We start from the raw sequence: 109,860 nt of genomic DNA on the forward strand, positions 1-109,860 counted from the left end.
ACGCACAGCGGCCCGGCCGGGCCACCCCACAGGACCCGAACCACTTCGGCCCCGCCGCGCACGGCACGAGCGCGGCGGGGCGAGCGCGGATGCCGGACCGCCGGGCCGAGTCGGACGACTCAGCCCGGCCGTTGGCACGGTCAGGGGGTGCACGCCTGGTCGGGTCCTCGTTCCAGCGTTCGGAGACGGCCGAACCGACAACGGCGGTGGACGTAGTACCGCACTCGGCGTCTCCGGCACACCTATGCCGTAGCAGCCTGCCGACCAGGGGCCACGGCGTGCTGCCAGCGAAGCGTGGTGCCGTCACCGACCCAGCGGTTGCCGGATGGGGTGGGGATGCGCCGGCCGCCGATCCAGTAGGTGTGCGCCCGGTCGGTGATGTGGAGGCGCACGGTACTGATGCCGGGGCGCCCGGCGTCCTGCCAGGCCTTCAGCGTCTCCTCCACGCGGTCCCACAACCGGGCGGGACCGCCCTGCCTGACGGTCCAGCCGTCGCCGTCCTCGCTGAACGCGGCGAACAACTCCCGCTCGATGTCGAACAGGTAGACCAGTGGCTTGCCGTCGGCGGTGGCGCGGACCACCTGCGCTCCCGGCAACGTGAGTTGCACCAGGAAGGCGGGCATCCATTCGTCCAGCACCGCTGGTACGACAGCTGTGGGGCGTTCGGTGTCGGCGTAGGCGGTGCGCGCCGCCAGGTCTCCGGCCAGCGGCGGGATCGCGTGAGCGCGGGCGTGCATGAATGACGACCGACCGATGATGCGGCCTTCTGCGGTCCCGTCCCCGTTGACGGTCAACTTGGCCAGGCCGGTGCCCCAGGGCCATGAGCCGACCGTGGCCAGGACGATCCCGCCTGGCTTGGTCTGCCGGATCCACGTGTACGGGATGCGCCGGACCGCGCACGTGGCGATCACCCGGTCGTAGGGGGCGCGGCTGGGGTACCCGAGCAAGCCGTCACCGGTGACGGTCCAGGTGGAATACCCGCAGGACTCCAGCGCCGCGTCCGCCCGCGCGGCAACGTCGGCGTCCACCTCGACCGTCGTGACCTGGTCCTCGCCGAGACGGTGGCACAGCAACGCGGTGGAGTACCCGGTCCCGGTGCCGATCTCCAACACGGACTGCCCGTCTTCCAGCTCCAGGTCTTCGATCATTCCGACCACGGTCACGGGCATCGTGGAGGAGGAGGTGGGAGAGCCGGTGACAGGACCGGCGGCCCGGTCGGCGGTGAGGTGTCCGTCCAGTTGGGTGGCGAGACTCTGGTCGCTGTAGGCGATCTCCGTCCATTCCTTCGGGTCCGTACCGAGAGCGGTGACCGGCCGCCAGTGCGATCCCTCGGGCAGGAACACCCCGGGTTGGAGGAACAGTTCGCGCGGAACCCCTTCCACGGCCGACCGCAGCTTCGAAGCCGGGCGGAGGATGCCGACGGCTTCGAGCCGGTCGGCGAGGGCGCGGCGCTCGGCGGCGGTGTCAGGCTTGTTCATCAGATCTTGCCTCCTTGCACGAGTAGGTCGGCGAACGCGGCGGCCATCGGGAGCCCCGTCTCCTCCTCCAGCCAGCCCCATTGACCGGTCGGGTTCAGCTCAAGCCAATGCGCGTCGCCCTGCCGGTCGATCGCCAGGTCGAAACTGCCGGACACCAGCCCGAAGCGCCCCAGGTAAGCCAGCAGTGCCGCCTCCAACCGGTCCGGCAGGTCTACCACGCTGTAGGAGAGTGCCGAATAGTCCTTCCGCCAGTCCAACAAGTCGGAGTCGATCCGCACCGCGAACACCCGGCTACCGACCACCAGCACGCGCAGATCGGCGACCTTGTCCACCAGCTCCTGGAACAGGTGCGGTGCCAGCCGTAGCGAGTCGTCCACCTGGTCGGCGACGACGGGTTCCGCCCAGCTGGTGAGCGGGACGCCGTCTCGCTCGTACGGGGTCCATCGCAGCGTCTTACTGCTCGTTTCAGAATGAGGCGTCGGATGGGCTTTCGTCGTCGAGCTGCTGGAGAACCCGTGGGAACTCGTCGGCGTCGAGGAGATCAGCCAGCACCTGAGTCATGTTGTCGATGCCGGGATGCCGGACGATGAGGCCGTCGGGGCACCAGAAGTAACGGCCGCTCGATTCCTCGCCGGTACGGGACCACCGCTCCATGAGGCGTTCGACCTCGGCAAGTGTGAACACGGTCGCACTCCAGCGTGAGCCGTCCGCCGTCAGCCGTACTAGGACGTCGACGTTGCAGACGCTGTCCAGAGGTTCGCCCGCGTTGGGCAGGAACGACGCCTCGAACCGATCCCTTCGGACGCGGTACCAGGGTCCATCCCATCCTTGCTCTGCGGCTTCTCCGGTCCCGGTGTTGGTCATCCGGGGAGTATGTCGAAGGGACTCGAAGGGGCTCAACCGGGTTCTCTGGCGTGCTTCCGGGGGTCGTGACCGCGAACCGTGTCCCCGACGATCTGTGGGACCGGATAGCCCCGCTGCTGCCGGCACGCCCCGCTGTGATGGCCTGGTCGACGAGGCAATCACCGAGCACGGCTACCACTTCGGGCTGATGGCGGACCGCGAGATCCACACTGTCCGTCACGAGTCCACCCGGCGCATCGGGCCTGGGCATCCGGAGGGCTGTGACCGCACCGAGGGCGACGGTGGTGAACGCGAGTGCCAGGAGGTCGGCGAACGCGGCGCCGACCAGAAAGGTGGCGGTACCGGGACTCATCTGCGGTCGCCCCCTTCCGGGCCGGGCAGGAGGTGGAGGAGGTTCAGCAGGGTGCTGACCGGCGCGTTGCCGAAGTCGACCAGGATGCGGCCGTCGAGGGTGGACTCACCGGCCGAGGCGGAACCCCAGAGAAGCCCGTACGGCATTCCGCGCCTGTGCAACTCGCCCAGGAGCGCCGTGATCTGCGGCCCGGTGTAGTCGCGCATCCGGGGGTCGTCCGGCGCGACGGGCTCGCGGGTCACGCGAGCGACTCCAGCTCGTACCAGACGACCTTGCCGCGCTTCTGGGGGTCGACGCCCCAGCGGTGGGTCAGCCCCTGGACGAGCTGGAGGCCGCGGCCGCATTCGCCGAGGTCGGTGGGCAGGCGCTGTTCGGGGAGCACGTCGCTCTCGTCCGCGACGGAGACGCGGAGAGTACGGCCGAGCAGGGAGAAGTAGACGACGGGGGCGGCCGTGGCACCGTGCCGCCAGGCGTTGACGATGAGCTCGCAGAGGGCGAGTTCGGCGTTGAAGACGGTCTCGGACGCCCAGCCGGCGCGGGCCAGGGCGTCCCGCAGGGCCTGCCGGGTGAGGGTGATCGAGGGCGTGTTACGGGAGCACACGGGAACCTCCGTGAGGTGGTGGCGTGGGAGAGGTGAGCCGGCGGATTCGTCGCCGTGAGCCAAGTCAGGGCAGGGCTGGTTGATGCCGCGCGTGACTGCTCTGCGGTGCGCGGGCAGCAGGCGCCTGCTGCCCGGGAGAACGAGCGTTACTGACGATCCGTTGGGTCTCGTGGCATCAACCATAGGGGCAGCGGAACTTAAATTTAGGTAGCTGTGGGGAAGTTCCCTCTTCCGGGGGACGAATGGCTCGACCTTCGACCAAACCGGCACACTGATCCCAGGAACACCGAGAGGACGCCATGCCCGGTCGCAGCAACCCGACCCTTCGCCAGCGCCGCCTGGGAGCGGAGCTACGAAGGATGCGAGAAAGAGCCGGTCTCGGCGGCACCCAACTCGCCCGCACACTCGGCGTGAGTCCGGCCCACGTCACACAGATGGAATCCGGCAAGACCAGCGTGACCCTTGATCGTCTGCATGCGATCGCCGAAGCCTGCCTGTGTGCCGATCAGCGCCTGATCGATGCCTTGGCCGACATCATCGCGGTCCGGGAGCGGAACGGTTGGTGGGAGGAGTACCGCGCAAGCCTGGCCGTCGACTTCCTGGAGATCGCAGAACTCGAGGCCGGTGCACAGCGGCTCACGACGTACACGTCCACCTTCATACCCGGAATGCTCCAGACCAGCGACTACGCCCACGTCCTGTTCGCCCAGACCTACCCGCCACTACCGGATCACCAGGTCGACCTCCGGACGGCCTTCCGGATGCGACGACAGCGCATCGTTCGATCCGGCACGACGCCCTATGCCGCGTTCATCCACGAGACGGCCTTGCACATGCAGTTCTGCGGGCCGAAGATCCTGGCCGCCCAGCTCAACGCCCTCGTCACCGACTCCAGGCATTCGAACATCTCGATTCGAGTCGTCCCGTTCGACGCCAATGTCGTCCCGAGCCCCAGTGAGAACTTCACCTACGCGGCCGGGCCGATCACCGAGCTGGACACGGCGCAGATGGACACAGGTCACGGCGGTCAGCTCTTCGAGACACCCGCCCACCTGTCGAGGTTCCGGGCTCTCATCGCCCAGATGGAGTCGAGTGCCCTCTCCGAGAGAGAATCACGTGACCTCATTCGGTCCCTTGAAGACGAACTGGAACGCAAGCATGGATAGTTCTGCCTGGCTCAAGTCCAGCTACTCGGCTGCCAATGACAACTGCGTCGAGGTGCGCACCCTCAACGGGTCGGTCGAGATACGGGAGTCCGACGACGCCGACGTCATAGTCCGCACCGCCTCCGTCAGCTTCGCCACGTTCCTCGACGCCGCCAAGGCCGGCGAGTTCGACCACCACGCCGGCTCCGCCACCTGACACCTCCGGCCCCTCGCTCCGCGGAGCGAGGGGCCGGTACAGGTTGGTCCCGACCTTGAGGAAGGCCTGTGATGACGCAGAACGCGCCGGACTTCGCCGTGTTGTTGGGGGGCGCGACGCGCTCCGCCGTCCACCTGGAGATGCGTGACAGCTACTCGGTCGGTGACGAGGCCGAGTCCTTCGATCGCTTCAAGAGGACCGGTGAGGTGGACGACGACCCGAACGCGTCGTTCTGGCCGACGTGGATTCCCCTGGTGGAGGACGCGATCTCCCGGGGCGTCGTCATGCGCCGCGCCCGCATCGTCTCGGAGCCGGTGACCGACTACATCAGGTACGAGCACGCCCTCACCCCCGTCAACCTCGCGGCCGGCGAACGGGTCCGGTGGCTCCCCCGAAGCCGGGCGTCGACCATCGCCCTGCCGGGCAACGACTTCTGGCTGATCGACCGGCGACTGGTGCTCTTCCACTGGTTCACGGGCGACGGGGACTGGGCGGGGCACACCTTCACGGTGGACGAAGCGGCGGTGCGGCTCTGCTCGGCGGCATTCGAGGCCGTGTGGGCGGCGGGCATCCCCCACGAGGAGTTCATCGTCTGACTCCCCATGACACCCGTGGGCGGCCCTTCGCTCCACGGGGCGAAGGGCCGCCCGGAAGGGGCGTGCTCAGTGGCGGTGATGGTTGTCGGGTTGGGCGGGGTCGCCCGGGTGTTCCAGGCCCTCGACCAGGGTGAGGCGGTGGGCACGGGCGTGGTCGAGCCAGCGGACGAAGGCGGCTCGGCGGGCGGCGTCGCGGAGGGCGGGGGTGGGGTCGGGGGCTTCCGGGGGCGTGGTCGCGGCGAGGAGGGCGGCTGTCCAGGGGCCGGTGGTGACCCACTCGCCCTCCGGTGCCGTGCGGAGGGCTTCGGCGAGGGCCTTCGGAAGGGTTTCGGGGTCGGCTTCCAACTCGCCGTCGGGGAGGGCGATATGCCAGCGTTCCGCGGGCGGCCGGGTGGTCATGGTGCGGTAGTGGGCGACGTCGGTGGGTGAGGGCTCGATGTCGGCCGTCACGGAGTTGTAGACGGCTCGGACGGCCGCACTGCCCTCGTAGGCGGCCGCGGTGATGGAGCCGAGTTCGACGGCGGCTCGTTGGTCGAGGTGGGCGGGCAACGAAGACCCCACGGGCAGGTCGCGTTCGGCGGCCACCGTCTCGCACAACGCCTCGGTCAGCAGGACCTGGGCGACCCACCGGGTGAGCTGGCGGTCCTCCGAACTGCCGGGCTGCGGCAGGGCGGTGGCGCGGGGGCCGTTCCGTAAGGCGGCGAGGCGGTGGTCGAGCGCCGTACGCGGGAAGGGGCGTCCGTCGAGCAGGCCGAGGGTCATGCCTCCACCACCAGGGCGACGGTCGGGGCGTACTGGCAGCGGCCGAACCACATGACCTTCGCCAGTGCCCAGTACGAGCCCGGATCGGTGGACTCGGGGGCGGCGACGGCGAATTCGACCACAGTGGAGGAGCCGGGCGGGACGGTGAAGCCCCGGACGGGGTCGGGGATCGCCTCCCAGGTGCCCCACGGGGAGACCAGCTGCAGCTCGCCGCGGATCTCGCCGCGCGTCCGGTTGGTCAGGGTGAGCGCGAGGGTGGCCCGGCCGCCGGGGGCGAGCCGCAGGGTCTCGGCCGCGACCTCGACGGTCAGGCCGGTGTCGCGGCCGGTGGTGGCCTTGGTGCCCTGGGCGATCGTCCAGTCCTCGGGGGTCTCGCCGGGGACGGGCAGCAGGTCGGGGAGGTCGCCGACGGCGATGGTGACCACGTCCTCGATCTGCTGGCCGTCGTGCTCGATCCGCACCGCCGCGAAGTGGAGCCCGGGCTCGGCGCCGGCCGGCGGGGTGAGGGTCACCGGGAAGCGCAGGTGCCCGTCCGCCTCCAGCCGGTACGGGCGGCTGCCGAGGCTGGTCGCCCATCCCTCGGGCGGCAGCACCACGGCCGTGCCCTCGACCGCCGCGTCCCGCAGCTGGGAGGAGAGGGCGACCGAGAGCGTCACCGGCTCCCCCGTCGTCCGCAGCAGCCCGGGCGAGGCGCCGACCGACACCGGCAGGTAGCCGAGCGGTGCCGGGCCCCGGTTGTGCAGCCAGTAGCGGGCGTGGACGGGTTGGGCGACCTCGGCTGCCGGGCCGAGGTCCGTCGAGCCCGCCGGAGCCGAGACGGCGGGGGTCGCGAGCAGGGTGGCGATCTGCGACCCGGCGAGGTCGAGCCCGGATCCACCCGAAGGAAGCGGCCGTTCCAGCAGGTCGGCGGCCTGGAACGAGCCCAGCCCGAGCGCGCCGCCGAGCCGCGCCGTCCGGCCGAGGCCGGTCGACTCGACCAGGCGGACGGCCAGATCCGGGCCCACCGGCGCCGCCGAGCCGTGCGCAATCGGGTTCCCGGCCGGCTTGAGCGTGCCGAGCAGCACCTCGCGCTGCGGTTCGACCCGCAGCCACGACAGCGTGGCCGGCAGCGGCCCGTCCTGGGCCTCGGCGATCCGGGTGTACAGCGGGTGGTTGAACTCCTGGCCCCGGGCAGGCAGCATCTGCGAGCGCCAGTCGCCGTCCCCGCCGACCAGCGCGTAGCTGAACTCATGCGTCCAGTGCTGGAGCTGGAAGGATGCTCCGTCGGGAAGGGTGCGCCGGGGCGGGTCGATCCAGACCCCCGAGGGCCAGCCGGTGCAGGAGCGCATCAGCGACAGGTGCAGGGCCCCGGTGGTGTCGACGGCGAAGCCGGGCAGGCCGAATGTCAGCAACGCCACAGTGTGGTTGGCCAGTTGGTCGGAGACCGCCGTCGGGCAGACGGCGGTGATCCGGGCGTCGGCCAGGTCCTCGACCAGCGCCGCCACGGCCACCCCGTCGGAGACGACGAGCGCCGGCAGCGCCCGCAGGTCGCGCAGGTCGGCGTCCGGCCGCCAGACCTCGGCGAGCGGCGTCAGCGCCGGCACCCACACCGCGCCGTGCGCCTTCAGGACGGCCGCGTACTCCTCCCCCGCCGTGGATATCAACTCCCGTGCCGCCTCGTTGGCTTCGGGGCCGCCGACGACGATCCGGAAGTCCGGCAGGTTGGAGTCCACGTCCAGCCAGCCGTACCGCGCCCAGTCCGCCCCCGAGGTGGTGGCCGTGACGCCGACCCGGGCGAGCGCGACGACCAGCGGACGGGCGTCGGCGGCGTCGTCCAACGCGGGGACGACGACCTCCGCCACGCCGAGGGCGCGGGAGCCGACGGCCGTCCCGGCGGTGTCGGTGAGCTCGATCCGCGCGGTGGCGCCGAGGCCGAACCAGGTGTTGGCCGGGTTGTCCAGGGTCCACGGCGCCTCCGCCGAGTCGACGTCCGGCATCGCGAAGCCGCGTCCGACGACCGCGCCCGCGACCTCGCTGACCGGCAGGCCACCGGGGACGTCCACCGGGAAGCGCAGTCGCAGCAGCCGGTCGGCGCCGGAGTAGTCCACCACCCGGGTACGGCAGTCGACCCGGTCGAGGCCGCGCCAGAGCGTGACGGTCTGCTCGTACCGGACCGCGTCGACCGTCCCCTCGATCACCAGCCGCTCGCCGAGCGGCCCGGTCTCCCGGCGGACCGACGCCACGCCGTCCCCGGAGCCGACCACCGGGCCGCTGGGCACCAGGTGCCAGGGGCCCTCGCCGAAGTCGGGGTGCTGCGGGTACTCCTCGTACACCCGCAGCTCGTTGCCGATCCGGCCGTCCTGGATCAACTCCCGGTCGTGCCGCAGGTCCCACACCGAACACAGGCCGCCGCCGCGGGCCGGGTCGGCGGTGACGCGGTACCGGTCGCCCTCGATCACGAAGCCGTCGGCGGCCGTCCACGGCTGTTCCGCGGCGCCCTCCACCAGCCGCCAGGTGCGCCAGCCGAGCGCGGGCACGTCGGCGGCCAGGAAGCGCAGCGTCCCCCGGTCGACGGCGCTCGGCACCGCGTCGCCCCGGTCGTCCAGCACCCTCACCGACCTCACGTCGGAAGGGAGTTCGACGGTGACGAGGTCGGTCCGGTCGAAGGAGAGCGGGTTGGTCACCACGATCGCCCGGCCCGGCCCCGCCGTGGAGATCCGCGCCGCCAGGGCGTCCAGCGCGGCGTCCCGGACGCCGGAGGCCAGGTCGTAGGCCTCCCGCCAGCCGCCGAGCAGGTCCAGGTAGACCTGGTCGGACTCGGAGCCGGTGATCGCGTCGTGGTGGGCGCCGTAGGCCAGTTGGCGCCAGACCTTGTCGAGGGCGGCGGCCGGGTAGCGGCCGAGGCCGTGGACGGCGGCGAGGGTGGCGAGCTTCTCGGCGTCCACGGCCGCGACCTCGCCGGCCCGTTGGGCCTGCTTGGTGTCGATGTACGAGACGTCCTTGCCGGTGTACACCGGGTTCATGTCGCGGGTCTGCGGACTGGGCCGGCGTCCGGTGGCGGCGAGTTCGGCGCGCACGGCGTCGAGGAAGTCGCGCGGGACGGCGCAGACGAACCGCGGCCAGAGGTACTTGGCGGCCCAGGAGCGGTGGATCTCGGTGACCCACTTGTTCGGCGGGGTGTAGTCCGTCCCGACCGGCAGCAGCAGGTTCTTCGTCGCGCCCACCGGCTTGAGCTTGCGGTACAGCTCGTAGACGGCCTGTTCGGCGGTGGCGAGGTCGGCGGAGGAGTCCATCCACCAGCCGGCCGAGTAGTGGTGCGGCATGTAGTGGGTGAGCACGCCCTCGCCGCCGGGGGCGATCCACTCGAACTCGCTCGGGAACTGCATCACCCGGGCGTCGTCCTTGGCCTCGCGGAAGTTCTTCTGGATCGGGCCCCACTGGTGGAAGGGGCCGCGCGCCCAGGCGCTGCCGGTCAGGCCGGCCGCGGCGAGGTGGCCGGGGAACTGCGGGTCGTGCCCGAACACGTCGAGCTGCCAGGCGGTCCGCGGGTCGCCGCCGAGGATGTCGCGCTGGTAGCCGATGCCGTGGACGATGTTGCGGATGGTGGTCTCGGCGCCGGTGAGGTTGGTGTTGGGCTCGTTGTAGGTGCCGCCGACGAGTTCGACCTGGCCGCGTTCCAGCAGCTGCCGCAGCGTCTCGCGGCGCTCCGGGTGCTGGTCGAAGTAGGGCTTCAGGTAGTCGACTTCGGCGAGCACGAACTTGTACACCGGGTCCCGCAGGGCGAGGTCCAGGTGGGCGTCGACGAGGGCGAAGCCGTTGCGCTCCCACAGCGGCCGGGTGGTGGCGTCGGCGGAGAGGAGCTCCCACGGGGAGGTGTAGGCGGCCTGGGTGTTCCACCAGACCGGGTCGTAGTGGAAGTGCGAGACCAGGAACATCGTCCAGCCGGGCTCCGCGACGTCGACCACGCCTTCGGCGGCCGCGCCTTCGACGCCGACCACCACGGGCAGCCGGTCGCCGGGCGAGGCCCCGCTGATCTCCAGCGGGACCTCGACCAGCCCCGTGCCGGTCGCCTCGCCGCGGACACCCGGGCCGCTGACGGTGATCCGGGCGGCCGGGCCCTCCAGCCGCACCCGCAGCACTTGGCGCGGGGCGTGCTCGGGGCCGACGAACAGGTCGGTGCTCTCGACGGCGGTGATGGTGACCGGCACGGGGTGCTTCCTTTCCTACGGGGCTACGCGCCCCAGGCCTCGAACTCGTAGATGCGGGCGGCCGGGTCGGTGGTCTGGGTGGGCGTGGTGACCATCAGCCGGACGTAGCGGGCGGTGGTGTTCACCGGGTGGCTCGTCGTGCCGGCCGTGTTGCCGGTGACGTCGGCGACCGTCGTCCAGGGGTCGTTCACGCCCGACCGGACCTGGATGGCGAAGTCGCGGGTGTTGTACGACGCGCTCTCGCCGCCGGCCGCGGCGTGCTTGACCACGAACCTGGACAGCTGCTTCGCCGAACCGAGGTCCACCTCCAGCGTCTTGGCGGCCGTCAGAGCGCACCACTTGTCGCCGTTCCCGCCGCTGACGCTGCCGTTGACGGCCTTGGCCGGGCCCTCGTTGGCGTTGCACTGGCCGGAGGCGGTGGCCGGGCGGTTGAGCGCGAGGTTGCCGGAGGTCGACGGGGTCCCGTTCCAACTCACCGTGGTGGAGGCGGCGGTGGAGCGCCCGTAGGTGGTGGACACCGCCTCGACGTCCAGCGTGGCGGCGCTCTCGGTGCCGGCCCGGTCGAGCCGCCCGACGAAGTAGGCGTCGTTGGGCGTGGCGCCGAGGAAGGTGCGGCTGCCGTCCGGGTTGCGCCGGTACACCTCGTAGTGGTGCACGTTGCCGCCGGCCGCCGCCGTCCAGGACAGCCGCAGGGACTGGCTGGAGCCGGGCGTGACGTCGCTCGCGCCGAGCACGGTGAGGCCGGACGGTGCCGCCGGGGTCTCCACCGAGCCGTCGTAGAGGGCGACTTGGCCGACCCGAAGGTCGTACGCCGGGTCGCTGCCCTCGACCCGCAGGGCGATCTGGGCGACGGTGCGGCCGGCGTACGGGGAGAGGTCGAGGGTGTGCCGCTCCCAGCCGGTACCGGAGTTGGAGCCGACGTCGATCGTGGTGAAGCTGCCCGGCGCGTCGGTGAAGGAGACGGCGGCCTTCAGCCTGGTCGGCCCGGCGGCCGGGGCCTTGACCACCAGGTCCAGCTTGGTGTTCGCGGCGACCGCCAGCCTGGTCTGGTACAGCCGGACGGTGTTGGCGGCGTCCAGCTTTCCGCTCAGCCGCAGCGAGGAGCCGCCCTGGTAGGCGTCGGTGAAGTCGACGGACGGGGTGAGCCTGCTGCCGCTCGACTCGACCACCCAGCGGTAGGTGGGCGGGACGTCCTGGAGCGAGAGGTTGTTCCAGCCGCCGGTGGCGACCCGGGTGCCGGCCGCGTTGTAGAAGTCGCCCTGCCCGGTGTCGAAGTTGGTGACGAAGGGCTTGGCGGTGATCGGCGAGGACTCGGCGACGTAGCCGGCCAGTCCGGGCCAGCTCGCCGAGAGGTCGATCCTGGACGGGTCGTTGGCGGCGCCGACCCAGTAGCGGGCGTCCTTGGCGTAGAAGTCGGCGCGGTCGGCGGCGGACTTCCAGGTCCACTCCGGGCGGTAGAGGCCGAGCGAGGTGGTGTGCGGCCGCCCGGACGGGAAGAGGGTGTTCCAGTCCACCCCGGTGTTGTAGCCGCCGGCCTCGGTGTCGATGCCGGTGTAGAGCTCGTACTCGCTGCGGCCCAGCTGCCGGGCCAGTGTCCGGGAGGAGGCGAGGCCGCTCGCCGACCAGTTGAAGTTCAGGAACATCGAGTCCGAGGTGCGCTTCGAACCGTCTTGCAGGAACGGCGAGTTGGCCGAGGTGAGGGCGTTCTGCCAGTTGACCGAGCCGGAGGTGGTCATCGCGTCGTACCACATGAACTCGGTGCCGCTCTGCGCCTTGGTGTACTGCATCAGGTTGCGCACCTCGGCCGCCAGGGCCGAATCGCCGCCGCCGGTCTCCTGGTTGATGAACCAGCCGTCGAAGCCGTAGTACTGCGCGGCCTGGACGAGCTTGTCGGCGACGGGGTAGCGGCTGCCCGACTTCTGGACGAAGTCGCGGACCCACTGGAGCTGGCCGCCGTACGCGCCGGGCGGGAAGAAGACCGTGCCGTACACCTTGACGCCGTTGCGGTGGGCGGCGTCGATCACGGTCGGGTTGGGGGCCAGGATCAGGCCCTCGCCGGCCGAGCCGCCCCAGAACACCAGCTTGTCGACGTACTGCCAGTAGCCGAAGGCGTAGTAGTTCGGGTCGGCGGAGCCCTGCGAGGGGTTGTTGGAGGTGGGGCCGAAGGAGACCAGCGAGGCGATCTTCCCCTCGCCGCTCCGGGCGTTGGGGTTGGCCCGCAGCGCCGGGTCGCCGGTGCGCGGCTGGAGCGGGACGCGGGAGCGGTTGAAGCGGGCGTCCGGGTCGGTCGCCGGGTCCCAGTTCAGGATGCTGTTGGGGTACCAGTACGAGGCGAAGGGCTGGCTGCCCGTTCCCGCGGCCGACGCGGCGGGTGCCGCGGCCGGTATCGGGTCGGCCCAGGCCGCGGGGGCGGTGGTCAGCGCGGCCGACGCGAGGACGGCGCTGAGCAGCAGAGGGAGGCGTCGTGACATGCGGTGGCTCCGATCGAGCGGAGGAGGGTGGGGGCGGGCCCGCCGTCGCGGACGGGCCCGGCTGCATGCGGGCGTGCCGGTGCTGGATCGAGTGGGGGTCGTACTGCTGCCGCCCTCGGCCGGGAGCCCGGACGGGCATCGGGCTTCCGCGGTGCGCCGGGGGGCGACGGCGGAACGGGGAGCGGATCGGGCAGCGGGAGCCGGGCGTGGTGCGGCGGAGCGCGCCGAGCGGGTCCCGCTCGGCGCTGCGAGGCTAAACCGGTTCAGAACCGCTGTCAACGATGCGCGCAGCAACCACCCCGGCGGGGGAAACGGCCGGGCCGACCGCCCCGGGCGGCGAGGTGGACTCCCGTACGGTCAGCCGCGGCGTGGGCATCTGCAGGTCGCGCCCCGGCCCCGGCTCGTCCAGCGCCGCCAGCAGGCTGCGCGCGACCTGCTCGCCGAGCGCGAAGGTGTCCCGGCTGAGCGCGGTCAGCGGCGGGTGGACGATCCGCGCGAGCACCGAGTCGTCGAAGGAGACGATGGACAGCTCGCCGGGCACCGCGACGCCCATCTCCCCCGCCACGCCGAGGCCCGCGACGGCCATCACGTCGCTGTCGTAGACGATCGCGGTGGGCCGCCGGGCCCGGGACAGCAGCGTCCGGGTGGCGGCCGCGCCCTCCGCGTCGCTGAAGTCGGTGGGCACCGACACCGCCTCCTCCAGCCCCAGCCGGCGCGAGGCGTCGCGCAGCGCGCGGATCCGCCGCTGGGTGTGCTGGAAGTGCGGCAGCCCGGCGAGGTGGGCGATCCGGCGGTGCCCGACGGCGGCCAGGTAGTCCACGATCGACAGCATCGCCTCCCGGTCGTCGGCCCAGATCCGCAGCTGGTTGCCGCCCTTGCCGGGCCCGCCCAGCACCACGGCGGGCAGCCCGAGTTCGTCCAGCACGGGCAGCCGCGGGTCCCTGACCTGGAGGTCGACCACGATGAAGCCGTCCACCCGGTGCTCGGAGGCCCAGCCCCGGTAGACGTCGATCTCGGCGGCGGTGTCCTCCACCACCATCAGGTGCAGCGCGATCGAGCTGGCCGAGAGCACCGCCTGGAGCCCGGACAGCAGTTGGCTGAAGAACGGCTCGACGCCGATGGTGCGGGCCGGTCGGGCGATCACCAGGCCGACGGCGTCGGCCCGGGCTCCGCCGAGGGCCCGCGCGGCGCTGTGCGGGCGCCAGTTCATCTCCTCGGCGACCCGCAGGATCCGGGCCCTGGTCGCCTCGCTCACGCCCGGCCGGCCGTTGAGCGCGAAGGACACCGCGCCCTTGGAGACACCGGCCTGGCGGGCGATGTCGGCGATCGTCGGTCTGCCCACAGAACCCGACTCCTCTCTTGACATCCAAGTTTAGGCGGGAGCATAGTCCCTGGCATAGCTAGACCGGTTTAGTTAGTCAGGTTCCGGAATCCGGCACAACCCCCGTCGTGCACGACCCCCGTCGCGCGACCCGGTTGGGCCGGAACCCGCAGGCACCACCCCCGAAGTGCGCACGATCCCCCACCCACCCCCAGGACCGGGAGACCCTCATGCGAAGAATCTGGGCGGCACTGACCACGACCGCGCTCGCCACCGCCGCGCTCAGCGGCTGCGGGCTCGGTTCCGGCGACGCCAAGGACAGCGACGCGGTGGCGAGTGCGGCCGCCACCGGCGAGGTCAAGGGCAAGGTCTCGCTCCAGACCTGGGCGCTCAAGCCGAAGTTCACCGACTACATGCAGGGCGTGATCGACGGCTTCAAGAAGAAGTACCCCGGCGTCGAGGTCGAGTGGCTCGACCAGCCCGGCGAGGGCTACTCCGACAAGGTGCTCAGCCAGGCCGCCGCCGGCACCCTGCCCGACGTGGTCAACCTCCCGCCGGACTTCGCCTTCCCACTGGCGAAGAAGGACGTCCTGCTGGACGTCGCCAAGGCCGACCCGAAGCTCGGCGAGGAGTACGTCTCCGGCGGCGTGGACGCCTACCGGTTCAACGGCCACCAGGGCACCTTCGGCTACCCGTGGTACCTCAACACCGATGTGAACTACTGGAGTTCGGAACTCCTCACGAAGTTCGGACTGGACCCGCAGAAGCCCCCGACCAGCCTGGACGAGCTGATCGCCCAGGCCCGGGTGATGAAGGAGAAGTCCGGCGGCCAGACCTACCTGATGAGCCGCAAGCCGGGCATCGGCGACCTGTACAACATCGGAGTGAAGATCATGTCCGACGACGGCAGGACCTTCACCTTCAACACCCCCGAGGCCGCCGCGCTGCTCGACAAGTACCGCGACGCCTTCAAGGAGGGCCTGATGCCGAACGGGGTGCTGACCGACACCTACGCCGGCAACTCCAAGCTCTTCAGCTCCGGCACCGCGGCCTGGACCACCGGCGGCGGCAACTTCATCACCAGCCTCGCCACCGACAACCCGACCCTCGCCCCGAAGGTCGTCCCCTCCGCCGCGATGGGCACCCCGCCGCTGTACGTCCAGGGCCTGTCCATCCCGAAGAACACCAAGAACCCGGCCGCCGCCGTGGCGCTCGCCCGCTGGGTGACCAGCCCCGAGAACCAGGCCGCCTTCGCCCACCTGACCAGCGTCTTCCCGTCCACCAAGGCCTCCGCGAACGACCCGTTCTTCAGCAAGGGCGACGGCACCAACGCGGGCGACGCCAAGGTGATCGCCTTCACCTCGCTCGCCAAGGCGAAGCTGATCCAGCCCGTCGAGGTGGACGACGCGATGGCCACCGTCATCAAGCAGCAGTTCGCCCTGGCCATCAGCGGCGAGACCAGCTCCAAGCAGGCGCTGGACACCGCCGTCGAGCAGTGCAACAAGCTGCTCAAGGGCTGACGCCCGACACCCGGGCACCACTCCGCGTACCGGCGCGGGCGGCGGGCCTCCCCCACCCGCCGCCCGCCGGGAGCCACCCGCACCACCTCAGGCCCCAGGAAGGCAACGGCATGACCCACCGGCGTTGGTTCACCCCCTGGCTGCTCGCCGGCCCCGCGATAGTCTGGCTGGCCGTCTTCAACCTCTGGCCGGCCGTCAACACGGTGATCCTCTCCTTCACCAACGCCAAGCCCCTGGGCGGCGGGCAGTTCACCGGCCTGGAGAACTACGGCCGGCTGCTGGACGACGAGCAGCTCGCCGACGCCCTGCTCAACAGCATCGTGTTCATGCTGGTCTGCCTGCCCCTGCTGACCGTCCTGCCGCTGCTGCTCGCCCTGCTGGTGCAGCGCAGGATCCCCGGCATCACCTTCTTCCGCACCGCCTTCTACACCCCGGTGATCGCCTCCGCCGTCGTGGTGGCGCTGATCTGGGGCTGGGTGCTGGACGACCGCGGTCTGGTCAACGGCCTGCTCGGGCAGTCCGGGCTGGCCGACTCCCCGGTCCCCTTCCTGACCGACCGCTGGCTGCTGCTGTTCAGCGCGATCGCCCTGACCGTCTGGAAGGGCCTCGGCTACTACATGGTGATCTACCTGTCCGCCCTCGCCAACGTCCCGCGCGAGCTGCACGAGGCCGCGGCCGTGGACGGCGCCGGCCCGCTGCACCGGTTCCGGCACGTCACCCTGCCCGGGGTGCGCCCGACCATGGTCCTGATCTCCGCGCTGATCTCGGTGAGCTCGCTGCGCGTGTTCTCCGAGCTGTACGTGCTCTCCAACGGCCTGGGCGGCCCGGGCGGCCGGGACATGTCGGTGGTGATGCTGATCCAGATGTACAGCCGCGGCTTCAACGGCCACCTGGGCTACGCCTCGGCGCTCAGCCTGCTGCTGTTCGTCATCACCCTCGGCCCGATGCTGTTCCTGATGCGCCTGAACCGGAAGGCGGCCTGACCCATGACCACCGTCCGCACGAGGGCCGCCGGGCCCGACGACCCGACCGGGCCCGACCGCGCGCCCGGGCCCGTCAAGCCGGCCGGGCCCGCCCGGGGCTTCAACACCCCCTCCACCGCCCAGACCGTCGCCCGCTACCTGCTCCTGGTGCTGGTCCTGCTGCTGGTGATCGGCCCCTTCCTGTGGCAGCTGTCCACCTCGCTCAAGGGCCCCGCCGAGGACGTCTACACCCGCACCCCGAGCTTCCTGCCCGACCAGCCGACCCTGGGCAACTACGGCAAGGTCGCCGACGTCATCCCGGTGTGGACCTACGCGCTCAACTCGGTGATCGTCGCCGCCGTCTGCATCACCGGCAACGTGGTCGGCTGCACCCTGGCCGGCTACGCGCTCGCCCGGCTGCGCTTCCGCGGCGCCAAGCTCGTCCTGGGCCTGTTCCTCGCCACCCTGATCCTGCCAGGCGAGGTCACCATCGTCTCCCAGTACGTGCTGGTGCGCGGCCTCGGCCTGGCCGACACCCTGGCCGGCGTCGCGCTGCCGGGTTCGATCGCGATGCTCAACGTGCTGCTGATGCGCACCGCCTTCGCCGCCGTCCCGGTCGAGCTGGACCAGGCCGCGCTGGTGGACGGCGCCAACGTCTGGCAGCGGCTGTGGCACATCGGCCTGCCGAACGTGCGCGGCATGCTCAGCGTGATCGTGATCTTCACCTTCATCGGTGCCTGGGACGACTTCCTGTGGCCGCTGATCGTGCTCAACGACCCGCAGAAGTACACCCTCACCGTCGGGCTCCAGTACCTCAACGGCACCTTCTCCGCCAACCCCCGGCTGATCGCGGCCGGCACCATGATCGCCTTCCTGCCGATCGTCGTGGTGTTCGCCGTCTGCCAGCGCTTCTTCTTCAAGGGCGTCGAGGAGGGAGCCGTCAAGGGATAGCCCACCGCCCGTACGCCCCGAACCCGTTGAGGAAGATGCCCGATGACCACCGCTCCCCGTTTCGGTGTCAACTACACCCCCAGCGCCGGCTGGTTCCACCACTGGCTCGACTTCGACCTCGACGCCGTGCGCGCCGACTTCGACTCCATCGCCGCCCTCGGCCTGGACCACGTACGGGTCTTCCCGCTCTGGCCGGTCTTCCAGCCCAACCGCACCCTGATCCGCCCGCGCGCCGTCGAGCAGCTGACGGCCCTGGTGGACGCGGCCGGCGAGCGCGGGTTGGACGTCGCGGTGGACGGCCTGCAGGGCCACCTGTCCAGCTTCGACTTCCTGCCGTCCTGGACGCGGACCTGGCACCGGCGCAACATCTTCACCGACCCCGAGGTGCTCGACGGCCAGGCCGCGTACCTGCGCACCCTCGCCGGAGCGCTGCGCGAGCGGCCCAACTTCCTCGGGATGACGCTCGGCAACGAGATCAACCAGTTCTCCGGCGCCCCGCACCCCGACCCCGACCGGGCCACCCCCGCCGAGGCGGAGGCCTGGCTGCGCCGGATGCTCGACGCCTGCGAACAGGGCGCCCCCGGCCGGCTGCACCTGCACGCCTCCTACGACGCGGCCTGGTACCTGGACGAGCACCCGTTCACCCCCTGGCACTCGGCCCGGATCGGCGCCGCGACCGCCGTGCACTCCTGGGTGTTCAACGGCACCGCCCAGCGCTACGGCGCCCACTCCACCGCCACCGCCCAGCACGCCGCGTACCTGGTCGAGCTCTCCAAGGCCTGGGCGGACGACCCGGCCCGCCCGGTCTGGCTGCAGGAGGTCGGCGCGCCCGCCCCGCACATCACGGCGCAGGACGCGGCGCGCTTCACCGGCGCCACGGTGGCGGCCGTACTGGACTGCCCCGACCTGTGGGGCGTGACCTGGTGGTGCTCGCACGACGTGGACCGCTCGCTCGCCGACTTCCCCGAACTGGAGTACAGCCTCGGCCTGTTGACCACCGACCGGACGGTCAAGCCGGCCGGCGCCCGGCTCGCCGAGGCCGCCGCCGAGGCCCGCCGGTCCTGGCAGCCGCCGAAGCCGCGCAGCACCGCCGTGGTGGTCGCCACCGGCGACGAGGTCACCTCGCCGCGGCGCGCGGTCTGCGGCCCCGGCGGTCCGGTGTACGAGGCGTTCATGCGCCTCGCCGAGGACGGCGCCCGGCCGACCGCGGTGCTCGCCGAGCACGCCGAGGACCGCGAGCACCTCGCCGCGCGCGGCATCACCGAGGTGGTCCACCCCTCCGACGTACCCTCCCTCCAACCGTCCCCAGCCCGCAACGGAGCCCGCTGACATGCACGATGACCGCACCCTGGTCGAGTCCCGCCTCAAGCGCGTCCTGGACGAGCGCATCCGCCCGGCCGTCTACCCCGAGTCCGTCCCGCTGGAGGTCGGCATCTGGACGGCGCCCGGCGAGCCCGTCCCGGTCGCCGAGGGCCTGGCCGCCCCGCGCACCCCGATCGCGGTCGGCGACGCCTGGGGCGCGCCCTGGGGCACCAGCTGGATCACCGTGACGGGCACCGTGCCCGAGGCCTGGGCCGGGCGCACCGTCGAGGCGCTGATCGACCTCGGCTTCGACGCCAACATGCCCGGCTTCCAGTGCGAGGGCCTGGTCTACCGCCCGGACGGCTCCCCGGTGAAGGGCCTCAACCCGCAGAACCAGTGGGTGCGGATCGCCGCCCCGGCGGCCGGCGGCGAGCAGGTGCTGCTGCACGTCGAGGCCGCCTCCAACCCGGTCATCCTGGACTACCACCCCTTCCTGCCGACCGAGTTGGGCGACAAGGAGACGGCCGGCGACCAGCCGCAGTACAAGCTGGCCCGGATGGACCTGGCCGTCTTCGACGAGACGGTCTGGCAGCTGGTGCTGGACCTGGAGGTGCTCGGCGAGCTGATGGCCGAGCTGCCGGTGGAGGGCCCCCGCCGCTGGGAGATCCTGCGCGCGGTCGAGCGGGCGCTCGACGCGGTCGACCTCCAGGACGTCAACGGCACGGCCGCGGCCGCCCGTTCGCAGCTGGAAGGGGTGCTGGCCGCGCCCGCCGTGCCGTCCGCGCACCGGATCAGCGCGATCGGCCACGCCCACATCGACTCGGCCTGGCTCTGGCCGCTGCGCGAGACCGTCCGCAAGGTCGCCCGCACCACCGCCAACATGACCGCGCTGCTGGAGGACGAGCCGGAGTTCCGCTACACCATGTCCCAGGCGCAGCAGTTCGCCTGGATCAAGGAGCACCGGCCCGAGGTGTACGCCCGGGTCCGGAAGGCCGTGGCGGAGGGCCGGTTCGTGCCGGTCGGCGGCATGTGGGTCGAGTCCGACACCAACATGCCGAGCTCGGAGGCGATGGCCCGGCAGTTCGTCCACGGCAAGCGGTTCTTCCTGGACGAGTTCGGGGTGGAGAACCACGAGGCGTGGCTGCCGGACACCTTCGGCTTCACCGGCGGCCTGCCGCAGATCATCCGCAACGCGGGCTCCAAGTGGCTGCTGACCCAGAAGATCTCGTGGAGCCAGGTGAACCGGTTCCCGCACCACACCTTCCTCTGGGAGGGCATCGACGGGACCAGGATCTTCACCCACTTCCCGCCGGTGGACACCTACAACTGCTCGATGAAGGGCAGCGAGATCGCCCACGCGGCGAGGAACTTCAAGGACAAGGGCGTCGCCCGGCACTCGCTCGCCCCGACCGGCTGGGGCGACGGCGGCGGCGGCACCACGCGCGAGATGGTCGCCAAGGCGGCCCGGATGAAGGACCTGGAGGGCTCGGCCACCGTCCGCTGGGAGGACCCGGCCGAGTTCTTCGCCAAGGCCGAGGCCGAGTACCCGGACCCGCCGGTCTGGGTCGGCGAGCTCTACCTGGAGCTGCACCGCGCCACCCTGACCAGCCAGGCGAAGACCAAGCAGGGCAACCGGCGCAGCGAGAACCTGCTGCGCGAGGCCGAACTCTGGTGCGCCACCGCCGCGTTGCGCACCGGCGCGGCCTACCCGTACGAGCAGCTGGACCGGATCTGGAAGACCGTGCTGCTGCACCAGTTCCACGACATCCTGCCCGGCTCGTCCATCGCCTGGGTGCACCGCGAGGCCGAGGCGACGTACGCCGCGCTGGCCGCCGAGCTGGAGGGGCTGATCGGCGCGGCCCAGCAGGCGCTGGCCGGGGCCGCCGACGGCGGACGCGAGCTGGTGTTCAACGCGGCGCCGCACACCCGCTCGGCGGTGCCGGCGGGCGGGGCCGCCGTGGTCGCGTCGCCGGGCGCCGGCTGCGAGGCGGTGGAGCGGCCGGAGGGCGGCTTCACCCTGCACAACGGCCTGCTGGAGGTCGTCGTGGACGCGGACGGCCTGATCGCCTCGGTGGTCGACCTCGCGACCGGCCGGGAGACCGTCGCGCCCGGCAGCCGGGCCAACCTGCTCCAGCTGCACCCCGACTTCCCCAACATGTGGGACGCCTGGGACGTGGACCAGTTCTACCGCAACACCGTCACCGACCTGACCGGCGTGGACTCGCTCACCGCCACCTGCTCCCCCGACGCGGCCTCGGTGCGGATCGCCCGCTCCTTCGGCTCCTCCACCGTCGTCCAGACCCTCACCCTGCCGGCCGGCGAGCAGCGACTGGACATCGACACCGAGGTCGACTGGCACGAGACCGAGAAGTTCCTCAAGGCCGCGTTCCCGCTGGACATCCACACCGAGCGCTACGCCGCCGAGACCCAGTTCGGCCACCTCTACCGGCCCACCCACACCAACACCAGCTGGGACGCCGCCAAGTTCGAGGCCTGCAACCACCGCTTCGTCCACCTCGACGAGCCCGGCTGGGGCGTCGCCCTGGTCACCGCCTCCACCTACGGCCACGACGTCACCCGCGCGGTGCGCGCCGACGACGGCGGGACGACCACCACCGTCCGCTTCTCGCTGCTGCGCGCCCCGCGCTTCCCCGACCCGAAGACCGACCAGGGCCTGCACCGCTTCCGGCACGCCCTGGTGCCGGGCGCGGCGATCGGCGACGCCGTCCGCGAGGGCTACCGGATCGGCCTGCCCGAGCGGCGGGTCACCGGCAGCGCCGAGCAGGTCGCTCCGCTGGTGGAGGTGGACGACGACGCCCTGGTGGTGAGCGCCGTCAAGCTCGCCGACGACCGCAGCGGGGACCTGATCGTCCGGGTCTACGAGGCCGGCGGCGGCCGCGTCCGGGGGCGGCTGACCACCTCCTTCCCGTTGGCCGGTGCCGTCCCCTGCGACCTGCTGGAGCGGCCCTGGGACGGCACCCGGGGGGAGGTCGCGGTCGAGGACGGCGCGGTGCGGCTCGCGCTGCGGCCGTTCGAGCTGGTCACGCTGCGGCTCAGCGCGGCCCGCTGAGCGGCTGGACCACTGAGCCCATTGAGCCGCTGGACCACTGAGCCGCTGGGCCACGGGTCCGTCGGTCCGCTGGTCCACGTACGCTGTTCGGCGCCTCGGCCGCCTCGGCCGGGGCGCCGCCCCCATCGACCGCTTCTGGAGCCCACCGTGCCCGTCACCCCGCTGTTCGCCGCCGTCGACGTCGGCGGTACCAAGATCGCCGGGGCGCTGGTCGACACCGACGGACGGCTGCGGCACCGGCTCCAGCTGCCCACCCCTGCCGCCGAGCCGGGCGCGGCCGTGCTCGCCGTGGTGCACCGGGTGCTGGAACGGCTCGCCGCTACGGCCGACTGGGCCGCCGTGACGGCCGTCGGGATCGGCAGCGCCGGCCCGGTCGACCTCACCGACGGCACCGTCAGCCCGGTCAACATCCCCGGCTGGCGCGGCTTCCCGCTGGTCGCCGAGGTCGCCGCGCACCCGGCGGTGGCGGCCCGCGCGCTGCCCGTCCACCTCGCCGGGGACGGCGTGGCGATGGCCGCCGCCGAGCACTGGCAGGGCGCGGCCCGGGGCGCCGCCAACGCGCTCTGCCTGGTGGTGTCGACCGGCGTCGGCGCCGGGCTGGTGCTCGACGGCGTGGTGCGCCCCGGCCCCAGCGGCAACGCCGGCCACCTCGGCCACATCACCGTCGACCTGGACGGCGAGCCCTGCCCGTGCGGCTCGCGCGGCTGCCTGGAAGGCCTCGCCAGCGGCACCGCGATCGCCCGCCGCGCACTCGCCGAGGGCTGGCGGCCCGTGGACGGCGACCGGACGGCCCGCGCCGTCGCCGCCTCCGCCGCCGCGGGCGACCCGGTCGCGCTCGCCTCCTTCGACCGCGCCGCCCAGGCGCTGGCCGCCGGGATCGCCGCCACGGCCGCCCTGGTGGACCTCTCCCGGGTGGTGATCGGCGGCGGCGTGGCCGCGGCCGGGGACGTGCTGCTCACCCCGCTCGCCCGCCACCTGGACCGCTACGCCGCCCTCTCGTACATCCGCGGCCTGGACGTGCGCCGCGCCGAACTCGGCACCGACGCCGGGCTGATCGGCGCGGCCGCGCTCTGCCGCTGACCCTCCCCGGAGCCACCCGCATGCCGCCCGTCCTCCCGCCGTTCGCCCTCCCCCCGTTCGCCCTCCTGCGCAATCCCGTCCGCCGCTACGCCTGGGGGTCGGCCACCGCCATCCCCGCGCTCACCGGCACCGCGCCCGACGGCACCCCGCAGGCCGAACTCTGGCTGGGCGCCCACCCCTCGGCGCCGTCCCTGCTGACCGTCGACGGCCGCGGCGGCGAGGGCGGACCGCGGCCGCTGGACGGGCTGATCGACGCCGACCCGGACGGCTGGCTCGGGCCGGACACCGTACGGCGGTTCGGCCCGGCGCTGCCGTTCCTGTTCAAGGTGCTGGCCGCCGAGCGGGCGCTCTCGCTCCAGGTCCACCCCACCCGGGCCCAGGCCGAGGCCGGGTACGCGGCGGAGCAGGCCCGCGGCATCCCGCTGGACGCGCCGGAGCGGGTCTTCAAGGACCGCGAGCACAAGCCCGAACTCATCTGCGCCCTCGGCGACTTCGAGGCACTGTGCGGCTTCCGCCCGACCGCCGGCACCGCCCGGCTGCTGGACGCGCTCGACGTGCTCCCCGACTGGGCCGCCGCCCTGCGCACCCGGCCCGCCGAGGCGGTGCTGCCCGGGCTGCTGCGCTCCGGGCTGAACGCCTCCGACGACGAACTCGCCGCCGTCACCGGGGCGTTGCGCCGCACGGCAGCCGCCGGCGGGCCGTACGCCGCGAGCTGCGCCGCGTACGCCCGGCTCGCCGAGGAGTACCCCGGCGACCGGGGGCTGCTCGCCGCGCTGCTGCTCAACCACGTCCGGCTCACCGCCGGGCAGGCGCTGTACCTGGACGCCGGGGTGCCGCACGCCTATCTGCGGGGCGTGGGCGTGGAGTTGATGGCCAACTCGGACAACGTGCTGCGTTGCGGGCTCACCCCCAAGCACGTCGACGTGGACGGCCTGCTGGCGGTCACGTCCTTCCGCCCCCAGGAGCCCGAGGTGCTCCTGCCGCGCCCGCTCGGGAGCGGCTCCGGCGACGGCTTCGGAACCGGCACCGGCACCGGCACCGAAAATGGAACCGAGGAGCGGTTCCCCTCACCCGCCGAGGAGTTCGGCCTCTCCCGGCTGCGCCCCGGCGCCGCCGCCGTCCGGGTCGACCTCCCCACCCCGCAGATCCTGCTCTGCGTCTCCGGCCGGGCCCGGCTGCGGGCGCCCGGTGGCGCCGAACTCCCGCTCCCCGCGGGCGCGTCGGCCTATCTGCGTCCGGGCGCCGGGCCGGTCGAGCTGACCGGCCCGGGCACGGAGCTGTTCCGGGCCACCACGGGGTAGACGGCCGCCACGCGGTCACGGCCGCCCCGGGATCGCGGCCGCCCCGGAGCCGCCGGCGCGGCTCCGGGGGCACGGGCGGCTCCCGGCGTGGGCGGGTTCAGGCCCGGGCGGGATGGCCGAACAACAGGTCGTAGCCCTCCGGGAGTTGCTCGATCACCCGGTCCACCAGTACCCCCGGGACCAGGTCGGCGACGGTGCTGAGCACGGCCCCGATGTCCCACTGCGCCGTCGCCGGGGTGGCCCCGTCGATCCACCCCACCACGGCCTCCACGAAGCGCTCGGCGGTCAGCGGCTCGGCCGCGGGCGCGGCGTCGCGCAGCAGCGACGCGTAGGTGACGGGCAGCGCGTCGGCGAGTTCGTTCCGTTCGGAGCCCACCAGGTGCTCGCCGAGCAGGGCGAGCACGACCCGGACGGCGTGGTCCGCCTCGGCCTCGCCCCGGTACTCGCCGCGCTCCACGACGCGGGCGAGGAAGTCCTCCCAGGAGATGGTCATCGCATCCTCCTTCCGGTCGGCGGCGCCGGCCGGACCGACGGCGGCCTGCTCGCCCGGAGCCGGGAGGGGAGTCGCAGCCCGTGACCGCCGCGGGACGTACCGGTGCCCGTGCTGCTCAGGGTAACTCGCCCCGGCGCCTCCGGAACCGGCCTGCCGCCACGGAACGCGGGACCGTACGGCCCGCCCGCCCCCGGGGTTCGGCCGGGCGGACCGACGCCGTCGTCGATCACGCCACCGGCCGCCCGCGCCGGCGGTTCAGCCCGCCGAGGCGTGGCACCGCCTGCGCGGCCGCCGGGCCGGCAGCAGCCCACCGGTGGCCGCACCGGCCGGTACGCGCTGCGCCGGGGCCGTCGCGCTCACCGGCGCCGCGGCCGGCGTCACCGGCGTCCCCGTCGGCACGGTGGTCGCCGTGGTCACGGTCGTCGCCGCGGTCACCGTCGTGGCCGCCAGGGCGGCTTGGGCGCGGGCCCCGTCCGTCATAAACGCCGAGAGAAAGACCCGCTCGGCCGGGCTGAGCGGCCGCGAGCGGCCGGATTCGCGGTCCCGCGCGACCACCACGGTCCGCGCCCGCATATAGGTCAGCCGATCCCGGCAGACATTCACCTCGACCTGCGCGGAACTCCGTCCGAGCCGCTCCACGGTGAGCCGCACCGCCAACGGCTCCGGCCGGTGGTGCAACTGCTCCAGGTAGTCGATCTCGTGCCGCGCGATAATGAATCCGGACGGGAACAGCGACTCCCGCACGGCGGTTTCGTGGTGGCAGAACAGGTCGTAAATCCCCTCCTGGATGTAGCCGACCAGGCGGGCGTTGTTGATGTGCCCGTTCTCGTCGACGTCGCTCCACCGGGTGGGGCAGGACAGCACGTGCACGCCCGGCTGGACCGCGCTCACTGCCGGGTCAGCCCGGCACCGGCGGGGAGCAGCGCACGCTGCAACCTGGCGTAGTAGCCGGAGTGTTCGGCCGCCATCCGGGCCGCGGTCCACCCCTCCTCGGCCGCCTCGGCGGCGGCCTGGACGACCAGACTGTCGAGCACGGCGTCGACCGCGCGGCACAGGTCGTGAACGGCCGCGAGCCGCTCGGTCACATCCGCCCCGCTCCCCGCGTTCCGGGACGGGAAGGCTGCCAGAGATTCCATCGCGAGCTGAAGGTCGTCAACTCCATCCGGCCGGTTTTCCACAGGGAAATTCCGCATGTTTTTCTCCATGACTCATTCGGCCTCTACGGCCCAGTAGCTGGCGTTCGAATACACCGGATCGGTGTCGACCCCCCGACCCCACGACGCTATCCCAGCCGACCGGGGTCGACGGATGGTTTGCGGACCGCGACGGAAAACTGACCTCCATCGGAGTAGTTTGTCGGTGTACACAATATGCCCCATCAGCCGAATGCCGTCCGCAATTCGGGTGGTATCTCCGACGCGCGCCCCGAGATCGACCCCTCACGGTCCAGAATCTGCTACCGGACACTCCACCACCTCGCCTTGTAGAGGTGCGTGCCGCGCAGCACCCGCGTCCCCTCCGGCCGGTGCAGGGTGATCACCGAGGTGCACCAGTCGCACGGGGCCGTGTGGTCGGGCGCCACCGTGAGCAGCCGGCCGGTGCCGGGCTCGTCACCGACGCTCTTGAGGTCCCGCTCGGCCGCCGGATCCGCCAGGTGCACGGCGGTGAACCGGTCGGCCGCCGGGTCGTAGCGCCACAGGCCGGCCGACGTGGTCACCCAGAACCGTCCGGGGGACGCCGACACGGCCGCCAGGTCGTGCCCGCCGGGCGCCGGCAGCGGGGTGTTGCGCACCGCGGCGAGGGTCGGCGCGGCCGGGGTGCCGCCGACCCGCAGCGCGGTCAGCGACGTGTCGCCGAGCACCAGGAGCAGGCCGGTCCGGGCGTCCCGGTGCACCCCGTGCGCGCCGGGCAGCGGGAACTCCGCGTACGCCGCGGCCCGCGGGCCCTGCGAGGCCGCGTACAGCCGCACCCAGCCGCCGCTGCTCGCCGCCACGGCCACGTTGCCGTCCGGCAGCAGCTCGATGCTGTGCGGATTGGCGGCCGCCCCCAGGTCCGCGGCCCAGTGGACGCGGCCGGTGGCCGTCTCCACGACCGCGGCCAGCCCGCCGGAGGCGGTGGTCAGCAGGTAGCGACGGCCCTGCCGGACCCGGGACTTCGCCTCGTCCGGACCGGTCCAGCTGCGCGCGGGTGCCAGATCCGCCAACTCCGGTGCCCGGTCGGCACTCCAGGCCCAGGCCACCGGCAGCCAGTCCGGGCCCCGGTAGGCCATCAGCTCCTCGGCGCTCTGCAACACCAGCACGCTGCGCGAGGCCTGGTCCACGACCGCCACCTGCCGGCCCGGCGACCCGGCCCACGCGCCGTTCCCGGGCGCGCAGAGCAGCAGGGCGACCGCGAGGGCCGGCGGCGTTCTCCTCAGCACGCCTTCACCGTCGGTGCTGCGGGCCGACTCCGCTCGGCGGCACGTCCGAACGGACGATCGACACCGCGGGGGCGGGACGGCGACTCCAAGGGTCCGCCTCGTCCACTGTCGGGCGCGCCGGTCCGTCGACCACGCTCCTTCCGCCCTGCGGACGTTCGACGCCGACGGCTCGGACCCGGCGGTTCGACGGCCATCGGCTCAGCACCCGGCAACTCGGCGCCCGGCGGCTCAACGCCCAGCGGCTCGGCACCCAGCGGCTCAGCGCCCGGCAACGAGGTCCGCGACCCGGGCGATCGGCGAGGTGGTGGCCCGGCCCGCCGCCTCCTGCCGGTCGGCGGCGTGGTACGCGGCGTACATCGCGTGCACGCCCAGCCAGCGCAGCGGCTCCGGCTCCCAGCGCCGCACGGTGTGGCCCACCCAGGGCAGCCGGGTCAACTCGGTGTCCCGGCCGAGCACCAGGTCCCGCAGGGTCCGGCCGGCCAGGTTGCTGGTGGTCACCCCGCTGCCGACGTACCCGCCCGCCCAGCCGAGCCCGCTCACCCGGTCCAGCTCGACGGTGGCGCACCAGTCCCGGGGGACGCCGAGCACGCCCGCCCAGGCGTGGTCGATCCGGGCCTGCGCGGCCCCAGGGAAGAAGCGGTCGAGAATCCGGCGCAGCCGGCGCACCGTCTCCACCTGGGTGCCGCCGTCCGAGTCCGTCCGCGAACCGAACCGGTAGGGCACGCCGCGACCGCCGAGCGCGATCCGGTCGTCGGCGGTGCGCTGGGCGTACATGTAGGCGTGCGCGAAGTCGCCCAGCACCTCCCGGCCCTCCCAGCCGGCCTCGGCCCAGAACCCGGCGGGCAGCGGCTCGGTGGCGACCATCGCCGAGTTCATCGGCAGCCAGGTCCGCCGCTCGCCGCGCAGCCCGGCGGTGAACCCCTCGGTGGCGCGCAGCACTTGGTCGGCGGTGACGGTGCCGTGCGGGGTGACGGCGCGGGGCTTGCGGTAGCCGGAGCCGGGCAGGATGGCGGTCACCGCCGTCCCCTCGTACACCTCGATGCCCGACTCGCGCACGGTGCGGGCGAGTCCGCGGACGAGCTTGGCGGGCTGGATGCGGGCGCCGTACCGGGTCCAGCAGCCGCCGAGGGTGCCGGCGACGTTGATCCGGTCCCCCGCCTCCTTCGCGCCGAGCAGCTCGACGCGGCCTTCGCCGTAGGCCCGCTCACCCTCGACGTGGGCCCGCAGGCGTTCCAACTGCGGTCTGCTGCGGGCGACTTCGAGTACCCCGCCGCGGACGACGTCCGCCTCGATCCGCTCCGCCTCCGTGACGTCGACGACCTCCCCGACCGCCTCGTCCATCAGCCGCTGCATCGCGGCCGCGCGCCGCAGCCCGTACGTCCTCGCGAACGCGCCGCGCCCGGCGAAGCCGTTGTACAGCCAGCCGCCGTTGCGCCCGGAGGCGCCGTAGCCGCAGAAGCGCTGTTCGAGGACGGCGATCCGGAGGCCGGGGTCGGCCTTCTTCAGGTAGTAGGCGGTCCAGAGGCCGGTGTACCCGCCGCCGACGACGCACACGTCGACGTCCCGGTCCCCCGGCAGCCCGGGCCCCGCCCCGGGCACCCCGTCCGCCGCGTACCAGAACGACACCCCGCCGTTGACCGCCGCCACCGGAAACCTCCCACACCCTCGCCGACCTGCCCGGACGCTACCTCCGGAGGTCCGGCGGCGGCCACCCCTCACACTGCCGGGATCCGCGTGCCGCACCAGCCACCCTGTCAGTCCCGCAGCAGCTCCAGGGCCCGCGTCCAGTCGTACGAGCCCGGCGCGGAGTCCGCGATCCGCACCCCCATCCGGCGCAGCTTCGCCAGGCTCTCCGCGTACGCCGGGTGCGCCGACTGCGCCGCGCTCAGGCAGGGCTGCACGGCGACGGGGACGCCCCAGCCGTACGACTCGCAGAGGATGCCGAGGGCGAGGGTGTCGGAGATGCCCAGGGCCCACTTGTTGATCGAGTTGAAGGTGGCCGGGGACACCACGATCGCGTCCGGGTCCGGCAGCGGCCGGGGCTCGCCCGGCCTGCGCCAGGCCGAACGGATCGGATACCCGGTCTGCGCGACGATCGCCCCGGCGTCGATCATCGGCATCGCATGGGGCGTCGCCACCACCCCCACGTCCCACCCCTGCCCCTGCGCCGCCGCGATCAGCTCCCCCACCCCGCCCGCGACCCCCGCCGCGCACACCACCACGTACAGCACCGGCTTCTTCGCCTCGGACACCCTCGGACTCCCCACTCCCGGCCCACCTGCGGACCCCAGAACAGTAAGCCGTCCGCCTGGTCCGCTCCCTGGCACCCGGCCCCGGCTCCGGGCGGGGCGCCCGCGGGGCGGGGCGGCGCGGGGCGGGGCGGCGCGGGGCGGCCTGCCCCGGCCTGGGACGATGGGGGCATCGAGGGCGGCCGATCGAGCAGGGGGACCGCATGGAGCTACGGCAGCTGCGCTGCTTCGTGGCCGTCGCCGAGGAACTGCACTTCGGACGGGCCGCCGAGCGGCTGCTGCTCGGGCAGCCCGCGGTGAGTCAGCAGGTCCGGCGGCTGGAACGGGAGTTGAGGGTCGAGCTGTTCGACCGGTCGCCCCGGTACGTCCGGTTGACCCCGGCCGGCGAGCGCTTCCTGGGCGCGGCCAGGGACGTGCTGGCCGCCGAGGCCGCCGCCCGGGCCGTGGCCGCCGACCTGGCCGCGCCCGCCACGCTCCGGCTCGGCACCGTCACCGGGCTCGGTGAACGGCTCGACCTGATCCTGGACACCTACCAGCGGCGGGCGCCCGAGGTGCGCGTCGAGCTGCGGGACGCCCCGGTGCGGGAGCGGCTGGCCCGCGTGGCGGACGGCCGCCTCGACGCCGCGTTCGTCCGGGGCGCGATCGCCGAGGACAGCCCGGAGCTCCGGTTCCTGCCCGTCTGGCAGGACGAGCTGGTGCTGGCGCTGCCCGGCCGGCACCCCCTCGCCGACCAGTCCGAGGTCGACCTCACGGAACTCGCCGACCTGCCGCTCCGGTTGACCGAACGGCGCAACCATCCGGCGCTGGTGGACCTGGTGATGGACGCCTGCGCGAGGGCCGGCTTCGAGCCGACCCTCGGCCCGCCGCACGGCTCGCTCCAGGACACCCTGGCGTCGATCGGCACCGGCACGCCGATGTGGACGGTGGTGTACGCCGCCAACGCCCGGATGGTGAACGCCCGCCGGATCGCCTTCCGCCCCTGCCGGACCCGGCTGGCCCTGCCGACCTCGATCGCCGTACGGCGTTCCAGCCCGCTCCCGCGGCTGCTCCTGGAAGCCTGCCGATCGGCGGTGACCTGGGACGATCAGGGTTCGTGATCGCTGCCAGAGCGATTCCGGTCTGGGTGCGGCGGGCCCGCCCGGGGTGGACTGTTCCCAGCCGGAGATCCCGGCGGAACACCACCCGGTCAGGAGCCGAGGATGCCGATCGTCACCATTCAGCAGGGCCCGCGCGAGGTCGAGCAGAAGCGCGAGCTGGTCAAGCGGGTCACCGAGGCCTTCGTGGAGGCGCTGGAGGTTCCCGCCGAGAGCGTGTACGTGTGGATCCAGGAGTACCCGGCGGAGAACTGGGGCGCGGCCGGCAAGCTCGTCGCGGACCGGTAGCCCGCCCGGTCGGCAGGCGCCGGCACCGGCCCCCGCCCCGTCCTCGCCGGCACCGGTCCCGCCCCCGCCGCACAGGAAGTCGGGTAGGCCGACTTCCTGTGCGGCGGGTGCTTTCCCGGACCCGCTCAGGGGGCCGCGTAGCGCGTGACACCGGTGATCCGGCAGTTGACCTTGCCGGACACCTGCGCCGCCCCCGGGGCCTTCTGCACGGCGGCCTGGCTGGGGGCGAGGTTGTTGGTCGCGGCGGCGCCCTCGGCGATGCGGGTGCCCGAGGCGTCGGTGAACTCCAGTTGCACGATGTAGTTGCTGCTCTTGCTGCTGTGGTTGGTGATCCTGACCTCGGCCTCGGGCATCTTCAGCAGGTCGTTGACCGTGCACTTGGTGATCTCGGCGTCCTTGGCGGCGTCGCCACCACCGGCGGGGGCCGCGGCCGGCGGGGCGGCCGCGGGAGCAGTGTCGCCCGCCGCGGGTGCCGCCGGGGCGCCGGCGGTGGTCGCGGCGACAGCGGGGGCGGTGCTCCCGCTGCTGGTGGAGGTGCTGGGATCGCATGCTGCCAGACCGAGAACGGTGGCGCCGGCGGCGAGCAGGGTGAGGGCGGTGCGACGCATGGGTTCCTCTGGGACGTGGTGCGGTTGGTTGGAGCGACCGTAGCGATGCGCACCGTCGAGCGGGGATCCTGTGATGGGTCCGTGACCGGTCCGGGACCTACCCGTCGGTCATGATCGGAGGACCGTGGGGCGTGCGTTCGAAAGTTCGCAAATACGGTCGGGGAAAGCACATATGACGACTCATCCGATCGATCCGAGCGCGGCCGCGTAGTCCGCCGCCGCGTCGGCGCAGCCCCAGCTGAGGGTGACGCCGGCGCCGCCGTGGCCGTAGTTGTGGACGATGCGGCCGGCCGGGTCCGGTTCGAGGCGGGGGCCGCCGTGGCGGGCGGGGCGCAGGCCGACGGCGTGGCCGATGACGCGGGCGTCACGGAGGGCCGGGATGCGGGCCGTGCAGCGGGCGAGGATGGCTGCCGCGGTGGCGGGGTCGGGTGCGGTGTTCCAGTCGTCCGGTTCGAAGGTGCCGCCGAGGACGACGTCGGCGCTGCGGGGGTGGACGTAGGTGTAGCCGCCCGGGTCGTCCTGGATGCGGGTGGAGGCGGGCAGTCCGGGGTTGCGGACCAGGACGAGCTGGCCGCGCACCGGGTGGACGGCCGGGTCGTCGCAGAGCTGTCGGGCGCCGATTCCGGTGGCGTTGACGACCACGGGCGCCCAGGCCCGGGCCTGGTCGAGGGTGTCGAGGCGGCGGTGGACGGTCTCCCCGCCGTGGTCGAGGAACCGGTCGAGCAGCCAGGGCAGGTAGAGCGGCATCTCGACGGCGGGTGCGGTGAACGACCAGCCGTCCGCGCTGTCCGGTCCGCGTTCGGCGGCCGTCAGCCGGCGCAGGTCGGGGACGGCGGCACCCCACCAGGGCAGGCCCGCCGACTGCTGCTCGTGCTCCAGCATCCGGGTGCTGCGCATCGAGACGCCGGGGACGCCGTCGGCCGCCTGGCGGGCGAACTCGGCGAAGGCGGTCGCGGACCAGTCCGCCACCCGGCCGCTGGTGCCGGTGGCGACCGGCAACCAGACCGCCGCGGCCACGGCCGAGGTCGTCGACAGCAGGTCGTCGGCCGTCACCACGACGACCCGAAGTCCCTTCTCCTGCAGCCGGATCGCTGTGGTGAGCCCGATGATCCCGCTTCCGACCACGACGACGTCCATGGTGAACTCCTCGCTCGAAGGGTGGCCCGCCGGGGGCCGGCGGCCGTCTCCAGGAAAGCCGGTCATGCCGGGGCCGTCCACGACCGGTTCCGACCGGAAGCGACGAGCAACCCTTGCCATCGTCACCCGGGCCGCCGGACGGCTGGTCGAGCGCACCGGCAAGGGCTGTGCGCCGGCGCCGGCCGGGCGCGCGGCCGCCGAGGAGGCACGGCGGGTGCTGCGGGAGCGTGGTGGTAGGCAGCGCGCGGGCGTCGGCGCCGGCGCCGGGCGACGGCATCCGGCCGTGATCCGAACGGCCGATAGTCACCTGTGCCCGGTCGCGGACAGGGTCCTAGCGTCGGGGCACCGACACAGTCCGAGCACGGGAGTCCATGAATGAACGTGTCCACACGAGCCGGCTCGATCCTCGGGGCCGCCGCGGCGGCGCTGGCCCTGTGCGCCGGGCCGGCGGCCGCGGGCGGGCAGCCCGCGGCACTGTCGGCGGCCGGCAGCGCCCTGCCGACCCGCACGGCGGGAGCGGCCGCGCAGCCCGACGGGATCTCCACGATCACCAGCGCCAGCCCGGAGGCCGCCGGCAAGTGCCTGGACGTCTACGACTGGGGCAAGGGGCGGGACATCCAGATGTGGGCCTGCCACGGCGGCAGCAACCAGGCCTGGACCATCTCCTGGAACGGCACCAGCGGGGGCTGGAACATCCAGAGCCTCGCCAGCCACCAGTGCGTCGACGGCTCCCTGGGCAAAGGGGAGCAGCTGATCCAGAACTCCTGCGGCACCGGCCTGGGGCAGGCCTGGAAGATCGACTCCTTCGTCGGCGCGTTCCGCGTCGAGAACATCGCCTACCCCGGCCAGTGCATGGACATCTACAACTGGGGACGCAGCTCGAAGGTCCAGCTCTGGGACTGCGGGAGCCAGGCCAACCAGTACTGGCTGTCCGGCTGACCGACCACCGGCTCTGGGCGGCCCCGGTGCCCGCGACCGCTCCGGTGCCCGCCCCCGCGAACCGGGCGGGGGCGGGCACGGCCGTCAGGGGCTCAGCCGATGGTGGAGCCGGTGATCGGGGCGGAGAGCTCGACGGTCTCGCCGTTGCGCCCGGCCTTGACGAACTGCCAGCTCAGGCCGCTGATGACGCCCTTGTCCAGCGGGGCCAGCTTGGCGAAGGCCGGCTGGCTGAGGTCGATGTGGGTGGAGTCGCAGGACGGACACTGGTCCTTCACCGGGACGGTGACGGTCTTGCCCTGGTAGGTCACCTTGACCGAAATGCCCTTGCAGACGGGGTCGTTGTTCGGGTTGGCGGTGGTCCACCAGGTGTGCGAGACGGCGACCAGCATCTGGGTGGCGGCGTTGATCTGGGTGCCGCAGGCGCCGTAGCCGGCGTCGTTGTAGTAGGTGGCCTTGCCGGTCATGGGCTTGTTGATCGGGATCGCGGCGCTGGCGGAGCCGGCCGTGAGGGCGATCAGGGCGGCTGCGGCGAGCGGGGCGCCCGCGAGGATCCTGAGGTTCTTGCCGATGGCGCGCATGGTCCGTTCCCTCCGGTTGCGGTGCAGGGTATGGCATGTGCATGACAGGCGGAACTCGACACATCCGCACGACGGTTCGCCGACCGAATGTCCGCCCTTGTGGAGGAAACGTATGCGCCCTACCGCGGGTGGTCCAGACCTCCGCGATGTTGGCATGAACACAAGGCAAGCATCTTTACCAATGCGGCCGAAGGGGCGAAGATGCGTGACCGCACCGCCACGGAGGGTGTTGACAGGGCGTCACCCGAGTCTCCGGAGGCCCCCTCAGATGCGCACCTCGCTCGTCGCCCTGCTCCTCGGCACCTTCCTGCTCCCGACCGCCGCCCCCGTCGCCGCCGCTGCCGCGCCCCGCGAGGTGAACCAGGGCTACAGCATCCCGGTGGCCGGTGTGACCGACCTCGGCGCACTGCCCGTCCTCGGCAGCCTCGGGCTGGACTTCGCCCGCCTGCTCACGCGGTAGCGGCCGCACCTCCGCGCGGGGCGGCACCGGGGACCGGCCCCGGCGAGGGCGGCGCCGAAGGCACCCGCAGCCGCCTCGGGGTTCCCGATCCCCCGCCGAGATCCCTCCACCCGGGTTACCCTCGTCCCGCGCGGCGCCCGTCCGCGCGGCCGACCGAGGGGGGAACGGATGATCGGGGACCTGCTGCCGGACGTCGTGGTGACCGAGGTGGCCTACGACGACCCGCCGGAGGCCCGGCTGGAGCCCGAGGAGGAGCCGGCCGTCGCCCGGGCCGTCGACAAGCGGCGCCGCGAGTTCACCACCGTCCGGCACTGCGCCCGGACCGCCCTCGCCCGGCTCGGCGTCCCGTACCGGCCGCTGGTCCCGGGCCTGCGCGGCGCCCCGAGCTGGCCGGACGGCGTGGTCGGCAGCCTCACCCACTGCGACGGCTTCCGCGCGGCGGCCGTGGCCCGGGCCGGCACCCTCGCCTCCGTCGGCATCGACGCCGAACCCGCGCTGCCGCTGCCCGAGGGCGTCCAGGAGGCGGTCGCGCTGCCGGTCGAGCAGCAGCGGCTCGCCAAGCTGGCCGCCGAGTACCCGGACGTGCCGTGGGACCGCATCCTGTTCAGCGCCAAGGAGTCGGTGTACAAGGCCTGGTTCCCGCTGACCCTGCTCTTCCTGGACTTCCACGAGGCCGAGCTCGACCTCTCCCCCGACGGCACCTTCACCGCCCGGCTGCTCGTCCCCGGCCCGGTGGTCGGCGGCCGCCGGATCGACGGCTTCGACGGCCGCTGGGCGGTCCGGGACGGGCTGCTCGCCACCGCGATCGCCGTCTCGCCCTGACCCGCCGCCGGCGCCGCATATCCTCGACCCCGTGACGGTGACCTATGTGATCGACGGCAACGGGATCAGGACCCTGGAGGACTTCTGGGACGCGGTCGGGCGGACCATCGGCGAGGACGGCTACTTCGGCCGCAACCTCGACGCCTTCGCCGACTGCCTGCGCGGCGGCTACGGCACCCCCGACGACGGCGACTGGGTCATCGAGTGGCGCCACCACGAGGTCTCCCGCCGCAACCTCGGCCACCCGGAGACGGTCCGCCAGCTGGAGCTGCGGCTGTCGCGGGCCCACCCCGCCAACCGGGCGCAGATCACCGCCCAGCTGGACGCCGCCCGGGCGGGCCGGGGGCCGACGGTCTTCGACTGGCTGGTCCGGATCATCGAGGAGGAGCACCCGGGCGGCCTGCGCCTGGCCTGAGCCGTCCGCCCCGAGGCGCCCCCGCCCGCCCGGCTACAGCACGTCCGACAGCCGTACGAAGCGCCGACCCGCCGCCAGCAGCCCCGGCACCGCCGCCGCCACCCCGGGGGCGGTGCCGCCGCCCGGATGGTTCAGATGGCCGATCACGATCGCGCCGGGCGGGGCGGAGGCCACCTCCTGCCGCACCTCGGCGGCCCGCAGCGTCGCCCCGCCGTCGCCGTTCACGGTGAAGCCGGCCACCCGCTGGCCGAGGTCGGCGACCACCCGGGTGGCGACGTCGTCGTAGTGCGCGGTGCCGGAGCGGAAGAACCGGGGCGGGTGCCCGAGCAGCTCGGCGAGCTTGTGGGCGTTGCCCGCCACCTCGTCGTACACCTCGCCGACGTCGCGCGTGCCGGCGATGCCGTACGCGGAGCGGCCGGTGACCGAGAGCGGGCGGTGGGCGGTGCCGTGGTTGCCGATCTCGAACAGCGGGTCGGCGGCGAGCCGCTCGAACTCCTCCGGGTTGGCGTCGATCCAGCGGGCGTTCAGGAAGAGGGTGGCCGGCACGCCGTTCGCCCGCAGGAAGTCGATCAGGTCGGCGTCGTAGCCGTTGCCGCCGGGGCCGCCGCAGGCGTCGAAGGTGAGCGCCATGGCGCTCTCGCCCTCGGGCAGCGCGGTGATCACCCCGGACACCTCCAGCCCCCAGTCGCCCGGGGCCTGCCCGTCGTACCGCTCCACCGACTCGGCCCGGGTCGGCTCCCGCGCCGGCTGCTTCGCGGCCTCCGGGGCGGGCGTGGGCTCCGGCCCGGCCGTCGGCGCGGCGGCGGCCTCGGCGGGCCCGGCCGCAGTCCCGTCGGCGGGCGTCCCGAGCGGGGCGGCGGACGGGGCGGCGGACGGTATCGCCGAGGCCGCCGAGGCGGAGCCGGCCGGCGGGAGCAGGGATGAGTCGGCGCCCGCCGACCTGGTCCGGCACCCCGTCAGCGCTCCTCCGGCCACCACCATGAGCAGCGTCCGCCGCCTCACCGACACATCCGTCTCCCATCCGCACTAGTTCTCATATAAACCGACGACATGACTATGAACCGACCAATCGTCACTCCCCGCAACTCGCCCCCGCCCCCGGCCGGCACCTCTTCACCGCCCCGCCCCACCACCGTGGGCCCCGACTCACCCCCGGTTCACTCGCCGGGGTAGGCACGCGGGCGACCCGCCCGCCGCGAACCGGAGACCTCGATGCCGACCGAGCCCAGCACGCCCCGCCACGACCAGCCCGCCCGCCGCGACCTGCTCCGCACCGGCCTCGCCACCGGCGCCGCCACCGCCCTCGGCCTGGCCGCCACCACCGCCCGGGCCGCCGCCTCCCCCACCGACGCTCCCGGCGGCACCCCCGGAGGCACCCTCACCCTCACCGGCCATCTGCCCACCGGCTCCCCCGACTTCGTCCACCTCCCCGTCGAAGTGCCCGAGGGCGTCCGCGAGATCGCCGTCTCCTACCGCTACGACAAGCCGCCGGTCCCGGCCGGCACCCCCGGCAACTCCTGCGACATCGGCATCTTCGACGCCCGCGGCACCGACCTCGGCGGCGCCGGCTTCCGCGGCTGGTCCGGCGGCTTCCGCACCGAGTTCAGCCTCTCCCGCGGCGCCGCGACCCCCGGCTACCTCCCCGGGCCGATCGACCCCGGCACCTGGCACGTCGTCCTCGGCCCCTACCAGATCGCCCCGCAGGGCCTGGACTACCACGTCGAGGTCACCCTCCGGTCCGGTCCGCCCGGGCCGCGGTTCACCCCCCACTACCCGGCGGAGCGGGCCCGCGGCCGCGGCCGGGCCTGGTACCGGGGCGACTGCCACCTGCACACCGTCCACTCCGACGGGCGGCGCACGCCCGAGGAGGTGGCGGCCGGGGCCCGCGCGGCCGGCCTGGACTTCATCGTCTCCACCGACCACAACACCAGCTCCTCGCACGGCTCCTGGGGCCCGCTGGCCGGCCCCGACCTGCTGATCCTGCCGGGCGAGGAGGTCACCACCCGCAACGGCCACTGGCTCGCCCTCGGCCTGGAGCCCGGCCAGTTCGTCGACTGGCGCTACCGCTCGCGCGACGAGGAGTACCCGCGCTTCGTCCGCCAGGTCCACCGGGCCGGCGGCCTGGTGGTGCCCGCGCACCCGTACTGCCCGTACGTCGCCTGCCAGTGGAAGTTCGGCTACGAGGGGGCCGACGCCGTCGAGGTGTGGAACGGCCCGTGGACGTACGACGACGAGTCGGCGGTGGACACCTGGGACGGCCGGCTCGCCGTCGCCCTGCGCGAGGGCCGCTCCTGGCTGCCCGCCCTGGGCAACAGCGACGCGCACAGCGAGCCGCAGGCCATCGGCTCCCCGCACACCGTGGTGCTGGCCGAGGACCTCACCCGCGACGCGATCCTGGACGGGCTGCGCGCCGGGCGCAGCTGGCTGGCCGAGTCCTCCGCCGTCCGGCTCGACTTCACCGTCACCGGACACGGCCGCCGGGCGGGCATCGGCGAGGAGCTGACCGTCCCGGCCGACGCCCCGCTGGACGTCCGGCTCACCGTGTCCGGGGTGCCCGGCGGGACGGTCCGCCTGCTCACCGACGAGGGGCAGCTGCACCAGGAGTCGCTGCCCGCCGACGGCTCCGGCACCGTGGTCTGGCGCACCACCGCCTCGCTCGCCTCCTACGTCCGGGCCGAGGTGCGCCACCCGAAGGCGGACGGCACCCCGGGCAGGGGCAACTCGATGGGGCCGGACCTGCCCTGGGGGCCGATGGCGGCGCTCACCAACCCGATCGTGCTGCGCACCGAGGAGCGGTAGCGGCCGGCACCGACCCGCCCGGGCCTCTCCGGCCTCCCCGCCGACCGGCCCGGACGTCCCCTCCGACCCGCACCGACCTCGCCCTCCGACCCGCCCAGGAACCGGACGGGGGACGACTCCGCCACCCGTTTGGACTAGGTTGATCCCCGAAACGCATCAGTCGTAGGGACGAGGCGGTCGGTTGTCCGGTACAGGGGCCGACCAGCCCCTTCGCACGCCGACCGCCCCGCCCCCGGCTACCCGACCGTCCCCGGCCCGCGAAGGGATCAGCAGCTGTGAACCGTACGACCGTAGGTGGGCCGGAGCTCGGGGGCGGCCGGGGCGCCGGGGGCGTCCTCGTCCTCGTCGACCCCGACGGGGCCGGGAACAGCCCGGTCGCGGAGCTGCTCGCCCGGGAGCTGAACCCGAGCGTCCACCTGCGGACGGACGACTTCCTGCGGGTCATCCGCAGCGGCCAGCTGCCGCCCCACCTGCCCGAGGCCGGGCACCAGAACGCCACCGCCCTGGCCGCCGCCGCCCAGGCCGCCTTCGCCTACGCCACCCGGGGCTACCAGGTCGTGGTGGAGGCGCCCGCCGTCCCGGCCGCCCTCGACACCTTCCGCCGCGAGAGCCGCACCACCGGCGCCGCCCTCCACTACGTCGTGCTGCACGCCGGCCCGGCCGCCGAGGCCCCCGACCACGCGCTCGACACCACCGCCCTCACCCCCGAGACCACCGCCGCATCCGTCCTCGCGGCGCTCGCCCACCGCACCCACCTGCTCGGCTGGTAGGGCGCTCGGGCTCGGCTGATAGGGCGCTGGGGCTCGTCAGGCGCCCACCACCCCGTCGATCGCCTCCCGCAGGAAGTCGGCGTGCCCGTTGTGCCGGGCGTACTCGTGGATCAGGTGGAGCATCACCAGCCGCAGCGACACCTCGGCGTCCCACCGGGCCTGGTGGCCGGTGACGTCGAGGGAGTCGGCGGCGAGCTCGATGCGCCGGGAGTGCTCGACCTCGGTCTGCCAGGCGGTGAAGGCCTCGTCCCGGGTGGCGCCGGCGGGGTCGTACGCGGCCTGGTAGTCGCCGTCCCCGGACCAGACCAGCGGCAGGTCCTCGCCGTTGATCACCCGGCGGAACCAGGTCCGCTCCACCTCCGCCATGTGCCGGACCAGGCCCAGCAGGCTGAGCGCGGACGGCGGGCTGGAGCGCAGCCGCAGCTGCTCGTCGGTCAGGCCCTCGCACTTCAGGGCGAGGGTCGCCCGGTGGAAGTCGAGGAAGCCGCGCAGCATCTCGCGCTCGCCTCCGGTCAGCGGCGGGGCGGGGCGGTCGTCGGGGACGTTCACGGTGTCGTGCTCCTCGCGGTGGTCGGCGGTACCCGCGGACTGTAGCGAACCGCCCGGCCCGTCCGGAAAGCGTTTTCCCCTGCTCTCGCACCGCCCTGTCACATCCGCGCGCCGTCCGGTGTCTTCATGTCCGGCGAACCCGCCGCACCACCGAACCCCCGAACCGGGAGGACACCATGGCACTGCGACTGCCGAAGGCCCAGCTGCCCGCCGAGCTGAGCGAGAACATGATCAAGGGCTTCGGGACGGAGCTCGAACCCGTCGAGGCGATCTGGCACAACCCCGGCGTCGCCACCGCGAACCTGGACTTCTCCCGCCGGATCGCCGAGTGGGACGCGCTCGACGAGAGCCTCAAGTCCTTCGCGCACATGGCGGTGGCCGCGCAGGTCGGCTGCGGCTGGTGCCTGGACGTCGGCTACTTCCAGGCGCGGAACCAGGGCCTGGACCTGGCCAAGGCGAGCCAGGTGCCGAACTGGCGGGCGTCCGAGGTCTTCACGCCGCTGGAGCGGGAGGTGATGGAGTACGCCGAGGCGATGACCGTGACCCCGCCGGCCGTCACCGACGAACTGTACGAGCACCTGCTGGACGAGCTCGGCCCGGCGGCCATGGTCGAACTCACCGCCTACGTGGCCTTCGTCAACATGGCCACCAGGAACAACACCGCGAACGGCGTCCGCTCCCAGGGCTTCTCGGACTCCTGCGAGATCCCCCTGGCCCGGCGCGGCGCCGCCGCCGTCGACGACGCCGCCGGGGCGTCGCCGGCATGACCGGGACCGAGGACCCCTTCGTCACCCACCGCAGCCTGCTCTTCACCGTCGCCTACGAGCTGCTCGGCTCCGCCGCCGACGCCGAGGACGTGCTGCAGGAGTCCTGGCTGCGGTGGGCCGAGGTCGACCACGACCGGGTGCAGGACCCGCGCTCGTACCTCATCCGGATCGTCACCCGCCAGGGCCTCAACAGGCTGCGGACGCTCTCCCGCCGACGCGAGCAGTACGTCGGCGAGTGGCTGCCGGAGCCGCTGCTCACCAGCCCCGACGTCGCCGAGGACGTCGAACTCGCGGAGAGCGTCTCGTTCGCGGTGCTGACCGTGCTGGAGACCCTCGGGCCGACCGAGCGGGCGGTGTTCGTGCTCCGCGAGGTCTTCGAGCTGCCGTACGAGGAGATCGCCGAGGCCCTCGGCAAGACCCCGGCCGCCGTACGGCAGCTCGCCCGCCGGGCCCGCGGGCACGTGGCGGCCCGCCGGCCCCGGGTGCGGGTGAGCCGCTCCGAGCAGCAGCAGGTGGTGGAGCGCTTCCTGGAGACCCTGCGCACCGGGCGGTTGCAGGACCTGATGGCGGTGCTGGCGCCGGACGTCGTCCTGATCGCCGACGGCGGCGGCATCGCGGCGGCGGTCACCGCCCCGGTGCACGGGGCCGAGGCGGTGGCGGCGCTGCTCGCCCGCACCGGCCGGCTGCCGGTCGCGTTCGACGCCGCCACGGTCTGGCTCAACGGCGCACCGGCCGGCCGGATCGACATCGGCGGCGAGCCCTCGGTGGTGAGCCTCGCGGTGGCGGACGGCCGGATCACCCGGGTCTACATCGTCCGCAACCCGCGGAAGCTGACCCGGCTCGACGCCCCGGCCGTCCTCACCCGGTAGCCGCCCCCGTCGCGTGGTGGTGCCCGCGCCCCCTCGGAGCACCACCACGCCCCCCGCCGCCCCTGGACACGGCCCACCCCGCCATCACGTACCGTGTTCGGACCACCACAGGTTTGGGTACGTACCTCGGCACGCCCGACGGCCGGGCACCCACCGACCAGGAGACCCAGCGGCCCATGGACCACAACCGCATCCCCCCGACCGTGCGCCAGACCTACGGCGCCGACGACCTCAGCACGGCCCCGTCATTCGCCGGCGGTTTCATCAACTTCGGCTACTGGCAGGGGATCGACCTCGCGGCCCCGACCCCCGAGGACCGGGTGCGCAGCCAGGAGCAGCTGTACCGGCGGGTGTTGCGGGAGTTCCCCGAACCGCGCGAGCGGCTGCGGCTGGCGGAGGTGGGTTGCGGGCGCGGCCTCGGGAGTGCCCTCGCCCTGCGGGAGTTCCGGTTCGCGGGGGTGACGGGGGTGGACATCCACCCGGACCAGATCGAGCGCGCCCGGGCCGTCAACGCGAGAGCCCTGGCGACGTACCCCGATCGGCTGGCTTACACCCTGGGCTCGGCGGACGAACTCCCGTTCTCCGACGGCTACCTGGACGGCGTCTTCTCCGTCGAGGCCGCCCAGCACTTCCGCGAACTGAGCGGTTTCGCCCGCGAGTCCTCCCGCGTCCTGCGATCGGGCGGCCGCCTCGTCGTGACCACCTTCTTCACCGCCCCCGGCCCCGACGCCGCCGAACGCCTCAAGATCATGCTCGCCAGCTTCGCCGACGGCCTCGACGTCCCCCACCCCCTCGACGCCTTCACCGCCGACCTCACCCGCCACGGCTTCACCGACATCACCACCGAATCCATCGGCTCCGACGTCTGGCCCGGCTTCGACCGCTACCTCACCGACACCGTCCCCACCGCCCACTGGTCCCGCCACTTCCTCACCGCCTGGCGCGACGGCCTCCTCGACTACCACGTCCTCACCGCCACCCGCATCTGACACCGGGGCCCGCCCCCAGGCTCGCCCGCACCCCCGGCGGGCGGGCCCGCACCGGGCCCTCACGGCTCGACTTCGGGCACCCCTTGACGCCCAGCACCGTCGTGCGATCCCGGCAGCCTGTGGGCCCGCTCCCAGGGCATCACCGGTCAGGTCAGGCATCCCGTGGCGGCGGTTCGCCTGCCCACCGGCTCACGCAACACCTCGAAACGGGCACACGGCCAGGACGACCGCCGGACCGTGTTGCCCGATTCGCGCCCGGTCGGGGAGAAGGGCCACTGTCAGGACCGCGTCGGTGTCCTTCGGGTGCGGTCTACTCGGAGGGCGGCGCGGTCATCGGCGGCGGCGGCCGCCGCCGCCGATGTGGCGGTCGTTGGCCAGTGCGGTCAGCGGGCCGTACTCACAGGCCAGCTGGTTCCACGTCAGGACCTCGCCACAGCGGGCCGGGAACGTCTTCGGGTCGAATTCGGGCATGGTCCAGGTGCCGGTGGCCCGGTCCCGTAGCCACAGGTCCCCGTCACCGTCGACCACAGTCGGCGGGGCCGGTACGGGATCGGCCTGATCGATGGGATCCCAGGTGACCCGGCCGGGGTGGGAGACGCGGCGCAGCTCGGTGGTGGCCAGCCGTGCGGCCAAGTCGCGGGTGGACTCTTCGGTGTCCTTGACCGACGCGAGCCGGTACGCGTCGTCGAGGACGGGCAGGGCTGGATTCTGGCTGCGCTTGGAACTCATACGCTGGCTACCTCCGTAGGAGGCGCCACATCCGTTATGGCACCCCGTGTGGGAACACGGTATCCGAGTCGGGCGCCGTGCCGGTCACTACCACCGTTCAGGTGGTCGGCCCGGGTGCGCCACCGGTGCGACAACTCGCCAACGGTGGCGAGGGCGCCGGCGATGGCCTCGTGCTGGTCGGCCATCCGCCTCCCCTGGCGGGACACGGGGCCGAAAGCCGCGGTGAGGGACACTGCGAGCGACAGGGCGACGGCCGGCGCGTCGGCGCCGACGGGACGGTCCTAGAAGCTGAGCAGGCCGATGGCGTGGCCGTCATGGTCCACCACCGGCCACACGTCCAGGCCTCGGGCGCGCATGGCGGCGGCCGCCGCGTCCGCGGGCATGTCAGCGGTGGCGAACGGGCCGCGGTCGAGGACGACGGCGCGCACCGGGGTCCGCTCGGTGTACCAGGAGCGGGCCTGGAACGGCGCGAGGTGCAGGCGCGTCAGCAGCCCCGCACAGCGGCCGTCGTCGTCGCGGACCAGGATGTGGTCGGTGCCGGAGCTCTGCAGGATGTCCATCGCCGTGTCGACCATGATGTCGTCGCTGACCTGCAGATCAGGGCACTTCATGACGTCGCCGACCGTGGCGGCGGTCTCGGTGCGTTCGAGGGTGATGGTCATGGGCAGACTCCTTCGCGTATCCACCGCCGGGACCGGCGGTGGGCGGAACGCTGACGGTGGGACGGCCGGCGGGTGCGCCGGAGTGGGCCGAGACTGCTGTTCGTCCGGTGAGTGGTGGGAGCCGGGACCACGGCGGCGGTCCCGGACCCCACGCGCCCGTGCTAGGCGGCGAGGGCGACTCGGCGCGGTGCCCGGCGGCGGCCGGAGGAGCCCTTGTTGTCGCGGCCCGTGGCGGTGGCGCGGGTGTCGGCTCCCGCGTGGGCGGGGCGGCCGCGGCGGCCGCGGCTCGCGGACGCGCTGCGGCGGGGGCGTTCGACGACGGGGACGGCGATCACGGTGGGGATGCCCGTGGGTACCCGGGCGCCGGTGATGCGGGCCAGGTCGTCGTCGCCGGCGCTGACGCGGGTGGTGACGGGGGTGATGGCGGCCGTGGCCATCATGCGGGCCATCTCGCGGCGCTGGTTGGGCAGGACGAGGGTGACGACGGTGCCGGACTCGCCGGCGCGGGCGGTGCGGCCGCCGCGGTGCAGGTAGTCCTTGTGGTCGGCGGGCGGGTCGAGGTTGACGACCAGGTCGAGGCCGTCGACGTGGATGCCCCGGGCGGCGACGTTGGTCGCGATCAACGCGGTGACCTGGCCGGTACGGAACTGCTCCAGGGTGCGGGTGCGCTGGGGCTGGGACTTGCCGCCGTGCAGGGCGGCGGCCTTCACCCCGTTCGCGAGCAGGTCCTCCACCAGGCGGTCCGCTCCGTGCTTGGTGTCGATGAACATGATCACGCCGCCCTCGCGGGAGGCGATGTGGGCGATCGTGGCGGCCTTGTCGTGGTTCTGCACGTGCAGCACGTGGTGCTCCATCGTGCTGACCGCGCCTGCGGACGGGTCCACCGAGTGGGTGACCGGATCCTTCAGGAACCGCCGGACCAGGCGGTCGACGTTGCGGTCCAGGGTGGCGGAGAACAGCATCGTCTGGCAGCCCTCGGCGACCTGGTCGAGGAGTCCGGTGACCTGCGGCAGGAAGCCCATGTCGGCCATCTGGTCGGCCTCGTCGAGGACGGTGATGCCGACCCCGTCCAGCTGGCAGTCGCCGCGCTGGATCAGGTCCTTGAGGCGACCGGGGGTGGCGACCACGACCTCGGCCCCCTGGTTCAGGGCGTGGGCCTGGCGTCCGATCGACATTCCGCCGACCACGGTCGCCATGCGCAGCCGCACCGCGTGGGCGAACGGGGTGAGGGCGTCGGTGACCTGCTGCGCGAGCTCGCGGGTGGGCACCAGCACCAGGGCAAGCGGGCGGCGCGGCTCGGCGCGCCGCCCGGCGGTCCGGGCCAGCACGGCGAGGCCGAACGCGATGGTCTTGCCGGATCCGGTGCGGCCTCGTCCGAGGACGTCACGGCCGGCCAGCGAGTTCGGCAGCGTGGCAGCCTGGATCGGGAACGGCGCGGTGACGCCCTGGCGGGTCAGCACCGACAACAGCGCCTTCGGCATGTCCAGCTCGCCGAACGCCTCGACGGCCGGCAGCGCCGGGGTGGTGCTCACCGGCATCGCGAACTCCCCCTGCAGGGACGAGCCCTGACGGGAGTTGCGGCCGCCGGCGGGCCGGTCGCCGTAGAAGGAACCGCCGCCGGAACGGGATCCGTGGGAACCGCCGGAGCGGGCGGAGGCCGAGGAGCGGGAGTTGGTGGTCCGGTACGCGGAGCGACTGGAGCGGTTCATGGGAAACCTTCCTGGGGCGGCACGCCGCGCGGCGGCTCTGCAGCGCGGGGCGCCGGCAGGAGATCGCGAGGAACGGGCCGAAAGTGTGGAGAGGGCGGGGCGTGGACGGTGAAACCGTGCGGCACGTCACCTCAGGTCCGCGCTCACCGCGAAGGGCGGGAGCGAGGATCCTCGAACCGTGGGTGTCACGGCAGGGCGCCGATCCGGACGCGGCGCCGAGCGTCTCGCGTGGGGATGGCCGCCGGTGGCGGGGCCAGGGGCCTGAACGGCCGGGGGGGTGCGTCGTGGCGCGATGCCGAGGGGCCCGCACCGGGCATCATGTACGCGGTGCGGGCCCCTGGCTACCAGGCGGGTGCCGTGGCAGAAACTACAGCGGACGAATGTTCTCGGCCTGCGGGCCCTTCTGGCCCTGCGTGACGTCGAACTCGACCTTCTGGCCCTCGAGCAGCTCACGGAAGCCGTTGGCGTTGATGTTCGAGTAGTGGGCGAACACGTCAGCGCCGCCGCCGTCCTGCTCGATGAAGCCGAAGCCCTTTTCCGCGTTGAACCACTTCACAGTGCCATTAGCCATAAAGAAATCTCCTTCAAGGGGCTGTCCGAAATCCGCCCAGTGCGGACTTCGAGTCGCCGCGATGAGCACCCACCCGGGGAAGAGCCGGGAAACAAAAATGCGCCTGCGAAACATCAGCAGGCGCACACAAAGTTCATGGGAACCACTACTGCAACTACAACGACCCTAGCAGGTCCAGGCCCGCCACGGGAGGAAATTCCACCCCGGTTCTGCAGGCCCCTTCCCCCGGGACCGCGGTCGCGAGGCGGCATGACCGTCAACGCCCGCGAGAAAAACCCTGGTTGGCCTGGCAGCTCAGCCCTCCCGACGCCCGCGCCCCGCCCTCCTCGACGGGCGAGCCCCACGGGCGCCGGGGACGGACCTGCCCCGCCGCGCCGGCCACGCAGCGCGCCCACCGGCGCCATCCGTGATCATTACGGACGGCGTACGAGAAATTCCTGCCGCGGATCAGAAATCAAGCGCACCGGAAGACCAACTCGGGCCGACCGCCGGGACCTCGAACGGTCCGGGCCGCCGCACCACGCGGCGGCCCGGGCCCGAGGTCTTCGCCGCGGTCACGACGCGGCAGCCGCGAGCTGCTTCTCCAGGGCGGCCAGCGTCCGGTAGCAGTTCAGCACCTGGGCGATGGAGGAGTTCGGCTCGCGGCCCTCGCGGACGGCGGCGACGAACTCGCGGTCCTGCAGCTCGATGCCGTCCATCGAGACGTCGACCCCACTCACGTCGATCGGCTCGTCCCTGCCGGTGAACAGGTCGTCGTAACGTGCGAGGTAGGTACCGGTGTCGCCGATGTAGCGGAAGAAGGTGCCCAGCGGACCGTCGTTGTTGAAGGACAGCGACAGCGTGCAGATGGCGCCGTTCTCCGCGCGCAGCTGGATGGACATGTCCATCGCGATGCCGAGTTCGGGGTGGATCGGCCCCTGGATCGCGTTGGCCTGCACGATCGGCGAGCCGGTCTGGTGGGCGAACAGGTCGACGGTGTGCGCGGCGTGGTGCCACAGCAGGTGGTCGGTCCAGGAACGTGCCTGGCCCAGTGCGTTGAGGTTCTCGCGGCGGAAGAAGTAGGTCTGCACGTCCATCTGCTGGATCCGGTAGTCCCCGGCCTGGATCCGCTGCCGCACCCACTGGTGGCTGGGGTTGAAGCGCCGGGTGTGTCCCACCATGGCGACCAGCCCGGTGCGCCGCTGCGCCGCGTCGCAGGCCTCGGCGTCGGCAAGCGAGTCGGCCAGCGGGATCTCGACCTGGACGTGCTTGCCCGCGTACAGACAGGCGAGCGTCTGCCCGGCGTGCATCTGGGTGGGCGTCGCGAGGATCACCGCGTCGACGTCGTCCATCGCCAGCACTTCTTCCAGCGTGGCGACGGCGCGGCCCACGGCCTGCTCCTCGGCGAACCGCCGCGCCTTCTCCAGGCTGCTGCTGACCACGGCGGTCACCTCGACGCCCTCGATCCGGCGCAGCGCGGCCGCGTGCTTGGCGCCGAAGGCGCCGCCGCCGACCAGGGCGATCCGGACGGTCTGCTTCTCGGTCATGTCGTCACTCCTTCACGGCGGGCGTCCCGCCCGCCGGGTGGTTCTCAAGGATCAGGTGGCCGACGGCGGTGTTGGACGCCGGCACGTGGTAGAAGCGGTGTTTGACCTCGATCCCGCCGCTTCCGTCGATGTCGCTCATCGCACCTCGGGCGATCAGCCACATGACCAGCTCGATCCCCTCGGAGCCGGCCTCCTCGACGTACTCCAGGTGGGGCACCTGGGCCAGGCCCTCCGGATCCGCGATCAGCCGGTCCAGGAAGGCGTTGTCCCACTCCCGGTTGATCAGGCCGGCGCGCGGCCCCTGGAGCTGGTGGCTCATGCCCCCGGTGCCCCACACCTGGACCTTCAGCGGCCTGTCGTAGGACTCGATCGCCCTGCGCAGCGCCTGGCCGAGCCGGAAGCACCGCGCGCCCGAGGGCACCGGGTACTGCACCACGTTGACGTGGAACGGGATCACCTTGCACGGCCACCGCTCGACGTCGCCGAACATCAACGACAGCGGGACGGTCAGGCCGTGGTCGACGGCCATCTCGTTGGCGAGGGTGAGGTCGAAGTCGTCGCGGATCAGTGAGTGCGCGATGTGCGCGGCCAGCTCCGGGTCGCCCTCGATCCCGGGGACCGGCCTGGGTCCGTAGCCCTCGTCGGCGGTGGGGTAGACCGTTCCGGTGCCGAGCACGAAGGTCGGGATCATCGACAGGTCGAAGGTGGAGGCGTGGTCGTTGTAGACCAGGAGGATCACGTCGGGGGCGTTGTCCCGTTCCCACTGCCTGGAGAACCCGTAGCCCTCGAAGACCGGCCGCCAGTAGGGCTCGTCGGTCTTGTGGTGGTCCATCGCCGCGCCGATCGCCGGCACGTGCGAGGTGAACACCGCGCCGGTGATGACGGCCTGTCCCCGCGGCGACCGCCGGTCGGTGTGCGCCGCTTCGAGGACGGCGTGATCGATCCGGTTGCCGGCGACGGAGCGGCCGCCGGCGACCATCATGTCGCGGTACTCCTGCTCGGTCATGCCGGTCATCGAGCCGGCCATCTGCTGGAACGACAGTCCCAGCGTCGCACCCCACTTGGCGAGGAAGTAGATGTTGCCGCCCTCGCGTATCGCGGCGTTGAGGTCGCGGTCGAGCAGCGCCTGCTTCTGTTCCTCCCGCAGTGGCCACGCGTCCAGGTAGGCGCGCTCGTCGGCGAGGTAGCGGTGCCGGTTCTCGGCCGTCATCAAGGACATGCAGAACTGGTTGAGGTGGTAACCCCTGGCGGACTGCTCGGCGTCGAAGACGGTCGTCCCCGGGACCAGCTTGTAGCGCTTGTCCAGCGACATGGGTGGGTCCTCCGTTTCGTGGGACGGTTCAGTCCGATTCGGGCCAGTACAGGCGCATCGGGTTGTCGACCAGCAGCTTGTGCTGAAGCTCGGGCGTCGGCGCGATGTGCGGGACGAAGTCGACGAGCAGGCCGTCGTCGGGCATGTGGTCGGTGAGGTTCGGGTGCGGCCAGTCGGTGCCCCACAGCACCCGGTCGGGGAACTCCTCGACCACGCGCCGGGCGAACGGGACGACGTCGCGGTAGGCCGTCCGCTCCCCGTCCAGGGCCGGCGGGCCGCCCACCGACAGCCGCTCCGGGCAGGTGACCTTGCACCAGATGTCGGGCCGGGCCCGCAGGAAGTCCAGGAACGCCTCGAACTCCGGGCCGTGCGGGTCCTTGGCGACGTCGGGCCGGCCCATGTGGTCGACGACCAGCGGCACCGGGATCGAGAGGAGGAACTCGCGCAGGTCGGCGAGGTCGGCGGCCTCGAAGTAGACGACGACGTGCCAGCCGTACGGTCGGATCCGCTCGACGACGTCCCACAGGTCCTGCCGCGGCGCCGCGTCGACGAGCCGCTTGACGAAGTTGAACCGTACGCCGCGCACGCCGGCCTCGTGCAGTTCCCGCACCTGCGCGTCGGGGATCCCCGGGCGTACCGTCGCCACCCCGCGGGCCAGGCCCCCCGACGCCCGCAGGGCGTCGACCATGGCGGTGTTGTCGGAGCCGTGGCAGGTCGCCTGGACCACGATGGTGCGGGCGAAGCCCAGGTGGTCGCGCAGCTCGAAGAGCTGGTCCCTGGACGCGTCGCACGGGGTGTACTTGCGCTCGGGGGCGAACGGGAACTCCGCGCCCGGCCCGAAGACATGGCAGTGCGCGTCGACGGCGCCGGCGGGCAGCCGGAACTGCGGGCGGCTCGGGCCGGCGTACCAGTCCAGCCAGCCGGGGGTCTTCTCGAAGGTCGTCGTCATCCTCAGTCCTCGTACCGCAGCCCGAGCGCGGCCAGCGGGCCGCGCATGTCGTAGACGTCCAGGCCGAGTTCGCCCGCGCGGAACCTCGCGCGCTTGCCCGCCTCGCCCGCCTCGCGCCTGTCCGCCGCCTCGGCGACCTCGGCGGCCCGCTCACGCGGCACGACGACGACGCCGTCGCCGTCCGCGAGGACGACGTCGCCGGGCCGCACCAGGGCGTTGGCGCAGACCACCGGCACGTTGACCGAGCCGAGGGTGGCCTTGACCGTGCCCTTGGCGTTGACCGCCCGCGCGAAGACCGGGAAGTCCATCGCCTGGAGGTCGGCCACGTCGCGCACGCCGCCGTCGATGACCAGGCCCTTGCAGCCGCGGGCGCGGAAGGAGGTGGCGAGCAGGTCACCGAAGAATCCGTCCTCGCTCTCGGTCGTGCAGGCCGCGACCACGACGTCGCCCTCGCGGACCTGCTCCGCGGCGACGTGCAGCATCCAGTTGTCGCCGGGCTGCAGCAGGACCGTCACCGCCGTGCCGCACAGCCGGGCCCCGGGGTAGACCGGGCGCAGGTAGGGGCGCATCAGGCCGACCCGGCCCATGGCCTCGTGGACCGTCGCCACGCCGAACTCCGACAGCGCGGCGACCGCCTCGGGGTCGGCGCGGGTGATCGACGTGTGGACGATGCCGATCTCGGTGTGCTCCATCCGTTTCTCCTCCTGGGTTCAGCGGCCGGCTGCGGTGAGGCGGGCGGCGAGGCGGGGGTAGACGCGCAGGGCGTTGCCGGCGTAGACGGCCGCCCGCTCCTCGTCCGAGAGGTTCGGGGTGGCGTCGACGTACCGCTTCGTGTCGTCGAAGTGGTGACCGGTGCGCGGGTCGATGTCGCGGACCGCGCCGATCATCTCGCTGGCGAAGAGGACCGACCGGCTCGGGATCACCCGGGTCAGCAGGTCGATGCCGGGCTGGTGGTAGACGCAGGTGTCGAAGAGGACGTTGTCCAGCAGCGTCTCGGGATCCGGCTTGCCGAGCGCCATCGCCAGGCCGCGGAACCGCCCCCAGTGGTAGGGCACCGCGCCGCCGCCGTGCGGGATCACGAACCGCAGCGTCGGGAAGTCGGCGAACAGGTCGCCCTGGACCAGCTGCATGAACGCCGTGGTGTCGGCGTTGAGGTAGTGGGCGCCGGTGGTGTGGAAGGCCGGGTTGCACGAGGTGCTGACGTGGATCATGGCGGGGATGTCGTACTCGGCCATCGCCTCGTAGAGCGGGTACCAGCTGCGGTCGGTCAACGGCGGTGCGGTCCACCGGCCGCCCGACGGGTCGGGGTTGAGATTGACGGTCACCGCACCGAGCTCCTCGACCGCGCGGCGCAGCTCGGGCAGGCAGGTGGCGGGGTCGGCGCCGGGCGACTGCGGGAGCATCGCGCCCATCGCGAAGCGGTCGGGGTGGAGCGTGCTGACGCGGTGGACCAGGTCGTTGCAGATCCGCGCCCACACCGAGGAGACCGCGAAGTCGCCGATGTGATGGGCCATGAAGCTGGCCCGCGGGGAGAAGATCGTCAGGTCGCTGCCGCGCTCGTCCATGAGCCGCAGCTGGTTGCCCTCGATCGCCTGGCGCAGGTCGTCGTCGGTGATGACCAGGTCGTCGGGGTCGGGTGCGTCGCCGGCGGAGCCGGCCGCCGCCACCTGCCGGTCCCGCCACCGCGCCAACTGCGGTGGTGCGGTGGTGAAGTGGCCGTGACAGTCGATGATCATGCGTGCTCTCCTGAGGGGCGTCCGGGTCAGTCCTGGGTGCCGGTGGGCCAGCCGGTGTACTGCTCGGCGAGGAAGGTGCGGCCGGCCCGGGTGCCCACCGCGTTGTCGAGCTCGCCGAGCTGACGCCGCAGGTCGAACGGCGTGTCGCCAGGGGCCGTGTGCAGCAGCCGGGTCATCCAGTACGAGAAGTTCTGTGCCCGCCAGACCCGTTGGAGGGCGCGCGGCTGGTAGTCGTCCAGCGCGGCCGCGCCCTCGCCGCCGAGCGCGCGCAGCAGGACACCGGCGAGTACCTTCACGTCGTGCAGCGCCAGGTTCAGCCCGCGGGCGCCGGTCGGCGGCACGGTGTGCGCGGCGTCGCCCGCCAGCGCCATCGAGCCCCAGCGCATCGGCTCCTGCACGAACGAGCGGAACCGCAGCACCGTCTTCTCCAGGATCGGCCCCTCGTTGAGCCGGAAGCCGTCCTCGCCGGCCACCCGGGCCTGGAGCGTCTCCCAGACGCGGTCGTCCGACCAGGCCTCCACGGGCTCGTCGGGGGCGCACTGGAAGTACATCCGCTGCACGCGCGGGGTGCGCTGGCTGATCAGCGCGAACCCGTGCTCGGAATGGGCGTAGACCAGCTCGGGTGCGCTCATCGGCGCCTCGGCCATGATGCCGAACCACGCGTAGGGGTACTCCTTGCCGTAGCGCGCCCGCCGGTCCTCGGGCACCAGGTCGCGGCACATGCTGCGCGACCCGTCCGCACCGACCACGTACCGCGCCCGGACTTCGTGGCGGGTCCCGTCGGACGCGGTCCAGCGGACGCGGGGAGCGTCGGTCGTCACGTCGAGGACCTCGGTCTCCCTAACACCGAAGTGGACCGTGCCGCCGTCGCGCTCCCGGGCGTCGGCCAGGTCGATGAACACGTCGGTCTGCGGGTAGAGCCACACCGACGCGCCGACCAGCTCCTTGAAGTCGATGCGGTACGGCCGGCCGCCGAACCGGAGCTCGACGCCCTCGTGTTCGTGGCCGTCGAGCAGGATCCGCTCGGAGACACCGGTCTCCACCAGGTCCCGGGCCGCGTCGGCTTCGAGGATGCCGGCCCGGTGCGTCGTCTCGATCTCCTGCCGGGTACGGGTGTCGAGCACGACCGTCTCGACCCCGGCGCGCCCGAGCAGATGGGCCAGCATCAGTCCGGCCGGGCCGGCGCCGACGACGGCGACTGGGACCGAGGCGACGGTGTCGACGATGGCATCGGCCATGGCATCTCCTGAACGGTGGCGCGGGGGCTTCGAAGGCTTCGAACTCCCCGAACGCTCGCACCCGGGCCCTCGACCGGTCGCCCCCCTTTCCGTCAGGCGGAAACCTCCCCGGGTTTCAGACCGTCGTCCGGGCCCGCCTGCCGAGCTCCTCGGAGATCCCCCGCGCGGCCCTCAGCAGCGGCTCGCGCAGCCCGCGCGCCCGGCTCTCGCCCCGCGCCGCGACGACGATCCCCAAGGCGGCGCTCACCGGGCCGGACCGGCCGATCCGTACCGGCGCGGCCACCGCGACCGAGCGCTCCGAGAGCTGCCGGTCGCTCACGAAGACCTGCTCGCGGCGGATCCGGTCCAACTGCGCCCGCAGCGCCTTCGGTTCGGTGACGGTGTGCGGGGTCCAGGCCCGGAGCGGCGATCCGAGCACCTCCTCCTGGATCTCCCGGGGCGCGTGCGCCAGCAGCACCCGCCCCATCCCGGTGGAGACGACGGGGAACCGGGACCCGACCATCGTGACCACCTCCACCGACCGGTGCCCCGCGATCCGTTCCACGAAGACCAGCTCCGTGCCCTCGCGCACCGCGAGCTGGACGTTCTCATGGGTCGCCTCGTAGAGGTCCTGCATGAACGGCAGCGCCGAATCGCGCAGGATCTGCGTCCGGGGACACCCCGAGGCGATCTCCCACAGGCGCAGCCCGACGTGCCACGACCCGTCCTCCGCGCGCTCCAGCGCTCCCCATCCCGCCAGCTCCGTGATCACGCGGTGCGTGGTGCTCAGGGCCATGCCCGTACGCTGGGCGATCTCCGACAGCGTCTGCGACGGGTGCTCACGGTCGAAGGTCGAGAGGATCTCAAGGACCTTGCCGGCTGCCGTACTCCGGGTTGCGCTCATCCGGCCAGTGTCGCAGGGCGGCGTCGAGCCGCCCGGGCGCGCGTCGCACCAGTCGTACCATCTGCCGAACTCAAGGAGTCGATGTGAACCAGGAGATCTCCGGGCTGTCCTCGATGGCGACACGGCCGATCCTGACCGACCTTTCCGAACACATCCGACGCACCCGCGGTGTCCCCGTGCGCTTCGAATCCGGCGGCGGGGTCGAGATCGCGCGGCGGGTGCGCGAGGGTGCCGAGGCCGACCTGCTCGTCCTCGCCGAGGGAGCACTGGCCCAGCTGGAGCAGGAGGGGCACCTCCTGGGCGGCACGGCGCGCCCGCTGTGGGTCTCCCAGGTCGTCGCCGCCGTACCGGACGGCACGCCGGTTCCGGCGTTCGATGCGGAATCCGACCTGCGAGCCGCTCTGCTGTCCGCGCAGAGGATCGCGTACTCCACCGGTCCCAGCGGGACGGCCCTCGTCGGACTGATCACCCGGCTGGGGCTGGCCGACACGCTGTCGGACCGGCTGGTCCAGGCACCGGCGGGGGTGCCCGCCGGCAGCCTGCTCGCGTCCGGCCGGGCCGACCTGGCCTTCCAGCAGCGCAGCGAACTGATGGACCTGCCAGGCGTCGTCGTCGGCCCGCTGCCGGGCGACACCGGGATCGACTCGGTCTTCAGCGGGGCCGTCCTGGCTTCCTCCGCCCGACCGGACCTCGCCCGCGAAGTCCTCGACCTCCTCGGGTCCGACACGGCGTCGGGGATCGCCGGCGCCAGGGGCATGCGAGCGCTCGGGCTCCAGGGCTGACGCGGCGACCCCGGAAGCAGCGGCCGGGGCTCGGCTGACGGTCGTCCGGCGGCCGACCCCGGCGTTCTTATGACAACGGCATTGACGTTTCGTTTCGCCCCCGGTTTCATGACTCGCACTTCCCCCACCCCACCCCCACCCCCAAGGCGGTGATCCGTTGGCATCGACGGTGAGGGACACGGGCGGGGAATCCTGGTAACCGAGGAGCCCTTCCCTTGCGTACGCTCTCCATCGAACACCGCGGCGCTGTCGCGGTGTTGACACTCCGCCGCCCCGCCAAGCGCAACGCCCTCGACGACGCCACCGTGCTGGGCGTCGAGGAGTTCTTCCGGAAGCCCGGCGCGGACGTCCGCGCCGTCGTCCTGGACGCCGAGGGCGACCACTTCTCGGCCGGGCTCGACCTCGGCGAGCTGACCGAGCGCTCCACCGAGGAGGCGCTGGAGCACTCGCTCATGTGGCACCGCGTCTTCGACACCATCGAGGGCGGGCGCGTGCCCGTGGTCGCCGCGCTCAAGGGCGCGGTGATCGGCGGCGGCCTGGAGCTCGCGGCCTCCGCGCACCTCCGCGTGGCCGAGCCGTCCACCTTCTACGCGCTGCCCGAGGGTCAGCGCGGACTCTTCGTCGGCGGTGGCGGCTCGGTCCGGGTCCCCCGGCTGATCGGCGCGCACCGGGTGGCGGACATGATGCTCACCGGCCGCGTCCTCGACGCCGCCGAGGGCCAGGCGGCCGGCCTCTCGCAGTACCTGACCGAGCAGGGCGGGGCGCGGGCCCGCGCCCTCGAACTCGCCGAGCGGATCGCGGCCAACGCCCCCCTGACCAACTTCGCCGTCCTCCGGGCGCTCCCCCGGATCGCCGAGGCGTCGCCCGCCGGCGGCCTGCTCCTCGAATCCCTCATGTCGGCCGTCGCCGCCGGCAGCCACGACGCCCAGGAGCGGATGCGGGCGTTCCTGGAGGGCCGCGCCGCGAAGGTCGCCGCCGGACAGGCCCCCCACGGAGAGGACGCCCGATGAGCGAGATCCTCAGCACCCCCGGCCCCGCGGTCGGGGACGAGTCCGAGATCGGCCGCTACCTCCGCTGGCTGGAGTCGGAGCGGCAGCTGGGCTTCCCGGACTACGACAGCCTGTGGCAGTGGTCCGTCGCCGACCTGGAGGGCTTCTGGTCGTCGGTGTGGGAGTTCTTCGAGGTCCGCCCGCACACCCCGCCCACGGCCGCCCTGGGCCGCAGGGCCATGCCGGACACCGAGTGGTTCCCCGGCGCGACCCTCAACTACGCCGAGCACGCGCTCGGACGCGAGGAGGACCTCGACGCGGTCGCGCTGGTCGCCCGCTCCCAGACCCGGGAGCCGATCGAGCTGACCTTCGGCGAACTCCGCGACCAGGTCGCCCGGGCACGCGCCGGGCTGCTGCGCCTCGGCGTCCGCAAGGGCGACCGGGTCGTCGCCTACCTGCCGAACATCCCGGAGACGCTGGTGGCCTTCCTCGCCACCGCCGCCATCGGCGCGGTCTGGGCTGCCTGCGCACCGGAGTTCGGCCCGCGCAGCGTGGTCGACCGGTTCGCCCAGCTCGAACCGAAGGTGCTGCTGACCGTCGCCGGCTACCGCTACGGGGACCGGGACATCGACCGCCGTGCCGAGGTGGCGGAGATCGCCTCCCGGCTGCCCACCGTGGAGCGGGTCGTCCACGTCCCGTACGGGCCGAACGCCGTCCCCGGCGCGCTGGGCTGGCCGGAGCTGCTGGCCGAACCGGCCGAACTCGCCTTCGAGCCCGTGCCGTTCGACCATCCGCTGTTCGTGCTCTTCTCCTCCGGCACCACCGGCATCCCCAAGGCGATCGTCCACCGGCACGGCGGGATCCTCCTGGAGCACCTGAAGAACCACGCGCTGAGCTGGGACCTGAAGCCGGGCGACCGGATGCTCTGGTTCAGCACGACGGCCTGGATGCTGTGGAACAGCCTGGTCTCGGCGCTGCTCGTCCGCACCTCGATCGTCATGATCGACGGCAATCCGGTCCACCCCGACCTGCGCGAGCAGTGGCGGATCGCCGAGGAGACGGGGGCGACGCTGATGGGCGTGAGCCCCGGCTACCTCATGGCCTGCCGCAAGGCCGGGATCCGGCCCGCCGAGGAGTTCGACCTGTCGCGGCTGCGGCAGCTCGGCGCGGCCGGCAGCCCGCTCCCCGCCGACGGCTTCCGCTGGGTCGCGGAGCAGTTCGGGGACCGGGTGCTCCTGAACGTCGGCTGCGGCGGCACCGACGTCTGCACCGGCATCCTCCAGGGCAGCCCGCTCCAGACCGTCCGCGCCGGGGAGATCTCCGGCCCCTGCCTCGGGGTCGCCGCGTACGCCTACGACAGCGAGGGCCGACGGGTCGTCGGCGAGCTGGGCGAGCTGGTGATCACCGAGCCGATGCCGTCGATGCCCGTCGGCTTCTGGGGAGACACCGACGGCTCCCGCTACCGGGCCGCGTACTTCGAGGAGTACCCGGGCGTGTGGCGGCACGGCGACTGGGTGCGGTTCGCGCCCGAGGGCCACTGCGTCGTCGCCGGACGCTCCGACGCCACCCTCAACCGGGGCGGGGTACGGCTCGGCACCGCCGAGTTCTACGCCGTCGTCGAGGACCTGCCCGAGATCGAGGACAGTCTCGTCGTCCACATCGAGGACCCCGAGGGCGGCAACGGGGAGCTGCTGCTCTTCGTCGCGGGCCCCGTGGAGCTGGACGACGCCCTCCGTACGAGGATCGCCCGCGCACTGCGGTCGGCGCTGTCGCCGCGGCACGTCCCGGACGTCATCGAGCGGGTGCCGGCCGTCCCGCGCAACCGCACCGGCAAGAAGCTGGAGGTGCCGGTCAAGCGGATCCTCCTCGGCGCGCGGCCCGAGTCCGTCGCCGGCACCGACGTCCTCGCCGACCCCCGTTCACTGGCCGCCTTCGTCGCCTACGCCGCCGGGCGGGCCGCCGGCACCGGACCCGGGAGCGCGTCGTGAGGGTCGCCGTCGTCGGCACCGGGGTCATCGGGGCGTCCTGGACCACGCTCTTCCTGTCGCACGGGCACTCGGTCGTCGCCAGCGATCCCGCGCCCGGCGCGGAGGAGCGGCTCCGGGCGGCCGTCGCCGCCGACCAGCGCCGGCTGTCGTTCACCCCGGACCTCGCCGAGGCCGTCGCGGACGCCGGCTTCGTCCAGGAGAACGGCCCGGAGCGTCCCGAACTGAAGGACGAGGTCTTCGCCGTCCTCGACGCCGCGGCCCCTCGGGGACGATCCTGGCGAGCAGTTCCTCCGGGCTGCCGCCGTCGCGGATCCAGCAGGCCTGCGCGGCCCATCCCGAACGGGTCCTCGTGGGGCATCCGTTCAACCCGCCCCACCTCATCCCGCTGGTCGAGGTCGTGCCCGGCGAGCGGACCGGTGAAGCCGCCGTCGAAGCGGCCATGGGGTTCTACCGCAGCCTGGGCCGCCATCCGATCCGGCTGCGCCGGGAACTGCCCGGCCATGTCGCGAACCGGCTCCAGGCCGCGCTCTGGCGGGAGGCGTACTCGCTCGTCGAGCGGGGTGCGGCGAGCGTCGCCGACGTCGACGCGGCCATCGCCCACGGTCCCGGCCTGCGCTGGGCGCTGCTCGGGCCCTTCCTCAACCAGCACCTCTCGGGCGGTGCGGGCGGCATCGCGCACGTCCTGGAGCACCTCGGCCCGCCCATGGAGGAGTGGTGGGCCGACCTCGGCGCACCGCGCCTCACCCCCGGGCTGACGCGCGCGATCGCCCAAGGCGTCCGCGACGAGCTGGCCGGGACCGCGGAGGCCGACCTCGTCACGGAACGCGACGCCCTCCTCTCCCTCCTCCTCGACGCCAAGAACCGGACCGACCACCTGTGAGCACTCCGATGAACCCCGCCGACTCGATCGCCATCGACTTCCACGTCCACGTGGAGCAGGACGCCCACGGCCACCTCGCGCTCGACGCGGAGCTGATGGACGCCTCGGCCGCCTACTTCAAGTCCGGCCAGGACCGCACGCCGACCGTGGAGAGCCTGGCCGCGTACTACCGCGAGCGCCGCATGGCCGCCGTGGTCTTCACGGTGGACGCCACCACGGGCCTGGGCCATCCCGCCCTGTCGAGCGAGGAGATCGCCGAGGCGGCGGCCGCCCACCGCGACGTCCTCATCCCGTTCGGCTCGGTCGACCCGCACCGGCCGGACGCCGTCGCCCGGGCCCGCTCGCTCGTCCGCGACCACGGTGTCCGCGGCTTCAAGTTCCACCCGAGCCTCCAGGCGTTCGTGCCGAACGACCGCGAGCACTACCCGCTCTACGAGGCGATCCAGGAACTGGGCGTCCCCGCCCTGTTCCACACCGGGCAGACCGGGATCGGCGCCGGCCTGCCCGGCGGGCGCGGCATCAAGCTGCGCTGGTCCGACCCGATGCTCCTGGACGACGTCGCCGCCGACTTCCCCGGCCTGACGATCGTCCTGGCGCACCCGTCGGTGCCCTGGCAGGACGAGGCGATCTCCGTCGCCACGCACAAGGCCAACGTGTACATCGACCTGTCGGGGTGGTCGCCGAAGTACTTCCCGCCGCAGCTCGTGAAGGCGGCCGGCTCCTTCCTCCGGCACAAGGTGCTGTTCGGCTCGGACTTCCCCGTCGTCACGCCCGACCGCTGGCTGGCGGACTTCGACGCCCTCGGCATCAAGCCGGAGGTCCGCCCCCTGATCCTCAAGGAGAACGCCGCCCGCGTCCTGGGCCTCTGACGACCCGCACCTGCCCGGTCGGGCTCGGCGCCCGCGCTGCGCGCCGGCCCGAGTCCCTTCCGCCGGTTCAGGGAGTGCGGCCGTCAGCGCCGGCGGCGTCCCGCTCGCGGGTGACCGTCCGGCGGGCCAGCGCGAGGGACAGTGCCGTGACGGCGGCCCACAGCGGTCCCATGAGGACGTGCAGGAGCCCCAGCCCGGCGACGTCGTTCCAGCGGTACAGGGCCGCCTGCGCGGCCAGGCTCGCGAGGCTCACCAGCGCGATCGCCACGGTCGACAGCGCGTAGCAGCGGTGCAGCACGCGGTTGGAGCGCCACCCGGCAGGGCCGCCCACCAGTCTGTTCGCCACCAGGCCCGCCAGGGGGCGGTCGGCCGCGAGGGACAGCAGGCAGGCCGCCGCCGCCGCGGCGGGGACCGCCATCGGGAGCAGGAAGAAGCCCCGCGCCTGGCCGGTCCAGGCGGCCACGGCCGCGCAGGCCGTGGCCAGCAGGGCGCCGAGGACCGCGTGCGGGACGTGCCGGCGGGCGCGCAGCCGCCACCCGAGGACGAGCACGGCGGTCACCGCCGCTGCGACGGACGCGGAGCGCGGGCCGCCGCCCGCGTCGGCCGCCAGGAACACCAGGGTGGGGGTCCCGGCCGCCGCCGCGGCGGTGGCCGCCGTCCTGGCGCGCGGCGTGGTCGTCATGCCGGCCCGGCTTCGTCGTCGCGGCGGCGTCGGCCGGTGACCTTCGAGGACGGGAGGCGACCGGCCCTGGAAGTACCGGTGAGCGTGTCACCGTCGACGGTGAGGGTGAAGGTCAGGTCGAGTCGCATCGGCCGGGTGACGGACTGCTTCCAGGTCAGCCGGTGACCGTCGAGGACGACGTCCCGCAGCGGCAGGTTCTCGCCCGCGCCGCGGGCGGTGCCGACCAACTCCCCTTCATGGGAGCTCAGTTCGACTACGGGCCGGATCCGCCCGATGGGCGTGGCAATGGTCAGGTCCCAGATGCCGTGGATGTCGGTGGACATGAAGTGGCGTTTCCTCACTCGTGACGTGCGGGGGTGCGATGCGTTCAGAGGGCGGCGGGCGCGGGACCACCGGGGCGCCAGGTGGTGCCGCGGCGCTCGTGGGCGAACAACTCCTCGACGGCGTGGGCGATCTGCGGGCCCACCTCGCGTTCCAGCAGGTACAGGCCGAGGTCGAGTCCGGAGGTGACCCCGGCGGCGGTGACCAGGTCGCCGTCGTCGACGACGCGTGCGCGTACGGCGTGGGCGCCGGTCGCGTCGAGGAGGTCCAGGCCCAGGTGGTGGGTGGTCGCGTGGCGGTCCTGGAGCAGGCCGGCCATGGCCAGGACCAGCGCACCGCCGCAGACCGTCGCCACGGTGATCCGGGTCTCCTCCATGGCGGCCTTGAGCAGCGCCGGCAGCTCGGTGTCCAGCGTACGGGCCAGCCGGACCGCGACCGTGTCCTGCTGCGCGCCATCGTCGTCGGGGTCGGCGCCGTCGTCGGGGCCGGCACCGTCGTCGGGATTGCCGAGGCGTCCGGAAGCACCGGGCACGAGGACGACGCCCGGGCGGCGGGGGTCGAGGAGGCCGGTGGTGCGCAGCGACAGGCCGCCGGTGCCGCTGACCACCTCTCTCGGGCCCTGGGCGCTGACCAGTTCCACGCTGACGGCGCCCCCGGAGGCGGTCGCGCCGGCGTGGAGGACTTCGAACGGTGCGATGGCGTCGAGCGGGTCGAAACCGTCGAACAGCACGATCTGGACGTGCATGTGAGTGCCTTTCATCGAGCGGTAGAAGCCGGGGTTCACCGGCTTCGGCTCGATGCTAGGAGCGCGTACGCGCGGCGGAGACGGGCCCGAGTGACAGATTCCGACGGGATCTCGCCAGGAGCGGGCCGGGGCGGCGGCTACCAGGTGGACGCCGCACCGCCGCCGCCCGGAACCGCTCGCCGGACGATTCGGGTACCGCGTCGGCGCAGGCCCCTCAGCTGCGCTCGCGGCTGCGAAAGGCGGCGCGGTAGCTGTACGGGGTGGTGCCGGCGACCCGTTTGAAGCGCTCGCGGAAGGCGGTCGGGGAACCGAATCCGGCCTGGCCGGCTATGCGCTCGACGGTGTGGTCGGTGTTCTCCAGGAGGAACTGCGCCCGGCGGATCCGGGCTCGCAGCAGCCACTGCAGCGGTGTGGTGCCGGTCTGCTCACGGAACCGCCGGCTGAAGGTGCGCCCGCTCATGCCGCTGCGCCGGGCCATGAGGTCGAGCGTCAGCTCCTCGTCGAGGTGGTCCTCCAACCAGGCGAGCACCGGTTCGAGGGTGGAGCCCCGGGGAACCGGTGGGTGGGAGTGGACGATGAACTGCGCCTGGCCTCCTTCGCGTTCCAGCGGGGCGACGGCCAGCCGGGCCGCGTCGGCGGCCACCGCGGAGCCGAAGTCGCGGCGGATCAGGTGCAGGCACAGGTCGAGCCCTGCCGAGGCGCCTGCGGAGGTGAGGAGTTGCCCGTTGTCGACGTAGAGGACGTCGGGGCGCACTTCGAGCGCGGGGAAGCGCCGGGCCAGCTCGGCGGCGGCGATCCAGTGGGTGGTGGCGGCCAGTCCGTCCAGCAGTCCGGTCAGGGCGAGGTCGAAGGCGCCGGCGCAGATCGAGGCGATCCGGGCACCCCGGGCCGCCGCCGCGCGCAGCGCCTCCAGCACCTCCTCACCCGGCGGGGACGCGTCCTGCGCGCGGCCGGGCACGATCACGGTGTCGGCGTCGGCCAGTTCCTCCAGGCCCCAGGGGGCGGTGATCAGGAATCCCGCGGCCCGGACCTGCGCCCCGGGTCCGCACACCCGCACCCGGTAGGGGTGGCGCCCGTCCGGCAGCCGGGCTCGGGTGAACACCTCCAGGGGCGTGGCGAGGTCGAACGGGATGACCTCGTCGAGTGCCAGGACCGCGATGGTGTGCACGACGACTCCTCAACTCCGGGCCGGACCAGGACGGTTCCCCTTGTCTACGGCCCACGGCGGCGTAGGTCAAAAGATCGTCGGGCCAGGCACCCGCGGCAGAACGACGGATCCTGGTAAGTGGTCGTTCCGAGCCGGGTTGCGGACGCTCGGTCGAGTGCTCGCACCTCCTGTTGAAGCAGCGGGGGCCGGTCAGGGCGTGGCGGCGCGGCCGTAGCGGGGGGCGCTGTCGTCGTCGAGCTGTTCGAGGAAGCCGCCCAGTGTGTCGGCGACCTCGGACAGGGCGCGGGCGCTGAAGAGGACCGGCTGGTAGCCGGTGATGTCGTAGTCGGTGGCGAGCACGGCCGTGATGTCGAGCGGTCGGACGCGGGCCCGCGTCAGCCGTCGGATCTCACCGTAGGAGGAGAGCAGGGCCGCACCGTACGCCTTGGGCGTGCCGTCCTCGTGGAGGACGCCGTACTCCAGGGTGAACCAGTAGACGTCGCTGATCATCTGCAGGACGTCCTCGTCGTCGATGCGTCTCGCCGCCTCTCCGATCAGGCGGTAGACCTCGGCGAAGTCCGGCGAGGCCAGGTGGATGCCGTGGCCGAAGACGTCGTGGAGGACGTCGGGCTCGGGCGTGAACAGCGGCATGGCCGGGTGGCGGACGAACTGTACGGCGTGGAAGTAGCCCTCGGCCATCGACCCCAGGAACCGCTTGTTCTCCACCACGCCCCCGGCCGCGGTGAAGTCGAAACCCGTCAACTGCCGTAGCCGGGCGCCCACTTCGGCGTGCTGCGGGATGTGGTCGGCGGGAATCGGAGCCTGCTCCCGGGCTTTCAGCGCGGCACGGCACGCGTGCTCGCCCTGGGCCGTCCACAGTGCGCGGTGGACCGCCCGCCAGGTCCGCTCCTCGCTGTCGCTGTAGACCACCGTCGGCGACGGGTCGCCGACCCGCAGGCCACGGGCGAGAGCCGCGACGGCCGCGCGTCTGCGCAGGTAGCGGGGGTCGCTGAACCCCGGGTGCTCGGCCGCCGTGCCGAGTCGTCCGTCGGGGGCTACGGGCGTGCGCGCCTGGATGTCGTCCACGATCCGATTCTTGCCATCGCACCGCGGTGGCGCACCAGGACTCGCGGTAGCCCGTAGCGGTAGCGGTAGCCCGCAGCGGTAGCCGCAGCCGGTACGGCGGGCGCGGGCGGCCGGGCCTCGGCGCCACCGCGGTCGTACGTCGAAGGTACCGGTCCGAGCCGGTCGGTCCTCGGCGCGCAGGCGTAGGACCAGCGCCCGATGGCACGCGGTCACGTGATCCCTAGGCTCGCTGTCGTCCGAGCCCGAAGACGCGGCCGCCGGCCCACGCCCGGCCCGCCCGATGACGAGGTACCACGAAATGCCCGCTGACTCCACCGCCCACATCCGCATGGCCCGGCCCTCACGCGACCTCAGGGCGGCGGAGCGCTTCTGGGTCTCGGGCCTCGGCCTCGACGTCCTCTACCGGCACGCGGCGGACGGCACCCCCGGCCACAGCTCGCTCCTCATGGTCGGCTGGCCCGGTGCCGGCTGGCATCTGGAACTCGTGCACGACCCCGCCGCTCCCGTGGAGCCGCGGTCGACCCCCGAGGACCTCCTGGTCGTCTACCTCGGCGAGCCGGTGCCCGACTCCCTCGTGGAACGGCTGGAGCGGCACGGCGGGAAGCGGGTGCCGGCTCACAACCCGTACTGGGACACCTGGGGTGTGACGTTCCAGGACCCCGACGGCTACCTGCTGGTGCTGTCCACCCGCGCCTGGTCCAACTCGTAGCGCACGCAGGGCGCGCCGGTCGGGCCCGCAGGCCCGGCCGGCGGGCTCCCGTCAGGGAAGCGCGACGAAGGGGGCGAGGAACCCCCGGGCGACCGGCGTGTCGAGTCGGTACGCGACGTTGGTCGCGTAGCACGGCCCGTCGCCCGTGACGGTCGTCGCGACCAGCAGGGTCCGGCCGTCGATCGTGGCGAAGTTCGGGCCGCCGGAGTCCCCGTAGCAGGCGCCGCCGTTGCCCTGCGGCGCGGTCATCGCCAGCCGCACCCACGGGGCGTTGAGCGCGTCGAAGCCCACCGGGGCCTTCATCCGCACGCCGCCGCCCGGGTGCGTCTGGCCGCCGGGGCCGCGTCGCGCCTCCTGGGTGCCGTAGCCGGCGACGGTGAACGGGGTCGCGTCGAGCCGCTGCGGTCCGAGCGCGCCGAGCCGGCCCTCCGTGGGCAGCGTGGCCGGGGTGAAGGTCCAGCGCGCGGCCACCTCGGCCGCCGGCAGCTGGACGACGGCGATGTCGTGCGGGTCCGACGAGGGCCCCGGGTAGGCCGGGTCCTGATGGGCGGTCCCTTCGACGGCCACCGCCGCGGCGACGGCCGACGGGTCGCCGGGGTGGGCGGCCCGGGCGGCGTCCAGGCCGGCCTGGACGTCCTGGTCGAGCGAGACGTGGAAGCGGGCGCCGGCCGGCCAGTCGCTGGTGCAGTGCGCGGCGGTGAGGAAGGTGTCGGCGTCCACCATGGTGCCGGTGCACATCCAGTCGACCCGGTCCGGGGTGGCGGGGTCGCCGTCGTCGTCCCACTGCACCACCAGGGCACCGACCTCGGTGCGCTCCGGTGCGGGTGAGGCGTTGTACGAGTTGATCGCGGCGGCGGGCGTGGTCCCCGTGACGAGCGCGCCGGCGGCGAGCGCTCCGGCGAGGGCGGCGCCTGCCGCCCGTCTGAGGGCTGTGGGGAAGTCGGTGATCGGCACTGCTGGGCGTTCCCTTCCGGGCCACCGGAACCTCCGGTGGCCCACTGCTCGGCACCGTGGGGCGCCGTCGGACGGACGCCCGACGCCGCCCGGCCGGCCCCGGCCGCCGCACGCGGCCGGGGATCCGGCCGGGCGGGCCGGGGGTGTGGCGGTCGGTCAGAAGACGCTGACGCCGTACTTGGCGAGGGCCTCGTTGGCCGGTTGGAAGAAGGTCGTGCCGCCGGTGCTGCAGTCGCCGCTGCCGCCGGAGGTGATGCCGAGGGCCTTGGTGCCGTCGTACAGCGGGCCGCCGGAGTCCCCGGGCTCGGCGCAGACGTTGGTCTGGATCATGCCGCGGACGGTGCCGCCGTCGGCGTAGCGCACGGTGGCGTTGAGCCCGGTGACGGTGCCGCCGTGGGTGCCGCTGGTCGACCCGCTGCGCTTGACCGACTCGCCGACGTAGGCGTTCGGGGCGGAGGTGAACCCGCCGCTGTGGCTCAGGGCGCTGTTGTCGTAGCGGACGAGCGCGTAGTCGTCGCCCGGGAAGCTGGAGTTGACGGTGGCCCCGATCAGCGTGGTGTGACCGGAGTTGGTGTACCAGGTGTTCGCGACGTTCCCACAGTGGCCCGCGGTGAGGAAGTAGTACGTGCTGCCGCTCACCACGTTGAAGCCGAGCGAACAGCGGTACTGGCCGCCGTAGACGGCGTCACCGGCCGCGAGCAGCGGGCGGAAGGTGCCGGGGGTGCGCTGGATCGTCAGCTTGGCCGCGTCGGCGCCCGCGGCCTGCCTGATCCTGGCGATCGCGGCCGGCGACACGGTGCCGTCCGCCGTGACGACGACGCGGTCGGCCGCCTGGTCGACGTACCAGGCGATGCCGTTGACGTCGGTCCGCTGCACGGCGTCGCCCACCGCCGCCAGTCGGGCCTGGCCGGGAGCGGAGGCGGACGGGGCGGCGACCGCGCCCGGCGCGGCGACCGCGGTGGCGGACAGCAGGCCGACGACGGCGGCGAGCAGTCGGGTGGTCCTCGCGGTGCCGGTGTGGGGGGTTGTGCGCGTGGTCCTCACTGGGTCTCCTCCTGGGAGTGAGAGGCCCCCTGAGGGTGTGGGGGCCGTGAGGCGCGATCAGGGAGTGCGCGGACACCCGACGGTGCCCATGGGGAGCCACCGCGGATGAACTGCCCCTGACAGGCGCTGACGGGAAGTATGGGCAGGCCCGTGGAGCGGCACAAGGCCTCGGACGCGGCCTGCACACCATCTCGACAACCCCCCGGGGCGCCGCCCGGCGGGACCGGGTCTGAACTGGCGTTTTCCCTCATCGGAGTTCGTGCCCGACCTCGCTCGGCACGGCCGGCCGCCCGGCCCCGACCGCCCTGCCGCGGGCGGCGGGCCACCGGCCGGCGGCCCGTCCGGCTCAGCCCCCCGCGGGCACCCGGAGCGTCCCGTACCGCTGCATCCGCTGCCAGCGCAGGCGGGACCCCGCGAGCGCGGTGAAGACCGAGTGGATCACCACCAGGTACATCAACTGCCGGTAGACGAACTGCTGCAGCGGCAGGCTCCACAGCGGTCCGAGCCGTTCCTTGTCGAGCCGGAACGCGTAGGCGCCCATCAGCATCTGGACCAGCAGGAACGCCGCCCACAGCCCGACGATCCGCACCGGGTCGAGGAAGACCAGCCCGTACAGCGCGAAGACGTCGACCACCGGTGCCAGCAGCGGCAGCAGGACCTGGAACATCAGCAGGTAGAGCAGCCCCCGGCGGCCCAGCTTCCCGGCCTGCCCGCCCTGGACCAGCGCGCCGCGGTGCTTCCACATCGCCTGCAGGGTGCCGTAGCACCAGCGGTAGCGCTGCCGCCACAGGGCGCTCAGCGAGGCCGGGGCCTCGGTCCAGGCCTTCGCCCGCTCCTCGTAGACCACCCGCCAGCCGGCCCGGCAGAACGCCATGGTGAGGTCGGTGTCCTCGGCGAGCGTCTCCTCGCCCACCCCGCCGACCGCCAGCAGCGCCGAGCGGCGGAAGGCGCCGACCGCGCCCGGCACGGTGGGCATGCACTCGGCGAGGTCGAAGAGCCGGCGGTCCAGGTTGAAGCCCACCACGTACTCGATGTGCTGCCAACGGCCCAGCAGTCCACCGCGGTTGATCACCTTGGCGTTGCCGGAGACCGCGCCGACCGACGGGTCCGCGAACGGCTGCACGAGGTGCCGCACGGCGTCCGGCTCGAACACGGTGTCACCGTCCACCATCACCAGCAGCTCCGAACGGGCGGCCGCGATACCGGTGTTGAGGGCGGCCGGCTTCCCCGCGTTCTCCTGGCGGATCACCCGGGTGTACGGCAGGTCGAGCGCCTCGACCAGGTCGGCGGTGCCGTCGGTGGAGCCGTCGTCGACCACGATCACCTCCACCGGATGGTCGGAGGCGAGCAGCGACCGCAGTGCGGCCTCGATCCCGGCGGACTCGTTGTACGCCGGCACGATCACGCTGACCGGTTCGGTGACCGGCGCCCCCCAGCGGCGGCGGCGCAGCCGCCGGTGCCGGCGCGCGGCCACCAGGACGGCCACGGCGCGCAGCACGCTGATCGCGCCCGCCGCCCACAGCAGCCAGCCCAGGACGGTGAGCGTCCAGTCGCCGCCCCGCAGGATCCAGATGAACGCGGTCCCCTGGAGGCGGTCGGCGGTCCCGGCCGGGTGGACCGGGTCGGACAGGCCGACCGCCTCGCTGACGGTGGTGAAGCGCAGGCCGCGGGCCTTCAGCCGGGGCAGCTCGGTGGTGAGCGCCGCGACGGTCTGGGAGCGGTCACCGCCCGCGTCGTGCAGGAGCACGATCCGCCCCGGGCCCGCCGGGGCGTCGTCGAGCGTCCGCGCGATCCGCTCGGCCCCCGGCAGGCGCCAGTCCTCGCTGTCCTGGGTGGTGAGCACGGTCAGGTAGCCGGCGCGCCCGGCCTCCCGGACGGCGTCCCACGCGCGGTCGTCCAGGGCGTCCGGGCTGGAGGAGTACGGCGGCCGCAGCAGGGAGCTGGTCACCCCGGCCGCACCGGCCAGCACCAGCTGGGTCTCGCGCAGCTCCAGGGAGCGGCGCCAGTCGGGCGCGGCGCCGAGGTCGGTGTGGGTGAAGGTGTGCACGCCGATCTGGTGGCCCTCGGCCACAATCCGGCGGACCAGGTCCGGGTGGGCGGCGGCCTGGGTGCCGACCACGAAGAAGGTGGCGCGCACCCCCTCGCGGCGCAGCACGTCGAGGACCCGCGGGGTCCAGGTCGGGTCGGGGCCGTCGTCGAAGGTGAGGGCGACGGTGCCGGGCCCGGGGGCGGCGCTGCGCGGCTGCGGGCCGGCGGCGTCGATCACCGGACCGCCGTCGAGGACGGGCGCCGGCACGGTGGTCGCGCTCGTGCGGGTGGCCGTCCCGTCCGGGCGGTCGTCGAAGCTGTGCTGGGTGTACCCCTGGAGCAGCAGCGCGCCGGAGAGGGTGAGCAGCAGGGCGGTGAACAGCACCCAGTGGGTGCGCAGCGGACGCTGCCTCACCATGGCGCGCCGGCCTCTTCGGGGACGGTCGGGGGCTGGGGCTCGTCGGCGGCGGGCACTGCTCATGGGCTGCTTCCGGTGTGCGGGTGGTGGGTCGGGGCGGTCGGGGGTCAGGGCTTGACGGGTTTGTTGCCGGAGTTCCCCGGCTGGCCGGTGGGGCGGCCGCGCCCGGGCGTGGGCGTGGCACCGGGCGGCGCGGCCGGCGGTGCCGTGGCGGTGGCGACGGGAGCGGGCGAGCCGGCGGCCCCGGGGGCGCCCGGCAGGCCGGCGGCCGGTTCGGCCGGCTCGCCGGTCGGCCGCGCGCTACGGCCCCCGGTCGCCGGGCCGGGGCCGGTCTGGCGGGCGGGCGCGGCCGTGGGCGGCGCGTCGGGCGGGGCCGCGGCCTCCGGGGCCGCGGAGGGCGCCGCGGACGGGGTGGCCGCTCGGGCCGGCGCGCTCGGCGCGGCCGGCTGGGGGATCGGGAGGAACGGCGCGCTCACGGTGGGGCCGCCGAGCAGCGTGCTGGCCAACAGGACGAGGTACCCGCCGGCCGGCACCGCCAGCGCCACCCCGAGCCGGCGGATCCGGCGCTGACGGCGTCCGGAGGCGTCGACGAACACCGGCGGCGGGACGGGCGGGGACCCGGGAGCGGGCGGGGACGGGGGCTGCTCGTCCGCGGTGTCGGCGAGGACCGGCAGCTCGGCGGTGGGCGGGTCCTGCGCCTCGCCGGGCCACGGCTGGTGGTCCGCGGGACCGGCCACGGGGGCGAAGCGGTCGGTCCCGGGGCCGAAGCGGTCGGCCGGGGCGGCGAGCGGTTCGTCGGCCGAGGGGCCGTGGAAGTACCTCGGGACCAGCGGTGGCTGAGGTTGTTCCTCGGCGGTCGGCCACGGGCCGTACGACGTGACGGGCACGATGTCGAGTCCAGGGGTTGTCGGTTCACGGGGCTACCACGGCTGCGCCCGTCGATCACGGCGGACCGGACGGTGAGGTGGTCGCACCCTCTTCAGCGCCGACTCCCGGCCCGCTGTCACACCCCGGCGGCCGAGGACCGCGCACCACCGCCGGGCGGCCCCCACGGTCGGGCGGCCACGTCGTCCCCGAGGCACGTCGCAGCCGGGCACGGAGGCGACAGGAGTCGTGCGCATCGGGACGAACCCGTCCTCGTCCCCGCCCGTAGCCTCCGGAGCGATGAGGGCCCGCCGCTCTGCCGGCGCCCGCCCCGAGGACGCCGAGTACCGAGAACGAGGAGCGAGTCGATGGTGGCAGTGGTGAGGGAGGACGAGCAGGTGCGCGGGCCGGGCCCGGCGGTGTCCGGCGCGGAGACGTCGACGGGCCCGGCACCGGAGGCCCGGTCCGGGGCCGAGCCGGACCTGCACGCCATGACCCGGATCACCCTGCGGCCGATCGCCTCGCCGATGCCGCTCGGCTTCTTCACGGTGGCCATCTCCTCCGCCGTGACCAGCAGCCTGCAGCTCGGCCTGATCGACGCCGCGAACCGGCAGGCCGTGGCGCTCACGGTCTTCTCCGCCTTCGTGCTCCAACTGCTGGTCAGCATCCTGGCCTTCGGCGCCCGGGACGTCATCGCGGCGACCCTGATGGCCGGGTTCGCGGGCGCCTGGCTGGCCAACGGCCTGGTCACGGCGACGGATGCGCACGGCGGGGCGCAGGTCCTCGGCGTGATGAACCTGGCGTTCACGGTCTTCGCGGCCCTGATGGCCTCGGTGGCCAGGCCGAAGCGGGTGCTGTGGGTGCTCCTGCTGATCGCCGTGCCGCGCTACTTCGTCGCCGGCCTCCACGGCGTCTCGGGCGTGGCCGTCCTGGGCCAGGTCGCCGGCGCGCTCGGCATGCTCCTCGCGGCGGTCGCGATGTACGCGGCCTACGCCCTGATGCTGGAGGAGCTCCGGGGCCGGGAGGTCCTGTGGATCGGGCGCAACGGCCCCGTGCGGGACGCCATGCGGGCAGGCCTGGACGGCCAGCTGCAGCGGCTGGAGCGGCAGGCGGGCGTGCGCCGCACCCTGTAGCCGGAGGAGCCGGGGCGGTCCGAGGGATCGGACGGCCCCGGCTCGACCGGGTGCCGGACAAGACCGGCGACGCGGTCGACCGCCAGGTCGGCGGCCATGGCGGCGAGGGGGTCGCCGTCAGGCCCGGAGGAACTCCAGCACCGCCAGCACCCGCCGGTGGGTCTCCTCGGCCGGCGGCAGGTCCAGCTTCATCAGGATGTTGCCGATGTGCTTGCTCACCGCCGCCTCCGACACCACCAGCTCCCGGCAGATCGCCGCGTTCGACCGCCCCTCCGCCATCAGCGCCAGCACCTCCCGTTCGCGCGGGGTCAGCCGCTCCAGCGGGCTGCGGCGGCGGCGCAGCAGCTGCCGCACCACCTCCGGGTCCACCACCGTGCCCCCGGCCGCCACCGTGCCCAGGGCCACCACGAACTCCTCGATCTGCCCGATCCGGTCCTTCAGGAGGTAGCCGACGCCGGAGCCGTCCCCCGCCTCCAGCAGCCGGGCCGCGTAGGAGTGCTGCACGTACTGGCTGAGCACCAGGACGGGCAGCCCGGGGAAGCGCTCGCGCAGCGCGAGGGCGGCGCGCAGCCCCTCGTCGCGCTGGCCCGGCGGCATCCGCACGTCCGTGACCACGAGGTCCGGCCGGTGCTCAGCGACCGCCGTCCGCAGCGCCTCGGCGTCCCCGACGGCGGCCACCACCCGGTACCCGAACCGGGTCAGCAGGCCGATCAGGCCCTCGCGCAGCAGGACGCCGTCCTCGGCCAGCACCACCCGCAGGCCGTCCGTCGTCGGTCCGTCGGTCGTCACGCCGCTCCTCGGTCGATCGGGGTGCAGGGGATCTCCACCCGCACCAGGGTCGGTCCGCCGGGCGGACTGCTGACGGACAGTGTGCCGTGCACCACCGCGACCCGGTCGGCCAGCCCGGTCAGTCCGGTGCCGCGCGCCGGGTCGGCGCCGCCGTGGCCGTCGTCCGTCACCTCGATCGTCAACCGGCCCTCCGCGTACCGCCCCTCGACCGTCGCGCTCCTCGCGCCGCTGTGCTTGGCGAGGTTGGCGAGCGCCTCGGCGACGGCGAAGTAGCCGGCCGACTCGACCGGGGCCGGCAGCCGGCCGGGCAGCTCGAAGCGGGTGACGACCGGGACCGGCGAGCGGTCGGCGGCGTCCGCGCAGGCCTCCGGCAGGCCGTGGTCAGTGAGCACCTGCGGGTGGATGCCGTTGATCAACTCCCGTAGTTCGGCGAGGACTTCACCGGCATCCCGGTGGGCCTCGGCCAGCCGGGCGGCCAGTGGCCCGTCCGTCGGCGCGTCCAGCCGGGCCAGTCCGAGCGCCATGGTCAGTGCCACCAGCCGCTGCTGGGCGCCGTCGTGCAGGTCGCGCTCGATCCGGCGCCGCTCCGCCTCGAAGGCGTCCACCAACCGGGCCCGGGAGCGCACCAGTTCGCCGATCCGCTGCTCCTGCCCGCCGGGCGCCAGCACCAGCCGGACCAGCGCCGCCCGGGCGGCCGCCAGGACGGCCAGCGGGTAGGCGAGCAACGGGAGCAGCAGCAGTCCGGCCAGGCCGAGCAGGGCGGCCACCGTCGGCGAGTGCACCACGACCACCTTGAGCACGTTCACCTGCTCGCCGTCCCGCAGCAGCAGCGGCAGGGCCGCGACCAGATAGCCGGGGACGACGAGGAAGCAGCCCGCCACCACCAGGTCGATCGGCCAGAGCACGAACGCCGCCAGCAGCGCGAAGCCCAGCTCCCGCCAGGTCGCCTGCTCCCGGTAGCGCAGCCGCAACCAGGCGGCCAGGCCCGCTTCCTGCGGGACGAGGTGCGGGTCCGGCACCCGGCCGCCGTCCAGGAAGCGGACCAGCCGCCGCTCCCAGGCGGCGATCGGCACCCCGGCCAGGGCCAGCGCGGCCGCCAGCGGCAGCCCGACCAGCACCACCGCCAGGAGCCCGGCGACCAGCCCCGACAGCAGCAGCCCGAAGCAGAGCAGCAACCCGCTCAGGCCGGTGGCCAGCAGGTACCCGACCGCCCGCCAGGGGGCGTCGGAGCGCAGGAACCCGGCCCGGACCGGCGACGCCCAGCGGCTCCCGGTCCCCGCACCGCCCGCCGTCGCCCCCACCGCCGTCGTGCCCCCGTTCACCGTGCCCCCTCCGTCGCGAAAACCGTCCGGCCCACCCTAGGCACCGGACGGACGTCCAGGCGGTAGGGCCCGGCCTACCTTTCCTCCCGGCACCGGGCACGGCGCGCCCCACCTCTTCCCCGGCACCAGGCAGGCCCGGCCTGCCTCCCCCGCTCCGGGTGCCCGCCACCGGGGACCTCCCCTACGGGTAGGGCTGCCCCTACCCCGCGGAGTAGGCCCCGGGCTGCTGACCGCCCCCGCCCCCGGCCGGTTCGCTGGACGCCATGAGAACGCTGCGGATCGCCCTCTCCTCCCTGGCCACGCGCTGGCCCTCCCTGCTCGGCGCCTTCCTCGCCCTGGCGCTCGGCACCGCGATGACCGCCGTGATGCTGCTGGGCCTCGCCGCCGCACTCGACGCGCCGCCCGGCGGCGGGGAGTTGGTCTCGCTGGTCGCCGCACTCGGCACCGCGGGCGGGGTGAGCGCGTTCGTCTCGGCGTTCGTCGTCTCCTCCACCTACTCCTACGCCGTCGTCCGGCGCCGCCGCGAGCTCGGCCTGCTCCGGCTGGCCGGGGCCACCCGGGCGCAGGTCCGCCGCACGGTGCTCGCCGAGGCGCTGCTGCTGGGCGCGGCCGCCTCGGCCACCGGCTGCCTGCTCGGCCGGCTCGGCGCGCCCTCGCTCGTCCGGTGGCTGTCCGGGGTCGGCATGGCTCCGCCCGGTTTCGCGCCGAGCGGTGCGGCCTGGCCGCTGCACGCCGCGTTCTGGACCGGCCTGCTCGTCGCGCTGGGCGGGGTCGCGGTGGCCGCCCGCCGCGCGGGCCGGGTCGGCCCGCTGGACGCCCTGCGCGCGGCCGACCTCGACTCCGGGGTGCTGACCCGCGGCCGGCTGCTGCTCGGCCTCGGCCTGTTCCTCACCGCCGCCGCGCTGGCCGGCACCGCGCTCGCCACCGACCCGGCCGACCTGCTGCACCGCAAGACGTACACCACCCAGCCGATGTGGCTGATCTGCGCGGCCGGCCTGCTCTCCCCGCTCCTGGCGCCGCCCCTGGTCCGGGCGCTCGGCCTGCTGCTGCCCACCCGGCTCACCGGCTACCCGGGCCGGCTGGTGCCCGCCAACGCCGCCGCCGCGCTGCGCCGGACGGGCGCGGTGGCCGCGCCGGTGCTGGTGGCGGTGGCGCTGACCGGCTCGCTGGCCGGCGCGCTGGACACGGTGGGCGCCGCCCGGGCCGCCGAGGCCGGGGCCCGGACCGCCGCCGACCTGGTCGTCCGCCCCGCCGGGCCGGCGGCGCCGTTGGTCGCCGCCCTGCGGACCGTCCCCGGGGTGACCGCCGTCTCGGCGACCGCGCCCACGCCGCTGGCCCTCGTCGAGCCGGACGGCGTCACCGTCCGCTCCGAGGCCCGCGCCGCCGACCCGGCCGGGTTGGCCGCCCTCGCCCGCCTCCCCCTGCTGGCCGGCTCCCCGGCCGACCTCGACGACGACTCCCTGGTCCTGCCCGCCGAGTGGGGCCGTACGGTCGGCGAGCCGGTCCCGGTGGTCCGGGCCGACGGCAGCCGGACCGTCCTGCGGGTCGCCGCCGTACTGCGCGACGGCCTCGGCGACAACGGGCTGTACGTGACCGCCGCCAACGCCCCCGGCGCCCGGGTGGACCGCATCGAGGCGCGGCTCGCCCCCGGCACCGACGGCGCGGCCGCCCTCGACCGCGCCCGCGCCGCCCTGCGCCCGTACGGTGCGGCGGTGCTCGACCGGGCCGAGGGGCTCGCCCCCTCCCCCGCGGCCGGCCGGATCGCCTGGCTCCGGACCGTCCTGGTGCTCGGCCTGGCGCTCCTCTACACCGCGATCGCGCTCGCCAACACGCTGCTCACCACCACCGGGGACCGCCGCCGCGAACTCGCCCTGCTCCGGCTGGCCGGCGCCACCCGGGGCCAGGTGGTGCGCCTGGTGACCGCCGAGGCGGTGCTGGTGGCGGGGGTCGGCGTGCTGCTCGGGTGCGCCGTGGCCGCCGCCCAACTCGGCGCCATGCACGCCGCGTTGGGCGTCCTCGGCGCGCCCGGGCCGTGGACGCTGCCGTGGCGCCCGGTGGGGCTGGTGGCGGCCGGTGCGCTGGCCCTGGCGGCCCTGTGCGCCGCCCCGGCGGCCGCCTGGATGCTCCGCCACCGCCCGGTCACGGCCGCCGCCCACTGAGCGGCCCCGCGCGGACCCGCCCGGCACCTCAGCCACCGGTGCCTCAGCTCACCGGCACCGTCGCCGACGGCGCCGCGCCGGCCCCCGTGCCGTCGGCCGCCCGCCCCAGCGCCGCCAGCCGCCGCAGGCTGGCCCGGCGCTGGAGCGCGCCGAGGCCGACGGTCGCCGCGCCGAGCCCCAGCCAGCCGACCGGCCCGGCGGCCATCACCACCCCGGTCAGCAGCAGCGGCCCCACCGACTTCTGCACCGACTGGGACATCCCGGCGACCCCCAGGTACGAGGCCCGGGCGCCGGGCGGGGCCAGCACGACCGCCAGCTCCCAGGAGCTCACCGAGCGCAGCAGCTCCGCCAGGGTGACCAGCATCGCCGCGGCCAGCAGCGCGACCGACGCCGCCACCGGCCCGGCGCCGGTGGCGAGCGCGATCAGCACGCAGCCCGCCAGCACCGTCACCCCGTACCAGCGCACCGCCGCGGCCGCCCCGAGCGCTCCCTCCGCCCGGGCCGAGACCCGCAGTTGCAGCACCACCACCAGCACCGTGTTGAGCACCAGGAAGACCGGGACGACGGCGTGCGGCGCGCCGGTGTGGTGGACCAGCCAGAGCGGCAGGCCGACGTTGAGGATCGAGTCGTCCAGGTTCAGCGGCATGTCCAGCAGGACGAACCGCAGGTAGCCGCGGTCGCGCCAGGGGCTCGGCATGGCGGACGGCGCCCCGGCGGGCTCGTCGCCCGCCTTCGCGGCGACCAGGCCGCGCCCGGACGGCTCCCGGGTGCGCCAGACCAGCACGGCGGCCAGCACGTAGGACAGCGCGTTGGCCAGGATCAGCACCCGGTAGGCGCCCGTGGTCCCCACCGCCAGCCCGATCGCCGCGATGCCCGCGCCCAGCGCGTACCCGGCGTTGGCCACGCTGCGGAACAGCGCCTGGTAGGTGGCCCGCCGCTCGCCCGCCACCCGGGTCGCGAACAGCATCTCCAGCGTCTTGGCGGCCCGCTCGGCCAGGCAGATCAGGGCCACCACGGGCAGCAGCGCGGCGAAGTCGTCGACCACCAGCAGCAGCCCCATCGCGCCCAGCCGCAGCAGGTGGCAGCCGATCAGCAGCCACCGCACCGGCACCCGCTCGGCCGCCCGCCCGGCCAGCGGGGATCCGGCGATCCCCGCCACCGCGCCCACCCCGAGCAGCAGCCCGAGCTGTCGCGCGTCCATCCCGCAGACGTAGGTGAAGTAGAGCACCGAGGCGGCCGCCCACACCCCCGTTCCAGTCCGGTCGACGCACTGCGCCAGCAGCATGATCCGCGCGTCCCGACCGCCGGGCGGCCGCCTCAGCTGCGCTATCAGTCCGTTCCCCCGCATGGCAGGCCCCCGTCCGTGGTGTGGGTCGCGGTGTGTCCCGTGAATCGTCGGGCCGCACGACCGGCATCAATCTCGACATCAAGATACTTCACATCAAGAGACTGACGGAACCCCCGAAAACGCCGGTACCGCGACGCCGGACGGGGAATCCCCCGCCCGAACCGCCTCGACGCGCGGCGGCCGGTGCGCCACACTCTCCCCAGCAGCACCCGCGCTCCCAACGCACCGGCACGACGAAACGACCACCGCACTACGGAGAGCCGATCGGTGACCACTCGCCAACTGCTGGAGCTCGCCTTCTCGTCCGGACGGACCGGTTCCGGACCGGCCACCTGGGGCCAACGGGCCATCTGGGACGCCGTACGACAACTGCCGCCGGCCGACGCGCCGCGCTACAACATCGCCACCGCGGCGCCGCTGGACCCGGGGCTTCCGCTGCCCGTCCTGCTCGCCGCCCTGGAGCGACTGCTGCACCTGCACGACTCGCTGCACACCCGGCTGCTCCCGGACGAGGCCGGCGGCCTGCGCCAGGTCGTCGACGGCGAAGGCACCCTGGGCGTCCACCTGCGACCCGCCGGGGAGCACCAGGACCCGGCCGAAATCGGCGCCCGACTCCACCGGGAGCTGGCCGCGCAGGCCTTCGACACCGCCACCCAGTGGCCGATCCGGATCGGCGCGGTGACGGCGGACGGGCTGGTCCGGCACATCAGCCTGGTGCTCTCGCACACCGCGGTGGACGGCTCCGGGATGAGCCGGCTGGTCGCCGACCTGTCCGCGCTCTGCCTCGGCAGTTCCCCCGAGGAGCTGGCCCAGCTGCGCGAACCCGCCCAACAGCCTTTGGAAGAAGCCGAGTTCCAGACTTCCGAGCGGGGCCTGCGGCGCGACGCGGGCGCCCGCGCCCAGTTCACGCGCAAGCTCCGGCTGGGCCCGGCCCGGCTCTTCCCGCCGGCCGCCGAGCAGCCCGCCCGGTTCCCCAACGCGGTGCTCCGCTCCCCCGCGCTGCCCCGGGCCGCCGAGCGGGTGGCGGCCCGGCACCGGGTCAGCACCGGCTCGGTACTGCTCGCCGCGACGGCCGCGATGACCGCCCGGCTCGCCGGCACCTCCGAGGCCGTACTGAACGTCGTGGTCAACAACCGCTTCCTGCCCGGACTGGCCCACGCGGTGAGCGTGGTCGCGGGCGACGGGCTGTTCCACCTCCCGGACGCCACGGGCGACTTCGGGGAGGTGGTGCGGCGCACCCACGCCGCCGCGATCGGCACCTACCGCCACGCGTACTACGACAAGCTGGCGCTGGCCGCCGAGACCGACCGGCTCACCGCCGAGGGGGTCCGACTGGCCGACCGCTCCTGCGTGTTCAACGACACCAGGGAACTGCTCCCGGCCACCGCCGACCCCGGCGGCGACCGGACCACCCTCACCTGGCCGGTGGAGTTCGAGCCCCGCCCGGGCCTGACGTACGCCCTGGACGCCCTGCAGTCCGCCGAGGCGCTGAGCCTGGCCATGACGGCGGACCCGTCCGTGCTGCCGCGCCCGGCGATGGAGCGGTTCCTGTACGGCATCGAGGAGTTGATCCTCACCGAGGCCGCAACGGACGCCCGAACGGACACCGCCGCGACGGAACCCGCGACCGGCCCCGCGACCGCCGATCACGCTTGAACCTGACACCGGTGTCAGGTTCTACCGTACCGGCATGACCACGACCACCACCTCCTCCCTGCTCACCCCGTACCGCCTCGGCCGGCTCGACCTGCCGAACCGCGTCGTCATGGCCCCGATGACGCGGTACCGGGCCGCCGAGGACGGCACGCCGCTGCCCGTCGTCGCCGAGCACTACGCCCAGCGCGCCGGCGCCGGCCTGATCGTCACCGAGGGCATCTGGCCCAGCCGGCAGGGCCAGTCCGGCTGGCGCCTGCCCGGCCTGGAGACGCCCGCGCACGCGGCCGGCTGGCGCGCGGTGACCGAGGCCGTGCACGCCGCCGGCGGGCGGATCGCCGCCCAGCTGATGCACGGCGGGCGCCAGGGCCACCCGCTCAACCGGCTGCTCGGCGACGTCCCGGCCGGCCCCTCCGCCGTGCCCGCCCCGGGCCCGGTGCACGTCAAGGACGGCGGCAAGGCCGAGGCCGTCACCCCGCGCGCGATGACCCGCGAGGAGATCCACCGGACGATCGCCGACCACGTGGACTCCGCCCGCCTGGCCCTCGCGGCCGGCTTCGACGCCGTCGAACTGCACGGCGCCAACTCCTACCTGATCCACCAGTTCCTGGCCGACAACACCAACCTGCGCACCGACGAGTACGGCCCCCGCACCCTCGCCGACCGGCTGCGCTTCCCGATCGAGCTGGTGACTGCCGTCGCCGAGGCCGTCGGCCCCGACCGCCTCGGCCTGCGGCTCTCCCCCGGCAACCCGCAGTTCGGCATGTACGAGGCCGACCCCGCACCGGTCTACCGCGCGCTGCTCGCCGAACTGGACGGCCTCGGCCTGGCCTACCTCCACCTCACCGACAACGACGACTACCCGGCCCTGGCCGACCTGCGCCCGCGCTGGTCCGGTCCGCTGATCGGCAACGTCGGCGAGAACCGTGCCGCCACCGACCGCGAGCGCGGCGAGGCGGTGCTGGCCGCCGGCCTGGCCGACCTGGTCTCCTACGGCCGCGCCTTCATCGCCAACCCCGACCTGCCGGAGCGGTTCGCCGCCGACGCCCCGCTCGCCCCCGTCGACCCCACCCACCTCTACGGCCAGGAGGCCACCGGCTACACCGACTACCCGCGGTTCCGGCCGGCCGACCGCCCCTGATCCCGCCAGGGCGACCCCGTCCTGACCGGATGTCAGTACCACCCGCTATGGTCGGCCCCGAACGATCCCAGTACGAACAGCACCACCGTCACCAGGGGGCACCACCATGACCGCACCGGGCACCGGCCCGCTCACCACCGCCGACCTCGTCGAGGGCTGGCGCCGGGCGGGCGTCCGCGAGGGCATGGCGCTGATCGTGCACTCCTCGCTCTCCAGCCTCGGCCGGGTCGAGGGCGGCGCGGCGGCCGTGGTGGCCAGTCTGCGCGAGGCGGTCGGGCCCGGCGGCACCGTCGCCGCGCCCACCTTCACCACCGACACGGTCCGCGACCCGGCCCCCCGGCACACCGGACCGCCCGGCCCCGAGCTCGCCGAACTCCGGGCCGGCGTCCCGCTGTTCCACCCCGGGCTGCCCTCCGCCACCGGCGCGGTGGCGGAGGCGCTGCGCGCCCTGCCGGAGAGCCTCCGCAGCACCCACCCGCAGGTCTCGGTCGCCGCCGTCGGCGCGCACGCCAGGGAGGTCACCGCCCGGCGCTCACTCGGCTTCGCCGTCGGCCGGGAGTCGCCGTTCGGCGCGCTGCACGACCTCGGCGGGCACGTGCTGCTGGTCGGCGTCGGCCACGACCGCAACACCTTCCTGCACTACGCCGAGACCTTCGCCCCCAACCGCCGGCTCAAGCTCCGCCGCTTCCCGATGGCGATCCAGGGCGAGCGGGTCTGGATCGAGGCGCCGGACGTGGCGGACGACAACGGCACCCACTTCCCGGTGGTGGGGCGGGAGTTCGAGGAGTGGGCGGGCATCCGGGAGGTCCTGGTCGGCAGCGCGCCCTGCCGGCTGCTCCCGGTCCGCGACCTCATACCCTTCGCCGTCCGCCGCCTCACCGAACTGCTGGCGGCGGACGGCCCGGGAGCGGCGTAGGTCCGGGCCCGCGGTCCCCGCCGTACGCGCGGAACCGCCGGCCCGTTCCCCCGTACCGTCAGTGACGGGCTTCGTGCGCCGAGGCGGCCTCCTGGATCTTCTTCCAGGACTTCGGCTCGGCGGGCAGCCGCCCCGCGTCCGCGTCGCCGCCCGGTGCCACCGAGGCCACGGCCGCCGCCCCCGGCGGCACCGGCCCGACGGCCGGCTTGCCCGGGGTGAACAGCCAGGTGTTCAGCACGTCGCCGAGCTTCTTCCCGGAGACCTTCTCCGCGTACGCCTGGAACTCCGGAATGGTGGCGTTGCCGTAGCGGCGCTCGGTCGGCCAGCCCTTCAGGATCCGGAAGAAACTCTCGTCCCCGACGGCGTTGCGCAGCGCCTGGACGGCCACCGCGCCGCGGTAGTACACCGCGGCGGAGAACTGGTTGTCCTCACCCGGGTCGCCCGGCTTCACGCTCCAGAACGGGTCGTCGGCCGGACGCGAGGCGTAGACGTAGTCGGCCAGTTCCTGCGCGGTGCCCTCGTTCTCGTGCTCGGACCAGAGGAACTGGGCGTACTGGGCGAAGCCCTCGTTCAGCCAGATGTCGCTCCAGCGGGAGAGCGAGACGCTGTCGCCGTACCACTGGTGGGCCAGCTCGTGCACGACCACCTGGGTGTTGGAGCCGCGGGTGAACATCCCGGGGCCGTAGAAGATCCGGGTCTGGGTCTCCAGCGCGCCACTGGCCTGGACGTTGGGGACGTATCCGCCGACGGAGCTGAACGGGTACTCCCCGAAGTAGCCGCTCAGCCAGTCGACCAGCTCACCGGTGCGCTCGACGCTCGCCCGCGCCGCGTCGGCGTTCTCCCCCAGGTCCTTGCTGTACGCGTTGTAGACCGGCAGCCCGCCCGCCGTGGTGTCCGTGGTGATGTCGAACCTGCCGATCGCCAGCGTCGCCAGGTACGTCGCCTGCGGCTTGTTCTCACGCCAGCTGTAGCGGGTCCAGCCCGCCTGCGAGCTGGTTCCGGTCAGCACCCCGTTGCTGATCACCTGGCTGCCGTCCGGCACCAGCACCGAGACGTCGAAGGTCGCCTTGTCACTCGGGTGGTCGTTGCCCGGGAACCACCACCCGGCCGACACGGGCTCGCCGGCCACCACCGCACCGTCCGGCGTACGGCGCCAGGCGGTGTAGCCGCCGTACTTCTTCACCGTGGACGGCACGTCCTGGTAGCGCACCACCACGGTGGCCTGGGACCCCTTGGCCAGCGGCCGGGACGGGGTGACCTCCAGCTCCTGGTCGCCGCTGGTGGCGAAGGCCGCGAGCCGCCCGTTGACCCGGACCTCCGAGACGTTCAGCGCGAAGTCGAGGTTGAACCGGGACAGGTCCTCGGTGGCCGTGGCGAGGATGGTCGTGGTGCCCTCCAACCGGTCGGTGGCGGGCTGGTACTTCAGTCGGATGTCGTAGTGCGAGACGCGGTAGCCGCCGTTGCCGAGAGTCGGGTAGTACGGGTCACCGACGCCGTCCGCGCCGGGTCGGAAGCCGGAAGCCGAGGCGGGGACGGCCAGGAACAGGCTCAGGGCGCTGGCAGCAGAGACGATCAGCCTCTTGCGCACGTGGTCCTCCAGGATTCATCGGATCGACGGGATCGACCGATCCCTGTCCTGAGAACCCCGCCCCCATTCCCCTCCGGTGAGATGTTCATGAAAAGAAACGCGCCGACATGACGGCTCCGCAGCGGTGCCGCGAAGCCGTCATGACCCGTGCGCGAAGCCGGTGGCGCCTACGGCATGACGCTCGATCAGCTGTGCGCCTCGTGCGCCGAGTTGGTGTCCTGGATCTTCTTCCAGGACTTCGGCTCGGCGGGCAGCTGCCCCGCGTCCGCACCGGCGCCCGGTGCCAGCGAGGCCACGGCCGCCGTCCCCGGGGGCACCGGCCCGACGGCCGGCTTGCTCGGGGTGAACAGCCAGGTGTTCAGCACGTCGCCGAGCTTCTTCCCGGAGACCTTCTCCGCGTACGCCTGGAACTCCGGGATGGTGGCGTTGCCGTAGCGGCGCTCGGTCGGCCAGCCCTTGAGGATCTGGAAGAACTTCTCGTCCCCGACGGCGTTGCGCAGCGCCTGGACGGCCACCGCGCCGCGCTCGTAGACGGCGCTGGAGAACTGGTTGTCCGGGCCCGGGTCACCCGGCTTGATGGTCCAGAACGGGTCGTCGGCCGGATGCGAGGCGTAGACGTAGTCCGCCAACTCCTGCGCGGTGCCCTCGTTCTCGTGCTCGGACCAGAGGAACTGCGCGTACCGGGCGAAGCCCTCGTTCAGCCAGATGTCGCTCCAGCGCGACAGCGAGACGCTGTCGCCGTACCACTGGTGGGCCAGCTCGTGCACGACCACCGAGGTGTTGGAGCCCTTGGCGAACTGCCGGGGGCTGTAGAAGATCCGGGTCTGGGTCTCCAGGGCGTAGCCGGTCGGGACGTTGGGGACGTAGCCGCCGACCGAGCTGAACGGGTACTCGCCGAGGTAGCCGCTCAGCCAGTCGACCAGCTCGCCGGTGCGCTCGACGCTCGCCCGCGCCGCGTCGGCGTTGTCGCCGAGGTCCTTGCTGTACGCGTTGTAGACCGGCAGCCCGCTCGCCGTGGTGTCCCGGGTGATGTCGAACTTGCCGATCGCCAGCGTCGCCAGGTACGTCGCCTGCGGCTTGTTCTCGCGCCAGCTGTAGCGGGTCCAGCCGGCCTGGGACGACGTACCGGCCAGCACGCCGTTGCTGATCACCTGGTTGCCGTCCGGCACCAGCACCGAGACGTCGTAGGTGGCCTTGTCGCTCGGGTGGTCGTTGCTCGGGAACCACCACCAGGCCGCCTCGGGCTCGTTGGCCGCCACCGCGCCGTCCGGGGTGCGGTGCCAGCTGGTGAAGCCGTACTTCTTCACCGTGGAGGGCACGCCCTTGTACCGCACCACCACGGTGGCCTGGGAGCCCTTGGCCAGCGGCCGGGCCGGGGTGATCTCCAGCTCCTGGTCGCCGCTGGTGGCGAAGGCCGCGAGCCGCCCGTTGACCCGGACCTCCGAGACGTTCAGCGCGAAGTCGAGGTTGAACCGGGACAGGTCCTGGGTCGCCGTGGCCAGGATGGTGGCGGTGCCCTCCAGTTCGTCGGTGGCGGGCTGGTACTTCAGCCGGATGTCGTAGTGCGAGACGTCGTAACCGCCGTTGCCGTATGTCGGGTAGTACGAGTCGCCGACCCCGGCCGTGCCGGCCCGGAAGTCGGAAGCCGAGGCGGGGACGGCCAGGAACAGGCTCAGGGCACTGGCAGCAGAGACGATCAGCCTCTTGCGCACGTGGTCCTCCAGGGATCACCGGAACGATTGGGTCGGATCGATCCTTGTCCCGGAAGCCCCGCCTCCACTCCCCTCCGGTGAGATGTTCATGAAAAGAAACGCGCCGACATGACGGCTTCGCAGTGGCGCCGCGAAGCCGTCACATCTCCTCACCCGCCCCTCCCGTCACTCACGTCCCGAGCGCCACCGGCGCCCGCACCAGCGAGCCGTACTCCGTCCACGAGCCGTCGTAGTTCTTCACGTGCGGGTACCCGAGCAGCTCGGTGAGCGCGAACCAGGTGTGCGCGGACCGCTCGCCGATCCGGCAGTACGCGATCACCTCGCGCTCCGACTCCACGCCCCGGCCCCCGTAGAGCGCCCGCAGCTCCTCCGCCGAGCGGAACGTCCCGTCGTCGTTGGCCGCCTGCGACCAGGGGATGTTGACCGCGCCCGGGATGTGCCCGGGCACCTGCGCCTGCTCCTGCGGCAGGTGCGGGGGCGCGATCAGCTCGCCCCGGAACTCGGCCGGCGAGCGGACGTCCACCAGCACCGAGTCCGCCCCGGGCTTGGCGAACACCTCGGCCTTGGCCAGGACCTCGTCCCGCAGCGCCCGCAGCTCCGGCCGTTCGGGCCCGCTGAGCCGGTAGCCGGTGTGCTGGTAGTCCATCACCTCGGGGGTCAGCTCCCGGCCCTCCAGCTCCCACTTCTTGCGCCCGCCGTCCAGCAGCCGCACCGGGCCGAAGCCGCGCAGCCGCAACAGCCAGTAGGCGTAGGCGGCGAACCAGTTGTTGTTGCCGCCGTAGAGCACCACGGTGGTGTCGTCCTCGACCCCGGCCGCCCGCAGCAGGTGCTGGACGCCGTCGCGGTCGACGTAGTCCCGGCCGACCCGGCTGTGCAGATCGGTGGTCCAGTTCCAGCCCACCGCGCCGGGGATGTGGTCCCGGTCGTAGGCCTGTGTGTCCTCGTCCACCTCGACGACCCTGATCGTCCCGTCGTCCAGGTGGTGGGCCAGCCAGTCGGTGCGGACCAACGTCTCGGGGTGCGCGTAGCCGTTGCCGGTCATCCCAGGCCCTCCTTCGCTCTGCCCAGGCCGCGGAGCCCGACCACGGGCACAGCGGGCCGTACGACGACAGCGGGGCACAGGGGCACGGCGGGGCGCCGGCGACCGGGCCGGACAGTTCGAACCTACGCCGCCCGTCCGGCCCGGGCCACCCCGGGGAGGGCCGGGCCGGTCAGCCGTTCGCCGCCCCGTCGAGCCGCGCCACGTAGTACAGGTTCAGCACGTCCCCCTCGACCCGCTTCGCCTCGACCGACTGGAACCCGGCCGTCGCCAGCATCCGCCGCGCCGTCTGCTCGCCCCAGACCGTCCCGAGCCCCTCGCCGCCCTCACCGAGCGAGACCGTCATGCAGTAGAAGGTCGAGAAGGTGTAGAGCGCGGGCGCCAGCGGGTGGCCGATGTTCTCCGCCAGCTCGCTGCTGGCGGCGATGTCGCCCATCAGGAAGACGCCGTCGGGCCGCAGCGCGCCCGCGATCGCGGCCAGCGTGCGGGTCGGACGGGCCAGGTCGTGGATCACGTCGAAGGCGGTGACCAGGTCGTACTCCCCGGTCAGCGTGGCCGAGTCGGCGACCTCGAACCGGGCGTTGCGCAGGCCCAGTTCGGCCGCCGACGCGCGGGCCGCGGCGATCCCCTCCTCGGAGATGTCGATGCCGGTGAAGCGGCTCTCCGGGAACGCCCGGGCGAGCACCGTGACGGCGTGGCCCTGCCCGGTGCCGATGTCCACCGCGTCGATCCCGGCCCGCAGCCGCTCGGTCAGCCCGTCCACCAGCGGCACGATCGCGTCCACCAGCGCCAGGTCGTACACCCGGGCGGTCTCCTCGGCCTGGAGCCGCTGGAACCGCGGGTACGCCGAGTAGGGCATCCCGCCGCCGGTGCGGAAGTGCCCGAGCAGCTCCTGCTCGACCTCGCCCATCATCGCGAGGAAGGGCATCATCCCGGCGAGGTTGTCCGGCCCGGCGGCCCTGGTCAGTGACGCCGCGTGCTCGGGCGGCAGCACGTAGGTGCGCTCCGCCGGGTCGTACTCCACGAACCCGGCGACGACCATGCAGCCCAGCCACTCGCGCACGTAGCGCTCGTCGAGCCCGGCGGCCCGGGCGATCTCCTCACCGGTCGAGGGGGCGAGCCCGGCCATCAGGTCGAACAGCCCGGTCTGGTGGCCGATGCTGGTCATCAGCCCCAGGCAGGCGTCGTTGAGGACCTCCAGCACGCGCCCGCCGAATTCCTCCTGCTTCACCGCGTCCAGTTCCCGTACGGACATGGCTTCCTCCTCCGCGGCCGGGACGGCGCCCCCTCCCCAGTCACGCTACGCCACTCACCCGAACGGCCCCACAGGAAGTGCGGCGGGGCCGGTTCCGGTCGGTCCGCCGGCTCCCGGACCGACCGGAACCGCGGTGACCGCGCGCTCAGGAGAAGACGACGGAGCGCAGCTTCAGCCGGTCGCCGAGCTTCTTGCCGGGGCTCATCACGTAGAACACGTCACCCGCGCAGCCGAAGTCCAGGAAGACCGTGGCCGTGGAGCGGGTGAGGTTCTCCGGCGCGAAGCCCGGGGCCTCCTCGGTCGTCCACGGCAGGTCGACGCACTCGCGGCTCTCCGGGTCCGCCAGGCCGGTGCGGACCCCGGGGCCGACCTTGTAGAGGAAGTCGCCCTCCGCGGCGTTGGCCGAGAACGGAACGGCGAGGACGAGGGCGATGGCGCTGGCGGCGGCGAGCACGGCGTTGCGGAGACGCATGGGTGAGGGCCTTTCAGGTGGTACGCGGCGGTACCCGGTCTATTGATGCGATATCACCCTAGAGGCCCAAAATCCGCAGAAACGGTTCTTCCAACCCACCCGTTCGAGTGGTTTAAGGGTCGAAACCGCTACCCGTACGAAAACCCGCTCAGTTCGGCGGGGCCGTGAAGCAGTACCCCGAGTCGACCAGCACCGGCAGGTACGTCTTCAACGCCGCCACCGTCTGCGACCGGTCCCCGCCGCCGTCGTGGTTGAGCACGATCGACCCGGGCCGGACGCCCTTGAGGATCCGGTCGATGATCGCCGGGGTCCCGGGCCGGGCCCAGTCCCGGGGGTCCACCGACCAGGCCATGTTCCGCATCCCGAGGTCGGCGGCCACCCGGAGCGAGGCCGTGGACCAGTCCCCGCCCGGCGCCCGGAACCAGGTCGGCTGCCGGCCGGTCGCCCGGTGCAGCAGGTCGGAGGTGCGTTCCAGCTCGTCCCGCACCTTGGCCTCGGACAGGTGCCGCAGGTCGGGATGGGTCCAGGTGTGGTTGGCGATGTGGTGGCCGCGGTCCGCGATCTCCCGGACCAGCGCGGGGTGCTCGGCCGCGTTCTCGCCGATCAGGAAGAACGTCGCCCTGATCCCGTACTGCTCGAACAGCGCCAGCACGGTCGGCGTGTGCCGCGGGTCCGGGCCGTCGTCGATGGTGAGCGCCACCACCTTCCGCTCCGGATCCAGGTCGTACACCGGTTTGCTCTCCGCCTCGGTGAGCGCCCGGCGCACCGGCACCGCACTCGGCACGGCGGCGGACGGGGCCGCCGCGGACGGCGTACCCGCCGGGGCCGCCGACGCCGCGGCCGGTACGGCACCCGGCCCGGCCGGCACCCCCTCCGGCCCCACCGGAACGGCGGGGACGACCGCCTCGTCCACCCCCGCCGCCGCACCGCCCTCCCCGTCGCTCCAGGTGCTCCGACATCCGGCGGCCGCGCCCAGGAGGGACATTCCAGCCGCAACCAGCAACAATCTACGCGAAGTAATCTGACGATCTGACAGCATTCTGAATGCATCCCCCGGCCGCCACCGCCCTTCCCGATCACCACTCCGACGGCCTACGGTCCCGCCCTCCCCCGCCCCTTCACAGCCCTTCCCCGACCGGACGCTCCGCCTCCCCGGGAGCCGCTACGCTGTGCCTTCCCCAGTGTGATGATCTGCCATCAGAGGACGTGGCCATGACGACAAGTCAGGACTTCCCCCACCAGGGCCCGCGGGACGACGACGCCGAGCTCAGCCAGTGGGAACGTTTCGGCGTCGACACCACCACCCCGCACTCCGCGCGCGTGTACGACTACTGGCTGGGCGGTAAGACCAACTTCCCGCCGGACCGCGCCATGGGGCAGGCCATCGAGCAGGCCGTACCGAGCGTCAAGGCGATGGCCAAGGCCAACCGGGCCTTCCAGGGCCGGGCCGTCCGCTACCTGGCCCGGGAGCACGGCATCCGCCAGTTCCTCGACCTCGGCACCGGCATCCCGACCTCGCCGAACACCCACGAGATCGCCGAGGCGGTCAGCCCGGGGACCAGGGTGGTCTACGTCGACAACGACCCGATCGTGCTCGCCCACGCCCGCGCGCTGATGGTCTCCACCCCGGCCAGCCGCACCACCTACATCCACGCCGACCTGCGCGAGCCCGCGGAGCTGTTCGCCGACCCGGCGCTCACCGCCACCCTCGACCTCACCCAGCCCGTCGGCCTGCTGATGATCGCCGTGCTGATGCTGATCGCCGACGAGGACGACCCGTGGGGCCGGGTCGCCGCGCTGCGCGACGCCCTGCCGGCCGGCAGCTGCATCGCGCTGACCACCCCCACCCCGGACTTCGACCCGGAGGCCGTCGGCAAGGTCGCCGAGGCCGCCCGGGCCGGCGGGATGACCCTGGTCCCGCGCGGCTACGACGACGTGGTGCGCTTCTTCGACGGCTGGGAGCTGGTCGAGCCGGGCGTCGCCCCGGTACTGGCCTGGCGCCCGGACGGCGAGCCCCCGGCCGACCCGAAGGCCGCGTACTACTGGGGCGGCGTCGCGATCAAGCGCTGACCCGGTCGAACACCGGGTGGGGCGCGGGCCGTCCCACCCGGCTCACTTCAGCAGCCGCGACAACCGCCGGTCCGCCAACGGCTTGCCCCCGGTCTGACAGGTCGGGCAGTACTGGAGCGAGGAGTCCGCGAAGGACACCTCCCGGATGGTGTCGCCGCACACCGGACAGGGCTCACCGGTCCGGCCGTGCACCCGCAGCCCGAGCTTCTTCTCCGCCTTCAGCTCCCCCGCCGCCAACCCGTGCGAACGCTCCACCGCCTCGCGCAACGTGCCACCGAGCGCCTCGTACAACCGGGCCACCTCGTCCTCGGTCAGGCTCGCGGCCTGCTTGTACGGCGACATCCGGGCCGCGTGCAGCACCTCGTCCGAATAGGCGTTGCCCACCCCCGCCAACACGCTCTGGTCCCGCAGCACCCCCTTGAGCCGCCGCCGGTCACCCCGCAGCAACGCGGCGAAGTCCGCCAGCGCGAAGGCCGGGTCCAACGGATCCGGACCGAGCCGCGCCACCCCCGGCACCTCCCCCGGATCCCGCACCACATAGACCGCCAGCCCCTTCTTCGACCCCGCCTCGGTCAGGTCGAACCCCTCCCCGGCCTCACCCTCCAACCGCACCCGCAACGCCAGCGGATTGCGCGGCCCCGGCCGCGGCGGCTCGACGGGCAGGCCCTCCTTCCACCGCAACCAGCCCGCGCGGGCCAGGTGGACCACCAGGTGCAGCCCCTCCACCTCGATGTCCAGGAACTTGCCACGCCTGGTCACCGCCCCGACCGTCCGCCCCTCCAACTCCCCCACCGGCGGGTCGTACGTCTTCAACGCACTGATCGCCACCGGCAGCACCCGGGCGATCACCCGCCCGGTCAACCGCTCGGACAGAAAGGCACTCAGCGCCTCGACCTCAGGCAACTCCGGCATGCGCCCAGTCTCCCCCGCCCCACCCCCACCCGCGCGCCCACACAAGACCCACCAGCCCCCCACGCCCCCACCCACCCCAGCAGCAGGCACCCCCCACCCCCAGCAGGCGTCCCACCAGCAGGACATCCCCCACCCACCCCAGCAGCAGGCACCCCCGCCCACGCACCCCTCCCCCACCCCAGCGAGAGGGACGCGCTGCGGAAGGGGGCGGCGCAGGGGGTGGGTGCGGAGAGGGGCGTGACGGGTGATTTTCAGACTGCCAACGCTCCCCAGCCCGCAGGCACAGGACCGGCAGTCTGAAAATCATCCAGCCCCCGCAGCACCCACCCCCGGAGCCGCCCCCGGCCCCCCACCCTCCCGAAAGCCCACCCACCCCCGAAGACCCCCCATTGCCCCCCCACCCCCCAAGGCGCACGCTGGACCCAAGGGAGGTCCCCACCCCATGAGCACCCTCGAGGAACAGATCGACATCGCCGCCCCCGTCCTCGCCGCCTGGGAGCAACTGCACCGGGTGCACGAGTACCCCCGTTTCGTCGACGGCGTCCGCAGCGCCCACCCGCACGGCCGGAACCTCGCCCACCTCGGGGTGGAGGTCGCCGGCGCCGAGCGCGCGGTCGACGCCGAGATCACCGACCGCGGTCGCGGCCGGGTGATGGCCTGGCGGACCCTGGACTCGCTCCGGCTGCGCGGCGCCTTCGCGCTGCGGCCGCTGGACGCCCGGCACACCCGGGTGCAGATCCGGGTGGAGTACGACCCGGAGGCGGTGCACCGGGAGTTCGGCGGGCCGCGCGGTTTCGCCCAGGCCGGGGCGATCGAGCGGGCGGTGCGCGAGGACCTGGAGCACTTCCGGGAGCTGGTCGAGGCCCGGGTGAACGCCGCCGACGACAAACCCGTAAGCGCCGGATAAGCCCAGCTCAGTGCGGGTGGTGAGGCTCTTCACAGCACGCCGCCCGACAGAACGTTCCAGTTTCAACCTGTGGCAGACTCGGGTCCCATGGACATCGGCCCGGTCACCAGGACGCTCCGCGCGGCGGTCTTCGCCGCGCTGGTCGTGCTGCTCGCCGGGCTGGGCCAGGTGCTGGTCACCGGCCGCGCGCTGCCGGTCGGTCCGATGCTGCCGGCCGGGGCCGCCGTGTTCGCGGTGGCCTTCGCGCTGGCGGGCCGCGAGCGCGGCTATCCGGCGGTCGCGGCGGTGTTCCTCCCGCTGGAGCTGGGCGCCGGCGCGCTGTTCGACCTGGCCCAGAGCAGCTGTCCCTCCCTGCCGCCCGGTGCCGGGCACGGCCTGCAGCCGCTGCTGTGCGGCGGCGGCTCGCTCGGCGGCTTCCTGCTCGGCCACGGCGTCTCGGCGCGGACCGGGGTGCTGCTGCTCCTGCTGCTGCACACGGTGATCGCGCTGGCCGGCGCCTACTGGCTGCGCCGCGCGGACGCCGCGCTGTGCTGCCTGGCCGGCGCCGTCCGGATGCTCGGCGAGTTCCTGCAGCGCCACCTGCCGGCCGCCGCCCGCTGGCTGCGGCTGCTGGCCGCCCCGCTGCCGGCCCGTCCGCCGGCGCGGGTGCCGTTCCCCCGGGCCAGCCGCGTGCTGGTCCCCGCCGAGGACGTCGTCGTCCGTCCGGCCGTCCGGCGTGGTCCGCCGGTGTTCGCCCTGGCCGTCTGAGCAGCGGGCCTCCCGCCCGGTACCGCTCGGCCGGCTGTCTCTCTCTCTCTCCCCCCCCCGCGCGGGCCCCGACCGGGCCGCGCGCGCCCTCCCGTACGCCCGAGAGCACAGGACGACACCCCATGAGCAACACCCGCAGGACCGCCCAGAAGACCTCCGCCGCCGACCGCATGCGCGCCGCCCGGGCCCAGGCCGAGCGCTCCGAGCGCGTCCGCCGCCGGGTGGTGGTCGGCGGCGTCTCCGCCGCCGTGCTCGCCCTCGCGGCGGGCGTGGCCTTCGCCGTCGGCGGCGCCTCCGGCTCCGGTTCGAACGCCGCGAGCGGCCCGCTGGTCGTCCCGGCCAACGCGGGCGGCGGCAACGGCACCGTGGTCACCTACGGCAAGGCCGACGCCCCGCACACCCTGGAGGTCTACGAGGACTTCCGCTGCCCGTACTGCGAGCAGCTGGAGACCACCACCGGCAAGGCGATCCAGCAGCTCGCCGACGACGGCACGTACAAGGTCGAGTACCACCTGGCGACGTTCCTGGACGACAACCTCGGCGGCAAGGGCTCGCGCACCGCGCTGGCCGCCGCCGGCGCCGCGCTGAACGAGGGCGTGGACAAGTTCAAGGCCTTCCACGACGTGCTGTACGCCAACCAGCCGGACGAGCGCAGCGACGCCTTCGGCGACGTCAACCACCTCCTGGACCTGGCCGGCCAGGTGCCCGGACTGAAGACCGACGGCTTCGTGAAGGCCGTCCAGGACGGCACCTACGCCCCGTGGGCCGCCAAGGTCAACGAGGAGTTCAACAAGAGCGACGTCACCGGTACCCCGACCGTCAAGCTGGACGGGAAGAAGCTGGACGTCCTGAGCAACGGCAAGGCCGTCTCGCCCGAGCAGTTCACCGCGATGGTCAAGCAGGTGACCGGATGACGGCCGGCTCCCCCGCGGTGCGGCCCGGTTTCGGCGCGAGCCGCCCGTTCGCCTGGCTGCTGCTGATCGGCGGCGCGGTCGGCCTGTTCGCCTCGGCGGTCCTCACCCTGGACAAGATCCGGCTGCTGGAGGACCCGTCCTACGTTCCGAACTGCAACATCAATCCGATCATCAGCTGCGGTTCGATCATGCGCAGCGACCAGGCGGAGGCCTTCGGCTTCCCCAACTCGCTGATCGGGCTGGTCGCCTTCGGCGCGCTGACGGCGATCGGCGCGGGGCTGCTCGCCGGGGCCGCCCACCGGCGCTGGTTCTGGCTCGGCCTGCAGGCCGGGACGGTGTTCGGGATCGGCTTCGTGACCTGGCTGATGTACCAGGCGCTGTACCGGATCGGCGCGCTCTGCCCGTACTGCATGGTGGTGTGGGCCGCGGTGATCCCGCTGTTCTGGTACACCACGCTGCACAACCTGCGCTCGGGCGTGATCCCGGTGGGCCCGCGGCTGCGGGTGGCCGTGCGGGAGGCGGCCCGCTACCACTGGGTCGTCCCGGCCCTGGGGTACGCGGTGATCGCGCTGCTGATCCTCAACCGGTTCTGGTACTACTGGAGCACCCTGATCTGACCGCCGTCCGCCGCCCTCCCCTTCCGCGGGGAGGGCGGCGGACCGTCCTCCCGGTGGGTGCCATGCGCCGCAGGATCGTCCTCTTCGTGTCCCTCTCGGTCGACGGCTACTTCGAGGGCCCGGACCATGACCTCGGCTGGCACCTGGTCGACGACGAGGTGCACACCCACTTCAACCGGGAACTCGCCCGTATGGGTGGTTTCGTCTCCGGCCGGGTGACGCACGAGCTGATGGCCTCCTTCTGGCCGACCGCCGACCAGGATCCGGACGCCGACGCCCCGATGGTCGAGTTCGCGGGCATCTGGCGCGCGATGCCGAAGACCGTCTTCTCCCGCACCCTGGACCGCGCCGACTGGGACACCACCGTCGTCCGCGAGGTCACCCCCGAGACGGTGGCCGCCCTGACCGCCGGCCCCGGCGGGGACCTCTCCCTCAGCGGCGCGAACCTGGCCGAGTCCTTCCTCGCCCAGGACCTCGTCGACGAGTTCCGCCTCTACGTCCACCCCGTCGTGCTCGGCCGCGGCACCCTGTTCTTCCGCCCGGCCGACCGCCCCCTGCCGCTCGCCCTGAAGGACACCCACCGCTTCACCAACGGCGTCACCCTGCTCCACTACGAGCGCGTCGGCCCGTCGCCCCTGGACGGGTGACGGGCCGACGCGCTGCCGCGCGGGGCCGCCGCGCGAAGAGGATCAGAAGGCGTACGCCTCCACCTCGGCGAGGAGTTCCTCCCGGCGCCGCTCGCTGATGAACGAGGCGCGGAAGGAGTTGGCGGCCAGCAGCCGCATGGTCTCCCGGTCGAGCGCGAGGGCCTCGCGCACGGCGCGGAAGTTGTCCTCCACGTACCCGCCGAAGTACGCCGGGTCGTCGGAGTTGACGGTGACCAGCAGGCCGGCCTCCAGCATCTCCCGCAGCGGGTGGTCGGCGAGGGTGTCGACGCAGCGCAGCCGGACGTTGGAGAGCGGGCAGAGGGTCAGCGGGATCTGCTCGCGGACCAGCCGGGCGACCAGCTCGCCGTCCTCCAGGCAGCGCAGCCCGTGGTCGATCCGCTCGACGCCGAGGACGTCCAGCGCCTCGGTGACGTACGAGGCCGGGCCCTCCTCACCCGCGTGGGCGACCCGGCGCAGCCCGGCCTCGGCGGCCCGGCGGTACACCTCGCGGAACTTCACCGGCGGGTGGCCGACCTCGGCGGAGTCCAGGCCGATGCCGGCGATCCGGCCGAAGTAGGGGCGGGCGGCCTCGAAGGTCTCCAGCGCGGACTCGGCGGACTCGTCCCGCAGGAAGCACATGATCAGCTGGGTGCTGATGCCGTACCGCTCCTCGCCGCGCTCCAGCGCCCGGGTCAGCCCGTCCACCACCACGCCCAGCGGCACCCCGCGCGCGGTGTGCGCCTGCGGGTCGAAGAAGATCTCCGCGTGGCGGACGCCCTGCTCGGCCGCCCGGGCCAGGTAGGCGTCGGCGAGGTCGGCGAAGTCGTCCTCGGTGCGCAGCACGGCCATCAGCGCGTAGTAGAGGTCCAGGAAGGACTGGAGGTCGCTGAAGGAGTACGCCTCGCGCAGCGCCTCGGTGTCGGCGTACGGCAGCTCGACGCCGTTGCGGGCGGCGAGCGCGAAGGCGAGTTCGGGCTCCAGGGTGCCTTCGATGTGCAGGTGGAGTTCGGCCTTGGGAAGCGGCATGTGCGATCTGTCCGAGCTGTAGCGGGTGGTCCTGGGAGGTCGTGAAGGATTCATCCTATGATCCGAGCGCTGATGAACGGGTGCACCGACGACGCTCCGCGGGCACCCTGGAGGAGGGGACTTCCGCCGAGGAGGCACCGAGATGCGGCACGCAGACGACCCGCACATCCGGCCCGCGGGCATCTCCCCGCACGCCCTGGGCAACGACACGCTGCTGCACGAGCTGGAGCAGCTCCACCGCACGCGCCACGAGACCTTCCTGTACGGCTCGGAGGAGGCGTTGAAGCGGCACACGCTGCGCACCGGGGAGCTGGAGGCCGAGTACCTGCACCGCTTCCCCAACCGGCAGGTGACCGCCGCCCGGACCAGGGCCGGGGCCCGCGCCCGCGAGGCGGCGGCCCGGGTGGAGTCGCTGCCGGAGTGACCGCGCCCGACCGCGCGCCCGCCGGGACACGCCGGGCGCGCGGTTGGCGTGCCCGGAGCCGGGCGGTCGGGGAGGGTGGGAGGGCAGATCCACCGGACCCTCACCCCTCCTGGGAGCCCCGCATGCCCATCGCCAGCGTCAACCCCGCGACCGGCGAGACCGTCCAGACCTTCGAAGCGCTCGACGCGGCCGGCGTCGAGCGGCGGCTGGCCCGCGCCGAGGCCGCCTTCCAGGGCTACCGCGGCACCTCGTTCGGTGCCCGCGCCGAACTGCTGCACCGCGCCGCCGACCTGCTGGAGCGGGACCAGGAGGCGATCGCCCGCACCATGACCGAGGAGATGGGCAAGCCGCTGGCCGCCGCCCGCGCCGAGGCCGCCAAGTGCGCGAAGGCGATGCACTGGTACGCGGACAACGCCGAGGCGCTGCTCGCGGACGAGCACCCGGCCCCGGCCGACGTCGCCGACTCCGGCGCCGTCCGCGCCTACGTCCGCTACCGTCCGCTCGGCCCGGTGCTGGCCGTGATGCCGTGGAACTTCCCGTTCTGGCAGGTGGTCCGGTTCGCCGCGCCGGCCCTGATGGCGGGCAACGTCGGCCTGCTGAAGCACGCGTCCAACGTGCCGCGCACCGCGCTGGCGATCGAGGAGCTGTTCCGGCGGGCCGGCTTCCCGGAGGGCTGCTTCCAGACCCTGCTGATCGGCTCGGGCGAGGTGGAGGGGGTGGTCCGGGACCGCCGGGTCGCCGCCGTCACCCTCACCGGCAGCGAGCCGGCCGGGCGGGCGGTCGCGGCCGCCGCCGCGGACGAGGTGAAGAAGGCCGTCCTGGAGCTGGGCGGCAGCGACCCGTTCGTCGTGCTGCCGAGCGCCGACCTGGACGCCGCGGTGCGCACCGCCGTCCGGGCCCGGGTGCAGAACAACGGCCAGTCCTGCATCGCCGCCAAGCGCTTCATCGTGCACACCGACGTGTACGACCGCTTCACCGCCGCCTTCACCGCGGCGATGGGCGCGCTGAAGGTCGGCGACCCGATGGACGAGGCCACCGACGTCGGCCCGTTGGCCAGCCGCCAGGGCCGGGACGACCTGGAGGAGCTGGTCGAGGACGCCCGCACCCGCGGCGCCCGGGTGGAGTGCGGCGGCGGGCGCCCGGAGGGCTGGGACACCGGCTGGTTCTACGAGCCGACGGTGCTGACCGGCATCACCCCGGCGATGCGGATCCACCAGGAGGAGACCTTCGGCCCGGTCGCCACCGTCTACCGGGTGGCCGACCTGGACGAGGCGGTGGCGGTCGCCAACGACACCCCGTTCGGGCTCAGCGCCAACGTCTGGACCACGGACGCGGCCGAGCGGGAGCGCTTCGTCCGGGACATCCAGGCCGGCGGGGTGTTCTTCAACGGGATGACGGCCTCCCACCCGGCGCTGCCGTTCGGCGGGGTCAAGCGCTCCGGGTTCGGGCGGGAGCTGTCCGGGCACGGGATCCGGGAGTTCTGCAACGTCACCACGGTGTGGATCGGCTGAGCCCTCCCGGACCACGCCCTCCCGGCCGGGTCAGGACGCCATCCGGTGCCGGCCCGGCCCCGGGGTCATCCAGCGGGCGATCACGCCGACCATGGCGACGATCGTCAGGCCCCAGAAGACCGCCATCGGCACCAGCACCGGCAGCAGGCTCACCTGGGCGGCGATCATGCCGAGGCCGACCGAGAGCGCGATCATGAACGTCACCACGGTGGGGCTGAGGCTGAGCAGCCAGTGCCAGGCGCGGTGCCCGAAGCCCCGGGCCCTGCGGGCTTCGGGGCCGGCGTCGGCGTCGGCCCGGGCGTCGATCTCCTTGTAGGTCAGCAGGTCCATCGGGATCGCCTCCAATGCTGGACGGCTGGACGGTGGGGGAGCCTGGCCCCGTGGGGGTCAGGAGGCCTTGCGGGGTGACGAGGACTTCCGGGTGGTGGTCTTCTTCGCCGTCGAACCGCTCGCGGCGGACTTCGCCGAGGTCTTCGTGGCACCCTTCCCGGAGGTCGCCCCGGAGGACTTCGGGGCCGTCTTCGCGGCGGTCTTCTTCGCCGGGGCGCGCTTGCGCGGCGCGGGCTCCTCCTCGGCGCCGGCCTCCCCGGCCTCCCCGGCCCCGCCGCCCCGCCCGCCCTTGGCCTGCTTGAGGCTGCTGCGCAGCGCCTCCATCAGGTCGATCACGTTGTCCGGCGCCTCGCCCGGCTCCTCCTCGTGCGGGACCTCCACGCCCTCCAGCCGCGCGGTGATCACCTGCTGCAGCGCCTGCTGGTAGTCGTCGTGCAGCTGGGACAGGTCGAAGTCCTCGGAGAGGGTGTCCATCAGCGACCGCGCCATCTTGAGCTCCTGCGGCCGGACGGTGACGTCGTCCTCGGGCGCGATGCCGGCCGCCGGGCGGACCTCGTCGGGCCAGATGCAGGTCTGGAGCACCAGGGTGTTGTCGTGCACCCGCAGCACCGCGGGCGACTCCCGGGTGCGCAGCGCGATCTTGGTGACGGCGATCTGCCCGGAATCGGTGAGCGCGTCGCGCAGCAGGGCGTACGGCTTGGCGGCGGCCTTGTCGGCGACGCCCACGTAGTAGGCCTTGGAGAACATCAGCGGGTCGATCTCGCCCTCGTCGACGAAGGCCAGCACGTCGATGATCTTCTTGCTGGGCAGCGGCAGGTCGGCGAGGTCCTCGTCGGAGAGCGTGACGGTCCGCCCGTCGGGGGACTCGTACCCCTTGGCGATCTCCGCGTACGGGACCTCCTTCTCCTCCCGCTCGCAGTACCGCTTCATCCGCACCCGGCCGCCGTCCTTCGCGTGCACCTGGTGCAGCGGGACGTCGTGCTCCTGGGTCGCGGAGTAGAGGTGGACGGGGATGCTGACCAGCCCGAAGCTGATCGTCCCCTTCCAGGTGGTCTGCATGGGGTCGCTCCTGACCGGCGCCGGGTACCGGCCGGCACCGAGCACGCTCGGGATGCTCCTACGACATGCCCCGAGAGTCCCACTGTGCCCGGATTTGCGAGGATCGGCCACACCGCGCCGACAATGGGCCGAGGAGGTCGATGCGATGACCGTCCGGAGCCGGGAGGACCGGCACGACCCGGGCCGGGAGCCGCCGCCGGAGCGGTACGGCTACCTGGTGACGTACGCGGTGCGGGGCGAGCCCGGCGTACGACGCGCGGAGGTGACCGTGCTGCCCGGATACTCACAGGAGGAGGACATCCCCCGGATCCTGGCCGCCCGGCTGACCGGGCGGCCGGCGGACGGGGCCTCGATCACCGTCCTCGACGTGCGGCCGGTCTGACCGCCCCCCGCGGCCGGTCCGACCGCCCCACCCAGGGCCGATTTGAGCCCCAGCAGAGCTTGGCGACCTGCCCGATCACTGACGGTGCGTCAGATCTGAGGTTTCCATGCCACCTTTCCACCCACCCTGACCAGGCCTTTTGCGTTCGGTGAGCGAACAGTTATCAAAGGATTGTTCCGATACTCGGGCGTAGAAGTTAGGTTGCGACGCAATGCGCGGGCAAGTCCCCCACCCTCCGGCGCGACGAGCCGAGGGTCACACCGCGCTGGAAAGGCACAGGGCACCCTTGATGAGTGCGGACACCACCAAGCCCACGACGGCCACCGAGCCCCCCCACCGGTCGGAGCCGATCGGACACGGCGGCGACGGCCACCTGAAGGCCGGGCTCAAGAACCGCCACCTGTCGATGATCGCCATCGGCGGCGTGATCGGCGCCGGCCTCTTCGTCGGCTCCGGCGCGGGCATCGCGTCCACCGGCCCGGGCATCCTGCTCTCCTACGCACTGGCCGGCGCGCTGGTCGTGCTGGTGATGCGGATGCTCGGCGAGATGGCCGCGGCCGACCCGCAGAGCGGCTCGTTCTCGGCGTACGCGGACCGCGCGCTCGGCCGCTGGGCCGGCTTCTCCATCGGCTGGCTGTACTGGTTCTTCTGGGTCGTGGTGCTCGCCGTCGAGGCGACGGCCGGCGCGAAGATCCTCAACAACTGGGTGCCCGGCGTGCCGCAGTGGGGCTGGGCGCTGATAGTGATGGCGGTACTGACCGCCACCAACCTCTTCTCGGTGGCCTCCTACGGCGAGTTCGAGTTCTGGTTCGCCGGGATCAAGGTGGTCGCGATCGCCGCCTTCCTGGTGATCGGCACCCTCGCCGCCTTCGGTCTGCTGCCGGGCACCCACTCGGTCGGCACCAGCAACCTCACCGGCCACGGCGGCTTCCTGCCGCACGGGGTGGGCGCGGTCTTCACCGGCATGCTCACCGTGGTCTTCGCCTTCATGGGCAGCGAGATCGTCACCCTGGCCGCCGGCGAGTCGGAGGACCCGGAGAAGGCGGTCAGCAAGGCCACCAACAGCGTCATCTGGCGCATCGGGATCTTCTACCTGGGCTCGATCCTGCTCGTGGTCACCCTGCTGCCGTGGGACTCCGCCGAGGTCAAGGCGAGCCCGTACGTGGCGGTTCTGGACCACATCGGCATCCCGGGCGCCGGCCAGGTGATGGACGTGATCGTGCTGACGGCGGTGCTGTCCTGCCTCAACTCCGGGATGTACACGGCCTCCCGGATGGCGTTCTCGCTCGGCCAGCGCGGGGACGCGCCCAAGGCCTTCGCCACGGTGACCTCGCGCGGCGTGCCGCGGGTGGCGATCCTCTCCTCGGTGGTCTTCGGCTTCGTCGCGGTGTTCTTCAACTACACCTCGCCGGACACCGTCTTCGCCTTCCTGCTCAACTCCTCCGGCGCCGTCGCGCTCTTCGTCTGGCTGGTCATCTGCGCCACCCAGCTGCGGATGCGCAAGATCATCGAGCGCGAGATGCCCGAGCGGCACACCGTCCGGATGTGGCTGTACCCGTACCTGACCTGGACGGCCATGGGCATGATCGGGTTCGTCATGGCGTACATGTTCACCGACGCCGACGGGCGCAAGCAGATGTACCTGTCGCTGGTCGCCGCAGCCATCGTGCTGGCGGCCTCGGCCGTGGTGGGCCGACGGCGGCGGGCCGCGGTGGCGGCGGGCTCCTGACCCGTCCGCCCCGCGCGGGAACGCCGGGCCCGGGAGCCGTTGCGGAGGCTCCCGGGCCCGGTGCCGTTCCCGGCGTACGGGGTGGCCGGGAGCCGGGCCCCGGCCACCACGCATCCCCAGTTTGACCAAGGCACGTCAAAGGGGATACCAGGGCATGACGCTCCCCCACGAGCCCCCGCCCCTCCGGGAGACCCCGTGCCGCCCCTGCCCGCCCCCGCACCGCCCCCGCCACCCCCTCCGCGCGCGCAACCCGAGGCCGCGCGCCTGCGCTTCGGCCACCGGCTGCGCCACTGGCGCGAGGCCCGCGGGCTGAGCCAGGCCGAGGTCGGCCGACTGCTCGGCTACCACGACTCACTGATCAGCCGGGTGGAGAACGCCCGCCGCTGGCCGCCGCCCGGACTGCCCGCCCGGGCCGACGAACTCCTGCTCGCCGGCGGCGAGTTGGCGGCCCTCTGGCAGTCCGTCCACCGGGAACGCGAACGCCTCGGCGCCCGCGCCGCCGCCGCCCGCCCACCGCTCCCGGCCGCCCCGGCCCCACCGGACGACGCCACCGTCGAGGCGCTCGCCCAGCTGCTCGCCGCCTACCGCGCCACCGCGGCCCGGCTCGGCGGCGAGGAACTGGCCGCCGTCCTGGAGCACCACGCCCACACCCTGCTCGGCCGGGCCCTCCCGGACCCGCGCGACCACCCCGGCGCCGGGTCGCTCGCCGCCCAGTACGCCGAACTCGCCGGCTGGGCGCACTTCGAGGGCGGCCGCCACGCCCGGGCGCTCAGCTGGTACGCCACCGGCCTGGAGTGGGCCCACGCGACCGGCGACCGGGCCACCGCGGCCGCACTGCTCGCCCGGCAGAGCACCCTCTACTGGTGGCACGGCGACGACGCCACCGCGCTCGCCCTGGCCGACGCCGCCCGGAACACCGCCCCTCCTCTGCCCGGGCCGCGGGCCTGGGCCGCCGTCGTCCAGGCCCACGCCCACGCCCTGGCCGGCCGGGCGCCGCAGGTGTCCCGGGCCCTGGAGGACGCCCGGCGGCTGACCGGCGCCGCGCTGCGCTCCGGCGAGCCGACGCCCTGGTCGGCACGCGCCGACCTGGTCCTGGCCGTCGCGCACGGCACCTGCCAGCGGGACCTCGCCGTCCGCACCGGCCGCGCCGGCCACGCCCGCGCCGCCGCCGACCGGCTGGAGGCCGCCCTGCGCCTGCTCGACCCGGCCGCCCGTCCGCGCGACCACGCCCTGGTCACCGCCCGCCTGGCCGGCGCCCACGCCCTCGGCGGCCGCGCCGACGCCGCCGTCGGCCTGCTCGCCCTGCTGCCCCCGAACGCCACCGGCCGGATCGCCCGCGAGCGGCGGCGGGCCGAGGAGTGGCTGCGCGGGTGACCGCCCGGACGCGGGGCGCCCCGCCCGCCGTGCCGCGGCGTCCGCTCCGCCACGGCCCGGCGGGGCCGGCCACCACCTGGGGAAGTGGTGGCCGACCCCGCCGGACCGGATCGGCCGGGACGGGCGCCGGTTCGGCCGGCGCCCGCGCCGGGTCGGCTCAGAGGCCGGCCGCCGCCGCGGCGATGTCGGCCGCGTAGGTGCTCACCTGGGAGTAGACCCCCGGGTAGCCCGCGCGGGCGCAGCCGTTGCCCCAGCTGACGATGCCGACCTGGATCCAGCGGCCCGCCGTGTCCTGGCGGACCATCGGGCCGCCCGAGTCGCCCTGGCAGGTGTCGACGCCGCCCTGGTCGACGTAGCCCGCGCAGATCGAGCCGGCCCTGTTCAGGCCCGGGTAGGCGCTCTCGCAGCCGGCGTCGTCGACGAACGGCACGGTGGCCTTGAGCAGGTACCGCTGCTGGGCCCCGCCCTCGCGCGCGGCGCCCCAGCCCATGATGGTGAAGGTGCCGCTGTCGTAGGCGGTGGTGGTGGCGATCGGCAGGGTGCTGACCAGGCTGCTGTTCACCGGCGAGGCCAGCTTGATCAGCGCCCAGTCGTCGCCGTTCTCGGCACCGGTGAAGCCCGGCGACTGGTAGACGTACGAGGAGCGGACCTTGATCGCGCTGCCGCTGCGCAGGTCGACCGCCCCGAAGGTGGCGGTGATGCTGCTGTTGGCGCCGGTGCCGTCGACGCAGTGGGCGGCGGTGAGCACGATCTGCGGGGTGTAGAGCGCGCCGCCGCAGCCCATCGAGAGCCGCGCCATGAACGGGAACTCGCCCTGCGCCGCCCGCGTGCCGCCGACCACGCCGGGGGACGGTGCGGGCGAGGCGGCGGCGGGCAGCACGAGCAGGCCGGCGCCGAGCACCAGGCCGGCCAACAGACTCGTCATTCTGCCGAGTTGACGCTTCATCGAGCTCCTCCTTGACAGGTGGGGGAGCACCGAGAGTGGCCCGGCGGACGGTGCGGCAGGAGGGTCCGGACCTTGCCGGTCGAAACTGGCAGGAACACGGCAATGCGAGGTTCCGGGCGGGGAGGCCCTAGGGTGATCGCCCATGCGAGATCTTGTGGCGGGGACGAAGTACCTGATCGCGGGCCAGAAGTGGGTGGGCCGGCACGGCCGCTGGTGGGGCTTCGGGATGCTGCCGGCCCTGATCGCCCTGGTCGGCTACGTCGTCGCGCTCGCCTTCCTCGGCGCCTGGTCCGTGGACCTCGCGGCCTGGGCCACCCCGTTCGCCGACCACTGGGGCTCGCCCTGGCGGGACCTGCTGCGCGACGCGCTCGCCGCGATCGTCTTCGGCGGCGGCCTGCTGCTCTCCCTGCTCACCTTCACCGCCGTCACCCTGCTGGTCGGACAGCCCTTCTACGAGGCGCTCTGCGCCGCGGTGGACGAGAGCGAGGGCGGCGCGCCCACCCCGCCGGACATCCCGGTCTGGCTCGAACTGCTGATCGCGCTGCGCGACAGCGTGTACGTGCTGGCGCGGGTGGCCGCGTTCGGCGTGCTGCTGTTCGCCTGCGGGTTCATCCCGGTGATCGGGCAGACGGTGGTCCCGGCGCTCGGCTTCCTGGTGTCCGGCTTCTTCCTGACCGTCGAGCTGACGGCCGTCGCCCTGCAGCGGCGCGGGGTGCCGCAGCCCGAGCGGATCCGGCTGCTGCGCGGCCGGCTCGGGCTGGCGCTGGGCTTCGGCACGCCGCTGGTGCTGGCGTTCCTGGTGCCGCTGGTCACGGTGCTCGCCATGCCGGGGGCCGTCGCCGGTGCCACCCTGCTGGCCCGCGACCTGGTGCCGACGACGGGGCAGGACGCGCCGGAGGAGGAGACGCCCGCCCCCGAGCAGCCCTCCGCCCCCGCGCGGCCCGTCCCCGGGAATCCGTACGCGAGCTCCTGAGTCCGTGACCGTCCGCTCACGCTGCGCCGAGCTTCCGGCCGTCCACGTGTGAGCCCGCCCACAGCGGGTGCGCCATCTACGATCCCCGATAGTGGAACTGCGGCCCGGGGCCCGCTCACCAGTGGGCCCCGGGCGCCGCGGCCGGGCCGCCCCCGACCGCGCTCCTCCTGAAGAACACAGGCCACCGCGGCTGTCGCCCTTGCGATCCGCCGTGGTCGCCGGCGTCGATCCCCAGATGGGCAATCCGGGCAAATCCCTCCGAATTCTCCACCGGACCCCGCCGTGACCGCCCCGCAGCCACGATCCGGCGTAGTAGGTGACGCCTTTGCCACCCGTCCCCGGCCCTGCCAAGAATGGCCCGTCGCCAGGCAGCGCAGCCGATCACCTCCGCCGCCGCGCAGCCCGCCCGCCCCGCCGCTTCCGCCGGGGCGCCACGGCCGTCCAGGGCGGCCGCACCGGCCCCGCTGACCCGGAGCCCACGCGACGCCCGCCCCCGGTGCCACCGGCACGGCCCCCGACGGAGAAGGATCGTCCGCCCCATGCAGCTCAGCCATGCCCGCCGCAACTCCCTGATCACCGGCGTCGCCACCCTGGTGGTCGCGAGCGCCGCCACCGCCGCCCTCGCCGTCCCGCAGGCCGGGAGCACCACCGAGGCCGCCCCCGTGGCCGCCGTCTCGGTGGACGGCGCGCCGGTCGCCGACCAGGGCCGGGGCCAGGCCGACACCGCTGACACCGCTGCCGCCGCCGAGCAGGCCGCCCAGGAGGCCCGGGCCAAGGCCGAGGCGGACGCCGCCGCCCAGGCGCAGGCGCAGGCCGCGGCCCAGGCCCAGGCGCAGGCGGACGCCAAGGCCAAGGCCGACGCCGAGGCCGCCGCCTCCCGCTCCCAGGAGCGCAAGAACCTCGACAGCGCCCCGGCCGCCTACTCCGGCACCCCGCAGCAGATCGCCGCGCAGATCGTCCCGGCCGGCCAGCTCCAGTGCTTCAGCAACATCGTGTTCCGCGAGAGCAGCTGGAACCCGCTCGCGGTCAACGCCTCCTCCGGCGCCTACGGCCTGGTCCAGGCCCTGCCCGGCTCCAAGATGGCCTCCGCCGGCGCCGACTGGCGCACCAACCCGGCCACCCAGATCAAGTGGGGCCTGAACTACATGAACACCCGCTACGGCAGCCCCTGCGCCGCCTGGTCGTTCTGGCAGGCCCACCACTGGTACTAGGCCGAACCCTGGCACCAGGCCGACCGTTCGGCTCCCGGGCCCGCGACGCACCCCGCGTCGCGGGCCCCGGCGCACCCCCGGCGCGCATCGCCCCAGGTCGGGAGCGTGGACACGGCCGGAAGGCGGCGTGAAGATATGGCGTACGCTCGTACGATTTGCCACTGATTGCTCGTAATTACGCGCCGTCAGGCCTTTGCCACGGTTCGCGAGCCCTCTTACGCTCCGGCGTCATGCCCTCACCCCTGATCAGCGTCGTGGTCCCCGCCTACGACCAGCACGAACAGCTCGCCGACTGCCTGGACTCGCTGCTCGCGCAGTCCCTGGCCGACGTCGAGGTGATCGTCGTCGCCGACCGCTCCCCCGAGACCGCGGGTGGGCTCGCCGACGCGTACGCGGCCCGGCACCCCCGGGTGTCGGTGCTGCACCTGAACGCGGCGGTCGGGGTCGGGGCGAGCCGGAACGCGGGGGCCGCGCGGGCGACCGGCGAGTACCTGCTCTTCCTGGACGCCGACCACCTGCTGCCCCGGGACGCGCTCCAGACGCTCGCCGACCGGCTCCGGCAGACCGGCCCGGTGGACGTGCTGCTGTTCGGCCACTCCCGCCGGCACCAGGACCGGGACTGGCCGGGCGGGGCCGAGGCGCTGCTCGCCGAGGCCGGCCCCGAGCCGTTCGCGCCCTTCGACCGGCCCGCGCTGTTCGGCGCGCCGCCGCTGGTCTGGGACCGTCTGCTCCGGCGCGGCCACTGGGAGGAACTGGGCCTGGCCTTCCCGCCCGGCCGCTACGAGGAGGTCCCGGTGGCGCACGCCGCTCTGCTCGGCGCCCGGAAGGCCGCCGTGCTGGCGCGCGAGTGCGTCCAGCTGCGCCGCCGGGAGACCGTCCACCCGGCGAGCGGCCCGGGCAGCAGCGTCTTCGACCTGTTCGAGCAGTACGAGCGCAGCTTCGCCCTGCTGGAGGACCAGCCGCACCTGTACGCGGTGCGCGACGCGCTGTTCGTCCGGATGGTCCGGCACTACCTGTTCGTCTTCGACCTGGCCGGCTGCGTCAGCCGCGCCGAGCGGCCGCAGTTCTTCCACCGCGCCGCCGAGCACCACCGCCGCTTCCAGCCACCCGGGCACCGCCGGCCGGGCGGCCGCGAGGGGATCAAGTTCTCGCTGCTGGCGGGCGGGGCCTACCCGGCCTTCGAGGTGGCCAAGCTGTCCCACATCGCGCGCGGCACGCTCACCGGGCGGAAGTAGCGCGGGCAGCGGAGCGGCGGCCGGGCGGGCCGCTCAGGCGTGCGCGGTGCCGCCCCCGGCGGCCATCGCGGCGGCGATCCGGCGAGCCCGCTCGGCCCGCACCGCGGCGGGCAGCGGCGGCAGCACGTCCATCCACAGCGGCAGCGTCGAGCCGCGCAGCTGCGCCATCCCCTCGGGCCGGGCGAGGATCCACAGGTGCAGGTGGGCGGCGCCGTCGCCCCAGCGGTTCACATGGACCCGGCCGACGCCGCCGAGCGACCGTACGGCCCACTCCACCCGCTGGAGCATCGGCCCCAGCGCCGCGGAGAGTTCGGCCGGCAGATCCAGCAGGTCGTGGTGGGCGCGCGGCCAGAGCAGCAGGGTGGCGGGCAGGCCGTCCGGCTGCTCGGTGGTGCCGAGCCGCCAGTGCTCGTCCGTCCACAGGAAGTCGGTGTCCGGGCGGGCGCAGTCCGGGCAGCCGTCCGGGCCGTCCTCGCCCTGCCGGGGCGGCTCGGGCAACTCGGGCGCCCGCAGTCGCCGGACGGTCAGCTCGCCCTCGTACGGGAAGATCTCCCAGGACGGCGCGCCGTCCGCCGGGAAGGGCAGCGGCTCGCCGATCGGGAGGTGGGCGAGGTAGGCGTCGGGGCCGGCCGGGTCCACGGCCGCGGGTTCGTCGATCATGACCGCCGAGACTGTCATACGACACCCCGTCGGCGGTACCCCCGTCGTGCCCGGTGCCCGGCAGGCCGCGCGGCTGCGATCATCGGCGGAGCCGTCGCCGCACCCGCCCGGGAGGTCCCTGGTGAGCCGTCCGTCCGCCGTCCCCGGGGCCGCGTTGGCCCGCGAGCTGGCCGCCGTGGTGCGCGGCGAGGTCCGCTTCGGCGCCGCCGAGCGCACCGTCTACAGCCACGACGCCTCCAACTACCGGCAGTTGCCGCTCGGCGTGGTCAAGCCCGCCGACCTCGACGACGTGCGCACCGCGCTGGCGCTCTGCCGTGAGCACCGGGTGCCGGTGGTGGCGCGCGGGGCCGGGACCAGCATCGGCGGGCAGGCGATCGGCCCCGGCGCGGTGGTGCTGGACTTCCGCCGCCACCTGGGCGCGGTGCTGGAGCTGGACCCGGAGGCCCGCACCGCGCGCGTCCAGCCGGGCACCGTGCTGGACGACCTCCAGCGCGCCGCCCGGCCGTACGGGCTGCGCTTCGGCCCGGACCCGTCCACGCACAGCCGCTGCACCCTCGGGGGCATGATCGGCAACGACTCCTGCGGCTCGCACTCGCTCGCCTGGGGGCGCACCGCCGACAACGTCGAGCGGCTGGAGCTGCTGCTCGCGGACGGCACCGAGCTGACCGTCGGCGGGCGGCTCGGTGCGGACGAGCGCGCGGCGCTGCGCGCGCTGCCCGGCCGGGCGGGGCGGCTGCACGGCGAACTCCAGGAGTTCACCGACCGCAACCTCGCCCTCATCCGGCGGGGCCTGCCGCGGCTGCCCCGCCGCACCTCCGGCTACCCGCTGGACGCGCTGCTGCCCGAGCACGGCCACGACCTGGCCCGGGCGCTCACCGGCACCGAGGGCACCTGCGCGCTGCTGCTCGGCGCCACCGTCCGGCTGGTCGAGGACCCGCCCGCCCGGGCCCTGGTGGTGGCCGGCTACCCCGACGAGGGCGCCGCCGCCGACGCCGTCCCGGCGCTGCTGCCGTACGGTCCGCTGACCGCCGAGGGCATGGCCGCCGACCTGATCGCCGCGCTGCTCGCCGCCGGGCCCCGCCCGCCCGCGCTGGACCGGCTGCCCGCCGGCGAGTGCTGGCTGTTCCTGGAGACCGGCGGCGCGACCCCGTTGGCCGCCTACCAGGCCGCCCGCCGGCTCGCCGACGCGGTGCGCCGCGAGCGCTCGGCCACCGTCGCCCTGGTCACCGACCCGGCCGAGCAGCGCCAGCTGTGGGCCGTCCGGGAGGCAGGCGCGGGGATCGTCACCCGGCTGCCCGGGGGCGGCGAGGCCTGGCCCGGCTGGGAGGACTCCGCCGTCCCGCCCGAGCGGCTCGGCGACTACCTGCGGGACCTGCGCGCCCTGCTGCGCCGGCACAGCCTGCACGGCGTCCCGTACGGGCACTTCGGCGACGGCTGCGTGCACCTGCGGATCGACTTCCCGCTGGACGAGCCCCAAGGGGTGCTGGTCTTCCGGGAGTTCCTGGAGGAGGCGGCCGATCTGGCGGTCTCGTACGGCGGTTCGCTCTCCGGCGAGCACGGCGACGGACAGGCCCGGGCCGAGCTGCTGCCGCGCATGTACCCGCCCGAAGTCATCGGCCTGTTCGGCGAGTTCAAGCGGATCTGGGATCCGGAGAACCTGCTCAACCCGGGCGCCCTGGTCGATCCCCGGCCGCTCGACGCCGACCTGCGCTTCGTCACCGCCCCGCGCCGCACACTGCCGCTGGCCCTCCCGTACGAGCAGGACGGCGGCAGCCTGGCCAAGGCGGTGCACCGCTGCGTGGGCGTCGCCAAGTGCGTGGCCCCGGGCAGCGGGGTGATGTGCCCGAGCTACCTGGCCACCGGCGAGGAGCGGCACTCCACCCGGGGGCGGGCCCGGCTGCTCGCCGAGCTGCTGCGCGGGGAGGCGATCCCGGACGGCTGGCGTTCGGAGGAGGTCCGGGAGGCGCTGGACCTCTGCCTGAGCTGCAAGGGCTGCGCGAGCGACTGCCCGGTCCACGTCGACATGGCGACCTACAAGTCCGAGTTCCTGTACCAGCACTACCGGCACCGGCCGCGTCCGCCCGCGCACTACTCGATGGGCTGGCTGCCGCTCTGGCTGCGGGCCGCCGCGCTCGCACCCGGGGCCGCCAACGCGCTCGCCCGCTCGCGGGCCGGCGGGCTGCTCAAGCGGCTCGGCGGGATCGACCCGCGCCGGGTGCTGCCGGTCCTGCCGCCGGAGACCTTCACCGCCTGGTACCGGCGGCACCGGGCCGCCCACCCGGCCCCGGCGGGCGCCCGGCCGGTGCTGCTGTGGCCGGACACCTTCTCCGACCGCCTCCAGCCGAACGTGCTCCGCTCGGCCGTCGAGGTGCTGGAGCACCTGGGCTTCGACGTCCGGCTGCCCCCGGGCCCGGTCTGCTGCGGCCTCACCTGGTACTCCACCGGCCAACTCGGCACCGCCCGCCGGGTGTTGCGGCGCAGCCTGCGGGTTCTGGCGGCAGCCCGGGTGCCGGCCGACACCCCCGTGGTCGGCCTGGACCCGAGCTGCACGGCGACCCTGCGCGAGGACCTGCCCCGACTGCTCGGGGCGCAGGGCCGCCCGCTCGCCGACCGCACCCGCACCTTCGCCGAGTTCCTCGACGAGTACGCCCCGGACGCCCCGCTCCCGCGGATCCCGCTGGCCGCCGTCACCCAGACCCACTGCCACCAGCACGCGGTGCTCGGCAGCGCTGCCGACCGCCGGGTGGAGGCCCGGCTCGGTCTGGACAACCGGGTGCTGGACGCCGGCTGCTGCGGCCTGGCGGGCGACTTCGGCTTCACCCGGGGCCACTTCGAGGTGTCCGAGGCCATCGCGGAGCGGGTGCTGCTGCCCGAGGTCCGGGCCGCCGGGCCCCGGACGGTGGTCCTCGCGGACGGCTTCAGCTGCCGCACCCAGATCGCCCAACTCGCCGACGGGCGGCAGGCCCTGCACCTGGCGGAGCTGATCGCCCGGGCTCTGCGGGACGCCGGTTAGGCGTGCGCCGCGAGGAAGGCCCCGGCGTGCGCCGCGGCCTCCTCCCGGGTCCGGTGGGCGATGGCGGCCTCACCGCGCTCCCCGTCCGCACCGACGGCCGTCCAGCGCCAGCCGCCGCCGGCCTCGTCCTCGGCGAGATCGACTGTCCCGCCGAACAGGTCGAGCGAGCCGAGCCGGGCCGCCGGACGGCTGACCGCCGCCGGCCACTTCTTCCGGGCGCCCTGCCGGGTGATGCCCCAGGCGGCGCCGAGCTGCTCGTAGCTGGCGCCGTAGGAGCCCGCGGTGGCGGCCGCGCCGGCCGTGAGCCGCTTGACCTCCGCGTCCACCAGTTTCCAGGCGGACAGCACGGAGAGCGCGACCTCGACCGGTTCGGCGTCCCACATCCGCTCCGCGGGCAGGCCGGTCGCGCGGGCGCGCACGGCGATGGCGAGGGGGTCAAGGGCGTCGAGAAGGGCCTTGGCCAGCTCGACCTGTTCCTCATGGGTGATCTCCACAGCGACCATGCCGACAACTGTAGTTACCAGCCTCGCCATTGACAACCAGAGTTACCGACGAAGTCGGTCCAGCGGGCTCGCACCCCGCCGCTCGGGCGCGAACGGGACACCCGAAACGACTCCCCGACAGCCCACCACCAGGGCCTCTCCCAGGAAGCCCACCCCGATCGACAGCTGGACCGGCCGGGCATCCGGGGCCAGGCCGTAGTACCCGGCCAGCGCGGCGAAGCCGGCCATCACGGCCAGCGAGAGCGCCGCAACCAGGAAGGTGCGCCCGGTGTAGCGCTGCCACAGCACGCCCTCACGCTCGTAGACCCGGATGGTGGCGCCGCGCACCGCCCCCAGCGCGACGCCGAGCACGGCGCCCGCCGCGATCCAGCCGTAGTCCGACACCCGCAGGCCGGGCCGCTGGGCGACCGTCCACCCGCCGAGCCCGGTGAGCACCACCGGCGCGCCGAAGAGGTCCCGCGCGTTGAGCGGTTCGCCGCGCAGCCGCCGGATCACCACCACCACGACCACGACGGCGATCAGCCCCGCGTACACCCAGCCGTTCATCCACTCCCCCGGTTTTTATGGCTCGACCGCGCTAAATCAGCAATTTAGCTGGCCCGTGCTATAACGGCAACATGCCGAAGATCGTCGACCCCGCCGAACGCCGCCAGGCCGTCGCCGACGCCGTGCTGCGCGTCGCGGCCCGGGAGGGCCTGGAGCACGCCTCGCTGCGCAACGTGGCCGAGGAGGCCGGGCTGGCCGTCGGCTCGGTGCGGCACTACTTCGCCGGCGGCTCGGAGCTGATGATCTTCGCGATGCGCGAGCTGGCCCGGCGGATCGAGGCCCGCGTCCGGGTCCACGCCGCCGCCCTGCTCGCCCCGGCCCCCGGCACCGACCGGCGCGAGCTGGTCGCCG

The 109,860-nt window shown here is 73.7% G+C and carries 104 protein-coding genes and 3 pseudogenes (2 of these 107 only partly in view); 50 read left to right on the forward strand and 57 right to left on the reverse strand.

Translation table 11 applies throughout. The features are described 5' to 3' along the window. Position 1: pseudogene (gene tgmC, locus ACZ5GH_RS04330) on the forward strand (ATP-grasp peptide maturase system methyltransferase); it begins 1,144 nt to the left of the window's first position. A 241-nt stretch (positions 2-242) separates the two neighbouring features. Here tgmC (ACZ5GH_RS04330) and tgmC (ACZ5GH_RS04335) read toward each other — a convergent pair. The 5 genes and pseudogenes from tgmC (ACZ5GH_RS04335) to ACZ5GH_RS04355 form a co-directional block, all read right to left on the reverse strand. Continuing rightward, complete coding sequence (tgmC, locus tag ACZ5GH_RS04335; RefSeq protein ID WP_464333481.1) at positions 243-1,478, reverse strand: ATP-grasp peptide maturase system methyltransferase; 1,236 nt, start codon at positions 1,476-1,478, stop codon at positions 243-245. Beyond that, a pseudogene (locus tag ACZ5GH_RS04340) lies at positions 1,478-1,933 on the reverse strand (ATP-grasp ribosomal peptide maturase); the annotation flags it as partial. The gene tgmC (ACZ5GH_RS04335) and the pseudogene ACZ5GH_RS04340, both read right to left, overlap by 1 nt. Before the next feature lie 10 nt (positions 1,934-1,943). Then, positions 1,944-2,342, reverse strand: coding sequence for a hypothetical protein (locus ACZ5GH_RS04345; protein ID WP_464333482.1), 399 nt, complete (start codon positions 2,340-2,342; stop codon positions 1,944-1,946). 348 nt (positions 2,343-2,690) lie between these two features. Next, positions 2,691-2,936: a hypothetical protein gene (locus ACZ5GH_RS04350; RefSeq protein ID WP_464333483.1), complete on the reverse strand. Its 246-nt coding sequence runs from the start codon at positions 2,934-2,936 to the stop codon at positions 2,691-2,693. Then, positions 2,933-3,295: an ATP-binding protein gene (locus ACZ5GH_RS04355; protein WP_464333484.1), complete on the reverse strand. Its 363-nt coding sequence runs from the start codon at positions 3,293-3,295 to the stop codon at positions 2,933-2,935. The genes ACZ5GH_RS04350 and ACZ5GH_RS04355 overlap by 4 nt, the downstream gene beginning before the upstream one ends. A 299-nt stretch (positions 3,296-3,594) precedes the next feature. Here ACZ5GH_RS04355 and ACZ5GH_RS04360 point away from each other — a divergent pair, with 299 nt between their 5' ends. The 3 genes from ACZ5GH_RS04360 (at position 3,595) to ACZ5GH_RS04370 (ending at position 5,253) form a co-directional block, all read left to right on the forward strand. Further along, positions 3,595-4,461 (forward strand): helix-turn-helix domain-containing protein, encoded by an 867-nt coding sequence (locus ACZ5GH_RS04360; RefSeq protein ID WP_464333485.1) that lies wholly within the window; start codon positions 3,595-3,597, stop codon positions 4,459-4,461. Further along, positions 4,454-4,657: a DUF397 domain-containing protein gene (locus ACZ5GH_RS04365; protein WP_464333486.1), complete on the forward strand. Its 204-nt coding sequence runs from the start codon at positions 4,454-4,456 to the stop codon at positions 4,655-4,657. Before ACZ5GH_RS04360 ends, ACZ5GH_RS04365 begins: the two co-directional genes overlap by 8 nt. Before the next feature lie 71 nt (positions 4,658-4,728). Further along, complete coding sequence (locus tag ACZ5GH_RS04370) at positions 4,729-5,253, forward strand: DUF6879 family protein (protein WP_464333487.1); 525 nt, start codon at positions 4,729-4,731, stop codon at positions 5,251-5,253. 66 nt (positions 5,254-5,319) lie between these two features. Here ACZ5GH_RS04370 and ACZ5GH_RS04375 read toward each other — a convergent pair whose 3' ends face one another. The 4 genes from ACZ5GH_RS04375 to ACZ5GH_RS04390 form a co-directional block, all read right to left on the reverse strand. Beyond that, the gene (locus ACZ5GH_RS04375) at positions 5,320-6,015 is read right to left on the reverse strand and encodes a DUF7158 domain-containing protein (RefSeq protein WP_464333488.1); all 696 of its coding nucleotides are present in this window, start codon (positions 6,013-6,015) and stop codon (positions 5,320-5,322) included. Next, the gene (locus ACZ5GH_RS04380; RefSeq protein ID WP_464333489.1) at positions 6,012-10,202 is read right to left on the reverse strand and encodes a glycoside hydrolase family 38 N-terminal domain-containing protein; all 4,191 of its coding nucleotides are present in this window, start codon (positions 10,200-10,202) and stop codon (positions 6,012-6,014) included. The genes ACZ5GH_RS04375 and ACZ5GH_RS04380 overlap by 4 nt, the downstream gene beginning before the upstream one ends. Positions 10,203-10,225: 23 nt before the next feature. Next, the gene (locus ACZ5GH_RS04385) at positions 10,226-12,673 is read right to left on the reverse strand and encodes an endo-beta-N-acetylglucosaminidase (protein WP_464333490.1); all 2,448 of its coding nucleotides are present in this window, start codon (positions 12,671-12,673) and stop codon (positions 10,226-10,228) included. A gap of 253 nt (positions 12,674-12,926) precedes the next feature. Then, the gene (locus tag ACZ5GH_RS04390; protein ID WP_464333491.1) at positions 12,927-14,015 is read right to left on the reverse strand and encodes a LacI family DNA-binding transcriptional regulator; all 1,089 of its coding nucleotides are present in this window, start codon (positions 14,013-14,015) and stop codon (positions 12,927-12,929) included. A gap of 209 nt (positions 14,016-14,224) precedes the next feature. Here ACZ5GH_RS04390 and ACZ5GH_RS04395 point away from each other — a divergent pair, with 209 nt between their 5' ends. From ACZ5GH_RS04395 to manA, 7 genes are all read left to right on the forward strand, one after another. After that, on the forward strand, positions 14,225-15,514 hold the full coding sequence (locus ACZ5GH_RS04395) for an ABC transporter substrate-binding protein (RefSeq protein WP_387747117.1): 1,290 nt from the start codon (positions 14,225-14,227) through the stop codon (positions 15,512-15,514). Between the two features lie 110 nt (positions 15,515-15,624). Next, the gene (locus ACZ5GH_RS04400; protein WP_387747114.1) at positions 15,625-16,497 is read left to right on the forward strand and encodes a carbohydrate ABC transporter permease; all 873 of its coding nucleotides are present in this window, start codon (positions 15,625-15,627) and stop codon (positions 16,495-16,497) included. A gap of 3 nt (positions 16,498-16,500) precedes the next feature. Continuing rightward, positions 16,501-17,427, forward strand: a complete 927-nt coding sequence (locus ACZ5GH_RS04405; protein WP_464333492.1) for a carbohydrate ABC transporter permease — start codon at positions 16,501-16,503, stop codon at positions 17,425-17,427. Positions 17,428-17,469: 42 nt separating this feature from the next. Beyond that, positions 17,470-18,756, forward strand: coding sequence for a glycoside hydrolase 5 family protein (locus tag ACZ5GH_RS04410; protein ID WP_464333493.1), 1,287 nt, complete (start codon positions 17,470-17,472; stop codon positions 18,754-18,756). A gap of 1 nt (position 18,757) precedes the next feature. Continuing rightward, positions 18,758-21,799 (forward strand): alpha-mannosidase, encoded by a 3,042-nt coding sequence (locus ACZ5GH_RS04415; RefSeq protein ID WP_464333494.1) that lies wholly within the window; start codon positions 18,758-18,760, stop codon positions 21,797-21,799. A 147-nt stretch (positions 21,800-21,946) separates the two neighbouring features. Next, positions 21,947-22,879: an ROK family protein gene (locus tag ACZ5GH_RS04420; RefSeq protein ID WP_387747102.1), complete on the forward strand. Its 933-nt coding sequence runs from the start codon at positions 21,947-21,949 to the stop codon at positions 22,877-22,879. Between the two features lie 20 nt (positions 22,880-22,899). Continuing rightward, positions 22,900-24,180, forward strand: coding sequence for a mannose-6-phosphate isomerase, class I (gene manA, locus ACZ5GH_RS04425; RefSeq protein WP_464333495.1), 1,281 nt, complete (start codon positions 22,900-22,902; stop codon positions 24,178-24,180). 97 nt (positions 24,181-24,277) lie between these two features. On the opposite strand, the gene ACZ5GH_RS04430 is transcribed toward manA, so the two are convergent. The 6 genes from ACZ5GH_RS04430 to ACZ5GH_RS04455 all read right to left on the reverse strand — a co-directional run bounded on the left by ACZ5GH_RS04430 (position 24,278) and on the right by ACZ5GH_RS04455 (position 29,344). Continuing rightward, positions 24,278-24,673, reverse strand: coding sequence for a DUF2267 domain-containing protein (locus tag ACZ5GH_RS04430; protein WP_387747097.1), 396 nt, complete (start codon positions 24,671-24,673; stop codon positions 24,278-24,280). Positions 24,674-24,928: 255 nt separating this feature from the next. Then, on the reverse strand, positions 24,929-25,564 hold the full coding sequence (locus ACZ5GH_RS04435) for an acyl-CoA thioesterase (protein ID WP_464333496.1): 636 nt from the start codon (positions 25,562-25,564) through the stop codon (positions 24,929-24,931). Further along, positions 25,561-25,758, reverse strand: coding sequence for a hypothetical protein (locus ACZ5GH_RS04440; protein ID WP_049657510.1), 198 nt, complete (start codon positions 25,756-25,758; stop codon positions 25,561-25,563). The genes ACZ5GH_RS04435 and ACZ5GH_RS04440 overlap by 4 nt, the downstream gene beginning before the upstream one ends. Before the next feature lie 371 nt (positions 25,759-26,129). Beyond that, on the reverse strand, positions 26,130-27,092 hold the full coding sequence (locus ACZ5GH_RS04445; protein WP_464333497.1) for a DUF6528 family protein: 963 nt from the start codon (positions 27,090-27,092) through the stop codon (positions 26,130-26,132). Positions 27,093-27,350: 258 nt separating this feature from the next. Continuing rightward, positions 27,351-28,739 (reverse strand): NAD(P)/FAD-dependent oxidoreductase, encoded by a 1,389-nt coding sequence (locus tag ACZ5GH_RS04450; protein ID WP_464333498.1) that lies wholly within the window; start codon positions 28,737-28,739, stop codon positions 27,351-27,353. Positions 28,740-28,846: 107 nt separating this feature from the next. Then, complete coding sequence (locus ACZ5GH_RS04455) at positions 28,847-29,344, reverse strand: flavoprotein (RefSeq protein WP_464333499.1); 498 nt, start codon at positions 29,342-29,344, stop codon at positions 28,847-28,849. Between the two features lie 200 nt (positions 29,345-29,544). Here ACZ5GH_RS04455 and ACZ5GH_RS04460 point away from each other — a divergent pair, with 200 nt between their 5' ends. Both ACZ5GH_RS04460 and dmpI read left to right on the forward strand, forming a co-directional pair. Continuing rightward, complete coding sequence (locus ACZ5GH_RS04460; protein WP_387747082.1) at positions 29,545-30,438, forward strand: LysR family transcriptional regulator; 894 nt, start codon at positions 29,545-29,547, stop codon at positions 30,436-30,438. A 102-nt stretch (positions 30,439-30,540) separates the two neighbouring features. Beyond that, positions 30,541-30,723, forward strand: a complete 183-nt coding sequence (gene dmpI, locus ACZ5GH_RS04465) for a 4-oxalocrotonate tautomerase DmpI (protein ID WP_387747079.1) — start codon at positions 30,541-30,543, stop codon at positions 30,721-30,723. Between the two features lie 125 nt (positions 30,724-30,848). Here the strand turns inward: dmpI and ACZ5GH_RS04470 are convergent, their stop codons facing one another. After that, positions 30,849-31,331 (reverse strand): hypothetical protein, encoded by a 483-nt coding sequence (locus tag ACZ5GH_RS04470; RefSeq protein WP_387747076.1) that lies wholly within the window; start codon positions 31,329-31,331, stop codon positions 30,849-30,851. A 180-nt stretch (positions 31,332-31,511) separates the two neighbouring features. Beyond that, positions 31,512-32,468: an FAD-dependent oxidoreductase gene (locus tag ACZ5GH_RS04475; protein ID WP_387747073.1), complete on the reverse strand. Its 957-nt coding sequence runs from the start codon at positions 32,466-32,468 to the stop codon at positions 31,512-31,514. A 375-nt stretch (positions 32,469-32,843) separates the two neighbouring features. On the opposite strand from ACZ5GH_RS04475, the gene ACZ5GH_RS04480 reads away from it, so the two are divergent. Beyond that, positions 32,844-33,407, forward strand: a complete 564-nt coding sequence (locus tag ACZ5GH_RS04480; protein WP_464333500.1) for an RICIN domain-containing protein — start codon at positions 32,844-32,846, stop codon at positions 33,405-33,407. 92 nt (positions 33,408-33,499) lie between these two features. Here the strand turns inward: ACZ5GH_RS04480 and ACZ5GH_RS04485 are convergent, their stop codons facing one another. Further along, the gene (locus tag ACZ5GH_RS04485; RefSeq protein WP_387747067.1) at positions 33,500-33,985 is read right to left on the reverse strand and encodes a cysteine/serine endopeptidase inhibitor; all 486 of its coding nucleotides are present in this window, start codon (positions 33,983-33,985) and stop codon (positions 33,500-33,502) included. Between the two features lie 268 nt (positions 33,986-34,253). On the opposite strand from ACZ5GH_RS04485, the gene ACZ5GH_RS04490 reads away from it, so the two are divergent. From ACZ5GH_RS04490 to ACZ5GH_RS04500, 3 genes are all read left to right on the forward strand, one after another. Next, positions 34,254-34,445 (forward strand): hypothetical protein, encoded by a 192-nt coding sequence (locus tag ACZ5GH_RS04490; RefSeq protein WP_387747064.1) that lies wholly within the window; start codon positions 34,254-34,256, stop codon positions 34,443-34,445. Positions 34,446-34,613: 168 nt separating this feature from the next. Next, positions 34,614-35,267, forward strand: coding sequence for a 4'-phosphopantetheinyl transferase family protein (locus ACZ5GH_RS04495; protein ID WP_387747061.1), 654 nt, complete (start codon positions 34,614-34,616; stop codon positions 35,265-35,267). 31 nt (positions 35,268-35,298) lie between these two features. After that, positions 35,299-35,682 (forward strand): barstar family protein, encoded by a 384-nt coding sequence (locus ACZ5GH_RS04500; RefSeq protein ID WP_387747059.1) that lies wholly within the window; start codon positions 35,299-35,301, stop codon positions 35,680-35,682. A 33-nt stretch (positions 35,683-35,715) separates the two neighbouring features. Here ACZ5GH_RS04500 and ACZ5GH_RS04505 read toward each other — a convergent pair whose 3' ends face one another. Beyond that, positions 35,716-36,684 carry a polysaccharide deacetylase family protein gene (locus ACZ5GH_RS04505; RefSeq protein WP_387747057.1) on the reverse strand — a complete coding sequence of 323 codons (969 nt, stop codon included), beginning with the start codon at positions 36,682-36,684 and terminating at the stop codon, positions 35,716-35,718. A gap of 210 nt (positions 36,685-36,894) precedes the next feature. Here ACZ5GH_RS04505 and ACZ5GH_RS04510 point away from each other — a divergent pair, with 210 nt between their 5' ends. Together ACZ5GH_RS04510 and ACZ5GH_RS04515 are read left to right on the forward strand one after the other, a co-directional pair. Beyond that, the gene (locus tag ACZ5GH_RS04510) at positions 36,895-38,481 is read left to right on the forward strand and encodes a CehA/McbA family metallohydrolase (RefSeq protein ID WP_464333501.1); all 1,587 of its coding nucleotides are present in this window, start codon (positions 36,895-36,897) and stop codon (positions 38,479-38,481) included. A gap of 275 nt (positions 38,482-38,756) precedes the next feature. Further along, a complete protein-coding gene (locus tag ACZ5GH_RS04515; protein WP_387747052.1) occupies positions 38,757-39,251 on the forward strand; it encodes a hypothetical protein in 495 nt (164 codons plus the stop codon). 36 nt (positions 39,252-39,287) lie between these two features. Here ACZ5GH_RS04515 and ACZ5GH_RS04520 read toward each other — a convergent pair whose 3' ends face one another. Further along, a complete protein-coding gene (locus tag ACZ5GH_RS04520; protein WP_387748035.1) occupies positions 39,288-39,746 on the reverse strand; it encodes a DinB family protein in 459 nt (152 codons plus the stop codon). Positions 39,747-39,976: 230 nt separating this feature from the next. On the opposite strand from ACZ5GH_RS04520, the gene ACZ5GH_RS04525 reads away from it, so the two are divergent. The 3 genes from ACZ5GH_RS04525 to ACZ5GH_RS04535 all read left to right on the forward strand — a co-directional run bounded on the left by ACZ5GH_RS04525 (position 39,977) and on the right by ACZ5GH_RS04535 (position 42,425). Continuing rightward, positions 39,977-40,567, forward strand: a complete 591-nt coding sequence (locus tag ACZ5GH_RS04525; protein WP_401114215.1) for a carboxymuconolactone decarboxylase family protein — start codon at positions 39,977-39,979, stop codon at positions 40,565-40,567. Further along, on the forward strand, positions 40,564-41,436 hold the full coding sequence (locus ACZ5GH_RS04530; protein ID WP_464333502.1) for an RNA polymerase sigma-70 factor: 873 nt from the start codon (positions 40,564-40,566) through the stop codon (positions 41,434-41,436). The genes ACZ5GH_RS04525 and ACZ5GH_RS04530 overlap by 4 nt, the downstream gene beginning before the upstream one ends. 113 nt (positions 41,437-41,549) lie before the next feature. Continuing rightward, on the forward strand, positions 41,550-42,425 hold the full coding sequence (locus ACZ5GH_RS04535; protein WP_387747043.1) for a class I SAM-dependent methyltransferase: 876 nt from the start codon (positions 41,550-41,552) through the stop codon (positions 42,423-42,425). Positions 42,426-42,755: 330 nt separating this feature from the next. Here ACZ5GH_RS04535 and ACZ5GH_RS04540 read toward each other — a convergent pair whose 3' ends face one another. The 11 genes from ACZ5GH_RS04540 to ACZ5GH_RS04590 form a co-directional block, all read right to left on the reverse strand. Then, positions 42,756-43,154 (reverse strand): hypothetical protein, encoded by a 399-nt coding sequence (locus ACZ5GH_RS04540; protein ID WP_387747041.1) that lies wholly within the window; start codon positions 43,152-43,154, stop codon positions 42,756-42,758. Positions 43,155-43,435: 281 nt separating this feature from the next. Beyond that, positions 43,436-43,816: a CBS domain-containing protein gene (locus ACZ5GH_RS04545; protein WP_387747038.1), complete on the reverse strand. Its 381-nt coding sequence runs from the start codon at positions 43,814-43,816 to the stop codon at positions 43,436-43,438. A 161-nt stretch (positions 43,817-43,977) separates the two neighbouring features. Continuing rightward, the gene (locus tag ACZ5GH_RS04550) at positions 43,978-45,525 is read right to left on the reverse strand and encodes a DEAD/DEAH box helicase (RefSeq protein WP_387747035.1); all 1,548 of its coding nucleotides are present in this window, start codon (positions 45,523-45,525) and stop codon (positions 43,978-43,980) included. A 367-nt stretch (positions 45,526-45,892) separates the two neighbouring features. Then, the gene (locus ACZ5GH_RS04555; protein ID WP_099897249.1) at positions 45,893-46,096 is read right to left on the reverse strand and encodes a cold-shock protein; all 204 of its coding nucleotides are present in this window, start codon (positions 46,094-46,096) and stop codon (positions 45,893-45,895) included. A gap of 554 nt (positions 46,097-46,650) precedes the next feature. After that, positions 46,651-47,622: a Gfo/Idh/MocA family oxidoreductase gene (locus ACZ5GH_RS04560; protein WP_464333503.1), complete on the reverse strand. Its 972-nt coding sequence runs from the start codon at positions 47,620-47,622 to the stop codon at positions 46,651-46,653. 4 nt (positions 47,623-47,626) lie between these two features. Then, positions 47,627-48,934 (reverse strand): protocatechuate 4,5-dioxygenase subunit alpha, encoded by a 1,308-nt coding sequence (ligA, locus tag ACZ5GH_RS04565; RefSeq protein WP_387747028.1) that lies wholly within the window; start codon positions 48,932-48,934, stop codon positions 47,627-47,629. Positions 48,935-48,962: 28 nt separating this feature from the next. After that, positions 48,963-49,883 (reverse strand): amidohydrolase family protein, encoded by a 921-nt coding sequence (locus ACZ5GH_RS04570; protein WP_464333504.1) that lies wholly within the window; start codon positions 49,881-49,883, stop codon positions 48,963-48,965. A 2-nt stretch (positions 49,884-49,885) separates the two neighbouring features. Further along, complete coding sequence (gene ligK / locus ACZ5GH_RS04575) at positions 49,886-50,575, reverse strand: 4-carboxy-4-hydroxy-2-oxoadipate aldolase/oxaloacetate decarboxylase (protein ID WP_464333505.1); 690 nt, start codon at positions 50,573-50,575, stop codon at positions 49,886-49,888. Positions 50,576-50,593: 18 nt separating this feature from the next. Continuing rightward, on the reverse strand, positions 50,594-51,619 hold the full coding sequence (locus ACZ5GH_RS04580; RefSeq protein ID WP_387747020.1) for an amidohydrolase family protein: 1,026 nt from the start codon (positions 51,617-51,619) through the stop codon (positions 50,594-50,596). A 26-nt stretch (positions 51,620-51,645) separates the two neighbouring features. Next, complete coding sequence (locus ACZ5GH_RS04585; protein WP_464333506.1) at positions 51,646-52,857, reverse strand: 4-hydroxybenzoate 3-monooxygenase; 1,212 nt, start codon at positions 52,855-52,857, stop codon at positions 51,646-51,648. Between the two features lie 115 nt (positions 52,858-52,972). Next, positions 52,973-53,740 (reverse strand): IclR family transcriptional regulator, encoded by a 768-nt coding sequence (locus ACZ5GH_RS04590; RefSeq protein ID WP_387747014.1) that lies wholly within the window; start codon positions 53,738-53,740, stop codon positions 52,973-52,975. A gap of 83 nt (positions 53,741-53,823) precedes the next feature. Here ACZ5GH_RS04590 and ACZ5GH_RS04595 point away from each other — a divergent pair, with 83 nt between their 5' ends. The 6 genes and pseudogenes from ACZ5GH_RS04595 to ACZ5GH_RS04620 all read left to right on the forward strand — a co-directional run bounded on the left by ACZ5GH_RS04595 (position 53,824) and on the right by ACZ5GH_RS04620 (position 59,248). Continuing rightward, positions 53,824-54,522 (forward strand): substrate-binding domain-containing protein, encoded by a 699-nt coding sequence (locus tag ACZ5GH_RS04595; protein ID WP_464333507.1) that lies wholly within the window; start codon positions 53,824-53,826, stop codon positions 54,520-54,522. Positions 54,523-54,737: 215 nt separating this feature from the next. Continuing rightward, entirely contained in the window at positions 54,738-55,532 is a 795-nt protein-coding gene (locus tag ACZ5GH_RS04600) for a crotonase/enoyl-CoA hydratase family protein (RefSeq protein ID WP_464333508.1), read from the forward strand. Continuing rightward, a complete protein-coding gene (locus tag ACZ5GH_RS04605; RefSeq protein ID WP_464333509.1) occupies positions 55,529-57,499 on the forward strand; it encodes an acetoacetate--CoA ligase in 1,971 nt (656 codons plus the stop codon). The genes ACZ5GH_RS04600 and ACZ5GH_RS04605 overlap by 4 nt, the downstream gene beginning before the upstream one ends. After that, positions 57,496-57,920 (forward strand): annotated as a pseudogene (locus ACZ5GH_RS04610) (3-hydroxyacyl-CoA dehydrogenase NAD-binding domain-containing protein); the annotation flags it as partial. The gene ACZ5GH_RS04605 and the pseudogene ACZ5GH_RS04610, both read left to right, overlap by 4 nt. Positions 57,921-57,938: 18 nt before the next feature. After that, positions 57,939-58,379: a 3-hydroxyacyl-CoA dehydrogenase family protein gene (locus tag ACZ5GH_RS04615; RefSeq protein WP_464336795.1), complete on the forward strand. Its 441-nt coding sequence runs from the start codon at positions 57,939-57,941 to the stop codon at positions 58,377-58,379. Positions 58,380-58,387: 8 nt separating this feature from the next. After that, complete coding sequence (locus tag ACZ5GH_RS04620) at positions 58,388-59,248, forward strand: amidohydrolase family protein (RefSeq protein WP_464336796.1); 861 nt, start codon at positions 58,388-58,390, stop codon at positions 59,246-59,248. 67 nt (positions 59,249-59,315) lie between these two features. Here the strand turns inward: ACZ5GH_RS04620 and ACZ5GH_RS04625 are convergent, their stop codons facing one another. The 5 genes from ACZ5GH_RS04625 to ACZ5GH_RS04645 form a co-directional block, all read right to left on the reverse strand. Further along, positions 59,316-59,930 (reverse strand): DUF3159 domain-containing protein, encoded by a 615-nt coding sequence (locus ACZ5GH_RS04625; RefSeq protein ID WP_464333510.1) that lies wholly within the window; start codon positions 59,928-59,930, stop codon positions 59,316-59,318. Next, positions 59,927-60,253 carry a hypothetical protein gene (locus ACZ5GH_RS04630; RefSeq protein ID WP_387746996.1) on the reverse strand — a complete coding sequence of 109 codons (327 nt, stop codon included), beginning with the start codon at positions 60,251-60,253 and terminating at the stop codon, positions 59,927-59,929. The genes ACZ5GH_RS04625 and ACZ5GH_RS04630 overlap by 4 nt, the downstream gene beginning before the upstream one ends. Before the next feature lie 44 nt (positions 60,254-60,297). Then, a complete protein-coding gene (locus tag ACZ5GH_RS04635; protein WP_387746993.1) occupies positions 60,298-60,996 on the reverse strand; it encodes a DJ-1/PfpI family protein in 699 nt (232 codons plus the stop codon). A 214-nt stretch (positions 60,997-61,210) separates the two neighbouring features. Beyond that, a complete protein-coding gene (locus ACZ5GH_RS04640) occupies positions 61,211-62,164 on the reverse strand; it encodes a GlxA family transcriptional regulator (protein ID WP_387746990.1) in 954 nt (317 codons plus the stop codon). A 189-nt stretch (positions 62,165-62,353) separates the two neighbouring features. Next, the gene (locus tag ACZ5GH_RS04645) at positions 62,354-63,229 is read right to left on the reverse strand and encodes a phenylalanine 4-monooxygenase (protein WP_387746987.1); all 876 of its coding nucleotides are present in this window, start codon (positions 63,227-63,229) and stop codon (positions 62,354-62,356) included. A 298-nt stretch (positions 63,230-63,527) separates the two neighbouring features. On the opposite strand from ACZ5GH_RS04645, the gene ACZ5GH_RS04650 reads away from it, so the two are divergent. After that, positions 63,528-63,938: a VOC family protein gene (locus ACZ5GH_RS04650; RefSeq protein WP_387746985.1), complete on the forward strand. Its 411-nt coding sequence runs from the start codon at positions 63,528-63,530 to the stop codon at positions 63,936-63,938. A 51-nt stretch (positions 63,939-63,989) separates the two neighbouring features. On the opposite strand, the gene ACZ5GH_RS04655 is transcribed toward ACZ5GH_RS04650, so the two are convergent. From ACZ5GH_RS04655 to ACZ5GH_RS04670, 4 genes are all read right to left on the reverse strand, one after another. After that, the gene (locus ACZ5GH_RS04655) at positions 63,990-64,892 is read right to left on the reverse strand and encodes a trypsin-like serine protease (RefSeq protein ID WP_387746982.1); all 903 of its coding nucleotides are present in this window, start codon (positions 64,890-64,892) and stop codon (positions 63,990-63,992) included. A 156-nt stretch (positions 64,893-65,048) separates the two neighbouring features. Further along, a complete protein-coding gene (locus tag ACZ5GH_RS04660) occupies positions 65,049-65,936 on the reverse strand; it encodes a S1 family peptidase (RefSeq protein ID WP_387746979.1) in 888 nt (295 codons plus the stop codon). A gap of 346 nt (positions 65,937-66,282) precedes the next feature. Next, a complete protein-coding gene (locus tag ACZ5GH_RS04665; RefSeq protein ID WP_464333511.1) occupies positions 66,283-68,382 on the reverse strand; it encodes a bifunctional polysaccharide deacetylase/glycosyltransferase family 2 protein in 2,100 nt (699 codons plus the stop codon). Positions 68,383-68,489: 107 nt separating this feature from the next. Further along, a complete protein-coding gene (locus tag ACZ5GH_RS04670; RefSeq protein WP_464333512.1) occupies positions 68,490-69,269 on the reverse strand; it encodes a hypothetical protein in 780 nt (259 codons plus the stop codon). Positions 69,270-69,614: 345 nt separating this feature from the next. On the opposite strand from ACZ5GH_RS04670, the gene ACZ5GH_RS04675 reads away from it, so the two are divergent. Continuing rightward, the gene (locus ACZ5GH_RS04675) at positions 69,615-70,379 is read left to right on the forward strand and encodes a GPR1/FUN34/YaaH family transporter (protein ID WP_387746971.1); all 765 of its coding nucleotides are present in this window, start codon (positions 69,615-69,617) and stop codon (positions 70,377-70,379) included. Positions 70,380-70,496: 117 nt separating this feature from the next. On the opposite strand, the gene ACZ5GH_RS04680 is transcribed toward ACZ5GH_RS04675, so the two are convergent. Beyond that, positions 70,497-71,129, reverse strand: a complete 633-nt coding sequence (locus ACZ5GH_RS04680) for a response regulator (protein ID WP_464336797.1) — start codon at positions 71,127-71,129, stop codon at positions 70,497-70,499. Positions 71,130-71,164: 35 nt separating this feature from the next. Next, complete coding sequence (locus ACZ5GH_RS04685) at positions 71,165-72,490, reverse strand: sensor histidine kinase (protein ID WP_464333513.1); 1,326 nt, start codon at positions 72,488-72,490, stop codon at positions 71,165-71,167. Between the two features lie 263 nt (positions 72,491-72,753). Here ACZ5GH_RS04685 and ACZ5GH_RS04690 point away from each other — a divergent pair, with 263 nt between their 5' ends. Then, complete coding sequence (locus ACZ5GH_RS04690) at positions 72,754-74,649, forward strand: FtsX-like permease family protein (protein ID WP_464333514.1); 1,896 nt, start codon at positions 72,754-72,756, stop codon at positions 74,647-74,649. A 43-nt stretch (positions 74,650-74,692) separates the two neighbouring features. Here the strand turns inward: ACZ5GH_RS04690 and ACZ5GH_RS04695 are convergent, their stop codons facing one another. Next, entirely contained in the window at positions 74,693-75,934 is a 1,242-nt protein-coding gene (locus ACZ5GH_RS04695; RefSeq protein WP_464333515.1) for an MFS transporter, read from the reverse strand. 330 nt (positions 75,935-76,264) lie between these two features. On the opposite strand from ACZ5GH_RS04695, the gene ACZ5GH_RS04700 reads away from it, so the two are divergent. From ACZ5GH_RS04700 to ACZ5GH_RS04710, 3 genes are all read left to right on the forward strand, one after another. Next, positions 76,265-77,653 carry a condensation domain-containing protein gene (locus tag ACZ5GH_RS04700; RefSeq protein WP_464333516.1) on the forward strand — a complete coding sequence of 463 codons (1,389 nt, stop codon included), beginning with the start codon at positions 76,265-76,267 and terminating at the stop codon, positions 77,651-77,653. Between the two features lie 34 nt (positions 77,654-77,687). Further along, entirely contained in the window at positions 77,688-78,791 is a 1,104-nt protein-coding gene (locus ACZ5GH_RS04705; RefSeq protein WP_387746956.1) for an alkene reductase, read from the forward strand. Positions 78,792-78,897: 106 nt separating this feature from the next. After that, complete coding sequence (locus ACZ5GH_RS04710; protein ID WP_464333517.1) at positions 78,898-79,707, forward strand: AAC(3) family N-acetyltransferase; 810 nt, start codon at positions 78,898-78,900, stop codon at positions 79,705-79,707. Positions 79,708-79,765: 58 nt separating this feature from the next. On the opposite strand, the gene ACZ5GH_RS04715 is transcribed toward ACZ5GH_RS04710, so the two are convergent. From ACZ5GH_RS04715 to ACZ5GH_RS04740, 6 genes are all read right to left on the reverse strand, one after another. Beyond that, the gene (locus tag ACZ5GH_RS04715; protein WP_464333518.1) at positions 79,766-81,295 is read right to left on the reverse strand and encodes a M1 family metallopeptidase; all 1,530 of its coding nucleotides are present in this window, start codon (positions 81,293-81,295) and stop codon (positions 79,766-79,768) included. A gap of 185 nt (positions 81,296-81,480) precedes the next feature. Further along, entirely contained in the window at positions 81,481-83,007 is a 1,527-nt protein-coding gene (locus tag ACZ5GH_RS04720; protein WP_464333519.1) for a M1 family metallopeptidase, read from the reverse strand. Positions 83,008-83,176: 169 nt separating this feature from the next. Continuing rightward, complete coding sequence (locus ACZ5GH_RS04725; protein ID WP_387746947.1) at positions 83,177-84,049, reverse strand: sulfurtransferase; 873 nt, start codon at positions 84,047-84,049, stop codon at positions 83,177-83,179. 169 nt (positions 84,050-84,218) lie between these two features. Continuing rightward, entirely contained in the window at positions 84,219-85,301 is a 1,083-nt protein-coding gene (locus tag ACZ5GH_RS04730) for a class I SAM-dependent methyltransferase (protein ID WP_464333520.1), read from the reverse strand. 145 nt (positions 85,302-85,446) lie between these two features. Beyond that, on the reverse strand, positions 85,447-85,773 hold the full coding sequence (locus ACZ5GH_RS04735; RefSeq protein WP_387746943.1) for a hypothetical protein: 327 nt from the start codon (positions 85,771-85,773) through the stop codon (positions 85,447-85,449). A 148-nt stretch (positions 85,774-85,921) separates the two neighbouring features. Continuing rightward, on the reverse strand, positions 85,922-86,758 hold the full coding sequence (locus tag ACZ5GH_RS04740; RefSeq protein WP_387746940.1) for a polysaccharide deacetylase family protein: 837 nt from the start codon (positions 86,756-86,758) through the stop codon (positions 85,922-85,924). Positions 86,759-86,985: 227 nt separating this feature from the next. On the opposite strand from ACZ5GH_RS04740, the gene ACZ5GH_RS04745 reads away from it, so the two are divergent. Next, positions 86,986-87,843, forward strand: coding sequence for an SAM-dependent methyltransferase (locus tag ACZ5GH_RS04745; protein ID WP_387746937.1), 858 nt, complete (start codon positions 86,986-86,988; stop codon positions 87,841-87,843). Between the two features lie 42 nt (positions 87,844-87,885). Here ACZ5GH_RS04745 and ACZ5GH_RS04750 read toward each other — a convergent pair whose 3' ends face one another. After that, positions 87,886-88,755, reverse strand: a complete 870-nt coding sequence (locus ACZ5GH_RS04750; protein ID WP_464333521.1) for an Fpg/Nei family DNA glycosylase — start codon at positions 88,753-88,755, stop codon at positions 87,886-87,888. 442 nt (positions 88,756-89,197) lie between these two features. Between ACZ5GH_RS04750 and ACZ5GH_RS04755 the strand changes: the two genes are divergently transcribed. From ACZ5GH_RS04755 to ACZ5GH_RS04775, 5 genes are all read left to right on the forward strand, one after another. Further along, complete coding sequence (locus ACZ5GH_RS04755) at positions 89,198-89,662, forward strand: SRPBCC family protein (protein ID WP_387751897.1); 465 nt, start codon at positions 89,198-89,200, stop codon at positions 89,660-89,662. An 87-nt stretch (positions 89,663-89,749) separates the two neighbouring features. Next, positions 89,750-90,409 (forward strand): hypothetical protein, encoded by a 660-nt coding sequence (locus tag ACZ5GH_RS04760; RefSeq protein ID WP_464333522.1) that lies wholly within the window; start codon positions 89,750-89,752, stop codon positions 90,407-90,409. A 122-nt stretch (positions 90,410-90,531) separates the two neighbouring features. Beyond that, positions 90,532-91,323 (forward strand): DsbA family protein, encoded by a 792-nt coding sequence (locus tag ACZ5GH_RS04765; RefSeq protein ID WP_387751892.1) that lies wholly within the window; start codon positions 90,532-90,534, stop codon positions 91,321-91,323. Continuing rightward, positions 91,320-91,940, forward strand: a complete 621-nt coding sequence (locus ACZ5GH_RS04770; protein ID WP_387751890.1) for a vitamin K epoxide reductase family protein — start codon at positions 91,320-91,322, stop codon at positions 91,938-91,940. Before ACZ5GH_RS04765 ends, ACZ5GH_RS04770 begins: the two co-directional genes overlap by 4 nt. 62 nt (positions 91,941-92,002) lie before the next feature. Further along, the gene (locus tag ACZ5GH_RS04775) at positions 92,003-92,587 is read left to right on the forward strand and encodes a dihydrofolate reductase family protein (RefSeq protein ID WP_387751938.1); all 585 of its coding nucleotides are present in this window, start codon (positions 92,003-92,005) and stop codon (positions 92,585-92,587) included. A 42-nt stretch (positions 92,588-92,629) separates the two neighbouring features. Here ACZ5GH_RS04775 and ACZ5GH_RS04780 read toward each other — a convergent pair whose 3' ends face one another. Continuing rightward, complete coding sequence (locus ACZ5GH_RS04780) at positions 92,630-93,613, reverse strand: adenosine deaminase (protein WP_464333523.1); 984 nt, start codon at positions 93,611-93,613, stop codon at positions 92,630-92,632. Between the two features lie 142 nt (positions 93,614-93,755). On the opposite strand from ACZ5GH_RS04780, the gene ACZ5GH_RS04785 reads away from it, so the two are divergent. Together ACZ5GH_RS04785 and ACZ5GH_RS04790 are read left to right on the forward strand one after the other, a co-directional pair. Then, the gene (locus ACZ5GH_RS04785) at positions 93,756-94,037 is read left to right on the forward strand and encodes a DUF6158 family protein (RefSeq protein WP_360339450.1); all 282 of its coding nucleotides are present in this window, start codon (positions 93,756-93,758) and stop codon (positions 94,035-94,037) included. A gap of 122 nt (positions 94,038-94,159) precedes the next feature. Further along, complete coding sequence (locus ACZ5GH_RS04790; protein WP_464333524.1) at positions 94,160-95,548, forward strand: NADP-dependent succinic semialdehyde dehydrogenase; 1,389 nt, start codon at positions 94,160-94,162, stop codon at positions 95,546-95,548. A 30-nt stretch (positions 95,549-95,578) separates the two neighbouring features. On the opposite strand, the gene ACZ5GH_RS04795 is transcribed toward ACZ5GH_RS04790, so the two are convergent. After that, a complete protein-coding gene (locus ACZ5GH_RS04795; RefSeq protein ID WP_387751880.1) occupies positions 95,579-95,878 on the reverse strand; it encodes a hypothetical protein in 300 nt (99 codons plus the stop codon). A 57-nt stretch (positions 95,879-95,935) separates the two neighbouring features. Then, positions 95,936-96,937, reverse strand: a complete 1,002-nt coding sequence (ku, locus tag ACZ5GH_RS04800; protein WP_464333525.1) for a non-homologous end joining protein Ku — start codon at positions 96,935-96,937, stop codon at positions 95,936-95,938. A 145-nt stretch (positions 96,938-97,082) separates the two neighbouring features. On the opposite strand from ku, the gene ACZ5GH_RS04805 reads away from it, so the two are divergent. From ACZ5GH_RS04805 to ACZ5GH_RS04815, 3 genes are all read left to right on the forward strand, one after another. After that, on the forward strand, positions 97,083-97,319 hold the full coding sequence (locus tag ACZ5GH_RS04805; protein WP_387751874.1) for a hypothetical protein: 237 nt from the start codon (positions 97,083-97,085) through the stop codon (positions 97,317-97,319). 289 nt (positions 97,320-97,608) lie between these two features. Next, complete coding sequence (locus ACZ5GH_RS04810) at positions 97,609-99,048, forward strand: amino acid permease (RefSeq protein WP_387751871.1); 1,440 nt, start codon at positions 97,609-97,611, stop codon at positions 99,046-99,048. Between the two features lie 195 nt (positions 99,049-99,243). Continuing rightward, a complete protein-coding gene (locus tag ACZ5GH_RS04815) occupies positions 99,244-100,422 on the forward strand; it encodes a helix-turn-helix domain-containing protein (RefSeq protein WP_464333526.1) in 1,179 nt (392 codons plus the stop codon). A 157-nt stretch (positions 100,423-100,579) separates the two neighbouring features. On the opposite strand, the gene ACZ5GH_RS04820 is transcribed toward ACZ5GH_RS04815, so the two are convergent. After that, on the reverse strand, positions 100,580-101,347 hold the full coding sequence (locus ACZ5GH_RS04820; protein ID WP_464333527.1) for a S1 family peptidase: 768 nt from the start codon (positions 101,345-101,347) through the stop codon (positions 100,580-100,582). A 163-nt stretch (positions 101,348-101,510) separates the two neighbouring features. Here ACZ5GH_RS04820 and ACZ5GH_RS04825 point away from each other — a divergent pair, with 163 nt between their 5' ends. The 3 genes from ACZ5GH_RS04825 (at position 101,511) to ACZ5GH_RS04835 (ending at position 104,787) form a co-directional block, all read left to right on the forward strand. Beyond that, the gene (locus tag ACZ5GH_RS04825) at positions 101,511-102,341 is read left to right on the forward strand and encodes an EI24 domain-containing protein (RefSeq protein WP_464333528.1); all 831 of its coding nucleotides are present in this window, start codon (positions 101,511-101,513) and stop codon (positions 102,339-102,341) included. 539 nt (positions 102,342-102,880) lie between these two features. After that, entirely contained in the window at positions 102,881-103,552 is a 672-nt protein-coding gene (locus tag ACZ5GH_RS04830; RefSeq protein ID WP_387751860.1) for an aggregation-promoting factor C-terminal-like domain-containing protein, read from the forward strand. Positions 103,553-103,782: 230 nt separating this feature from the next. Continuing rightward, positions 103,783-104,787 carry a glycosyltransferase family 2 protein gene (locus ACZ5GH_RS04835; protein ID WP_387751858.1) on the forward strand — a complete coding sequence of 335 codons (1,005 nt, stop codon included), beginning with the start codon at positions 103,783-103,785 and terminating at the stop codon, positions 104,785-104,787. A 33-nt stretch (positions 104,788-104,820) separates the two neighbouring features. Here ACZ5GH_RS04835 and ACZ5GH_RS04840 read toward each other — a convergent pair whose 3' ends face one another. Further along, positions 104,821-105,447, reverse strand: a complete 627-nt coding sequence (locus ACZ5GH_RS04840; protein ID WP_464333529.1) for a hypothetical protein — start codon at positions 105,445-105,447, stop codon at positions 104,821-104,823. Positions 105,448-105,568: 121 nt separating this feature from the next. Here ACZ5GH_RS04840 and ACZ5GH_RS04845 point away from each other — a divergent pair, with 121 nt between their 5' ends. Further along, on the forward strand, positions 105,569-108,460 hold the full coding sequence (locus ACZ5GH_RS04845; RefSeq protein ID WP_464333530.1) for an FAD-binding and (Fe-S)-binding domain-containing protein: 2,892 nt from the start codon (positions 105,569-105,571) through the stop codon (positions 108,458-108,460). On the opposite strand, the gene ACZ5GH_RS04850 is transcribed toward ACZ5GH_RS04845, so the two are convergent. Continuing rightward, positions 108,457-108,963, reverse strand: coding sequence for a hypothetical protein (locus tag ACZ5GH_RS04850; protein WP_464333531.1), 507 nt, complete (start codon positions 108,961-108,963; stop codon positions 108,457-108,459). The two genes, ACZ5GH_RS04845 and ACZ5GH_RS04850, sit on opposite strands and share 4 nt — an antisense overlap. A gap of 42 nt (positions 108,964-109,005) precedes the next feature. Continuing rightward, a complete protein-coding gene (locus ACZ5GH_RS04855; protein ID WP_464333532.1) occupies positions 109,006-109,509 on the reverse strand; it encodes a DUF1453 domain-containing protein in 504 nt (167 codons plus the stop codon). A gap of 71 nt (positions 109,510-109,580) precedes the next feature. Here ACZ5GH_RS04855 and ACZ5GH_RS04860 point away from each other — a divergent pair, with 71 nt between their 5' ends. Continuing rightward, positions 109,581-109,860 carry the 5' portion of a TetR/AcrR family transcriptional regulator gene (locus ACZ5GH_RS04860; RefSeq protein WP_464333533.1) on the forward strand. The gene runs 341 nt beyond the window's last position, so the window shows 280 of its 621 coding nt (coding positions 1-280); it begins with the start codon at positions 109,581-109,583; its stop codon lies off the right edge, out of view.

The sequence above is a fragment of the Kitasatospora sp. Xyl93 genome, from assembly GCF_055383135.1.

What these genes read in the sequence shown, in the direction of transcription:
- tgmC (WP_464333481.1), bottom strand. Translation starts at nt 1,478, where the DNA reads ATGAACAAGCCTGACACCGCCGCCGAGCGCCGCGCCCTCGCCGACCGG.
- ACZ5GH_RS04345 (WP_464333482.1), bottom strand. Translation starts at nt 2,342, where the DNA reads ATGACCAACACCGGGACCGGAGAAGCCGCAGAGCAAGGATGGGATGGA.
- ACZ5GH_RS04360 (WP_464333485.1), top strand. Translation starts at nt 3,595, where the DNA reads ATGCCCGGTCGCAGCAACCCGACCCTTCGCCAGCGCCGCCTGGGAGCG.
- ACZ5GH_RS04365 (WP_464333486.1), top strand. Translation starts at nt 4,454, where the DNA reads ATGGATAGTTCTGCCTGGCTCAAGTCCAGCTACTCGGCTGCCAATGAC.
- ACZ5GH_RS04370 (WP_464333487.1), top strand. Translation starts at nt 4,729, where the DNA reads ATGACGCAGAACGCGCCGGACTTCGCCGTGTTGTTGGGGGGCGCGACG.
- ACZ5GH_RS04375 (WP_464333488.1), bottom strand. Translation starts at nt 6,015, where the DNA reads ATGACCCTCGGCCTGCTCGACGGACGCCCCTTCCCGCGTACGGCGCTC.
- ACZ5GH_RS04385 (WP_464333490.1), bottom strand. Translation starts at nt 12,673, where the DNA reads ATGTCACGACGCCTCCCTCTGCTGCTCAGCGCCGTCCTCGCGTCGGCC.
- ACZ5GH_RS04395 (WP_387747117.1), top strand. Translation starts at nt 14,225, where the DNA reads ATGCGAAGAATCTGGGCGGCACTGACCACGACCGCGCTCGCCACCGCC.
- ACZ5GH_RS04400 (WP_387747114.1), top strand. Translation starts at nt 15,625, where the DNA reads ATGACCCACCGGCGTTGGTTCACCCCCTGGCTGCTCGCCGGCCCCGCG.
- ACZ5GH_RS04405 (WP_464333492.1), top strand. Translation starts at nt 16,501, where the DNA reads ATGACCACCGTCCGCACGAGGGCCGCCGGGCCCGACGACCCGACCGGG.
- ACZ5GH_RS04410 (WP_464333493.1), top strand. Translation starts at nt 17,470, where the DNA reads ATGACCACCGCTCCCCGTTTCGGTGTCAACTACACCCCCAGCGCCGGC.
- ACZ5GH_RS04415 (WP_464333494.1), top strand. Translation starts at nt 18,758, where the DNA reads ATGCACGATGACCGCACCCTGGTCGAGTCCCGCCTCAAGCGCGTCCTG.
- manA (WP_464333495.1), top strand. Translation starts at nt 22,900, where the DNA reads ATGCCGCCCGTCCTCCCGCCGTTCGCCCTCCCCCCGTTCGCCCTCCTG.
- ACZ5GH_RS04430 (WP_387747097.1), bottom strand. Translation starts at nt 24,673, where the DNA reads ATGACCATCTCCTGGGAGGACTTCCTCGCCCGCGTCGTGGAGCGCGGC.
- ACZ5GH_RS04460 (WP_387747082.1), top strand. Translation starts at nt 29,545, where the DNA reads ATGGAGCTACGGCAGCTGCGCTGCTTCGTGGCCGTCGCCGAGGAACTG.
- dmpI (WP_387747079.1), top strand. Translation starts at nt 30,541, where the DNA reads ATGCCGATCGTCACCATTCAGCAGGGCCCGCGCGAGGTCGAGCAGAAG.
- ACZ5GH_RS04470 (WP_387747076.1), bottom strand. Translation starts at nt 31,331, where the DNA reads ATGCGTCGCACCGCCCTCACCCTGCTCGCCGCCGGCGCCACCGTTCTC.
- ACZ5GH_RS04475 (WP_387747073.1), bottom strand. Translation starts at nt 32,468, where the DNA reads ATGGACGTCGTCGTGGTCGGAAGCGGGATCATCGGGCTCACCACAGCG.
- ACZ5GH_RS04480 (WP_464333500.1), top strand. Translation starts at nt 32,844, where the DNA reads ATGAACGTGTCCACACGAGCCGGCTCGATCCTCGGGGCCGCCGCGGCG.
- ACZ5GH_RS04485 (WP_387747067.1), bottom strand. Translation starts at nt 33,985, where the DNA reads ATGCGCGCCATCGGCAAGAACCTCAGGATCCTCGCGGGCGCCCCGCTC.
- ACZ5GH_RS04490 (WP_387747064.1), top strand. Translation starts at nt 34,254, where the DNA reads ATGCGCACCTCGCTCGTCGCCCTGCTCCTCGGCACCTTCCTGCTCCCG.
- ACZ5GH_RS04495 (WP_387747061.1), top strand. Translation starts at nt 34,614, where the DNA reads ATGATCGGGGACCTGCTGCCGGACGTCGTGGTGACCGAGGTGGCCTAC.
- ACZ5GH_RS04510 (WP_464333501.1), top strand. Translation starts at nt 36,895, where the DNA reads ATGCCGACCGAGCCCAGCACGCCCCGCCACGACCAGCCCGCCCGCCGC.
- ACZ5GH_RS04520 (WP_387748035.1), bottom strand. Translation starts at nt 39,746, where the DNA reads ATGCTGCGCGGCTTCCTCGACTTCCACCGGGCGACCCTCGCCCTGAAG.
- ACZ5GH_RS04525 (WP_401114215.1), top strand. Translation starts at nt 39,977, where the DNA reads ATGGCACTGCGACTGCCGAAGGCCCAGCTGCCCGCCGAGCTGAGCGAG.
- ACZ5GH_RS04530 (WP_464333502.1), top strand. Translation starts at nt 40,564, where the DNA reads ATGACCGGGACCGAGGACCCCTTCGTCACCCACCGCAGCCTGCTCTTC.
- ACZ5GH_RS04540 (WP_387747041.1), bottom strand. Translation starts at nt 43,154, where the DNA reads ATGAGTTCCAAGCGCAGCCAGAATCCAGCCCTGCCCGTCCTCGACGAC.
- ACZ5GH_RS04545 (WP_387747038.1), bottom strand. Translation starts at nt 43,816, where the DNA reads ATGACCATCACCCTCGAACGCACCGAGACCGCCGCCACGGTCGGCGAC.
- ACZ5GH_RS04550 (WP_387747035.1), bottom strand. Translation starts at nt 45,525, where the DNA reads ATGAACCGCTCCAGTCGCTCCGCGTACCGGACCACCAACTCCCGCTCC.
- ACZ5GH_RS04555 (WP_099897249.1), bottom strand. Translation starts at nt 46,096, where the DNA reads ATGGCTAATGGCACTGTGAAGTGGTTCAACGCGGAAAAGGGCTTCGGC.
- ACZ5GH_RS04560 (WP_464333503.1), bottom strand. Translation starts at nt 47,622, where the DNA reads ATGACCGAGAAGCAGACCGTCCGGATCGCCCTGGTCGGCGGCGGCGCC.
- ligA (WP_387747028.1), bottom strand. Translation starts at nt 48,934, where the DNA reads ATGTCGCTGGACAAGCGCTACAAGCTGGTCCCGGGGACGACCGTCTTC.
- ACZ5GH_RS04570 (WP_464333504.1), bottom strand. Translation starts at nt 49,883, where the DNA reads ATGACGACGACCTTCGAGAAGACCCCCGGCTGGCTGGACTGGTACGCC.
- ligK (WP_464333505.1), bottom strand. Translation starts at nt 50,575, where the DNA reads ATGGAGCACACCGAGATCGGCATCGTCCACACGTCGATCACCCGCGCC.
- ACZ5GH_RS04580 (WP_387747020.1), bottom strand. Translation starts at nt 51,619, where the DNA reads ATGATCATCGACTGTCACGGCCACTTCACCACCGCACCACCGCAGTTG.
- ACZ5GH_RS04585 (WP_464333506.1), bottom strand. Translation starts at nt 52,857, where the DNA reads ATGGCCGATGCCATCGTCGACACCGTCGCCTCGGTCCCAGTCGCCGTC.
- ACZ5GH_RS04590 (WP_387747014.1), bottom strand. Translation starts at nt 53,740, where the DNA reads ATGAGCGCAACCCGGAGTACGGCAGCCGGCAAGGTCCTTGAGATCCTC.
- ACZ5GH_RS04605 (WP_464333509.1), top strand. Translation starts at nt 55,529, where the DNA reads ATGAGCGAGATCCTCAGCACCCCCGGCCCCGCGGTCGGGGACGAGTCC.
- ACZ5GH_RS04615 (WP_464336795.1), top strand. Translation starts at nt 57,939, where the DNA reads ATGGGGTTCTACCGCAGCCTGGGCCGCCATCCGATCCGGCTGCGCCGG.
- ACZ5GH_RS04620 (WP_464336796.1), top strand. Translation starts at nt 58,388, where the DNA reads ATGAACCCCGCCGACTCGATCGCCATCGACTTCCACGTCCACGTGGAG.
- ACZ5GH_RS04625 (WP_464333510.1), bottom strand. Translation starts at nt 59,930, where the DNA reads ATGACGACCACGCCGCGCGCCAGGACGGCGGCCACCGCCGCGGCGGCG.
- ACZ5GH_RS04630 (WP_387746996.1), bottom strand. Translation starts at nt 60,253, where the DNA reads ATGTCCACCGACATCCACGGCATCTGGGACCTGACCATTGCCACGCCC.
- ACZ5GH_RS04635 (WP_387746993.1), bottom strand. Translation starts at nt 60,996, where the DNA reads ATGCACGTCCAGATCGTGCTGTTCGACGGTTTCGACCCGCTCGACGCC.
- ACZ5GH_RS04650 (WP_387746985.1), top strand. Translation starts at nt 63,528, where the DNA reads ATGCCCGCTGACTCCACCGCCCACATCCGCATGGCCCGGCCCTCACGC.
- ACZ5GH_RS04665 (WP_464333511.1), bottom strand. Translation starts at nt 68,382, where the DNA reads ATGGTGAGGCAGCGTCCGCTGCGCACCCACTGGGTGCTGTTCACCGCC.
- ACZ5GH_RS04675 (WP_387746971.1), top strand. Translation starts at nt 69,615, where the DNA reads ATGGTGGCAGTGGTGAGGGAGGACGAGCAGGTGCGCGGGCCGGGCCCG.
- ACZ5GH_RS04690 (WP_464333514.1), top strand. Translation starts at nt 72,754, where the DNA reads ATGAGAACGCTGCGGATCGCCCTCTCCTCCCTGGCCACGCGCTGGCCC.
- ACZ5GH_RS04695 (WP_464333515.1), bottom strand. Translation starts at nt 75,934, where the DNA reads ATGCTGCTGGCGCAGTGCGTCGACCGGACTGGAACGGGGGTGTGGGCG.
- ACZ5GH_RS04705 (WP_387746956.1), top strand. Translation starts at nt 77,688, where the DNA reads ATGACCACGACCACCACCTCCTCCCTGCTCACCCCGTACCGCCTCGGC.
- ACZ5GH_RS04710 (WP_464333517.1), top strand. Translation starts at nt 78,898, where the DNA reads ATGACCGCACCGGGCACCGGCCCGCTCACCACCGCCGACCTCGTCGAG.
- ACZ5GH_RS04725 (WP_387746947.1), bottom strand. Translation starts at nt 84,049, where the DNA reads ATGACCGGCAACGGCTACGCGCACCCCGAGACGTTGGTCCGCACCGAC.
- ACZ5GH_RS04730 (WP_464333520.1), bottom strand. Translation starts at nt 85,301, where the DNA reads ATGTCCGTACGGGAACTGGACGCGGTGAAGCAGGAGGAATTCGGCGGG.
- ACZ5GH_RS04735 (WP_387746943.1), bottom strand. Translation starts at nt 85,773, where the DNA reads ATGCGTCTCCGCAACGCCGTGCTCGCCGCCGCCAGCGCCATCGCCCTC.
- ACZ5GH_RS04740 (WP_387746940.1), bottom strand. Translation starts at nt 86,758, where the DNA reads ATGTCCCTCCTGGGCGCGGCCGCCGGATGTCGGAGCACCTGGAGCGAC.
- ACZ5GH_RS04745 (WP_387746937.1), top strand. Translation starts at nt 86,986, where the DNA reads ATGACGACAAGTCAGGACTTCCCCCACCAGGGCCCGCGGGACGACGAC.
- ACZ5GH_RS04750 (WP_464333521.1), bottom strand. Translation starts at nt 88,755, where the DNA reads ATGCCGGAGTTGCCTGAGGTCGAGGCGCTGAGTGCCTTTCTGTCCGAG.
- ACZ5GH_RS04755 (WP_387751897.1), top strand. Translation starts at nt 89,198, where the DNA reads ATGAGCACCCTCGAGGAACAGATCGACATCGCCGCCCCCGTCCTCGCC.
- ACZ5GH_RS04760 (WP_464333522.1), top strand. Translation starts at nt 89,750, where the DNA reads ATGGACATCGGCCCGGTCACCAGGACGCTCCGCGCGGCGGTCTTCGCC.
- ACZ5GH_RS04765 (WP_387751892.1), top strand. Translation starts at nt 90,532, where the DNA reads ATGAGCAACACCCGCAGGACCGCCCAGAAGACCTCCGCCGCCGACCGC.
- ACZ5GH_RS04770 (WP_387751890.1), top strand. Translation starts at nt 91,320, where the DNA reads ATGACGGCCGGCTCCCCCGCGGTGCGGCCCGGTTTCGGCGCGAGCCGC.
- ACZ5GH_RS04775 (WP_387751938.1), top strand. Translation starts at nt 92,003, where the DNA reads ATGCGCCGCAGGATCGTCCTCTTCGTGTCCCTCTCGGTCGACGGCTAC.
- ACZ5GH_RS04780 (WP_464333523.1), bottom strand. Translation starts at nt 93,613, where the DNA reads ATGCCGCTTCCCAAGGCCGAACTCCACCTGCACATCGAAGGCACCCTG.
- ACZ5GH_RS04785 (WP_360339450.1), top strand. Translation starts at nt 93,756, where the DNA reads ATGCGGCACGCAGACGACCCGCACATCCGGCCCGCGGGCATCTCCCCG.
- ACZ5GH_RS04790 (WP_464333524.1), top strand. Translation starts at nt 94,160, where the DNA reads ATGCCCATCGCCAGCGTCAACCCCGCGACCGGCGAGACCGTCCAGACC.
- ACZ5GH_RS04795 (WP_387751880.1), bottom strand. Translation starts at nt 95,878, where the DNA reads ATGGACCTGCTGACCTACAAGGAGATCGACGCCCGGGCCGACGCCGAC.
- ku (WP_464333525.1), bottom strand. Translation starts at nt 96,937, where the DNA reads ATGCAGACCACCTGGAAGGGGACGATCAGCTTCGGGCTGGTCAGCATC.
- ACZ5GH_RS04805 (WP_387751874.1), top strand. Translation starts at nt 97,083, where the DNA reads ATGACCGTCCGGAGCCGGGAGGACCGGCACGACCCGGGCCGGGAGCCG.
- ACZ5GH_RS04810 (WP_387751871.1), top strand. Translation starts at nt 97,609, where the DNA reads ATGAGTGCGGACACCACCAAGCCCACGACGGCCACCGAGCCCCCCCAC.
- ACZ5GH_RS04820 (WP_464333527.1), bottom strand. Translation starts at nt 101,347, where the DNA reads ATGACGAGTCTGTTGGCCGGCCTGGTGCTCGGCGCCGGCCTGCTCGTG.
- ACZ5GH_RS04825 (WP_464333528.1), top strand. Translation starts at nt 101,511, where the DNA reads ATGCGAGATCTTGTGGCGGGGACGAAGTACCTGATCGCGGGCCAGAAG.
- ACZ5GH_RS04830 (WP_387751860.1), top strand. Translation starts at nt 102,881, where the DNA reads ATGCAGCTCAGCCATGCCCGCCGCAACTCCCTGATCACCGGCGTCGCC.
- ACZ5GH_RS04835 (WP_387751858.1), top strand. Translation starts at nt 103,783, where the DNA reads ATGCCCTCACCCCTGATCAGCGTCGTGGTCCCCGCCTACGACCAGCAC.
- ACZ5GH_RS04840 (WP_464333529.1), bottom strand. Translation starts at nt 105,447, where the DNA reads ATGATCGACGAACCCGCGGCCGTGGACCCGGCCGGCCCCGACGCCTAC.
- ACZ5GH_RS04850 (WP_464333531.1), bottom strand. Translation starts at nt 108,963, where the DNA reads ATGGTCGCTGTGGAGATCACCCATGAGGAACAGGTCGAGCTGGCCAAG.
- ACZ5GH_RS04855 (WP_464333532.1), bottom strand. Translation starts at nt 109,509, where the DNA reads ATGAACGGCTGGGTGTACGCGGGGCTGATCGCCGTCGTGGTCGTGGTG.